We start from the raw sequence: 115,343 nt of genomic DNA, 5'->3' as shown, positions 1-115,343 counted from the left end.
GGGTCCGCCGGCTGCGGTTGCGGGTCTGGCCGGGCTGGGGCGGCCCTTGGGGTCGGGCCCGTACTGGTTGGGTCCGGCCCAGCTGTCGAAGGCGCACAACACCAGCACGACGAGCACCCCGAAGGGGAGCAGGTTGAGCAGCAGCCACCACGCGGAGAACGACCTGTCGTGGAGGCGTCGGACGGTGACGGCCAGCGTCGGCAGCAGGAGGGCCGCCCAGGCGACGCCCGTGATGACGACGCTGTCGCCAGTGGGGTCAAGCCGGAGCTCGACGGCGATGGCGGTGAGGTAGACGGCGGAGGCGAAGAGCGTCCACCACCAGAACTCCGAGCGCCTCGCCCGACCGGACCACATGAACGTCTTTCGCAGCACCGTCCGCACCGCCTCGACGGGACCCAGCCGACCACCCACCACCTGAGCAGGGCCGCCCGACGGGGCGGACGCGGTCGGTGACGTGTGGCTCACACCGACGAGTGTCCCCTGCGAGAGACCTGCAGGGCCGCTCCTTCACCTTCTCTTGGTAGCGAGTGCGCCGGTGCTAGTCGAGCCACGGGTAGCCGTCGGCGTCGGAGCCTGTGGACAGCCGTTGCTGACGCCTTGACCGCGCACCTTTCCTGGTGGATCGTCTGACTGGCGGAGGGCGTGGGATTCGAACCCACGGAACAGGAATGGTTACCTGTTCAACGGCTTTCAAGAGCGTCTGCTACACCGCTTCTCACCTGCCGATTCGTCGCTCTGCTGTTGCGCGGGGGCACGGGACGGGCACAAACAACCGGAGGGCGGCCGCCGATGGTCGGTGACCGGGGGACACGGTGGCGCCTCAGTCAAGCTGCTCAGTGGCTCGACTCGCCGAGACGGCTCCACCCTTGCGCATTTTCGTCATACGCTGATGCTCGTGGTGAGCGACGTGAGCGATGTGAGCGACGAACAGGTCCAGCAGTGGGCGGACGAGGCCGAAGCTGGCTACGACGTCGCAGAGGTGAAACGGCGCGGACGCGGCCGCCCCGGTCGGGGCGCAGAACCGATGCAGGTCGTCGCCGTCCGCCTGACCGCTGAAGAGCTGGCCGCGGTCGACGCCGTCGCCGCCCGCGATGACATCTCGCGATCGGAGGCGATCCGCCGGGCCTTGGCCGCCTTCGCGGCGTGAAGGTCCACGACATTGCGCTCGAGCACGGGGTAGCTCCTCCTGACGCTGTCCAGGCGGCCGACTGGCCGCTGTGGGTGGAGCCGCTCGAGGACGCCGACTGGCCCCACCGGGAGCTGCGCATCGGGTTCGACACGCAGGCGCGGCTCCTCGAGACCGTCGTGCTGCTCTTCAAGGGCGGCGACGAATTGGTCATCCACGACATGCCGGCCCGCAAGCAGTACTCGGAGCTTCTGCCCTAGACCCGACGGCAGCGCGCCGACTGCGCTCCATCGAGCGTGCGTCACCGGACGTCCAGCGGGTGGCGCTGGCCGGGGTGCCCTGTCAGCCGCCCCTGAGTCACTGCTCCAGATCGACGGAGGGGGCTTGTCGTGGCCCGTGCAGTGCAGCTCATCCGCTCGAGCGAGCTGTCGAGCGTGGCGCGGACCGCCTGGCGCTTCACGCGGTCGGTCCGGTGTACTCCGCGTCGGTGTCGCCGTCATACAGGCGGGCAGTGAAGGTGTTCATCCGTGCCGCGGCCGATGCGTGCCGGGCCAGCAGGCCCACCACGGTCGGGGGCACGTCGTGTGGCAGGTCCCCGTCCGCGCACCTGTGCACGTACGCGTTGCGTGCGTCGAGGTCGGGGCCGGGTCCGGTCGGTGGGGGCAGGCCGCAGACGCTGCTGACCAGCCAGTTGACCAGGCGCATCGCGGCGTAGTCGGCGTCGTGCTCCCGGTTGCGGATCACGAATGCCCGTTCGGCCGGTGTGAGGTCGAAGGCCGTGGAGGTGGCAAGCCCGAAGTCGACGAGGTGAACCCGGTCGTCGTGAACCCGCATGTTGGCGAAGTGCCCGTCCATGTGCAGCAGCTCCCGGCCGCGCAGAAACGCGACCATCTCGAACAGCTGCCGCTCCAGCTGCTCCGCCCGAGCGAGCGGGTCGGCGAGCCAGTCGTCCATCGTGCCCGGCAGGTACTCGGAGAACAGCACGAGACTCGCGGTCGCCCGGTGCAGCGCCTCCAGACGCGCGCGCACCCCGGGCGCACCGTCGAACTGCACGACGACCGCTTCGACGTCGCGGTGCTCGGCCGCGACCGGTAGACGCCCGGGGAGCACCCGCCAGTGGTGCAGCAGGGCGAAGTGATCCGTCTCGCCCGCCAGGACGCCTGCGGTGACGGTGAGGTTCGCAGCGAGCTCCCGCCAGCCGCTGACGCCGGGGCCTGCGAGGCGGTGCATGCCGTACTGGCAGGCGGTCGGCACGTCGAACAGGTTCGCCGTGCTCCGCGGGGCCGCCAGCTCCCGGTCGGTGAGCGGTACCCGCTTGACGAACACCGGCAGCCCGCCGACGCGCACCACCGAGGACCCGCCACCGACACCCACGGCACCGGTCGCGGTGTCGCCCACCAGGGCCGACAGCGCGGCGTCGTTCAGCGCCGCCAGTGAGGCGGCGACGGCCTCGTGACGACGCAGCCGCTGCGACGTCACCGCAGCACCGTCCCAGGCAGGTCGGCAGGGGCGGCACAGCGAGGTAACACCGTCACAGGCTCGCACCCGGCATGGCCAGGTCGACTACCCCCTGCAGCCGGTGCTCCTCGGGCGCGCGCAGTGGCGGCAGCACGAGGGTGGTGATGCCGAGGTCGGCGGCCGCACCGTCGTGGGTGCCGCGGTCACCGACCATCAACACCTACTCGACGCTACGGCCAGCAGCTGGTGCCACGGCGGGGCGTCCCCGTTCGCAGCGACATCGGGGACGCGGGCCCGGGCAGCAGCCGGGGTTAGGGTCGGGGACATGAGCGGCGGGAGCTCGTCCCGTTGCACGGGCCCTGGACGAGCCGCACCCCCGCCGTCGGCGCTGCGGGCGTGGGACGTGTCCCATCCGGTGCGGCTGACCGGGGGCCAGGGTCTGAGCTTTGCGGCCGGAGGTCTCGTGCTCAAGCCGGCCGGCGACCCGGCGTTGGCAACCTGGCTAGCCGAGGTGCTCGACACGGTGTCCGCGGAGGACGTCCGGATAATCCGACCGGTGCGGTCACGGTCCGGGAGCTGGGTCGTCGACGGCTGGTCGGCGTGGCACTGGCTGGACGGTGAGCACCGCTCGGACGCGTGGCAGGACGTCCTGGAGGTGTCTGCCCGCTTCCACCGGGCCGTGGCCGGTGTCTCTTGGTCGCCGGCGCTGGTGGCGTCGCACCGGTGGGCGGTCGCCGACAGGGTCGCCTGGGGTGAGACCCCTGGCGAGCTCCCGGAGTCCGTCATACCGCTGCTCGCCCTTCGGCGTCCGGTGGACCTGCCCTGCCAGCTCATCCACGGCGACCTCGGCGGCAACGTCCTCTTCTGCGACGGCCTACCGCCCGCCGTCATCGACATGAGCCCGTACTGGCGCCCGGCCGGCTACGCCGACGCGATCATCGTCGCCGATGCTGTCGCCTGGTCCGGCGCTGGCGCGGACCTCGTCGAGCACCTCCTGCGCCAGCAAGGGGAACAGCTCCTGCTCAGGGCCGTCCTCTTCCGGGTAGCCACCGACCCCCACTTCGCCCCCGCCTACGAGCCCCTCGTACCCCTGATCGCGACGTGAGCGGCAGCGGTCATGCCGTCCGGATCGCTCACCTGTCAGCGGGCAGCCGGTAGACCGAGACGTGGGACGGGGACTCGGCGGTGAAGGGAGCACCGGTCCAGTCGGCATGACGGGACTCCAGCTCGAAGCCGGCGAGCTGGGCCATGAGGTCGAGCTCGGCGGGCCAGATGTAGCGGTGGGGACTGCGGAACAGCCGGGCGTCGCGCCCGTCGCCATCTGCGGGGCTGTAGGTGACGTGGTGGGAGACGACGCGCTGATGCAGCACGTCGTAGGTGTCGATGAGCAGGTAGCCGGGCTCGACCGTCCCGACCGTCGCTGCCCGCCCGGGTGGGAGGGCGCGCAACTCGGGCACCCACAGCTCGATGACGAACCTGCCGCCGGCATCGAGGTGGCTCGCGGCGTTGCGAAAGCACGCGACCTGCTCGGCTTGGGTGAGCAGGTTGGAGATCGTGTTGAACACCAGGTACACGAGGGTGAACGTCCCTGGCGCGCGGGCGGTGGCCATGTCGCCGACGACGACGGGGATGGTCTGCTCGTCGACCTTGGTGCGCAGCTGCTCGAGCATCGGGCGGGACAACTCGATCCCGGTGACGGGGACGCCGGCTTCGGCGAGCGGGACGGCCACGCGCCCGGTGCCGATGGCGAACTCCAGAGCGCGGCCGCCCGCGGCGAGCTCGGTGAGGCGAGCGACCGTCGGCTTCAGCACCGCATCGGCGAACATGCCGGTGCCGGGGGTGTCGTAGGACTGGGCCGCCTCCGAGTCCCACAGGTCGTCTTGGCGCACGCACGGGACTCTGCCGAGGGCCCCGCCGCCCGTCCACCGGTGAACAAAACCCTTTGCGAGACACCGGGGGACGAGGGGTTCCCAGGGTGAGCGTCGATGGGTCAGCTGTCGTCGGCCACCAGCTCGATCTCGTAGCCGTCGGTGTCGCTGAGGTAGGCGGCGTAGTGCTGGGGTCCTCCGGCGTAGGGGTGGCGCTCGGGGAACAGCAACGTCCAGCCGTGAGCCGGGGCGGCGACGACGAGGGCGTCCACGTGCTCGCGGGTGCCGGCGTGGAAGGCGAGGTGGTTCAGGCCCGCCCTGGTGCGTTCGTGCCCGCCCGGCAGCAGGGCGGGTGACTGCTCCAGGACGATGTACGTCGGAGGCAGCCGCCAGCTCCGGCCACCCGCCCACTGCTGAAACGGCTCATAGCCGAGCTCGCTGAGCAGCCATCCCCAGCTGCGGGTGGCCCGGTCGATGTCCGGGACCCACAACTCGATGTGGTGCAGCCGACCGCAAGACGCACCGCGGGGGCGATGCGAGGGGCGCGCCTGCGGTGAGGGCGACGATTGTTGCAGGGCTGCCCGCACCAGCTCAGGCAGGCGCGCATCGGCGAGGCGGAGCGCTGTCATCTCATCAGCGGTGAGCCATGCCAGCGCGTCGTGCTCCTCGACGTCCTGGTTGGCCGCTTCCCCGCGCCACTGGTCCAGCACCCACACATCCATCACGAAGTCGTCGCCGCGCAGCCGGGCGAAGGGTTCACCGGCGACGGAGGCCGTGATGCCGAGCTCTTCGGTGAGCTCCCGCTCCAGCGCGCGCTGCGGATCCTCCCCAGGCTCGACGTGCCCGCCGGGAAGGTCCCACACGTCGGGGTACCAGCCCCGCGACGGCGAGCGGTGCACCAGCAGCGCCCGCCCGGCGCGGCACAGGACAGCGGCGACCACGATGTGCTCGTCACTGCCACAGCGGACACCGCCTCGAACACCCGCCTCGGACACCGTCTCACCCTGTCAGGCGGGAGCATGCTCGTGCCGGCCCCGCCGCGGGACGCAGCTCAATCCACTGGCAAGGTCACTGGCTCCTCGAGACGCTGCCGGGGTGACTGACGTGGAAAGCAGCCCCTTGCGCTCGATACCCGGCGAGGTCCAGACGCTGCTCGAAACGACCGTCGAGCTGCTGGACGAAGGCCTCGGTCCTGCGCTGGCGGGCGTGTACCTGCACCGCCGTCTGGCGGCCGGTGACTTCTGCCTGGGACGCAGCGACGTCGACCTCCTCGCGGTACTGACCCAGCAACCCGACGAGGAGCTGCTCGTCCGCCTGAGGGTCGTCCACGACCAGGTAGACGCACGATTCCCGATGTGGCGTGGTCGCGTGGAAGTCGAGTATGTGGCCCTCGACACGGTGCGACGGCTGACGACCGGCGACGCCCTGGCGGAGCCTGGCGTCATCGCGCGCGTGAGCCCGGGCGAGCACCTGCACCTGCTCGCCGCGACCCCGCACCGAGTGCTGGGCTGGTCGTTGGCGCGCCGGCACGGCGTCACGCTGACCGGACCGCCGGTGCAGACGCTCATCCCCGCGATCGACGACGAGCTGGTGCGGGACGCGCTGCTGCACCATGTCAGGGACTGGCCGACATGGGTGCGCGACACGACCACCCCCGGCGGGCAGGCGTACGCGGTCCTCAGCATGTGCCGCGCCGCAGTCGCGCTGGAGACCGGCGAGCAGGTGTCCAAGAAGGCCGCGGCAACCATCGTCGCTGACGCAGTGCCCGCGCACCGGGACGTGGTGCTGTGGGCGCGGGACTGGTGGTACGACGGCGGGAACGAGGACCAGCCGTCAGAAGCAGCGACCATCCGCAGGTTCGTCGACGAGACGAGCGCTCGGCTCCTCCAATGACGGGAGGCGGCACGCGCTGCAGTCCCCCGTCGCAGGCTCTGTCAGCCGTCGCGGCCGGCCACCAATGAGTAGTCGTCGGACGGACGTCCCGCGAAGCACCGGCTGCCGAGACGGCCGACCTACCCTCGCCGTCGTGGACGTGCCGACCTACCAGCCATCCCATCGCCAGGACGGCCATCGGGTCCGCCACGACTGGGGCATAACCGGCGCCGGCGCCATCGCCGTAGACGTCGACATCGCAGTGGTGGTCGACGTCCTGTCCTTCACCACCACGCTCAGCGTGGCCACCGACGCCGGTATCCACGTGCTGCCCTACCCGTGGGACGACCAGGACGCCGGACGCTTCGCAGCCGAGCACGACGCAGTTCTCGCTGTCGGTCGCCGCGTCGCGCAGCCCGGACAGATCAGCCTGTCCCCCGCGACTGTCCGCACCGCCGACCCGCCGCCGGCGCGGCTGGTGCTGCCCTCCCCGAACGGTTCGACCATCGCCCACCGCCTGGCCGGCGTTGCCGGCGTGGTCGTGGGTGCCTGCCTGCGCAACGCCACCGCCGTGGCCGAGTGGGTCGAGGAGCGTTATGACCGCCGCAGCGCGACGGTGGCGGTCGTCTCCGCCGGTGAACGCTGGCCCGACGGGTCGCTGCGTCCCGCCGTGGAGGACCTGTGGGGAGCAGGCGCCATGCTGCTGGCTCTGGCCGATCGCGGCTGGCAGGACCTGTCTCCAGAGGCAGGCCTGGCGGCTGCGGCCAGGCGTGCGACGGCTCCCGACCTCGCTGCCCAGCTCGCTGCATGTGCCAGTGGACGAGAGCTCCACGAGAGCGGCTTCGGTGCCGATGTCGACATCGCCGCCGAGCTCGATCGCAGCGCCTCGGTGCCCGTCCTCCGAGGACACGCCTTCGTGCCAGCCTGAAGACGACTCTCGACGGGAACGTCCTGTTCCTCCGACCTCCTCAACCGCCGTGAGTGCCGCCCTGCCGGACCCCCGGGCACCCTGTGGACAACGGTGGCGGCAGCCTTGACCAGACCCCTCTCGTGGTGAATCGTTCCCTTTGCGGAGGGCGTGGGATTCGAACCCACGGAACAGGAATGGTTACCTGTTCAACGGCTTTCAAGAGCGTCTGTTGTACCGCCTCTGACCTGGAACGACACGGGCTGGCCGCGTACCGGGGGCACGAGCGGGGCACTGCCCCGCCGATGACAACCGCTGCTAACCGGTGGGCACCGGACAAGAGGTGCGGCGCTCCTTGTGGGCCGACTGACCCTTGGTCGGGGTCCTGAAGCCCGACCCCAACAATTCAAGGGCGCGTCATGGCACCGTGGCACCGTGGCACCGCCGCTACGGCGAGCCCGTGCCACTGACCGGGATTGCGGCAGCCGCCTTCTGCAGGTCGCTTAGCAATGCAAGAAGCTGAGGCTGCGCAGGAGTGAATGCGTCGGGCTCGAAGACCGTCGCGGACAAGACGCCTGCTGCTGGCTTGCCACCCTGCACGCGACTGACGCGCTGGCAGAACTCGGTGACTGCCGGTGCGAGGCTCGGGTGGCTTTTGAGGGTGCCGGGGTCGACGCCGAGGGTGATGTGTCTGGCTCCGTACCACTGCCCGCCTTCTAGAAAGACCCATCCGATCGAGATTGGCTCCGTGCGGTCAGGGGACCTCAAGCGGATCGAGGCTCCCTTGGAGTACCAGGCGAGGATCAGCCCTAGCGCTGAAACGGTGGCGAACAGCTCGCTCACGGCCTCGCGGTAGGTAGGGTCTGCGATGGCGGCGAGGAAGTCGGTCTGCGTCGCCTTCGATGCCGTGCCGCTTGCGGACGTACGGGCAGGGGGGCGCTCTACTACCTGGGCGGCGTAGGCCCTCTGCTCGAGCCCGTCGAGCCGTATGACCTCGACTAGGAAGTACTTGCCGTAGCGCGTGGTCTCGTTGAGGTAGCGAACGGAGTCCTTCATCTGCTCCGTGAAACGTTGTGCTGCGACGACGAAGTGGAAGTCCCCTGTTATGAGGACCTGGTCCAGACGCGTGGCGAGCGTCTGCCAGCCGGTGTCGTCGAGCCCCCACGTGCCCACAGCTGCTGCTCTCAGATCTTGGGCCGTCTTGACCCCTGGGTCGACGTGTCGGCTCGTGAGGTACCGGTGGACGACGCCTTCGTCGAACTCGGTCCAGCTGCCGAGCTTCCACAGGTCGGAGCCGTAATCGATCACTTGGGCGAGGGCGTGACGGAAGTCCGGGTTCTGGGGACCGGTCTTGAACTCGATGACGACCAGCTCGCCGCTGCGCGAGAGGCAGAGCAAGTCAACGCTGCCCGAGGCCAGAGTCGTCTCGCGGCCGACGACGAGTAGCTCGTCGTCAAGGCCTAGGTCCTCTGCCGGCATCAGCGCCGGGTTGGTCAGGAGGACCGTCTGCAGCTCGTGCTCGTTGTCCGCGGGGCGCTCGACGAACTGAACGGGCCCGCTCCCGCCCGTCACCAAGATGCGTCTCGCCACCGGGCCAGTCTGCAGCAACAGGCTGCCGCGGAGGCGGCGCATGAGCAGCATGCAGGCTGCTCGGCCGCCGAAGTCGGTGTCACGCCGCTGATCAGGCTCACTGAAGGCTGGATGCGTCCATGCCCCCTGACTTCTCGAACCAGTCGTCGGAGGACTCGGCAACTACTGCGGAACGCCGAGGATGACGGCGCTTACCCGCTTGTCGACAGGCTCCACCCTAGGGACGCGGCGCATCGCGTTCTGCAAGGCTGACAGGTCGAGGGGTCTGATTCGCAGCAGGGAGTCAAGGTCTCGAAGCCGCGTGTAGCGCCGTCGGCGGCGAGTGCGCGGGAGGTCGCTGAACAGTGGTCGGACCAGGTCCCACCAGACCTCGCCCACCAGGTACGGATCGAGCCGCTCGTCGTCTGACTCGGGGCTAGCCACACGATGCATCCGGCGCCACTGTGCAGCCTGATCGGGGCTGCCGCTGCGCAGTTCCTGATCCGCCCACAGAGACGTCATCTCGGCCATCTGATCGAGCGCTCGCTGCATGCGGCGAGGCAGCAGCAGTGCCTCGTGTTCGGCGGCGCTGGCGAGGAATCTATCGAGCCAGCGCTCGCACTCCTCGTCGAAGAGCACGTTCGCGGGGTGCTCCGCCAGCCGGACGCGAAGCCGGTCTGCGACCGCCTCCACACCGATGGTCGCGGTCGCCGGATCTCCGTCAAGGAGCAGCCATCGTGGTGCGCCTTGCTGCGTACCAGAGAGAGCGAGGAAGGCCCATGGTGTCGTCGAGGCAACTGGCGCCACTCGCGCCATGACACGCTGCCGCGTGTTCCGGTGCTCGGCATAGACCTCTGTAGGGACGAGGGCGTCGTCTCCGCTCACGAGCCGGCGGACAGGGTCCAGCGCGTCGTGAATGCCGTCCCACGGCACGTCCGGGCGGTCGAAGTCACGGATGTGCTGCGCCACTGAGACCACGACGTCGTCATCGCGGTGCGAGAACGCGGGCATGGGCAGGTTCGACCCGAGCAGTTCCTCGCTGGCATGCCGGCGTGTCAGCAGCAGCTCGATCTCGCGGGTCGCGAACGCGTGGCCATCGTCCGGCCACCACACTTCGATGCGGTCATGCGGGCTGTCCATGCGGTCGACCCGCCCTACCCGCTGCTCGGCAACTCGGAGGGTGGTCGGCAGGTCCAGGTGCACTAAGGCAGCCGCGCCTTGCAGGTTCAACCCCTCGTTCAGCGCATCAGAACAGAGGGCGATCGCGTGAGCGGTCGAGTCACGCGCGAACAAGCGATGCACCTGCTTGCGCGCCGTCGTCGCCTCGCCTGTCGCTACCAGCACGTCCGCGCTCGTGCCGTCCAACTGGTCGCGGATCGCGGCCAGCGTGATCGGTCGGCGGTCGAAGGCCAAGACAAGTCGGTGACGGCCGGAGAGCTGTGCGAGCAGGTCGGCCTTGGCTCGCTCGCGAGACGCGCTGAGTCTGCGGGCGGCCGCCAGGATCCGGGCGTAGGTGTCCGATTCCCGTGTGCATGCCTCCTGCCACGCCGAAGGGTCTGCCAGCCAGTCCGGAATCTCGCACGTCAACTCAAGGTGTGGAGGACCCAGGACGGCTAGGCCTTCAACAGTCGCGGCGACGTTGCCGGTTGCCTGGCCCTTGGACGCCGACGACAGGTCGTATGCCTGGATCGCGGCGGCTGTGCCGGCGATGTGCTCGACGAGGGCCGGGCGTGAGGAGCGCATCGCTGCGAGGACGTGATGGCGCGCGAGTCCCTTCGCCGCCTTGAGTCGCCCTGCCAGCCACGCCTCGTCGGAGACGTCGTCGCGTAAAGCCGGCGGCACCCGCAGTCGACGGCCGAGCTGGATGACACCCGTTAATTCGCTGGCGGCAGTTCGGATCGACTCTGCTGCCTCTTCGTCCGCGCGCGTCTCGCCGGTGCCGTAGACGTTCGGCTCGTGGCCGGGGTAGCGGCAGACACGGTCGGTCTCGGGATGCCGATAGGCCTCTTCGTCGTGGGCGACGAGTTCGTTGAGCATCGACTTCGTGCGTCGAACCGTGAATCGCTGGATCTCACGGCGGAGTCGATCGCGCTGCGGTTCGGTGAGGGTGGCCTCCGCGCCGACTCCGCGCTCGAGTCGTTCTAGTACTTCGAGGGTCACGTCGTCGAAGTTGTCGGCGCCGAGCAGCCCGACCAGGGAGAGCAGGTCCTGGGCTCCGCGGCTGATGGGCGTTGCGGTGAACAGCAGCACATGGTCTGCGAGCGTCTCGCGAAGGCGGCGGGTGCGGTTCGACTCAGCCGCCAGGAAGTTGTGCGCCTCATCGACGGCCAGCACCTGCGCGCGCGCGACCGCGGCCACTTCCTGCCGTGGACCGGCGGGGTCGGGCCGGCTGAGAAGGCCGTGTGACACCGGCATGATCGTGACCCCACTGATGAGCGCCTCGCGCTGCCACGTCTCCAGCACCGCTGGAGGGCATACCAAGGTGGTGAGGTCCCGGTCGCGCCGCATACGGCCGGTGTCGAGAAGGCGATGCCGTACAGCTGCCACCAGGTGCGCGCCCATCCGGGTCTTGCCGGAGCCGGTGGCATCGGCAACGAGGACGCTGCCGAGGTTCTCGACGACCCAGAGCGCCTGGGCGATGCCGGCCGTCTGCGATGGCCACAGCTGCGCGAGCTCGGCGTTCGGCAACAGGTCGCGGACCCAGTCGCCGTCGAGCAGCTCAGCGCAGGCGCGTGCGAGCGCCTCTTGCCAGCTGACGACCTGCAAGAGGTCGAGCAGCAGGCGACGGAACGCGTCGTCCCACGCCATGCCTTTCGACCACAGGTTGTTCGCGATGGTCGTCAGCGCCCGGAACCGCTCCGGTTCAGTCACGGCCTCGAAGCGGGCGTTGGCCTCAAGCTGGCGGGCCATACCGAAGTCGGTGTAGTTGCTCGACCCAACTGTTGCCGCGTTGTCGCCAGCATAGATCTTCGCGTGCAGAGCCGGTGGCCCCGGGATGATGCGAACCTGCAGGGTCCCTTGGTCGAGCTCCTCGATCGTCCTGAGAACCTTCGCCGACAGTCGCACGGACACCGACTTCTCGAGCCAGTAGCCGCGTACCTCGTCGGTGAACTCTTCTCGTGCAGAGGCGAAGTGGGCCCGCTGAGAGGCGAACGGCTCAGACCCGAGCAGCAGCCGGAATGACCCTGGCCGGTTCCTACGCGCGAGCCGCCACGACGCGACCACCTCGATCAGCGATGCGATAGAGGAGTAGCCCGCGACCAGCAGCGGCGCGTCCGACGAACGGAGATCTTCATCGACGACGCTGCGGACGTGTCGCCGGGGCAGGTTGACGGGGAAGCGGCTCTGATCCGGCCACTGCAGCGTCGACAACCCGAACTCGATGTAGGACGCAGGGTCAACGGAGAAGAGGTCGTCACCGAGTGGGAGCTTGGGGTCGCGGACCATGTGAGTGATGGCCTCCCCCGTGCTAGCCGCGTCCCTGCGACACGCCCAGCCGGATTCAAGCAGCCGCGACTGACAGAAGGCAGCCGCCGGTAGAGGGCTGCGGGTCAGTGACACGAGGGCTGGCAAGCACGCCTGCACCGGCGCGCGCTGTGGTCCACACCCCGTGGCAACGTGCGGCGGCCGCCCTGTGGACAACGCTGCGGCGGCCTTGACCAGACCCCTCTTGTGTCGGATCGTTCCTATCGCGGAGGGCGTGGGATTCGAACCCACGAAACAGGAATGGTTACCTGTTCAACGGTTTTCAGGAGCGTGTGCGACATGGCCCCTGACCTGCAGGTTTGTAAGCCTTCTCCCGCCCGTGGGCACAGGACGGGCACAGGATTCTGATGATGGTCGACGCTCGTCGCTGACCGCCGGACACCGCAGCACGCGCACGGACGCGTACACCCCTCGCGCGCCGCACGGTGGCGCGGCAGCCGAACGGAGGCACCGAGGTCCGGCCCTCGGGCATGTAGTTCCGGCTGACGGTGCAGCCTGTTCGTCTAGAACCAACGGTCAGGTCTCGTGCTGGCGCCGGATGTAGTCGTCCATGTGGGGCACGGTGAATTGCAGTAGTCCTCTGTCGGGGGCGTAGATAAGGCCCTTCTTGATGAGCCCGTCCCGGGTGACGCTGAGGTCGCTCGGCTTTCTCTTTCCCATGCGCGCAACGAGGTCGGAGATCTGACTGTGGCCGCTGTCTTCTGCCATGGCGCGCATCAGGGCCTTCTGCGCCGGCGTGGCCCGGTTCCAGCGGGAGTGGAAGAGGCTGTCGTCCAGGACGGCCGTCGCCTCGGCCACCGCCACGTCGGCATCCTCACGTGTAATGACCTGGGGTCCGGGGGCCAACCGCCAGGCCTGGTCACCGAAGACCTGGACGAAGTAGGGGTAGCCACCCGAGACCTGCACCAGGCGGTCGAGGGCTGCGGCTTCGTACTCGACGCCTACCTGCAATGCGGGGTCGGCGAAGGCCGCCCTCGCATCGGTGTCGGAGAGGGCGCCGATCTGGACGAAGTGGAAGCGCTCGGAGTAGGAGCGCACCTCGGCCAGTCGGGCGGGGACGTTGGGCAGGCCTGCGCCGTACAGGTGGAAGGGCCAGCCGTTCTGACCGGCTCGGTGTTGTACGGAGATGAGAGCGCTCAGGGTGGCCGGGTCCAGATCCTGGATCTCGTCGACGAAGACACCCAGCCCGATGCCGGACTCCTTGAGGGCAGGCACCATGTCGCGCACCAGCTCTTCGAGGTCGGTCTCCGGGTCGCCTGTGTCGCCGCGGCCACGCATGGGGTCCACGCCGAGGCTCAGCTCGACGCCGGTCGCGCCGGCCGCGACGGAGAAGGAGCTGATAGTCCCGAGAGCGCGCTTCCATGCGTCGCTGAGCGTGCCGCGCCGTCCAGCAGTGGCGCGCGCCGCGGTGACTAGGCCACGGGCGAGGCGCCGGCGAGTGTGCTGTTGCTCGCTCGCCTCCTGCTTGCCCTCGATCTCGACCGTCAGCCATCCAGCCGTCTCGGCCTGAGCATGGAGAGCCTTCAGCAGCACCGTTTTCCCCACGCCGCGCAGGCCGTAGAACAGGGGGGCCGTCGCAGAGGTGCCGCGAGCGGTGCGGGCGACCACGACTCGACCGGCGTCGAGCTCGGCCTCGCGGCCGACGAGAGCAGGTGGGGGCTTACCTGCTCCTGGGGTGTAGGGGTTGAGGGTCTGGTCCACGCGCCCACCTCTCTATAGGCGTATAAGGCTAAGGCATATACGGACTCATAGAGCGTTACCGACCAGCGACAGCTCCGGGTCGAGGCCTGTACGAGTGCGCCCCTCACAGCCTCGGGTCGACTGGCTCGGACTCCAGGGCGAGCACAGCGAACACCGCCTCGTGGACCCGCCACAGCGGCTCGCGTGCCACGGCGCGCTCGACAGCCTCGATGCCGAGGGCGTACTCGCGGGCGGCCATGGACCGCTTGTGCCCGACCTGCCGGTCGCGGAGGCGTTCGAGGTTGTACGGCTCGGTGTAGTCGGGTCCGTAGATGATGCGCAGGTACTCACGCCCGCGGACTTTGATGCCGGGCTGGGCCCAGCCGCGCGTGGCTCTGACGAGGTTCGCGAGCGGCTTGACCACCATGCCCTCGCCGCCGGCGGCGGTCAGGTCCGCCCACCAGGTCACGCCCTGGGCCAGGGATGTGGCGTCGCTGGTGTCGATCGGGAGCCTGCGGGTGGTGCGGACGAGGTCCGGGTCGGCGTCCGCGAGGCGGTCGGCGATGCCGAGGTGCCAGAGGTGGTGGTGGTCGGCCCAGGTGCGTCCTTCGGATGCGAGCAGCTGGAACGGGGCGAGCTGGATCCCCGTGATCCCGTCGGTCGGCCACACGTAGCGTCGGTAGGCGTCGGTGTAGGCCTGGGCGTTGGCGGCACGGGAACGGGTGCGTGCCAGCAGCTCGGACACGCCGTTCTCGGATCCCGCGTCGCCGTTCACTCCGCGCGCGGCGACCCGCTCCAGGACGTCGACGGCGGCGGGGACTGCGGCGCGTGCGGCGGCGCCGACGGCGGCGTACTGGTCGCGAAGCAGCGCCTCGGCCTTCGCTGACCAGGGCAGCAGCTCGGCGTCGAGCAGCACCCAGCCGGTGTCGAGCTCGTCCCACAAGCCTGCTCTGGTCACGGCGTCACGCAGCCGCGCGAGGAGCTGCTCGGTGAGGTCGCGGTCGAAGAACGGTCGTCCGGTGCGGGTGTAGACGGCGCCGGTGGCACCGTCGGTGCCGCCGAACCGCGACCGTGCGGTGTCGACGTCGCGGCAGACGAGCGCGACGGCACGTGAGCCCATGTGCTTCTCCTCGCACAACAGCTCGGTGACACCGCCCTTGGCGTAGAAGTCGAAGGCGGTGGCAGGGTGCTCGAGCACGTCTCCGTCGGGCATCGTGGCGGTCGGGGCCATGGTGGGTGGCAGGTAGAGCAGCCACCGCGGTTCCATCGCGAACCGGCTCATCACCTCCAGCGCGCCAGCGGCGTTGTCCTCCCTGACCGTGACACGGCCCGCGAGTCGGGTCTCGATTCCGCGTGCTCCGAGGACGTCGGTGATGGCGAGGTCGTCGTGTCCCCTGCTGGGAGTCGAGGCGGCGGAGGGGGCCGGCTCGGCGCTGCCGGCGGGCGGGAACGGCTTGACGGGCTCATACCAAACCCGCTGCGCCGGAACCTGGACGATTTCCCTCTCGGGGTAGCGCAGCGCGGTCAGGTGGCCACCGAAGACGGCGCCGGTGTCCAGGCACATGGTGTTGTTGATCCACTCCGGTTCCGGGGTGGGTGTGTGCCCGTACAGGACGGTCGCGGCACCGCGGTACTCCTGCGCCCACGGGTAGCGGACCGGGAGGCCGAACTCGTCGGTCTCACCGGTGGTGTCGCCGTACAGGGCGAAGCTACGCACGCGGGCCGAGGCCCGTCCGTGGTACTTCTCGACCAGCCCGGCGTGGGCGACCACGAGGCGCCCGGAGTCCAGGACGAGGTGCGACACGAGACCGTGGCAGAACCGTTCGACCTCGGTCCGGAACTCCGGCGTCTCCGCCGCGAGCTGAGCGAGTGTCGCCTCCAAGCCGTGGCTGACCTGCACGTCGCGTCCCTGCAGGGCACGGACCAACTTGGACTCGTGGTTGCCCGGCACCGCCAAGGCGTGGCCGGCGGCGACCATGCCCATCACGAGACGCAGCACGCCCGGCGAGTCCGGGCCGCGGTCCACGAGGTCTCCGAGGAAGACCGCCGTCCGACCGGCTGGGGGCACCGCGTCCACGCAGCGGCCATCCTCGTCGCGCACCAGTGTGTAGCCGAGGTCGCCCAGGAGCTGCTCCAGCTCGCCCCGGCAGCCATGGACGTCTCCGATCACGTCGAACGGACCCGGCCGGTCACGGAAGTCGTTGAGGAGCTTCTCCCGTACGACCACCGCCTCGGCAACCTCCTCCTCGCTGCGCAGGACGTGCACCGAGCGGAAACCCTCCCTGCGCAGGGACCGCAGCGAACGGCGCAACTGGTCGCGCTGACGCTTGACGACGCGGTCACCGAACGCGCGGTCGGCCCGGGCGGCGTTGCGGTCCAAGCACACCCGCTCGGGCAGGTCCAGCACGATGGCGACCGGCAGCACGTCGTGCTCGCGGGCCAGGGCGACCAGGCTGCGTCGGGCCTCGGGCTGGACGTTGGTCGCATCGACCACGGTCAGCCGACCGGCGTCCAGGCGCTTGCCCGCGATGTGGTGAAGCACCTCGAACGCGGCCTTCGTCGCGGACTGGTCGTTCGGGTCATCGGAGACCAGGCCACGGCAGAAGTCGCTGGACAGCACCTCGAAGGGCCCGAAGTGGGCTGCGGCGAACGTGGACTTGCCGGAGCCGCTGGCCCCCACCATGCACACCAGCGACAGCTCGGGGACGGTGAGTGCGCTCATGCCGTGACCCTCCGGAAGATGGCCATCTGGGTGGGCGGTCCCACCTCGGGGTCGTCGTCGCCGACGGGCCGGTAGTCGACGGTGTAACCGTTGCGGTCGGCGACGGCGTCGGCCCAGCCGCGGAACTCCGCGCGGGTCCACTCGAAGCGGTGGTCCGGGTGACGGAGCGTGCCGGCGGCGAGGGTCTCGAAGCGCACGTTGTGCTCCACGTTGGGGGTCGTGACCACGACCGATGTCGGGCGGGCATGACCGAAGACGCTGCGTTCCAGGGCGGGCAGGCGGTCCGGGTCGACGTGCTCGATGACTTCCATCAGCACCACCGCGTCGTGGCCGACCAGCCGGTCGTCGCGGTAGGTCACCGACGACTGCAGCAACCGCAGCCGCGCCCGCTGGGAGTCCGGCATCCGGTCCAGGTTCAAGCGTCGTTCTGCGGCTTGCAGCGCCCGGTGCGACACGTCCACACCGACGACCGAGGTGAACGTCGGGTCAGGCACGAGCTCGCGCAGCAGGAAGCCTTCCCCGCAGCCGAGGTCGACGACGCTCTTCGCGCCCTCCTCGCGCAGCGCCTGCAGCACCGCGGCCCGTCGCTGCACCGCCAACGGCGCAATACGTACCTCGGACCCTGCGCCCCCGGTCGCAGTCTCAGACGCCGAGTCGTCAACAGGACGGACGTCGTCCAACTCCGCCAAGCGCGTGACAGCGTCGACAACCAGGGCGGGCTGGTGCTTGAGGTACCTGCGGGTCACGAGCTCGCGCTCCGGGTGACCCTCTAGCCACCCGCCGCCAGCACGGAGGAGCTTGTCCACCTCGTCGCCGGTGACCCAGTAGTGCTTCCCGTCGTCCAGCACCGGGACCAGGACGTACAGCTGCGTCAGGGCGGCCGCGAGCGTCATCGTCCCGGTCAGCCGGAGCGCCACGTAGGGCGAGTCCCCCCAGGCCGACACCGTCTCGTCCAGCGGCAGCGGGGTCACCTCGACCTGCCAGCCGAGTGGCTCGAAGAGAGGCCGCACCAGGTCGGCGCCCCCTCGGCTGGGAAGCGCAGGAATGCTCACCTCGAGCGGGATCTCAGTGCCGACGAGGTCCGGACGGGCGTCGCACCGACCCGCCATCGCAGTGCGGAAGACCTTCCCCAGCGCAACCGCCAGCATCGACGAAGCCACATAGGGCCGGTCATTCACATACTGCTGCAGCGAGACGCCATCACCGTGCCGGCCGCGACCACGCACCAGCGCGACCGGATCGACCTCAAGCAGCAACGCCACAGTGCTCCGCTCGTCGGACACCTCAGGCCACAGCACATGAGCCGTCCCGACCGCGACGTCGAACGACTGCGCTCGATCGGGATGCTTGTGCAGGAGGAACCCGAGGTCACTGGCCTGCGGCATCGTGGTCGACAGCGTCAGCAGCACCGCGCCAGTCTGCACGGCCCGCTCAGCCACAGTGGCCCGCGAACGGCAGAACCACCTCCGCAGCTGTGAACGTGGCCATGAGACCGCGCGGAAGCGGCCCGCCCGGGCGGCAGTCTGCCGAGGCGCCCCTGTGGACAACGGGGGCGTCAGCCTTGACCTTCCCCCTTTGGTGATGAATCGTCTGATTCGCGGAGGGCGTGGGATTCGAACCCACGAAACAGGAATGGTTACCTGTTCAACGGTTTTCAAGAGCGTCGGCCGTACCGCCCCCGACGTGCACGTTTACTGGCCTTCAGCCGCCCGGGGGCACAGGACGGGCACGCCACTCACCGATACGACCGGTCACACCCGTTCACCGCCGGACAAGAGGCATGGTGAACACCTGTTGGCGCGCAGGCCGGTCGACTACCGGCTGAGGCGCCGGATTCGGCGGTCTTGGTACGTCGTGCCATCCGACGGCCACCGCCGTCGGCACTCCGCCCGACCGGGTGATATGCCTGCATCTCGCGACGGACGGGCCGATGATGTCGGGGTGGGGGTGCCGATGGATGACCTTCCAAGATCCCCCACCGGCCGGATCCCTGAATGGGTTCGTGAGGAGGCCGCCGGCACGTACGCGCCTCCCACGGGGTGGCGGACCCCGGCGACGACGGGGCGGGCATCACGGCTGTCGGCCGAACGTCCGCGCAAGCGCCGCTCCTATTTCTGGGTCCTGCTGCTCGTTGCCTTAATGGCGGCGGTTGTCCTCGTCGGCGGGTATCTCAGCCTGTCCCCGGACGATGGCTCCGTGCTGGCCGGCGTGAAGCGACTAGTCGCGCCACGGCAAAGTCCTGGTCAGGCACTGCCGCGGGCCCCCGCGGGGACGGTGGCCTCCGACGCTGTCTCAGGCGCGGCCGTTTCGGCGCCGCCCCCCTCCGCGCAGCTGCCACCAGCCACGGAAAGGTCGTACCCCGCACCGGGATTCGAGGAGGCCTCCGCACCGTTGGGCACTCCGCCTACCCCGGCCCAGGCCGGGTCGTACTCCTTCAGCCTCGAGCAGACCATCGGCGACGCGCCGGTTCCCGTGCGTTGGTCCCCGTGCCGACCCATCCACTACGTCACTGACCCGACCGGCGCACCCGACGACTTCGCGGTGCACCTGCAGGCGGTCCTCGCCGAGGTGTCCGCCGCGACAGGGCTCCGGTTCGTCAACGACGGCCTCACCACCGAGGCCGCGGACATGGACCGGCCCGCGTTCCTGCCCGAGCTCTACGGCGACCGCTGGGCACCAGTCCTCATCCGATTCGCCCCCGAAGCAGACGTTGCCTACCTCGCAGGCGACGTCGTCGGCGTCGCCAGTCCCACCCACACCATCGACCCGACCACCGGACGCGCCCACCTCGTCACCGGCGTGGTGTACCTGGAGACCGAGTTGACCAGCGTGGAACCGGCCTCCGAAGCGGGGCCGGCGTACACGGAGGTCCTGCGACACGAGCTCGGCCACCTGGTCGGCCTCGGTCACGTCGACGCCCCCACTGAAGCCATGCACCCCTCGGTGAGCGGAGCCACGGCGTACCAGTCGGGCGACCTCGCCGGGCTCGCCGTCCTCGGCCAGGGACCCTGCGCCCCAGGTCTCTAGGCCCAACGGGTGGCCGGGCAGCCCTCGACGTCCGGACCGGCCCCCGCCCCACCGCCGTCGACGGCGCCATCGCCACGTCGGTCGATTCTCCGGGCCGGACGTGAGCACCGCCCCGACCGCCGTCGCTGCCTCGCATCGACCATCTACGCGGCGCCATTTCCGAGGCTCCACTACCTCGACGGATGACGCAGCGGCGGTCCCGTCACGCGCCCTCCGTGACGGCAGCTCGACGCCGCTGGGTCAGCACGACCACGGCGGTGCCCGCCAGCATCAGGGCTAATGCGGGCAGCGCCATGAGAGGTGGTGCCTGCCGCAAGAAGATCGCTGCGAGCAGAGCCGACACCGGCATGGTGAAGAGCTGGCCGAGTGAGACGAAGCTGGGGCTGACCGACCTCATGACGAAGTTGAACAGCGAGTGCCCCAGCAGCTGCGCCAGGACGGTGAGGGCGACGAGCTGGCTCCACGCCACCGCGGAGTAGCCCCAGAGGTCCTGCCCGAGGGCCACGGCAAGGGCCAGCATCATCAGCGCGCACATCGTGTAGCAAACGGCCGTGTACACGTGCACACCCAACCGGCGCCGCACGACCCCACCGGTCACCATGTAGGCCCCGCCTGCCATGCCCGCGACCACGGCGAGCGCGTTGCCCAGCAGCGTGCTGCGCGACAGCGTCAGGTCGACCCCCGTCACGGCGACGACACCGGACAGCGCGACCAGGGTGCCGACCCACGCGAGCGGCGGCAGCCGTTCCCCCAGCACGCGGGCGAAGAGCGCGGCCCAGATGGACTGCGAGCAGACCAGCGCCGCGGCCGAGGCGACCGACGTGTACTGCAGTGCCGTGGCCATCCCCGCGAAGTGCAGTCCGAGCATCGCGGCCGCGAAGGCGACGGCCAGCCCGACCCGCGGCGTCAGGGCGCGGAAGCCACCGCGCTGCCGGAGCAGTGCGGTCGGCCAGACGACGACGAGCGCCAAGGCGTTGCGCCAGAACGCGATGGCGACGGCGGGAACCGCGAGCGCGGCCATGAGCGGAGGCGCCGTCGACCCGCAGAGGACCGCGAACGAGAGCAGGGCGAGGTCCTTGGTCGGGGGGTGGGAGTGCTCCGGCAGCAGCCGTCCCACCGGCGGCTCGGATCCCTTCACTCCCTGTCCGGCTCGTCGCCGGGTGCGGACCACGACGAGCAGTCCACCCAGGACTTGGTCGGCCGACTCCGCGCCTGTTCGAAGGCGAGCGCCGCCTCACCCGGCGACCGACCCGCGCCGAGCCCCGCTGCGACGGCGCGGACCTCCGCCGCACCAGCCAGCCGTACCGCCTGCCGGAAGTCCTGCGGGTGGTCGTAGATGATCGAGCCGAGGACGACCAGGCCGCGGCGGACGACCTCGGAGACCGGCAGCTCGACCGGTCGCGGGGGCAGACCCATGAGGACGACCCGTCCACCGGGCTTCGCCAGCTCGACGGCGCCCGCAACCGCTCCGGGCGCACCTGCGGTCTCGAGCACCACGTCGTACCGCCTGGTGTCGTCGTGGGCCCGGGCACCGATCGTCTCGGCGGCGGCGACGCGGGCCGGGTCGAGGTCGACCACCGACGGGCTGTGCCCTGCGGCGACCAGCGCCAGGCAGAGCTGCAGACCCAGCGCCCCGCCCCCGACGACGGCGACGTCCTCCCCGCCGACCAGACCGGCACGGCGGACGGCGGCCACGGCCACGGCGAGCGGCTCGACGAGTGCGAGGAGCTGCGGCGGCCAGTCGTCCGGTACTGGCCACGCGTGATCACCGGGCACGACGACCCGCTCCGCGAGGACTCCCGGCACGTTCATGCCGAGGATGCGGCGGTGCGGGCACAGCGACGTCCTGCTCTCACGGCACGCGCCGCAGGACCGACAGGGGACGTTCGGTTCCACGACGACCGTCCGACCGACGAGGGACGCGTCGACCCCGGCGCCGACGGAGACGACCGTGCCGCCGCACTCGTGACCGAGCACCCACGGCGTCGCCGGGACTGCCTTGTCGCCGTCGAACACCGTGAGGTCCGACCCGCACAGCCCGACGGCACGGACCTGCACGAGCACCTCTCCCGGTCCGACGTCGGGCTCGGGCACGTCCATCACCACGACGCGCCTGGGGGCCGTCAGGCAGACGGCCTTCATGCGCGCGCTCGGGCTGAGGGGTGCGACAGGTGCTCGAGGTCGCGCAGGAAGCCGGTGGCTCCCGGCTGCTCGTGCAGGGTCTCGAGCACCAACGGACCGCCGTAGCCGACGTCGTCGAGTGCGGCCAGGACCGCGCCCCACGGCACGTCGCCTGACCCGACGGGGTCGTGCAGCCACCGGTCGCGTCGGGTGTCGGACAGGTGCACCAGCTGCAGGCGGCGTCCCAGCAGGCGAAGGGCGACTCCCACGTCCTCGACCATGTGACCGTTGGCGACGTCGTACACCAGACCGAGCCCCTCCACGTCGTCCGTCAGCGCCAGGCACTCCGCGCCCGTGTCGAGCAGGCCCGTCGGCACGTTCTCGAGCAGCACCTGCACCCCCTCCCGCCTGGCGACGTCGACCACATCCGTCAGGCCGTCCCGCACGTGCCCGACGAGCACGTCGACGGGTGGTGGGCGCAGCGGGTGCCGGCGCCCGGGGTGCACGACCATGGCGGGGGCACCCAGCAGCGCAGCGAGGTGCGCGGTCCTGCGGAACTGCTCTCGGCTCCAGGCCCTCACACCTGCCTGGACGCTGGCGAGGTTGACGTCGACACCGGACGGCACGACGCTCGTCACGGTCAGGCCCGTACTTCTCACGGCGCGGTTGAGGCGCCCGCTGGCTGCTGCCACGTCCTCCAGGTCGACCTCCGGAGGCGCGGCGAGGACCTCGATGGACGTGAACCCCGCCTCGGCGACGGCCTGGCAGAACGCGCCGACGTCCTCCCTCCAGAGCGTCGTGTAGGTGCTGACGCTCGTGCGCTCCAGCACCAGCGTGATGGTCACGGCGCGGCCTGAAGCGCGCGCTCGCTGATGGCAGGGGTGGTGGCGCGGGTGGTGGCTCCCGACAGGGTGAGCAGCAGCCGCTCCGCCGCCGACTGCCCGTACCGCAGGGCGGCGTCGAAGGTGGCGAGGTCGGGTCCGACCGCACGCTCGACCGGCGTGCCGTCGCTGGTGCTCCAGGGCTGCCAGCCTTCCGCCGGGATCGCGCCCTGCGACACCAGGACCGGACCGGCCGCCGCCACCTCGGATACACCGTCAGCCGTGGAGAGGCGCAGGGTGGCCGGCAGCACCTCGGTCAAGACCGCGCCCAGGTGCAGCCGGACAGCGGCGGACGCGTGGAGGCGCTCGACCGCGTGGAGCCGCTCCCGTGCTCCTGCGTCGGTCGCGAGACCGTCGGCTCGCGCTATCAGCGTGACCTCGACCCCGCGGGAGGCGAGGTCGTCCGCGACGTAGACGGCCGCACGGTCCGCGCCCCAGACAGCGACGTGCTCCACCTCCGCGGAGCGCTCCTGCAACCACCTGCGGATGCCGACGACGCGGGGGTGGTCGACCCCGGGGACCTGGGGCAGGTAGTCCTCGGCGCCGAGCGCGAGCACGACGCCGTCCACCGCGTGCAGCACCTCACCCGGATCGGGTTCCGAGGCGAGACGCACCTCGACGTGCAGGCGTGCCAGCTCGGCGGTGAACCACGTGAGCAGCCGCCCGAACTGGGGTTTGGCGCGCAACCGGGACGCCAGGGCGTGCTGCCCACCGAGCACGGCGCTGCGCTCGTGCAGCACCACCCGGGCGCCTCCGCTCGCCAGCACGTGCGCGGCCTGGAGGCCCGCCGGGCCCCCACCGACGACGGCTACGGTCGGTGGGCGGTCACGGACGACGACGGGGCGGGCTCGGCCCTCTCGACCGGTGCCCGGGTTGGCGGCGCACCACAGCGGGCGACCCGTGAAGATGACGTCTGCGCAGCCCTGGTTGCACGCGATGCACGGCCGCGGCTGCGTGCCCTCGACGACGTGACGGGCCCACGCCGGGTCCGCGTGCAGCGCACGGGCCGATGCGACGAGGTCGACAGCGCCGCAGTCGAGCAGTCGCTCCGCGACGTCCGGTGACACGACACGCCCGGCCACCGACACCGGGAGCCCGCTACGGCGTCGGTACCGCGCGGCGATGTCGGCGAGGTACCCCTCGGCGACCTCCCCGCTGGGAGTGATCCAGTGTCCCGCGCCGTAGGTGCCGGCGGAGAGGTCGAGCACGTCGACGGCGTCCAGGGGTATCTGGTCGACGAGCGCCAGGGACGCCTCGACGTCGAGACCGCCGGGCAGCCCCTCGAAGGCCGACAACCGGAGGAAGACGGGCACTTTCTCCCCCACCGCACCTCGCACCGCTCGGACGACGTCGGTGAGGAAGGCCGTCGGCTGCCCGTAGCGGTCGGTCCTGAGGTTGGACCGCGGGGACAGGAACTGCCCGATGAGGTAGCCGTGCGCCCCGTGCACGGAGATGACGTCTGCGCCGCCTCGGACGGCACGCCGCGCCGCCTCGGCGAAGTCATGGACCACGTCCTGGACCTCTGCCTCGCTCAGCGCATGCGGCAGTTCGCCCCCGATCTCGCGGCACGCGACGGCGGACGGCGCGACGGGCACCTGCTGCGAGACGGTCGACGGCACGACGCGCCCCGCGTGGTTGAGCTCCACGCCCAGGAGCGCGCCGCCGGCGTGGACGGCGTCGGCCACGGCGCGCAGCGCGGGCACCACGGCGTCGTCGTGCATGCCCATCTGGTGCGGGCGCGCCTTCGACACCTGGGAGACGTAGCTCGACTCCGTGAACACGAGGGCCGCACCGCCGGCGGCCCTCGCGCCGAGGTAGTCCACGTAGCGCTGGGTGGCGCGGCCGGCGAGGTCGCAGTAGTTGCGCTCCATCGGCGCCGCGACGACCCGGTTGCGCAGCAGCACCCCTCGAAGGGTCAGAGGTCGGCCGGCGGCACGCCCCGAAAGGCCGCTCACAACCCGAGCACCCCCGGCAGCCACAGCACGAGCCCGGGCGCGAAGGTCACGAGCAGCAGGGCGGCGGCGAGCGGCACCAGGAACGGTGCGACGCCCCGGAACACCTCCGCGACCGGTGTCCGGGTGACCGAGCTCAGCACGAACAGGACGCCGCCGATGGGTGGCGTGAGGAGCCCGAGCATGAGGTTGAGCACCACGATGACGCCGAAGTGCACCGGGTCGATGCCCAGCTGGACGGCGACGGGCAGCAGGACGGGCACGCCGATCACCAGCGCGGACGTGGGCTCGAGCACTGCGCCGAGCACCAGCAGCAGCACGTTCACCAGGAGCAGGAAGACGATGGGGCTGTCGCTGATCTCGAGGAACAGGCCGGCGAGCGTCTGCGGCACCCGCTCGCGGGCGAGGATCCACCCGAGGAGCGCCGACGCCCCGAGGATCACCATGATCGATGCCGTCGTCACCGCCGCGTCGGCGAACACCCGAGGGAGGTTGCGCACAGTGAGCGTCCGGTAGAGGAAGCCCAGCAGGAGCATGTAGAGGGCACCGACGGCAGCGGCCTCCGTGGGAGTGAAGAAACCGGACAGGATGCCGCCCAGGATGACCACGGGCGCAAGGAGGGCACCCACGCCGGCGACGGCGGTGCGACCGACCTCCCGCCAGGAGAACCGCACGCTCCTCAGGTCCTCCCGCTTGCGCGCCCAGAACCAGACGAAGGCCGTCAGGAGCATCGCGATGATGAAGGCGGGAACCACCGCGGCGGCGAAGAGCGCGCTGGTCGAGACGGCGGCGACGGAGGCGAACACGACGGCCGGGATGCTCGGGGGCATGATCGGCCCGATGACGGACGACGACGCGGTCAGTCCGATCGCGAAGGGCCGGGGGTAGCCGTTCTTCACCATCTGCGGGACCTGGATGGCCCCGACACCGGCCGCGTCCGCCAGCGCGGAGCCGTTCATCCAGGAGAAGCCCAGGCTGACGCCGACGTTGACGTAGCCCAGGGCACCGCGGAGTCGGCCCAGGAGGGCCAGGGCGAGCGCGAACATGCGGTCGGCGATGCCGGCCCGGGTGGCCAGGACGCCGACCAGGATGAAGAGCGGCACAGCGAGCAGCGGCCAGCTGTTGACCCCGCCGGTGGCGGTGCGCATCGCCAGGCCGACCGACTGCCCGCTCGTCCACATGTAGAGCAGGCAGGGTCCGAGGATCGCGAAGGCGATGGGGATGCGGAGGGCGATGAGCAGCGCGATCGCGATGGCCATCACGGTGACGGTCATGCCGGTGTCCTCTCGCTCCGCCCGACGGTGGGGTCGTCGGGAGGCCCTTCCTGGAGGGCGGTCCCGACGACGTCGGCCGTCTCGGGTGGATGGGGGATCGGGCGGGCAGCGGGCAGCGCCACGATGAGCAGGGCCCGCGCGGCGGTGAGGAGCATCCCGGCGGTGGGGAGGATGTACAGCCAGCCGACGGGGATCCCGGCGGCGGGGGTTCGCAGCCGGCCGGTGGAGCTCAGCAGGTCGTAGCCCTCGTAGGCGAAGACGAGGCAGGTCGCCGCCACCACCAGCAACGAGAAGCGGTGGACGATGATCTTGCCCAGGCGGGGGAGGACGGCGTCCACCGCGGTCAGCGTGACGTGCTCCTCGCGGCCCATCAGGTAGCCCGCGATGCCGAAGGCGAGCCAGAAGAGGCTGAACCGCGCGACCTCACCGGTCCAGACCGGGTTGTCCAGCGGCGTCACCCGGGCGACCACCTGCGACGACACGAGGACGAGGATGAGGACGAGGAGGACGCCCCCCAGCACGAGCTCGACGAGCTCGACCGTGCGCAGGACGCGTCCCACGGGGCCGGGCCGGTAGACCTCGTGCCCTGTCTCGACCCTGACGGTCTGGGCCATGCTTCCTCCTCGTCGAGGTCGTGAGCGGATGTCGCGCGACGGACTCCGACGATCAGTCGGGGACCCAGCCACCGTCCACGTCGATGATCTCGCCGGTGACGTAGCGCGCGGCGGGCGACACGAGGAAGCGGACCACGTCCGCCACCTCCTCCGGCTCGCCTGCCCGGCCGAGCGGCAGCTGCCTCACCATCCGTTCCTGGACGGCGGGGTCGGTGGACCCCTTCATGCCCGAGCCGATCACGCCCGGGGCGACGCCGTTGCAGCGGATACCGCGAGGCGCGAGGGCACGGGACGCGGATGCGGTCAGGCTCGCGAGAGCGGCCTTCGAGGCGCAGTAGTGGGCCCCGGCCGGGTGCAGCAGCCCGAACGACGTCTCCGGGGGTCCGGCGGCTCCGAGCTTGGCCACCACCGAGACGAGGTTCACCACGCTCCCGACCCCGTCGGTGAGAACGGGCCAGGCCTCCCGGAGTGTGAGGAACACGGAGGTGACGTTGACCCGGAACACCGTCTCCCACTCCTCGGTGGACAGCTCGTGGAGTGCGGCCGCGCGCCCGTCGCGCTTCGGGGAGATGCCGACGCACCCCACGAGCGCGTCGATGCCGCCGGTGGAGGCCGCAGCGGCGACGGCCTCCCTGACTCCTGCCTCGGCGCTGAGGTCCACCTGCACGTGCCGGACGTGCGTGCTGGCCGGTGGGGCGGGGGTTACATCGGCGACGACGACGTCGTAGCCGTCGGCCTCCAGGCCGGCGACGACCGCGCGACCGATCCCGCCACGGCCCCCGGTGACAAGTGCCTGCACGTGCTGCTCCTCATGGATGGCACAGCGCCGCCCCCGGCGTAGGGGCACCGGGGGCGGCGCCGGGCGTCACTGGTTGGCGATCTCGCGGATCTGCTCGTAGAGCGCGAGCTGGTCGCCGGAGTAGTTCTCCATGAAGTACTCCTCCGCCTGCTGGGCGAAGGCCTCACGGTCGACGTCCTCGACGACCTCCATGGTCCCCTCGTCCTGCCACTGCTGGACGAGCTCGGCCTCGGCGTCCTCGACGCACTGCCGGTCACCGTCGCGCGTCTCGCTGATCGCGGCCTGCAGGGCCTCCTGCTGCCCCTGGCTGAGGCTCTGCCACGTGTCCTCGGACACGATCGCGAGCACGGACCCGACCTGGTGACCGGTCAGGCTGACGTGGCTCTGCACCTCGGGGAGGTTGAGGTCGCGGATCGTCGGGATGGGGTTCTCCTGCCCGTCGATCGTCCCCTGCTGCAGAGCCAGGTACACCTCCTCGAACGCCACCGGCACGGCCGTGGCGCCGAGCGCCTCCGCGTTCGCGAGGTACTGGGGGCTGTCGGGGAAGCGCATCCGCAGACCGGAGAAGTCCTCCGAGGTGCGGATCGGCTGGTTGGCCGTGAAGTGGCGCATGCCGAAGTACCAGACGTCGAGCACCCGGACGCCCGTCGCCTCGAGCATCCGCTCCTGCAGGTCCTCGAAGGCGGGGCTGTCGACGAACTCGAAGAGCGCGTCCGGCCCCTCGAAGGCGTAGGCGGCGTCGAGGGCGCCGATCTCCGGGAAGCTCGCCGAGATGGCCGAGCTGCCCTGGATGTCGATGTCGATGTCGCCCGAGGCCACGGACGTGAACCGCTCCGCGTCCGGGCCGAGCTGGCTGTTGGAGAAGACCTCGATGCTGATGCCCGAGTCACCCTCGCCGAGCGTGTCGCGGACGACGAAGGCGCCGCACTCGTTGTGGGGGTGCGTGTCGGGATAGCTGTTCGCGAACGACAGCTCCACGGGCTCCTCGTCCCCGCCGGCGCCCTCGTCTGCGCCGCCCTCGGTGGCACCGTCGGTGGCGCCTGCGTCGGTCGTGGCGGCACCACCCGCGTCGGTGGCGCCGTCCTCGGGGCTGGTGTCGCCGCCGTCGTCCCCGCAGGCGGCGAGGGCCAGCAGGGCGACGACGGACAGGGAGAGCAGGGCTCGGGTGCGGCGGTGCGGACGGATGGACATGCGTTCTCCTAGGTGGGGGTGGCGCCGTCGCCACCGGTGAGGGGTTGTGGGCAGGTCAGGTGACGGGGAGCTGGCCGTGAGGCCCGTAGACGAAGACGAGCCACAGCGGCTCCGTGCCGGTGTTGATGTGCTGGTGCTTCTCGCCCTTGGGGATGTACATGAAGGTGTGCGGACCGAAGGGGGTCTCCTCGCCGGACTCACCGACGACGACGCCCGAGCCCTTCACGATGAAGTTGATCTCCTCGGAGTCCGGGTGGTGGTGGAGGGAGCTGGCCTCCCCCGGCTCGAAGATCGTGAGGCCCGCGGTGAGGAACTCCGAGTCGCGCAGGTCCTCGTTGAGGACCTTGAAGACCTTTCGCCTCTGCCCGTCCGTGTCCAGACCCAGCCACGCGGGGTCCGCGTCCTCGAACGGCTTGATGACATGCAGCACCGGTGTCTCGCCTCTCAGTCGAATGCGCCCTTGTAGATGTCCTTGATGTTCCAGTGACCTGGTGTCGGGACCGGCTCGTTGACCATGGGCACGTCGATGACCGCCGGCCGCCGGCGACCGACGGCCTGCTGCAGTACGTCGCGCAGCGAGGCCGCATCCGGCACGTCGTACCCGTCGAGACCGCACGCGCGTCCCAGTGCCGCGAAGTCGGGGCTGTAGGGGTTGCCGTCCCGGTCGAGGAACTCGCACCCGTAGCTACGCCCGTAGCTCCCGGCCTGAAGGTCCGCGATCGTGCCGTGCGCCGCGTTGTTCATGACGACGAACAGGACGGGAAGGCCGCGCTCGACTGCGGTGGGCAGAGCCGCCAGCTGCGCGCTCATCCCCCCGTCGCCGATCAGGGCGACGACCGTCCTGTCGGGCCACGCCACCTGCACACCGAGCGCACCGGCGGGTCCGAAGCCCATCGTCGAGGCACCCCCTGGCGTGATGAACCGACCCTCCGCGGGCAGCTCGTAGCGCTGGGCGACACCGTTCTTGTTCCACCCCACGTCGGTGACGAGCACCGCGTCCGACGGCAGCGACTCGAGCAGGTCACGGAGGATGCGTTCGGGTCGCAACGGGAAGGCGTCGCTCGCCCCCCGTTCACGGGTCTCGGCGAAGACGCCGCGCCGGGCGGCCGCGATCTCCTCCCGCAACGCCGGACGCCGCACCGGCGCCGTCCCGCGCCGCTCCAAGGCGGCGTCGATCGCCAGCACCGCCTTGCCGACGTCGGCCACCATGCCGAGCGCGACGGGGTAGTTGCGCCCGATCTCGGCTGGGTCGATGTCGACGTGCAGCAAGCGCGTCGGCGGCATCCGCCAGGTGTGCTCCGGCTCCCACGAGCTCGCGTCGGTCTCGGCGAAGCGAGTGGCCAGCGCGAGCACGACGTCCGCCTGACGCGAGTAGGAGTTGGTGAGCTCCAGGCCCCAGAAGCCGGGCATGCCCAGCGCGAGAGGGTGCTCGTCGGGCACGGTGCCCTTGGCCATCAGGGAGTGCACGATGGGGATGTCGAGCCGCTCGGCGATGCGCAGGAGCGCAGAGCGTGACCCCGGCTCCCGCAGGCCGCCCCCGACGTACAGGAGCGGGCGCTCCGCCGCCTCGAGCTCGGCGGCGACCTGGTCGGCGGCCTCCGGCGACAGGTCCGGCGCCGGCGCGGCCACCGGGAGCGGGTACCGGTCCGCGGCCTCGAGGTCGAGCGGGCGGGAGAACATGTCCATCGGGACGTTGAGCAGCGTGGCCCCGGGCCGCCCGTTCTGCGCTGTCCAGAACGCACGCTCCAGGAAGCGCGGTAGGTCCTCAACCCGGCTCACGTCCCAGGCGCGCTTGACGAAGGGCCGGTACACCGCCACCTGGTCCGCGTCGGCGTGCAGGTTGATCTCCTGGTGGGGATGACGGCCGCGGTAGTACGAGGGGATGTCACCGCCGATGACCACGAGGGGCACGGAGTCGAGGGCCGCGGTGAGCACGCCGGTGATCGCGTTGGTCATGCCGGGACCGACGTGGACCAGCACCACGCCCGGCTTGCCGCTGGCCCTGGCGTACCCGTCGGCGGCGTGGGCCGCGGTCTGCTCGTGCCGGAAGACGACGAAGTCGATGGAGCTCTTGCCGAGCGCGTCCAGCAGCGCGATGTTGGAGTGCCCGCAGAGCCCGAAGACGTACTCGACGCCCATCGCCTCCAGCTGACGGACCACAACGTCCGCGCCGGTGCTGCCCGCCGGCAGGGGGGTGTGGTCGGCGGCGATCTCCTCGCGGCCGGCGCTGTCGGTGAGGTCGAGCGTCATTCGTTGTCCTCCTGGGGGGCGGCGTCTGCGGGGACTGCGGGAACGGTGGTCACGGGCGCTGTGCCGGTGCCCCACAGCGAGAGGTCGCGCAGCAGCAGGGTCTTCACGTGCGTGTAGTCGTCGACCATCCACCGCGGGGACTCCCGCCCGATGCCGGAGTCCTTGACCCCACCGAAGGGCACGTGGTCGAGCCGGAAGTTCGAGGTGCCGCCCACCACGACGGCGCCGACCTCGAGCCGCCGCCACGCCGTCATGACGCGATGGAGGTCCCGGGTGAACAAGCCGGCCTGGAGGCCGTACCTGCTCCGGTTGCACTCGTCGATGACGGCGTCGAAGTCGTCGTAGGGGAGAACCACGACCGCCGCGCCGAACACCTCCTCACGCACGATGGTGGCGCCGGGCGGCGGGTCGACCACGACGGTCGGGTGCAGGGTCGCGCCGTCGCGCCCCCCGCCGCGGAGCAACGTCGCACCGCCCTGCTGCGCCTCGTGGGCCCAGGCCTGAACCCGGCTGGCGGCGGCCTCGTCCACCATGCTGCCCACGTCCGTGGTCTCCTCCAGGGGGTCGCCCACGACGAGCCGGTCCACCTCGTCGGCGAGTAGCCTGCTGAAGTCCGCCACGAGGGAGCGATGGACGTAGACGCGCTGCACCGAGATGCAGCTCTGGCCCGAGTTGCTGTAGCCGGTCCGGGCGGTCATCGTCGCGGCCGCCGCGACGTCGGCGTCCTCGCAGACGATCGTCGCGGCGTTCCCGCCCAGCTCCAGCACGAGGCGCTTGCCCGCGCCGCTGCGGGCGACGGCGTGCCCGGTCGCGGCGCTGCCGGTGAAGCTGATGGCCGCCACCTCGGGTGCACCCGTCAGCAGCTCCGCGACCTCCGCTCCTCCGTGCAGCACCTGAACGGCCTCCACCGGCATGCCGGCCTCCAGCAGGACGCGCACCAGTGCGGTCGACGAGGCAGGAGCCTGCGGCGGAGGCTTCACGATGGTCGTGTTGCCGGCCGCGAACGAAGCGGCCAGCTTGTGCGCGAGCAGGTTGACCGGCGCGTTGAAGGGCGTGATGACGAGGACGACACCGACAGGTGCGCGGTAGGTCATGGCTGTCGTGCCCACGCCCCGCTCCCACCCGGCAGTGGGCAGGACCTCGCCACCGATCCGCCGTGCCTCGGCAGCCGCCACCGAGAGCGTGTCGGCGGCGCGGAGCACCTCGCCACGACCGTCCTTGACGGGCTTGCCGAGCTCGAGCGCCAGCAGTCGGGCCACCTCGTCGCGGTCTCGGAGCAGCAGCCCCGCAGCACGGTCCAGGACACCGGCCCGTGCCGCCGGCGACATGGCGGCGACGACCGAGGCCCCCTCGGCCGCGTACGCGAGCGCCGTCCGGGCAGCCCGCGGGTCGGCCTGCGCGGTACGGCTCACGACACGACCTGCGCACGGGCTTGTGCGCTCGACCCACTCCCCCGTGGACCAGCTGCCCGCCACGAGGCACAGGACGTCCTCGACATCAGCGGGGGACTGGGCTTCCGACCTCGACACCATCGTCTCTTTCCGTCAGACGGACCTTGTGGACCGCTCAGTGGACTTGGCGTAACATACGACGGTCCCCGACACCTGGCAAGCGTGAGACCGATCCGTTACCCAGGCGTCAGGCTTCAACGAAGAGGAACGAGAGGTGCCCATGCCCAAGCAGCACGCCACCGCAGTGGCGGCCAGCCCGGTCCCCGACGCCTCGCCGAGCACCTCGCAGGACGGCGCCGGCGGCGTCCGCAGCGTGCAGCGCGCCCTGGACATCCTCGGGCTGCTGACGGAGGACCGTCCGCAGATCACGATCCGGGAGATCGTCGACGCGACGGGCCTGGCGAAGACCACGGTCATCCGCCTCACGCAGACGCTCGTGCAGTGCGGGCTGCTCTGGGCCACTAGCTCCGGCTACACCGCCGGACCAGGACTCTGGCGGTGGGCGCACCTGGCTCGCAACGCGTGGGAGCTGCCGCCGGAGTCCCGCCGAAGGATGCGCGAGATGGCCGACCAGCAGCAGGAGACGGTCAACCTGTACGTGCGCCGCGACGTCCACCGCGTGTGCATCGCGCAGGAGGAGAGCCCGCGGGCGCTCAGGCACGTCGTGCGCGTCGGCGACGAGCTGCCGCTGTGGGGAGGCGCCTCGGCCAAGGTCCTGCTGCGCGATGCGGCACCGGACCTCCTAGAGCGGGTCGTCGCCACGGCACCGGCAGGGTCGGCCGGGCTCGACGCCGCATCGCTGGGCGCGGCGGTGGCGCAGGTGGCTGCCGCGGGCTACGCGGTCAGCCACGGCGAGCGCGAGTCCGGCGTCTCGGCGGTGGCCGTTCCCCTGCTGCAGGGCGACGGCACGGTCGTCGGGGCCCTCTCGCTGAGCGGCGCGACGGCCAGGTTCACGCCCGAGCGTGTCGAGCAGTTCGTGACCGCGCTCCGCGCAGCAGCCGACGCGATGACCGGACGAGGGACGGCGCTCACCGCCGGAGGCGCCGGGTGAGCGCGGACCACGATCGCGCGTGGGGGGACGGCGTTGCACCGCGGAGCGGTCTGCTCGCCGGCGTCCGCGTGCTCGACCTGACGAACGTCCTCGCCGGCCCGTACTGCACGTACCAGCTGCTACTGCTCGGCGCGGACGTGACGAAGGTGGAGGTCCCCGGGCGCGGCGACCTCGCCCGACAGCTCGGCCCCGACCCCGAGCTCAACCGGCGCGGCCTCGGCGCCTCCTTCCTCGCCCAGAACGCAGGCAAGCGGTCGGTGGAGGTGGACCTCAAGGACCCCGCGGGACGGGAGCGGTTCGAGCTGCTCCTCGACGGCGCCGACGTCCTCGTCGAGAACTTCCGGCCCGGCGTCATGGGCAGGCTCGGCTACCCGTGGGAGACGCTCCGGGCGCGGAACCCGCGCCTGGTCTACTGCGCCATCTCCGGCTTCGGCCAGTCCGGACCGATGAGCCAACGACCGGCCTACGACCAGATCGTTCAGGGGCTGTCGGGGATGATGAGCATCACCGGGACCGTCGACACCGCCCCCCTGCGAGTCGGGTTCCCCATCTGCGACACGGTCGGGGGTCTGGTCGCGGCCATGGCCATCAACGCGGCCCTGGTGTCGCGGGAGCGCACCGGCAAGGGGGCGCACCTGGACGTCTCCATGCTCGAGGCGTCCCTGTCGGCGATGGGGTGGGCCGTGTCGAACTACCTGGTGAGCGGCATCGAGCCATCGCCCATGGGCGACCAGAACGCGACCGCCGCGCCGTCCGGGACCTTCGTGGCTGCAGACGGGCCACTGAACATCGCCGCCAACCGGCAGGAGCAGTTCGAGGTGCTCTGCCGGCTGGTCGGACGGCAGGACCTCTGTGACGACGCGCGCTTCTCCGACCGGGAGTCCCGCAAGGTGCACCGCGCGGAGCTCAATGCCGAGCTCAACCGGGCTCTGCAGACCCGCAGCGCCGGCGAGTGGGAGGAGCTGCTGTCCACTCACGGCGTCCCGGCGGCACGCGTCCTGACGGTCCGGCAGGCGGTTGATCTCGACCAGCTGCAGCACCGCGACTTCTTCACCGACCTGCCGTTCCCCGACGACAGCGATCGGACGGTCCGCGTCGCGGGCTCCGGCGTGAGGGTCGACGGTCGCGCGACGGCACCGCCCAGGCGGGCCCCACGGCTGGGCGAGCACAACGAGGAGCTCTCGGTTCGCGGACCGGCCGCGGCGATGGAGGCGTGAGGTGACCCGCGAGACCGGCGGCGCGGCACCGCCGCTGCCGAGCGAGGACCGGGTCACCGCCTGGTGGCGCACCGGGGTGACGCGCATCGCACCAGGAGTCGTCGAGCACCGTGGTGTACCGGTGCAGGAGCTCATCGGAGCCGTCTCGTTCGTCGAGATGATCTGGTTGATGGTGCGCGGGGAGCGGCCGTCACCGGAGGAGGCCGCTCTGCTGGAGGCCGCTCTCGTGGCCTCGACCGACCACGGGCCGCAGGCGCCGTCCATCGCCATCGCCCGGATGGCGGCGACGTGCGGGGTCGGCCTCAACAGCGCCATGGCCTCCGGCGTCAACGTCCTCGGCGACGTCCACGGCGGCGCGGGCGAGCAGTGCATGGAGGTCTACTCCGAGTGCCTCCGTCTGGTGGACGAGGAGGGCGCGGACTGGCAGGAGGCCGGCGTCCGCGCCGTGGCGGCCGCGAAGCAGCGCAGCCGGTACGTCCCCGGCTTCGGGCACCGGTTCCACCCCCGGGACCCTCGACGCGACCCCCTCCTCCATCGTGTCGCCGACGCCGCCACGGCCGGCACGGTGCCGGGCCGGCACCTCCGTGCCGCGTTGGCGGTGGAGGCCGCGCTGGAGCGGCCGGGCCGCCCGCCCGTGCCGATGAACATCGACGGGGCCACGGCCGTCGTCTACGGGGAGCTCGGCTTCCCTCCCGCGCTCGCGCGAGGTCTCTTCGTGCTGAGCCGCAGCGTCGGCATCCTGGCGCACGCGTGGGAGGAGAGCGGATCGGGCAGGCGCAACAAGGGGCCGATGCCTCCGACGCTGCTGCCGCCCTACGACGGCCCTGGCGCCACGCGCTCCGCCTGAGCACCCGCAGCTGCAGCTGCAGCTGCCGGCGCAAGGATCTTGCGCCCCGTCGTCGTGCCCTCATAGCCTGCGGTCTACTGGACGGTACATCAGGTCCGTCTAGTGGACCAAGGAGACGATGATGACTCTGCAACGACGCACGTTTGTCCGCGGGACCGCAGCGGCCGCGCTCGGCGCCTTCGTCGCGCACGCCGGCACCGCCGCCGCGGTGGCAGCTCCCAGGCCGGACAGGGGGAACGCAGGCGCCGGTGGGCCGAGCGGGAAGCTGGGACCCGCCACCTCGCTCGACGGACGACCGTTCCCGGACTACGACTTCTCCCGGGCGAACAGGCTGCCCGCCGAGATGACGGGTTACTGGGAGAAGAGCTTCGACGTCGGCGGGACGACCCGGACGGCGAAGGTCTACATCTCCGCTGACACACCGATCCGTGCGTACTACACGGTCATCGCGGTGCCCGAGGGCACCGATACGGCTTCCTTCCTGTGGAAGAGCGGATGGCGGGACATCGCCGACTCACGCGACGAGGGCCTGTTCGTGCTCGAGCCCGGCCCGGGCGGGTGGGCGAGCGCGGAGGTGGAGCGCCAGTACGTCGACGCCGCCATGGCCTTCTACCAGTCCAACCGGTACTTCTCGATCTTCGGCGAGCACTACCTGGTCGGCTACGACGGCGGCGCGGCCCCGCTCGAGGCGTGGGCGGTCGCCCACCCGCTGCGCGTCATCGCCCAGGCCTACCTCGGCTCCACCGGACTGCCACAGGACTACCTCGGCTCGTTCGCGTCGCGCACCTTCGACGGGACGACCGACGCCGGGTACACCACCGTGACCTTCCCCGAGGGCTTCCCGCTGATCCGGTACGACGAGACCGTGCTCCCCACCTGGTACATCGACCCGGCCGCCTCGGTCGATGCGAGCCTCGCGTACTGGCGCACGGCCAACGACACGGTCCCGACTGCTGTGCGGGACCAGACACTGGGACGCGTGTGGTCGCAGTCCGCCGACTCGCAGCGCTGGATGACCTCGCACGCCGGGCCGATCTCCCAGGTGGCGGTGTCCGACCGGCCCGTGAGCTACTTCAACGCCCGGACCACCGCCCAGGTCGACGCCTTCCTGACGTACTACACCCGCTACGAGAATTTCTTCGCGTACGGCAACGCGCTCTTCGAGCGAGCCGATCTTTCCGCCCCCGGGGTCGAGATCCGCACCATGCTCGTCGACGGCGACCTGCGCGAGTACATCGTCTACGTGCCCGCCTCGGCGCGGCAGCTGTGGGGCAGCCGCGCGCCCGTCGTCTTCGTGTGGCCCGGCAACACCCAGACCGCCCGGCTGTTCCTCGACGCGACCGACTGGATATCCGTGGCCGACGACGGCGGTGCGGTCCTGGTCGTCATCGGGGAGCAGTACAGCGCCAGCTCCGTCTCGGTGAGCCACACCGACTCGGTCGTCTTCTTCCAACAGCTGCGCGAGGTGCTGCTCGCCGAGTACGACGTGGACCCCACGCGCTTCTACTCGACGGGCCAGTCAGCCGGCAGCATGGTCTCGCAGCGCTTCGCAATCGCCATGCCCGAGTACTTCGCCGCGGTGGCGGCGACGTCGGGCGGCATCGCGCCCACCGCCGCCGGGACGGTGAACGTGGAAGGCGTCGTGTACCCGGCGGCCAACGAGCCCATCCCGAGCTACTTCGTCTACGGCGAGGGCGACCTGTCTAACCTGCGCGGCACCGTCTGGGACGGCACGACGAACACCCTGGACCAGATGGTCGCCTACCACCTCGCGAACAACGGGTTGACGCTGGACGACGTCGAGGACAGGCAGGGCGTGGTGTCGGGCTTCCAGGACCGGCTGCGGACCTGGGAGTGGCATCAGCCGGGGACCGACGTGCCCGTCTACCGCCTCACGCTGAACGAGTTCCGGTCGCACAACACGATCCCGGAGGAGACACCGCTCCTGTGGGACTTCCTCAAGAGCTACCGCAGCGAGATCGCACCCGACGGTCAGGTGGTGCGCTGGTACAGCCCGTCGGGATTCACCGTGGCCGGGGACGAGACGCAGATCCTGCCGTGAGCGCTCGGCCCGCGCGCCCGTCGCGCGCGAGCCCACGGGCCAGCCCGGTCCTCGAGCGGTCCGCCTGCCGGACCTGCGGCCGACCCTTGCGCACGGCTCCGACCAGCACATATGTTCGTACTGTTAGGTGGCACGGTTGGTCCGCCTGCTGGACCTCCCCGGTCCTGCCGCGGCCGTCCACCAGCACGACCCCCACACGACCGATCGAAGGAGATCACGTGAGATCCCTACTACGTTCCGGACTCGGCTTCGTCGCCGCGGCCGCGCTAGGCGCCGGCCTGGTGATGGGAAACCCTGGGGCAGGCGCCGGCAACGGCAACGGCAACCCGGGAGGCAACGGCAAGGGCCTCGGCGGCCAGCCCGCCACCGCGGAGCGCATCTACACCGACGAGATCAGCGACTACGGCGTCTGCCGCGGCACCGACCCGGTCTGCTACAACGACTGGGGTCAGGGCTGGGCCGAGGGCAAGACGAAGCGGGTGCTCATCTGGAGCCGGACCGCCGGCCCTCGCCACGCCCACCTCGGCACGGCCCTCGGCCCGGGGCTCAACCCGCCGCTCGCCGCCAACAACGTCGCCCAGCGGGCGATGGTGGACTGGCTCGCGGAGCGGGGCATCCAGGCGGACTACACGGAGGACCTCAGCCGGTTCAGCCTCAACAACTACCAGGCGGTGATCTTCCTCAGCTCCAACCGCGACACCATGGACGACACCGCGCAGACCACGCTCAAGCAGTTCATCCGACGCGGTGGCGGCTTCGTCGGCATCCACAACGCCTTCGGCGCCGAGTACAGCTATCCCTGGTACGAGGGTCTGCTCGGCGGCGCCAACTTCTACGACCACGGTCCTCACCGTGACGGGACGATCGAGACCGTCAACGGGGCGGACGTGTCCACGGAGTTCCTGCCGGAGGAGTGGCAATACCGTGACGAGTGGTACAACCTCGTGCCGTACCCGAGCTACGTGAACGTCCTGCTCGAGGTGGACGAGGAGACCAGTGTCACCAACCGTGCCACCGGCCATCCCGGTCACGCGGCACTGGGTGAGGCACACCCCGTCAGCTGGTGCCACTACTACGACGGCGGGCGCTCGTGGCTCACCACGCTGGGCCACGACCCGGCCAACTTCACCGACGCGGAGTTCGAGGGCGGCGACTTCTTCAAGGAGCACGTCCTCGCCGGCGTGGAGAGCGCGATGGGCATCACGCCCTTCTGCGAGTCCTGACCTCCCGCAGGACGGAGAAGGCCCCCGGCGAGCCTGCCGGGGGCCTTCTCGTGTCCGCAGCCGGCGTCAGCCCGCACGGACGCGATGCGCCGCAGTCCGGATCGGTGTGTTGGGCGCGCCGTACCCGTCGTAGCCGTCGAGCCGTTGCACCAGCTCGAGGAACAAGCGGTCCCCGACCAGCGGCGTGAAGAGGTGGAGGAACTGCCCGGTGGAGTCCTCGTCGAAGAGCACTCCGGCGTCCCGCAGCTCCTCGACCCGATCCGGTGCGAGCGAGCTGCGTACGAGGAGATCGTCGTAGTAGTTGTCCGGCACGCGCAGGAAGAAGCCGCCGGACCGCCTCCGCAGCTCCTTCCCAGCCGCGACCACGTCCCGACAGGAGAAGGCGACGTGCTCCGGCGCGGGCGAGTCCCCGTCGGCCCCGGTACGGCGCGCGTTGAGGACGAGCCGTAGAGAGCGGTCACCCGTGCACAGGGCACGGCTCCGCGCGGCACGGCTCGAAGACGGCAGCTCGACCAGGACGTCGGCCGTCAGCCCCACGACGCTCCGGTAGAAGAGCACCGCCTCATCAAAGCGGTCGCGGTCCACGACGAGCGCCACGTGGTCCACACCCAGGACCCCCAGGCCCTCGGTGTCCGGCGGGATCGCCCCCTCCAGCACGTTGGCGGTGAAGTCGTGCACCCACGAGCCCGCCTCGCCCGCGGGACGGCAGAAGAGCAGGCTGCTGCCGTCAGGCGAGGCGAACAACGGTATGTCGGCCTCGTCACCGGCACGCTGGCGGTGATGCGGGTACGCCCGCAGATGGCGCGCCCGGCGGCTCGCCCCCGCCGGGTCAGGGGACTCCACGCCCAGTGCCCCGACCGCCACCGAGCCGCGCGGGGACCGACCCCGCTCGGTCGTGACGAGCACCGACGCCTCACCTTGCGTCCACCGCTGGACCGGCTTGGTCCTGTGACGACCGCCGGGGACGAATCCGAGCTGGCGCAGGGCGGCGCCCGCCAGCCCCGACCCGCCCTCGTCCGTCGCGAGCTCCACGAAGGCGAAGCCGGTCGGCTCGGGCGCGACCGGGACCTCGGAGAGCGACCGTGCGACTCGTGGCTCCCCCGCGGCGCCGTCAGTGAGCTGCTTGCGCGCCTGGTCCTCGATCGTGAGCAGCAGGCGCATGGCGTCGGCTGCACCGCGGTCGGCGTGGCGGCCCTCGTCCAGGTCGTTCACGGCCTCGACCGTGAGCGGACCCACGTACCCGCGGTGCACCAACGACGCGACGAGCTGCACGATCCCCGCCTCGGGTGCGGGAGCCGCGGGACCGGCGTTCAGCGAGAAGAGCGGGATGCCGGACAGCTGCACTCCCCCGACCAGCTCGGTCGGGAAGGCGTCGAGGTCGATGAGACCTGCCAGCCACGCATCGCTCGTCAGGCAGAGGCGCACGTGGTCGTCGAGCTGGCGCATCAGCGCGATGAGCTCCTCCCACCCCCGCAGACCGTCCTGGGGCCGGACCGCGAGCTGCACGCCGCGCTGCGCGGCGAGTCCTGCAAGGTCCTCGAGGGCGCCACCCGCCGATCCCGACGCCGCCGACGGCACGTGCACCACGAGGCACCGGGCACCGAGCGCGGCCGTCAGGTCGAGCTTCGCGGTGGCCCGACGGCGTAGCGTGTCCGGCGCCTCCTCCGGCCGCAGCACGAAGGGCTGGTAGGCGTCGATGTCCACGCCGACCGTCCGCGCGTACCGGGCGAGCGCCTCAGGTCCTCGTGAGCAGGAGATGAAGTCGCGCTCTCTTAGCTCGACGGCGGCGAAGCCCGCCCGAGCCGCGGCCTCCAGTCGCCGTGGCAGGTCGTCACCCATCGAGGCGGTCGCCACCGACCGCACCAGCTCGCCCTTGCTCGTCACACCTGCTCGCCTCCTCGGCCTCCTGTGATCCTCGCAGACGGCTCCGTGCCCGTCTTGGCACGAGTTCCCTCGGTCGTCGTCGCGTGGAGCCCTTCTCGGCCCGTACGGCTCACGAGCTGCGGGCACCTGCGTCACCACCGGTGCCCAATAAGCGGACACCTCTCCTTGAAGCACAGTCCCCTCAGCGTCTAAGGTTCATGTAGCGGTCTAACAGGTCCACTAGGTGGTCCGCAAGTTCACGAGAACGACGGTAGGCCGGGGGGCTTGCACCCGAGGTCGACGGGTCGTCCGGCGTGATCAGAACGAGGCTCGTGAGTCGTTGACGGCCCTCCGACAGACCGCCGCCGGCGTCATACCGACGTGACGCAGCCACGGCAACGAACGACCCGCATCCCGCGATGACGCGGGGTCGGAAGGAGACAGCACCGTGAATCGCATCCTGGTCGACACGACTCGCGGGCCGGCCTTGCCGGTCCGCCCGGGCCCCGACGCCCACCGCAGCTGCGAGGGACGGGGCGACAGGCGGTGAGGGGGTCGGTCGCCACCTCGAGAAGAACCCTGCGGTCGTCTGCCCTCCTTCCCTTGACGCTCGCTGCGCTGCTGGCGGCGGGGGCTGTGCCTGCCGTCGCCGACGACAACCGGCGAGTGCCAGGCTCGGGTGCCGACGACTCGGCGAGTGTGACGGGCTTGCAACCGACGGGCGCGGACATGCCGACGATCGGCGGCAACCTGGGGAACCAGAACTACTCCGGGCTGACGCAGATCACGAAGCAGAACCTCAAGAAGCTCGCGCCGACCTGGCGTACCCATGTGTCCGACGTAGCGCCCGCGTCGAACGACGTGGGTTCCCAGACGCACCCCATCGTCGTCGACGGCGTCATCTACATGGACACGCCGAGCGGTGGCGTGATCGCCGTCGACGGCGCGACCGGTGACTCGCTGTGGAAGTGGCAGCCGACCGACCCCAGCCGCCTCCGTCGCGGTGTGTCCGTCGGCGAAGGCATGGTCTTCACCATGGCTTCCGGTGGCCGTGCCGGCAACGACCAGAACCCCGACCCCAACGCGCCTCCAGGCAACGACGTCCAGATCTTCGCCCTCGACAAGGACACCGGCGAGGAGGTCTGGGTCTCCTCTCCGCTGAGCCCCCAGGGCGACGCGCTCGGCAGGGACTCGGCTCCCGGGACCAGGTACCACGACGGCCTTGTCTACATCCACACGAACAACGGTGACCGCGGTTCGGTGTCGGCCCTGGACGCCAGTGACGGCAGCATCGTCTGGACCTTCTACGGGGTACCGGAACGCGGGACCGTCTTCACCGACGTCAACGGGAACACGTTCGAGCCGGCCGAGACGTGGGGGCCGGTGCTCCCCAACGGCACCGACTGCGGCCAGACGGGCGGCGCGACCCCGTGGATGCACGGTGCGATCGACCCCGAGCTCGGCATGTACTACATGACCTTCGGCAACCCGCGCAGCTGCAACAGCTCGCAGGACGGCTCGCAGCGCCCTGGCGACAACCTGTTCTCCAGCACGATGGTCGCGGTGGACATGAAGACCGGCGACTACAAGTGGCACTACCAGTCCATCCCCCACGACGTCTGGGACATGGACAACGTCCACCCGCTGACCCTCGCCGACGTGGAGATCGACGGCGCCACCCGCAAGGTCGTGTTCTACGGCAGCAAGTCAGGCCACCAGTTCGTGCTCGACCGGACGAACGGACGTCCGGCCCTGCCTGACGTGCAGAAGCCGATGATCATCGACTCCCGGCAGAACAGCGCGGAGACAGAGCCCTTCCCCGTGCAGCGGCAGCTACCCGAGTGCCTCGTATGGGAGCGGCTCAGCCCGGACAACGTCCCGGGTGACCCGTGGCGCGCGGTCCCCAACTACAACGGGTACCAGCCGGACGAGGACGGCAAGCTCCTCTTCAACCCCGACAGCTACGTCAAGGCCGACGAGCCGTTCCTCACCTACCCGGACGGCGACCCGCAGCGTTCCGGTCACCGCCAGGGCTGCATGTACGACCCGCACTGGGACCTGCCGATCCTGTCCACCACCAGCCAGAACGGCGGTGGTGACTTCTCGGCCAACTCGTACAGCCACAGCACCAACATGGTGTACTTCCCCTACGGCACGAACCCGGTCGCGCACTGGCGCGGCGCCAGCCAGAACGGCCACCGGGCCACGGGCCAGTACCAGACCGGCGGGATCCTCGGCTACGACGCCTCCACCGGCGAGGTGAAGTGGACGAACCACTGGGGCCTGGACATGTCCCACGGCCAGACCCCGCTCACCACCGCGAGCGACCTGTTGTTCGTCGGGCAGAACGACGGCACCTTCCACGCCCTCGACGCGGTCGACGGCAAGGAGCTGTGGACGTTCCAGACCGGATCGGGCATCGCCGGTGCTCCCGTCACGTACATGGTGGACGGCGAGCAGTACGTCGCCGTCTTCGCTGCCGGGCACACCAACCCGTACGGCAACTCGGTCACTCGTGGCGACTCGCTGTGGGCGTTCAAGCTGAATGGCGAGTACACGACGGAGTCGGGCAGCCAAGAGGCCCCGGACACCGCGCCCCTGACGATCCGGCGTCCGGTCTCCGGAGCAGCCGTGGAGGGCTCCACGGTGGACAACACCGTCCTCCTGGCGCGGCAGAACCGCACCGCTGACACCGCCGCGCAGCGAGACAGCACGTCGACAGCCGGTATGTCGCCGACCCACCTGCGCGTCCCCGTCGGGACCACGGTGACCTTCCGCAACCCGGGCACGGAGACGTTCCCCAACTTCCCCAACCTCAAGGAGCACTGCGCGACGCAGTTCTTCGAGGGGGAGTTCAACGCCAGGCTGCAGCCCGGCGAGACCTACCAGCACACCTTCGACAGGGCCGGCGAGTACTACTTCAACGACTGCACGGACCCGCGTCCGACCGGCAAGATCGAGGTGTACCTGACGCCTGAGGACGTCCCGGGGGCCCTGTCCTTCCGGCCGTCCACGCTGGACCTCGGTCCCGGCAACGGGCTCTTCACCGGGGTGAACGGCCGCTTCACCGCGGTGCTCGACGTGCCGCGCGGACTCGAGGTCGACGGTGACGTCGTCCTCCGGACCCCGCTGTCCGAGTCGCCGGTCACCGCAACCCGGTCCTGGGTGGCCGGAGGCAAGATCTTCGCCCAGTTCGAGAAGGCGGACGTCGACAACAACGTGCCGGAGGGCCGCGCCGTGCCCCTGACGGTCGTGGCGACCGTCCTCGACGGCGGTGAGCAGCGTCAGCTGACCTCCACGACGGAGGTGAGGATCGTCAAGTAGTCAGGCGACGACTAGGGGCCTGTCGGGTCGGCCGGTGCCGGCCCGACAGGCCCTTCGTCGCGCCTGGCGTACTGCCATGACCGCCGACGCGGCCGGTGTGACTGACCGGCATCGTGAGTCGTGACGCGACGCAGATGCGGGTGCACCTTGGCTCAGCCCGTGAACGCTTCCCGCAGCGCGTCGACCTGCGCGGCGAGGAACGCCTGCGAGACGGGCTTGCGGCGGAACAGCGCGTCGAAGCCGTGGAACGCGCCGGGAACGACGTGGACCTGGCAGGCCACGCCGGCCGCCCGGAGCCGTTCGGCGTATGCGAGGTCCTCCTCGTGGAACAGGTCGAGGTCACCGACGCCGATCCACGCGGGCGGCAGGCCGGTCAGGTCCTCCCGCCGGGCGGGTACGACGTAGTCGGGGACGTGGTCGGCGCCCGGCGGGCCACCGAGGTAGGACGTCCAACCGAAGCGGTTGCTGCGTGGCGTCCACACCCGCACCCCGCGGGTGTCGTGGTCGCGCCTGATCACCGTCCGGTCGTCGAGCATGGGGTAGACCAGTAGTTGGAAGGCGATCGGGACCTCGCCGCGGTCGTGGGCCATCTGCGCCAGCGCGGCGGCGATCCCTCCCCCGGCACTGGCTCCGGCCACCGCGATCCGGGTCGTGTCCAATCCCAGCTCGTCGGCTCGTTCGTGGAGTCCGTGCAGGGCTGCGTAGGCGTCCTCGACGGCGGCGGGGCCGGGGTGCTCCGGTGCCAGCCGGTACCGCACGGCCGCCACGGTGGCGTGCAGCTCACGCGCGAACGTGTGGCTGGTCAGGTCGTCCTGGACCGGGCTGCCGCTCACCAGACCGCCCCCGTGCACCCACAGCACGAGGGGCATGCGCGTCGACTCCGGCTGGGTGGGCCGGATCAGGCGCACCTGTACGGGGTCCGCACCCGCCGGACCACTCAGCTGCATCTGCTCGACCCGCACTGCCGGATCCGCTGGCCCCGGACGTGGCTCCAGCTTGCCCAGCATTCGCACCACGCGCGGGCCGAAGGAGAGCGGAGGGATGAAGCGCCCGGCGCGTAGGTCGGGGTGGAAGGCGACCGGCGCTCGACCAAGCATGAGGTCAGCATGGGTCATCGGAAGCGTTGGAGGACCCCAGTCGTCGCAGCACGTCCCGCGGCCGCGCTGGTGTCAGCGACCTCACCGGGCCGCGAAGCGTCAAGGCGAAGACGCCGTTTCATGTCGACGCGCACGCAGTTTCCCGGGCACGCCTCAGGCACATCCGGGGGCACACATGGGGCACAAGCTCCGAGTCGCCACCCTCGACAAGCCGGCACCACGGGACAAAGGCCCTGGTCGGCGGCGAACTCGATGCGTTGGTGACGGTGTGTGGCACCGTCGGCACACTGAGCCGATCCTCCGGTCTGCCGCCGAGCGTTGGTCACCGTGTTCCCGCAGGTCACGGGCATGATCGAGATGAGCGGAGGGCGTGGGATTCGAACCCACGAAACAGGAATGGTTACCTGTTCAACGGTTTTCAAAAGCGTCTGCCGTACCACCCTTGACCTGCGGGTTCGTCGGCGCACAGCGGTCCGGGGGCACTAGACGGGCACGGCCAACCTGGTGACGACCGCCGTCAGCCGGTGACTGCCGGGCACGGACGCGCATGCCTGGCCCCGCCGTCGCACCCGGTGAGAATGGGTCTTGAGCGGCGCGTCCGGTGCATGGGCGCGTATGGTCGGACGACCATGGTGAGCTCGGCGAGCGCGGCCTTAGCGCACAGGGCCATGGCAGCGGACGATTCCGACCCTTCTCAGCCAGCCTGTAGTCCCGAGGACCTGGGAGTACGGATCGGCCTCGACGTTCGCCCTCTCCCTGACGGAACTGTCGGGGGTAGAGAGAAGCCCGAAGGGATGAGCGCTTTCGACGATCCCAGTCAGATGCCCGCGCATCTGCGGCCGGCGAGCCTCGGCGGGACGGGTCAGCGTCCCGTGTGGGCGTTCCCTCTCGACAGCATCCCAGACAACCTGCTCTTCACCTTCACTCGTCATTCGCACGGCGTGTTCGGGCCGGCCAGGCAGATGCCACTCCGGGCCTTTCAGAACGCGCTTGAAGAGACTCGAGGCGACTGGGTGATATCACATGGTTGATGAAGTAGCACCGGTCGCGCGTGCCCTTCAGCTGCTGCATGAGCGACTGGCCGACGATAACCAAGCTGGCCTGAGCCAGGTCCTGAGGGGTCTCCAACGTTTAGGCCTCAAGAAGGAGGACCTGCAGGTCCATCTCGAGCGCGCTCGCGCCGTTAACGATGTCCAAATGCACGACACGCTCATAGAGCGTAACTGTTTGCTCGCCCTTGACATGGTCACGGGCCAGGCCGGTGACGCATCCCTGCGCTGGGATCCGGCTGCCATTGCTAGGTTGATGATTCCGCGAGCGCTCGATCCGGAAGCCGTCGAGCCGGCCATCGTTCCAGCCTTGTCGCGGAGCGACATGCTCCCGCCGCGCCCTGTGGCGGTCCCGCTTGAGAGGCTGCGCGATAGCCTATTGGTTCAGGTCGTCTCGCGGCTAAACGAAGGTGTTGTCGAGCCGCAGCGAGCCGACTTCTTCCGCGTCCCGAAGAGCGGCTTCGCTAGCCGGCCAGCAGCGCTCCTCTCACCCCTCGATCGGATCGTGTGGGAGGCCCTTGCGGAGATGGTTCTCCAGCCACTCGAGAGAGTTGTCAGTGCCTCAGTCGTCTGGCCGCGCGGTCGGGAAACCATTCAGCACGATGTGTTCTCCCGCGGCGTTGTCGCGTGGGAAACGCCGTACATCGTGAAAACGGACATCGAGGGCTTCTACGAGAGCGTGGACCATAATCTTCTGAGCGTCGGGCTCGGGGCGGCACTCCGCGCTAAGAGCACATATACCCAAGCAGTTGAGGCATTCTTAGACGCGGTCATGAGCGGCCCTCTAGGTTTGCCACAAGGACCACCCGCTAGCGAGATCTTTGCTACCTGCTATCTACTCCCGGTCGATCAGCAACTGGAAGCTGATGGGCTACGCTTCCTGCGCTACGCGGACGACTACGTCTTCGAGGCAAACGACCTGCAAGACGGGCGCCGAAAGTTGGAGGCTCTCGAGTCGAGGCTGCGCGCACTCGGGCTTCGCCTAAGCGCACCCAAGACCCGCATCTTGAAAATGGAAACCTATCAACGACACGTTGGGGCATCGGTCAGCCCTCGGGTTGTAGCGCTGCAGGACCGGCTACGGTCGATCACCGAAGAACGATTGCTGACGTCCGAAGATTCTGATGAGGTCGAGGGAAGGCTCCGAGAGATTGGTGTAGACGACGAGACCGTGTGGGAACTTCTATACCACAGGAGCTTAAACCTCGATGAGGTAATTGATGGACTGCGTGAACGGCTGAACCCGACCCTTGTGGACTCCTACGCCACGTTCGTTGAGCAAGAAGTTCTCAGCCTCCGCCGCGGACGCTACCCCGAAGACGAACGTCGCAGTCAGACGGACCTGGAGGAGTCAATCCTCTACCTGGCCGGAGCGGAGAAGTGGATCAGCTCCAGCACATTGATTGACCTCCTCACATGGCACCCGACTATTGCTCCAGCGGCCTCCGCGTACCTGCGCAATATAGCGGGTGGGCATCCGGACGAGGCCCGTAGCGCTGTCCTTGACTGGCTCAGGGCGGGTGTTGCTTCGGACTGGGTCCGCTCATGGGCGTGTGCGGTAGCGGAGGCAGAGCCTCAACTCGTCGACGACGCCCTCGCGGCCGAGCTGCGTCTGATCGCCCGCGACCCAACGGACGGTCCACTGTCTCGGGCCGGGGCGACGCGCGCCCTGGCTGCGTCACGGCGACTGGACCAGCAGTCCTGGGATATTGCTCTCGGCGCCGCCTCTCCGGCAATGGCCTCCGAGCTCTACCTGGATGCCCAAGCCGACCCCGCGGGATACCCCGCAACGCCAAGTCCCATGCTCGCCTTGGGCAGCGCCCCGCTCGACGAACCGTGAGGTCGAAATGATCCGACGAGCCGGCCTATACACGCGACGACACCTTCAACGCCTGATGGCCTCTGCTTGACGAAGCGCGAGGCGCTGCTCGCCTCCTCTGACTTCGACCAACTCAACGCGGCCATTTACCCACCATAAGCAAGACATGCCCGTACTGGCGAAGAGCCCGAAATATCCGCATCCTAATTTTTAGCCTTTACGGGCTCTTCGCAGATGAGGGTGTAGCCAGCGACGCAGTTGGGGGGCAGAGGAGGGCGCGTCGGTGCCTGGGTAGAGGTCGAGGCCTCCCGAGGATGGAAGTTCCTACGCCGCCATCCCGGAAGACCTCGACGTGCTCGACGCTACCTTCGCGACCCCAGACCTGACGACGTTCTGCCGCCTCGACGAGCTCGGCCTCGTGGTCGTCGGGCAGAAGCTGGAACCGGATCGTGCGGTGCTCGCCTGCCGTGTCGCCGACGACGTCACGGACGAGTCGAACCGGTGGTGCCGGCGCTGCGGCTGCGAGGGACGTGCTCGGGACACGGTGACCCGACGGCTGGCACACGAACCGCTGGGCTGGCGGCCTACAACGCTGCTGCTCACGATCCGCCGCTACAGATGCACCGGCTGCGGCACGTGTGGCGCCAGGACACCAGCCGCGCCGCCGAACCGCGGGCCAAGCTCACCCGCACCGCGTTGCGGTGGGCGCTGGTCGGGCTGGTCTGCCAGCACCTGACCGTCGCCCGCCTCGCCGAGGCCCTCGCGGTGTCCTGGGCCACCGCGAACAGCGCCGTCCTCACCGAGGGCCAGCGGGTCCTCCTGAACGACCCGGCCCGCTTCGACGCAGTGAAGGTGATCGGGGTCGATGAGCATGTCTGGCGGCACACGCGCCGCGGCGACAAGTTCGTGACCGTCGTCATCGACTTGACGCCTGTCCGGGACCGGACAGGCCCGTCACGCCTGCTGGCTATGGTCGAGGGCCGCTCCAAGCAGGCGTTCACCACGTGGCTCGCGAGCCGCCCGAAGGCCTGGCGGGACGGCTTGGAGGTCGTCGCGATGGACGGCTTCACCGGCTTCAAAACCGCGACCACCGAGCAGCTGCCCGACGCCACGGCGGTCATGGACCCCTTCCACGTCGCGCGGTTGGCCGGCGACGCCCTCGACCGCTGCCGGCGCCGGGTCCAGCAGGACCTGCACGGGCACCGCGGGCGCAAGGACGACCCGCTCTACCGGGCCCGTCGCACCCTGCACACCGGCGCCGACCTCCTCACCGAACGGCAGCACCAGCGCCTCACCGCCTTGTTCGGGTTTGAGGACCACGTCGCGGTCGAGGCCACCTGGGGTGTCTACCAGCGCGTGATCGGCGCCTACCGGCATCCCGACCGGGCCGCCGGGCGGGCCGCGATGAGCAGCCTCATCACCAGCCTCAGCGCGGGCGTTCCGGCCGCGCTTACCGAGCTGCGCACGCTGGGGCGGACGCTGAAGAAGCGGGCCGACGACGTCCTCGCCTACTTCGACCGACCCGGCACGAGCAACGGCCCGACCGAAGCCGTGAACGGCAGGCTCGAGCACCTCCGCGGCAGCGCACTCGGCTTCCGCAACCTCACCCACTACATCGCCCGCAGCCTGCTGGAGGCCGGCGGCTTCCGATCGCGACTACACCCTCAATCGTGAAGAGCCCCTTTACGGCGGCGTCAATGTATGGGACGGGTGTGACCATCGGGGCTACGGTAGTATTCCCGGACCGACAAAACGAACATGCCCCCAAGGGTCGTGCTCGGAACAGTACACAGCCGCGTTCGTCGGGTTAAGGGCTCCCTCTAGCCTGCGCGGGGCCACAAACAACTCCGCGTCCGCAAGTTTCGCCGAGCAGCCTAAGGGCGCCTCGCATCGGCCGCGCACCCCCACGATGCGGACGATCCAGAGTGGCTGTGGCAGCGAAATTAACCCTAGTCGGGGATGCAGGAACGTGGTGGGGCTCCACGCCGGGGCGTCGTACAGCGCCATGTAGCGAGACTTGACGCGGTTGCACCAACCGCAAGCCAGGCGCAGATTGTCGCGCTCGGTGTCGCCGCCTCCCGCCACCGGGCGCACATGATCAATTTCCGCGTCGAGGTCGCGGGCCACACGGCCACGTGGTCGAACGCAGTCCACCAGCATCGGCGGGTCAGCATGCCTTGAATCTGCTCTTCGAAGAAAGCGACCCTTCGCGTCGGGACGGAACTTGTAGCCGCACAGATAGCAATGGGCGCCAGGCTCGCTTCGAAACCAAATCTCCTCGCGCTCGCGTGGCGTGAGCCGCAGGCGGCGCCCGCGACGGCGGTGCAGCACCTCCTTCCAGGCGAGCGACGCGACGACTCTGGACAGCTCGGCAAGCTCGTCGCTTGGGAAGAGCGGGTGCTCCGCCCGGAGTGTTGAACGAAGGTCTGCGTAAAGATGAGCAAGCCCAAGTTCCTGGTCCCGGACGTAACGACCGATGTCCGCCATGCCCTCCACGTACCAGCGGGCCCAGGTGGAGGCGGCGTCCGCGCGCAAGAGCCATCCGAGCGAACCGAGCGCATCGCCCGGCACGAACTGCGCCGCGAGGGTAGTGAGCGCGTCACGAGACCAAGCGGTCGTAAGCGCGCGATCTGCATGATTGACCCACCCGGCGATGGTGGCTGCATTATCCACTACTGAGTCACTGGGGGGTGTAGTTCTCCACCCGCGGGAGCCGGGTTGGATTCTTTCGGTACTCGGACCAAACCTTGGCCCAACGCTCCTTGACGGCCTTCTGATCCTTCTTGAGGGTCATCCTCCAGTCGCGATTGAAGTAAGTCTGATTCGTGTCCTCGAGCCAATCGCCTACAGTTGTGTCGACGTCTTCGACCGAGTTGAGCGTGAGGCGCCTTTCAACGAGGAACTGAAAGTAGTCCGCGGCGAGAATGGTCAGGCTGATCTTGTTGTATAGGTTTGATGCCGTATTGCCCCAGGCGTTGTGCGCTTCCATGTCTTCTGGGTCGCCGAAGCAGTCCCGAATCAAGGAATAGAACCGCGTGAAGATCGCGCGCCAGGGGCCATCCGCGTCTGCCCACAGGCGAAGGGCGTGCTCGGCGTCCTCGGCTTCGCCAACGAGAGCCGAATTGGGTAGGTACTTGTCGCGCCAGATTGCTGCATAGTCATTATTCTGCCCGTAAAGCTTTCCCCCGCGCAACTCGCGAAATATGGCGGTCAAGCCCTTAAGCACCGTCCACTGCAAGTGGCGATTGTCGTCTCCGCTAACTCCGGTCTGAACAAGTCCCATGAAAGGACTCTCCGGGGCCCGGGTCATGTACGCGACGGCCTGGGAGTCATCCAGGGGGATACCAGCGTCCCTGAGGCGCTCCGCCACCGGCTCAAGTTCGTCCCGAGATAAGCTCGTCGAAACGATGGTGCCCAGCAGAGCGCGTCCCATCGGCGTTGCCTTCTGATTGACGACAACGAACTGGAAAACGTGCTCGGACGGGCTGTCGTCCATTAGCAGGGACACTGGCAGGCTGCGGCCGTACTGGTCGAGCAGTGCCTTCTTGACCGCTGCGGGCTCCTCACCTGCGTCGATGGCGTCCATCTGCGCTCTCTGACCCTCTTCAGAGTCCAAGCTTGCTTCTGCTGCCAGCACTGCGCCCCGTAGGCGATGTTGGCCGTCCACGAGCACCACCGGCTTCAGGTAACTCAGCATCGCGTCACGACTGAAGCCCAATAGAGAGTCGGGATGAGACTGCTCGCCGATTCGCTCGAGTATGTCGATACGGATGAGCAACTCCTGGTAGAAGTCGACAATTTGTGTCTCCTCGGCAAAGACTGCGGAGGCCGCCTCGGCAACGTCCTCGTCCTGCATGACCACGTCCTCGTCCACGCCCGGCTCATCATCGTGCTCTATTGGACCCTGGCTGTCGTCGGCGACGTCGAGGTCGTGCGTGTCGCGGGCGCGCTCGATCGCGGCGCGCAGCCGCTGCGGATCCAGCTCGACCGATGACAGCCCCTCAACGCGCGTCGCCAGTCGCTCACGCACCTCGCGCAGCAGCTCAAGCAGCGGCATGTCGGCGTAGGGACGGGGAACGACTACAACGTGACCGATTGCCGAGTCCTCCGCCCCGGGTTCGAAACGAACAGAATCAGCGTCCTGTAGCGCGCACAAGAGAGGGTTCTGAACAACGTTGCGGCCGTCGCTGAAGAACGCGGTGAGTTCCTTGAGTCGGCCTTGGTTCTCCTCGCGCTGCCAGCCCACGGTCTCCTCGCCAGCTAGCCGACGCCGCTGCGGGACACCGGCCCAGGAGTCGATGTGGCCGGCGGGTGCCGCGAAGAGCACCAGTGGTTTGCTTCTGTCGGTCTGCTTTAGCAGGAAGGCCGGGTAGCGATACTCGTTCAGCACGGGAGACCCTTCTTGAGGCGTACGGGTCGACCGTAGCGGCCAGGAGGCGCGCGAGCCCCCTCACCGATGGTGCGGCGGGGATGAAGTCCGGGATACGGTGCCGTCCAGTCGGACGAGCACCCACCGGCGCTCGCTGTGGCTCGGGTGGTCAGACAGCTACCCCAACCCTTCAAGCAGAGCCCGATCGCACCTCGCGGTGGCGCGGACCTCGTCGGCGTCGCGCATGTGTTCAGAGCACGTTGCCCTGCCCGCCGGGGGACTGGGGCACGGGCGAGAAGTTACCCGCGAAGGAGCCGGTGGCCTCGCAACGTGACGCCGGCTGCGTCAAGCGTGTCCCGCCAGCCTCGGAGGGTCCCGATCCGTTCGGGATGCTCATAAAGTCCAGCCCGCATCTCGGCTCGGGTCAATCGCTCGTAGAGCGGTCGCTTCGGGTCATGGGCGCCGAGGAACTCTTCCTTGCGGTGGAGCAGCGGCGGGCTCTCCGACCGGCTGTAGTCACGCCAGTCGACGCTGAGTTTCCGCAGGTTAACCGTCACTGACGAGCGCAGCGTCGGGTGCGGATCACGGTCAAAGGTTGGGTAGCTCAGGTATGAGATCTGCGGCTCGCTGACGGACAACTTGATTATGTTGGCGTGGTCGACGGTTCCTGCCAGCACGCGAGCGCAGCCCTCGTAGACCTGCAGCACCGGCGGGATCTCCGTCATCGCCGACCGATGGACGTAGAGCGCGCTCGGCGTCTGCTTGCCGATCGTCGAACTGCGAGCGTTGACATACAGGAGCGCCTGGTCACCGCACGCGAGAAGGAGTCGGTCGGCGTGAAGGCATGCCTCCTGGTAGGTCCCGAACAGCAGTCGCAAGTCCGTGGCAAGCGTCCGGTCGAGCTGTGAGAGCTTCGGCCGACGGCCGAACCGAGAGAGGGCCACGTAAATGAGCAGCTCGGCCCGGCGCTGGACGGTGACCTCGGCCCAGTAGTCGTCGTCAGTGACCTGCCGGATGAGGCGCTGCGCCTTACCGAGGCTGCCGAGCGCCTCTTGAATCGCGGCTGCGGTGGTCTCCGGGAGTTCTCCAGGCTTCGGTGGCCGGGCGTGCTCGCGCATGAAGCTCATCAACGGTGCCAGCGTCTCGGCGTTGGCCTCGTAATGCGCCTGCGGATCGATGCGAACACGCGGCCGGTAGGTGTAGACGCGCGAGGCGACGAACCGCTGGGCGGCAGCCTCGTCGCGAAACAGGTAGAAGATGCCGGGCGCCGCAGCGTGCGGCTGCACGCCGACGGTGTCCTCGATCCATGCCGCCAGCTCAGGCTGGTCGTAGAACTTCTGGAACGTGCCGCTTCGGGTGATGAGGCCGTCGCCGATCGGGCGGCCGATGAGGCCCCGGGCGTCCCACGTCATGCGCGTCGAGACGACGAGCAGTTCACGGCTCAAGTCCCAAGCGGCTCGGAGCGTGTCCGCTCGCTCGCTGGGTCGCTCGATCACGTTGAGGACGTATCCCAGGTTGACCACGTCGGCCGGGCGTCGTTCAGCTTCAGGGCGGTGCATGGGGTCCCAGCCATCTACCGTGTAACCGAGCGTGCGGAGATGCCGAATGTCGTCACCGCGACCGCAGCCGTAGTCGAAGACGGTGCGCTCTGGCTGCAAGAACCCATCAGCGGCAGCCGTCGCCATCGGACGGGACAGGGCAACCCGTGTCATCGCCGTCCTGTGACGAGCAACGGACTCCAGGATCATGCCGCTGGCGGCTCGCTGAGCCCGACACCAGCGAGCCCAGCCACGTCACTCACCCGAGGATCACCGACGAGATACCCGATACCGCGGTGCAGGTGGAGTCGGAACTGCTGGGCTAGCGTTTCCTCGTCGAGCGGAAGCCCGTCGATTCGGCAGCGCATCTTGACGAGCGCCCACAGCACGTCCCCGAGCTCTCCGCCAAAGGTCCGCCAGCTCATCTCGACGTTGCTGTCGAGCGTCAGTTTGATCGTAGGCGGCGGCGCCAGCTCAGCGAGTGACCGGCACAGCGCCCAGCGGCAGAGGACGTTCCAGTGCGCAATGCCCGTGCGCCGCTTGAGCGTGATCAATTGGTCACGCGCCGTCTGTGAGAGCCGAACGTGTTCGAGGGCCATCATCACTCCCAGAAGTAGCCGTCTTCGATGTTGGTCGCATTTGTCGCCGGATCAAACTTGAGGTGATAGGCGCGACCGACGTACAGAGCGATGCGGTCAAACGCCTCCTCGTCGATCTCGGTGTCGGTCGACAACAGCACGACCTGATGGCTGGCCTGCGGGAAGTAGCGCTCGAGTAGGTGCTGTCGGTGCGAACCATCAAGCCGGCCGAGGGGCGTATCAATAACCACCGGGAGCGGCTGTCCGGCAGCACGCGCCAGACCCCACAGCAGGGCGACCGCGAGCAGCTGGCGCTCTCCTGCCGAAAGGTCGTTCGCCGGCAGTGGGTGCCCATCTGCTCCCGTCAGTGCGACGGTGTGGGTTTCCGGATCGATCCGAACGTCGGTGATCAGCTTCTCTTTGCGGAGCAATGCGCCGAGTGCCTCGAGAATGAGCTCGGAGATCCGGTCGAGGTGACGCTTCGTTGCTGCGACGCGCAGGCGCTCCAACGTGTCCCGTACCTTCTCGACGTGTTCGACCAGGCGACGGTCGTCGTCGACGGCGAGGTTGGCCTGAGCTGCCTTGTCGAGGGCAGTTTCGTAGGCGGCGTGGGCCTTCGCCCGGTCGGCCCGCGCCGTCTGCAGCATTTCCGCAGCCAGGGCCAGCGCGGCTTCAGCGCGAAGCAGCGCGTCGCGCGCCTCCTCACGAGCCTGGCGTAGCGGCGCCAGCGCCTCGGGCTCAGGGATGGCTCCCAGCATGCGCTCGGCCTGATCGAGTTCCGCCTTCAACCGCGCTCGCCGCTCAAGCGCCGACTTAAGCCGCTTCCGGGCCTCAGGCATCGTCGTCGCGAGCAGGCCCTGCAAAGCCGGCAAGTTTGTGAGGCCCGTGACGTTGTCGGTGCTGGCGACGGAGCTGCGACGCTGCTCCCGGTCCTCGGTCAGAAACTGCTCGATCGCCTGTATAGCGCCGACCTCCACCTTGGCGTCGCGAAGCCGCTCCAGCAGGAGGTCATCCCGGGAACTGAAGGCCTCGATCACCAAGGCGTCTCGACGCACCTCATCTTCAGCCCGTGCCTGTTCGACGAGCCGCGACAGCAGGCCTTCTACCTGTAGCAGCGGCGTGCTCTCCCCGAGTTCGTGCCGGATCTCGTCCTCACACTGCGCCACGCCGGCGCGGACCATCGAAGCGGTTGATTCGATCGCCTCGTGCTGCTCGAGCAGGCCTCCCCCGGCTGCACGGTATGCCTCGGTCGTCTCGTGCACGAGCTTCTCGCAGCGCTCAACCTCAGTCCGGCGAGCGGCTTCGGCTTCTGCGGACGCCTCTTCCGCATGCCGATGAGCTGTGACGAGTTGCTGCTTCTCCTCGATCGCTTGGCGGAGTTCCTCCGGCACCTGCTGGCCGCGGTGGCGGCGCCGCAGTACCACAAGGTCAGTGGTCAGGCGGTCGACGAGGTCGAGGCCAAGCAGAGCAGCGAGGGCGGATCCGAGCACCTGACGGGACCGTTCCATGTCGGCGAGCGCTTCGATCTGCTCTCCATCAAAGAAGAACAGGCCGGCGATGCCACGGGGCAGGAACGTTTCGACGTGCTCGTTCCAGGTCGCGGTGAGGCTCTGGTTGTGTCGCCCGTCGACTGAGACGAGCAGGATCTCGCGGATGGAGGCACCCGTGCTCTTCCAGCTCCGCCGGATCCAGTACGTGTGCTCGGCGCCTTCCTGGTGGGCGGTGAACGTCAGCTCGATAGAGGCGCCCTCGCTGAGTGGCACTCCGCGATGGACGAGCCCACGCAGGTAATTCTCATAGCTGCCGGTCCGTCGAGCCGAGGCGTGGATAAGGGCGCCGTAGAGGGCCAGCTGGATCGACTCGAGAATCGTGGTCTTACCAGCACCATTGAGGCCGCCCACCAAGACGACCGGCTTGGCCTCTGAGGGTGGCGTGAGGTCGAGGACGTGGCGGCCGGCGAAGGTGCCGACGTTGTGGAGTGCCAGCCGGTTGATGATCACGAGGTGGGCCCCGCCGTCGCCGTCGGGCGGGCGTAACCATCTGCTAGATCGAGGGGATCCGGCGATCGATCATGCTCTGCCGGGACGCGTTCCAGGGCGGCCTTCCGCTTCTGGGCGCGCATGGTGGCGTCGGCCTCGTCGTCGTAGAACCCCTTGCGCAGGGCCTTCTCCAGCGACTCGAAGAGTCCCGCACGTCGTACTTGGGAGCGGTGCCGCTGTTCGATGTCGAGCAGCTCGCGGACGAGTTCGAAGTGCAGCCGATCCTCACCGACGACTTCCTGGAGCGAGCTGATCATGTCGGCGCCCAGCGGAAGGTGCTCATCGAGTAGCTTGCCGGGGTAGGGCGCACCGATGGCAGCCTCGTAGATCCCCGGCAGGTGGTCCTCGAATTCATGCTTGTCGACGACCCAGATCCGGCGGATCTCCTCGAGTTCGGCGGTGGTGATCAGGTCGAGAGAGCGGACGTAGTCGGGGCCGTTCTCTCGAATCCAAGCCTGCGCCTCGAGGAGACGGCGCAGCCAGTCCTCTCGGGCGGACTGCTTGTACGGGCCAGGGATCGTCTTGTCGTGGAACAGCTGCACCGAGCCGTTCATCCGACGGAAGTCGCGAAGGTGTCGGTCATCAGCGACGTCCAGTTCGTTACGCAACTCGAGGAGCGGCAGCATCCACTCCTTCTCCTCGTCGTTCTGGATCATCGCCGACATCGACTTGTCCTTCTCGACGAGCGTGCAGGTCCAGCAGCCGAAACGGCTGTCGCCACAGCTCGGCGTACTGGCATCGACCACCAGCGGGCACTCGCCGTCGGGCGACGCGCCCTGGTACATGGTCAGCAGCTCCTTGTTGGAGTACCCCCATGGATTGGGCGTCTGCATCAGGAAGGTCCAGACGTCGTCGTTCGACCAGTTCTCCACTGGCGAATAGACCAGGCAGTTGGGCAGAGAGTCGTTGGGGCTCAGCAGGTCGCGCACGCGGCGCGACTCCAGCGCTGCCATTCGAGCATGGCGGCCTGAGCTCTCCGCCTTGCGGGTGCCGAGCACCAGGATGGCCTCGCCGTGCGAGCGCACCATGTCGCGGATGAAGGCGTTGGACGGCTTGATCTTGAGGCGCTCGGTGCACCAGCGGAACTTCGGTCGCGGTGCCGGATAGCCGCGGCCGATGAGGTTGACCCAGAACGTGTCAGTCACCGTCGGCGTCAGGCGGTGGGGCGTCAGCGGCAACCCCTGGGCCGCCGCTTCCTCGGCCATCACCTCGAGCGAGTGCGTCACCCAGGCCGCCACCACGGGGTTCTCGACCAGCGTGTCCGTACTGATGACGTGCACGGGCTTGGTGCGCTGCTCCGGCTGGAGGCCCTGCAGCGCCTGCCAGACGATCTGAAGCACCGCGGTCGAGTCCTTGCCGCCGGAGTAGCCGATGACCCAAGGCACGCCGTCTGCGCGGTAGAGCTCCTGCGTCTGGGCAACTAGAGCATCGACGGTCCCGGCGAAGCCGAGGTCGTCGAATGCCGAGCGCGGCCGGATCGGCAAACTGGTGATCATTTCTCTCCTCGCTTGAAGGCGTCTTCGGCGCGCTGCTCCTCGGGGGGCAGCGGTAGGCCCAGGACCTCACGGATCAAGGCGGTGGTAAGCAGGACGTTTGAGGCGCCCTTGGTAACCTTCCCGCCGACCGTGGCGCGGCCCTCCCATACGGCCGAGTTGTTGCGATGCCAGTCGATGCCTGACAGCCTCGAAAGCTTCTTCTCCCACGTCGAGGGCGTCAGGTTCTGCCGGACCAGCGTGTTGCCGACCTTCCCGAGCGCGTGCAGCACGATGCCGTGGCTGTGGATGAAGTCCCGCCGGACCTCGCCGGCGCGGACGTCGCCGCGGTGCACCTGTTCCCAAGTGGGGAACTGCTTCGCGACGGCGCGCCAGTACTCCACGGTCAATTCGATGCGCCGCTCGACCGACTCTTCCTCAATACCCTCGAGCAGCGCCCGGTCGGCCGTGTAGAAGGCCGACAGCGTGAACAGCTTGCGCGAGCGCGCAGCTAGGTTGCTGGTTTCCATCTCGGTGATGTCGCTGAACAAGGGCGACTTCAGGACGGCTTGCTTGGCCACCGTCGAGAGCGGATCGCGGTGGTCGTAGAGAACCCCGATGGACTTGGCGGGGCGGATGGCATGCCGATTCAGGTCGGCGAACATCTGCTGGCACCGGCTCAACCCAACGTCGATGAACATGACGATGGCGATAGTCTCGTCGCTGAGGTCAGGATTCTCCTCCAGCGCCCGCGCGATCGCCGCACGGCGGTGTTGCCCGTCGTTGATCACGAACCTGGCGTCCATCGGGATGGCTAGAGTGCCCACGCGATCGGCCACCCCGCCGTCGTTGACCAGCGGCGTGAACCGAACGTCGGCATTCACCGAGGCGGTCAGCGCCGAGAAGACGTAGCTGTCGGAGTTGTCCACGATGTAGCGCGCCATCTCCGGCACGCGGGCCTTGTTGAGCGTCCGCTGGGCACGCATCTCCGGTGGCAACTCCTCCTCGTCGAAGAGGAAGAGCTTTGGGATCAGCCGCAGTGGCCACATCGTCACGTAGTACTCGCGCCCCGCCTGAACGCCCCGGATCGCCGGAAAGACGTACTCGAACCCCCCTGGACGGGCACTGGTCGAGTGACTGCTGGCCGCCTCCACGATCGCCGACACCTTCACCACACCCCTACACCTACCGTCGGTTCGGATCGATGTCCGAACTGCCTGCATTCTGAACCGTACAACACTCCGTACGGACGGGTAGGCTCACGAACATGACAGTAGCGACACCCCTGGACACGTCGGCTAGCGGAGCGCCCGACGAGCATCGCCCGGTCTACCTCGATCACGCCGCGACGGCTCCGGTCGACCCCCGCGTGGTTGACGAGGTCGTGACCTACATGTCGTACGAGTTCGGCAACGCCGGCAGCCGGACGCATGGCTACGGCCAGGTCGCAAAGGAGCGAGTCAACCGAGCGCGCGAGGAGGTCGCCGCGGTCGTGACGGCGAAGTCCGACGAGGTGATCTTCACCAGCGGTGCTACCGAGAGCAACAACCTGGCCATCCTCGGCCTGGCGGCATACGGGAAGTCGACGGGCAAGCGACACATCATCTCGACCCAGATCGAGCACAAGGCCGTCCTCGAGCCGTTGGAGGTGCTACGCAGCGAGGGCTTCGAGATCGAGCTGCTGGCACCCACCGAAGGAGGCTGGGTCTCGCCTGCGACTGTGGCGGCCGCGCTTCGGCCAGACACACTCCTGGTCTCCGTCATGGCGGTCAACAACGAGACCGGTGTCGTGCAGCCGATCGAGGAGATCGCGGAGTTGCTGGCCGGGCACGACGCCTTCCTTCACGTCGACGCAGCCCAGGCAGTCGGAAAGTTGATCGCCCCACTGCAGACCAAGCGGATAGACATGTTGTCCATCTCCGGACACAAGATCGGCGCGCCGAAGGGCATCGGAGCACTCATCGCCCGGCGTCGCGGCTACAAACGCCCACCACTGACTCCACTCATGTACGGGGGTGGCCAAGAGCGCGGACTTCGCCCCGGCACCTTGCCGGTACCGCTCGTCGCTGGGCTTGGGGCGGCATCGACCTTGGCTCTGAAGGAGGCGAAGCAGCGGTCCGCCTCAGCCGGGGCGATCAAGCAGGCTCTTGTCGAGGGTCTCCTTGCCCTCGGCGCGAACATCAACGGCGACCCGAAGCGGACGGTGGCGAACACGCTCAATGTGTCGATCCCAGGCGTCGACTCGGAGGCCGCCATCGTAGCGCTGAAGGACGTGGTCGCCGTCTCGAACGGGTCCGCCTGCACTTCACAGAGCTACCAACCCAGCCATGTCCTGCAAGCTTCGGGACTGCCCCGCGAGCGCATCGAAGGGGCGCTCCGGTTCTCTTGGGGGCCCGCCACAACAGAAGTCCCGGTGCAGCTCATCATCGAGCGGCTGAAGGGACTTGCGCGCGCTTGACCTCCCGGCGCCCCGTGTGCGCGGCACCCGTCAGGACGCGGGGCCGAGTACGTCGGTGCGCTCGGGCTAGCGCAACGTCGAGAACGCGAAGCCCGCCACTGCTGCTCCAACGGCTGCACCCGCGACCACTTGAGCCACCGTGTGGTCGTTCAGGACCGCCCTTGCCCACCCTGTCGCCACCACCAGCGGCCAGGCGAGCACGCTTCCCCATCCGAACGTCAGCATGAGGATGACTACCGTCCCCGCGGCGACGCCGGTGTGGATCGAGATCTGCCAGACCGCCGTGATGGCCACTGTGACGACCAGGCCGGCCAGCATGGCCAGCACCAGCGCGAGGAGGTCGCGCGGAGCGTCCTCTAGCAGCACCAGGAGGGTGAGTCCGACGATCACGGATACGACGCCGAAGCCGAGGGGCAGGAACCGCTGCCTCCGCTGCCGGACGTGCCGGTCGCCGATCCGGCCGCCCCGCACCGCCCACAGCAGGAACGCGTACGGGATGACGCCCGTGAACAACGCGGCCAGGCAGCCGTAGGCAAAGGCGATCAGCCCGCCCGCCTGGGCCCCCACGACGGGCGGCAAGACGATGGCAAGGTGCGCAGGGGAGAACACCTCGGTCAACAGACGCGCGGCGCGCTGCCGACGGTTCACCGGCTCTGCCTCGACCACGCTCACGTCGTCGAGTGTCCCGTTGAAGAGTCGACCCGCTCAGCTCTGACCGTGGCGACGACCGGTCGGGCGGCCCGCCGCGCCGCGTCGACAGCCCTCAACCGGTGCACCTCCTGCATGGGCGTGAGGTCACCAGAGGCACGACATTGTCGTGGTGACGCGGGGGCGGCGCCGGTCGCGCGAGCGTCCATCGCCAGCTCGAGGAGTGCGCGCTCTTCCACGGACGAGCGCATTCGTGCCGGCACGTCCCGCGCGACCTGGCGCCTGACTGCAGTTTCCTGAGCCGGGGGCACGTACTGATCGAGCACCAGCAGCCCGTCGAGGATCTCCACCAGCCGGCGGAAGAGCAGCAACTCAGCCTCGTGCCGTCGGGTAAACCGGCGGGAGGCGCCCGTCGTCGCCTCGTCAGACAGCGTGCGCTCTAGCGACACCTCTGGGGCGGCGGTCGTGACCTCGACCCAGAGCCGGCGCAGTCGCGCGTACTGGTAGGCCGCATGCACCTGTCGCAGCGGCCAGCGTTCGATGAGGGCGGGCCACATCACACCAGTAACGATGCCGACGATCGAGAGGGCGAGGAGCACGGGAGTCACGGTCCGCTCGGAGCCGGCGAGAGCCTGCTCAGGGGTTCCGGAAAGCCGGGCAGCCACGTACAGCACCTTGAGTGCGACGTAGATGAGCCCGGCCGCCACGCCCACCGTGACGAGCGACATGCCCGTCCGCAGTCCCCCCGGTGCCGTCTTGTGGCGGTACCACCAGGCCAGGCGACCGACGCTCGCCAAGGCGACGCCCAACGCGCCGAGGAACACCATCCAGTAGGCACCGATGACGGGCTCGTCGCCGTAGGCCGCGGTGAAGTTGGCGACTTGCCGGTCGGCCGGACTGAGCACGAACAGCGCGACCAGAAGGAGGACGACGAGAGCGGCCAAGGACCGCCGCGCTGCACGCCCCTTCCGCGCCTGAGGCAGGTCCTTCGTCAGGCCCCGCACGACCTCGTAGGACAGCCAAGCGGCCGCGACCACGAAGACGTGCTTGAGCATCTGGCTGACGTTGGCCGGCGCCGCCTCGACATCGACGGCGGCCGCCACGACCGGCATGTTGAGCGTGCTGGCGACGGCACAGCAGAGGAGGGCCCACCACAGGTCCCGCCGCGAAGGGTCTGCAAGCCGCCGGGCGCGGGCGATGACGGCAGCCCAGAGGACCAGCGTCGGACCGACGATCAAGAAGCTCACTGGGCCGGCCCGAAGAGCTGGTAAGCCCTGCCCACTGATCCGTCGTGGTCGTCACGAGGCGACGACCACGCCCGACGGCCGAGCAACAACCAGGCGAAGACCTCCGCCTCCTGCTCCTGAGCCGTCGTGTACGACGTCCGACCGAGCACCCGGTCGACGACCGACGGGTCGAGGCTGGGGAACAGGCGGGCGCGGTAGGCGCTCACGAGGGCCGGGTCTGCTTCATGGTCTGCCAACAGGTGACCAAGCTCGTGAGCGACGATGTTGTCGCGCTGCGCGCCCGTGGTCGTCTCCTCGATGAACACGACGTCGGCGTCCGGCAACGGAACCCATAGCCCGCACGGGGCACCCGCCACCGCGAAGCGGTAAGGGACCAGGAGCAGCGGACGGTCACGCACGTGCGCCAGGCGCTCGACGAAGACATCGAGCTCGAAGGGGTCCGGGACGTCGAGACCCGCGAGGCGGCTCTCGCAACGCCGCCGCAGGTCGAGTTCTTCGGTACCGCACGCGGAGCGTCTGCGCCCGAGGCGACCCACGATCGACATGCTCACCGCCCCCGCGGACCGGTTGGCTACACCCGTGTCAGTGCATTACCCATCAGAGTGTGACACGTCGCCAGGAGTGTCGTCAGAGGGCTGTGGACGACCGCCGCCACGTCGCCGCGACTCGCCTTCAAGACGTCGTGCACCGTCGATGACATCACGCACCAGACCGAGGCTCTCCGGCGACAATCCGGCGGCGCGAAGAGCCACCGACCGAACGCCGGCGTCGCGCATGGCGGTCAGCAACGCGAGCTCGGCGTCGATGCGCTCGGCTGCGGCGTCGTCGAAGAAGTAGGCCGTCTCCACACCGAAGTACCGGGCGAGCGCCTGCAGGTGCTTGAGCGTGGGGTTGTCCTTCAGCCCCGTGCGCAGCTGCCAGATGTACGACGGGGAGATCGTCGGGCCGCCTTGGTCGGCGATGGCTGCCGCGACCTCGCGGTAGGTCGGCTCGTCGGCTCCGCGGGAGCGGACGCTCGCGAAGAGGTGGTCGAGCTTGGAGGCGAGGGAGCGAGGGGTCGCGTCGTCGGCCATGCGTCGCTCCTCTCGGCTCGGTGGGACGTCAGCACGAAGTATGGCTTCTCAGTCGGTCTCTTGATCACCAACTCGGACAGGCGACGCGGACCGCGGATCCATCTCTACAGCACCACACCGAGCGCCCGCAGGAACGGCACCGGGTCGACGAACTCGCCGCCGCGCTGGACCTCGAAGTGCAGGTGGCAGCCGGTGCTCATGCCGTTGCTGCCGATCCGTCCGATCGCGGTCCCGGCGGCGACCGGCGTCCCGACGCTGACGAGGACGTCCTCGTTGTACATGTGCGCGTAGCGAGTGAGCACCCCGCCGCCGTGGTCGATGACGACGAGCGTGCCGTAGCTGGAGGCCGGCCCTGCGCGCACTACCTGGCCTGGTCCGGCCGCGTAGATGGGCGTCCCGCACGAGGCCGCGATGTCCATGCCGCTGTGGAGCTTCCGCACGCCGGTGATCGGGTGGATGCGGTACCCGAACGGGCTGCTCAACCGCCCGGTCGCCGGCTTGATCCAGCCGTCCGTCGTGATGTTGCCCGGACGCAGCGGTCCGCAGCTGCTCGCCGGCACTGCCCCGCTCAGCGCTGCCACCACCTCGACAGCGGCGGCCCAGTACCGCTCGTAGTGGTACGGGTCCGCGTTCCGCTGGGTGCGGTGCGCGGCGATCGTCGGTGGCAGCGACTCCCACCCGTCGACAGCCAGCAGGGCGCGGTAGAAGTTCGTGGACGAGATCAGCGGATCCATCCGGTCCGCGTAGCTCCCCCACGCGCCGTTGTCACGCTGCTGGAACAACCCTCGGCTGTCCGGCCCGACCGCGTCGCCGTAGTCGAGGACGCGCAGACCGGACTCGCCCATTGCCGTCATGACGGCGATGAGCTGCGCTCGGGCAGGGACGCCGAGCGCCCCGCCGGCAGTCACGATGGCTGCGGCGTTGGCCAGCTGCTCACCGTCGTAGCCGGCGACGCCTCCCAGCGGCACGCCGTCCGGATCAAGGACCACTGGCGCACCGCAGGCCGCGGCGGGGGGCGGTGGGACTAGCGCTATCCCACCGACGCAGCCACCGAAGAGCAGCGTCACGCAGAGCAGTGCGCCGACGAGGCCTCTCACTGCTTCGGCTCGGGGGTCGCAGGCGGAACGAAGCGCTCGACGATCCACGGCTCCCCTGGCCCGGCCCGGGACAGCAGGACGGTGTAGACACCGACGTCCGTCCCGACGTCGACCTCGGCGAGGAAGGCGCTCGGAGGGTCACTTGCCGGGAGGAAGCCGTACTTCACCGCGCCGACGGGGACGTTCTCCGGAGCAGTAGCGGCGTAGGCCTCCTGGGCGGACGGCGACAGCAAGGGTTCGAGCTCACGCCACCATGCGCTCGCCTCCAGGTCCGCCCCGAAGGCGGTCACCGCGGTGATCGCAGCCCGGACCGCTGCGTCGCGAGAGGCCGCATCCCAAGAGGGAATCGCCATCGGCAACGCCTCGAGGTCGTCGTGACCGTCTTCCAGGACCGGCTCCCGCTGGACAGCTTCGTGATGCTCGGTTGCGGGCGGCTGGTCCTGCTGGACCGGGCCTTGCTCCCTGTCTCCAGGAGCCGTCGAAGGAGCGGACGACGCACAGCCGGCGAGCACAGTTGCCAGCAACGAAGCCACGGACACGACGAGCCGGCGGCGCCTGGAAGCGGCTCGCCTGCTCACGCCTGGGCTCCGTGCCGGTTGTGCCGCACCTCGAGGTGGTCGCAGACCTCGTCACGAAGGATGACCCACGTCGACCCAACCTTGTACGCGGGGATCTCTCCGTCGCGAAGCCAGCGGTAGACGGTCGGCTCACGTACCCCCAGCAGCTCAGCGACCTGAGGGACCGAGAGCCGGCGCGGGAGGTCCCCCAGCAGCTCATGGATATGTCGCGCCATCCGGTCGCTCCTCACAGCAGTCCACAAAGAAGAGGTTGCGTCGCTTGTAGACTGTGATGCACAAAGCGGCGTAGCGTCCACCCCTGTCGCCAGATGTGAACAGGCGGCGTCCAGGCTCACAGGCAGGAAGGAACAGCCGTGATCGGTGTCCTCAGCGTCCCGCTCGCTTCGGTGCCACGTCCCAACCCCGGCGCGCCGCCCGGATCCGCTCAGTTCCTCACGATCCTCAACTGGGTGTCGTGGGGTGCGCTCGTGATCTGCGTGGCGGGGGTCATCTTCGCGGGGATCGCGATGATCATCTCGAGCCGCCGGGGCGAGGGCGGTGAGCACATCGGCAAGCTCGGCACCGTCCTCGCCGGCTGTGTCGTGGTGGGCGCGGCGTCCGGCTTCGTGACCGCGCTCGTCTGAGGCGCCGGGCAGCGGGGCGGGGGATTCGATGACGGACACGAACGACGAGGCGGCCAGCTCGCCACGACGCCGCGGCTTCGTCGTAGCGGCGGTCTTCGTCGCCGCGCTGCTGGTCGCGGCCGTCGTGGCGCTGGTCCTGCCGACTGCCGACCCGGGCCAGCGGCAGCCGTCGGCGGCGGAGCCACCGGTCGCCGGGGCGTCCGCCACGGCCACCGACCGAGGGACGGCTGGCGCCGAGTGCGACCTGCCCTTCTCGGACCAGACCGTGCCGAGGACGACCCCGACGGACACGCAGTGGGAGCTCGTCGGACGTGTGGCCGCCCCGACCGCACCGGAGACCCACGGCCCGGCCGTCACCGAGCCGGTCAGGTCCTGCTTTGCCCGCACCCCGACGGGTGCGCTGTACGCCGCGGCGAACGCTCTCGCCGCAACGACGCTCCCCGACGGCGGCCGCGTGCTCGCCGAGGATCTCGCCGCCGAGGGCCCCGGCCGCGACGTCGCCCTCGACAACCTCCCCGACTCGCCTTCAACGCCGGTGGACTCGGGTGCCCCGTTCCAGCTGGCCGGTTTCTCGTTCCTGTCGTGGACCGAGGACGAGACCGTCATCGACCTCGCCGTCCTCGGCGTCGCCGATCAGCAGGGCGTGTACGCGCACACTCCGATGACCCTGCGCTGGGAGCGAGGCGACTGGCGCCTCGTCTACAGCCCCGAGGGCGCTCCCTTCCCCCGCGTGCAGGCGTTGCCCGGACTCGCCGGCTACGTGCCGTGGAGCGGCACGTGACGACGCCTGCAGCTCCGCAGTGCGAGGTCTGGCAGTTCGACTGCCAGCTGCAGGAGGTAGCAGCCGGGGTGCTGACGGACACGCTGGCGCGGCTGGCCGCGGCGGTCGGCGACGCCGTAGGCGCCGTGCTGACGTCGCTGTCGACGCTGTGGGTCGACATCGGAACGCCCAACCTCACGACGTCGGGCAACAACCCGTCCGACGCCGTCGCCTTCATCCAGGGGTCGCTGTGGTGGTACATGGCCGCCGCGGCAGTCCTGTCGGTCACCGTGGGCGGCGCGCGCATGGCCTGGGAGCGCCGAGCAGAGCCCGGTCGAGACGTCCTCCGCTCCCTCATGACGCTCGCCGTCGTGTCCGGATCCGGCCTGGCCGTCATCGCGCTGGCCGTGCAGGCAGCGGACGCCTTCGCCGAGTGGATCATCGACCGCTCGACGGTCGGCACCGACTTCGGCGAGAACCTCGGCGCCCTGCTCCTCACGCCGCTCATCACACCGACCGCCGTGGGCGACGGCCTCCCCGCGCTCCTCGTCATCGTGCTCGGCGTCGCGGGGATCGTCACCTCGTGCGTCCAGATCATCCTCATGATCGTCAGGTCGGGGATGCTCGTGATCCTCGCCGGGATCTTCCCGCTGTCGGCCGCCTTCACCACCACCGAGACGGGACGCACCTGGTTCCGCCGGTGCTGCGCATGGCTGCTGGCCTTCATCCTCTACAAGCCGGCCGCCGCCATCGTCTACGCGACGGCGTTCCGCCTGTCCGGGGCCGACCTGTTCGGCGACGAAGCAGGCGCCGGCATGCTCGACGTCCTCGTCGGCGTCACGATGATGGTGCTCGCCATCCTCGCGCTGCCGGCTCTCATGCGGTTCGTCACGCCGGCCGTCGGCATCATGGCCGCGTCCTCGAGCGGTGCAGCAGCGGGACTCGCCGTCGCTGCCATGGGCGCCATGCCGAGTGGCGCCGCGTTCGCGCGCAGTGGCCGGAGCGGCGCTGACGGCTCCAGCGGCCCCTCTGGCTCGCGCGGGTCGGGAGGCGCTGGCTCGAACCAGGGCGCCTCAGCCGCGCGCCCGCCGAGCGAGCCTGCGGGCGCGGGAGCCGCCGGCGGCGCCTCACGGGGCGCCGCGACCACGAGCGCGGCCGGCGCCGCGGCAGCTCGTGTCCCGGCCGCCGCCGCAGCCGCAGGCGGTCCGGCGACGGCCGCCGCCGTGACGGCCACGAAGTTGACCGTCCAGACCGTCAGCGCGCTCAAGCAGTCGGCCGACAGCGCGACATCCGGAGCCGATGGGGGACCTCATGGCAGTCGCTGAGACGACGAGCACCCGCCCACGCACGTACGGCAACTGGCGGCGCCCGACCACACCGGGACTGCTCGGCATGGGCGCGCTCGGCACGCTCGTGCTCTTCGTCGGGCTCGTCAGCCTCATCATCACGTGGTTCACGGGGGGCTTCCGCGCGACGGTCCCGACGGCAGTTCTGTTCGCGTCGGCTCTTGCGCTGCTCGCCCTCCGGGACCGCCACGGCGCGACGGCAGCCGAGCGGCTCGGACGGTGGGGGCTGTGGCGGATCGGCCGTCGACGGGGGTTGCACCTGTACCGGTCTGGGCCACAGTCGTCGGCCCCATGGGGGACCTACCAGCTGCCCGGCCTGCTCGCCCCGTCGCAGCTAAGCGAGTGGACCGACTCGTGGGGCCGCCCCTTCGCCCTGCTGCGCGTGCCCTCGACCGGCCACTACTCCGTCGTCTTCGCCACCGAGCCGGACGGTGCCTCGCTGGTCGACGCCGAGCAGGTCGACCTGTGGGTCGCGCAGTGGGGGGCCTGGCTGGCGTCCATCGGCTCCGAGGCGGGCCTCGTGGGTGCGAGCGTGACGGTCGAGACGGCACCGGACTCGGGCAGCCGGCTCAAGCAGGAGGTCGAGAAGCAGGCCGCCGCGGACGCGCCAGCCGTCGCCCTCGCCATGCTGTCCGAGGTCGTCACGCGCTACCCGGAGGGTTCGGCCACCATCCGCGCGTGGGTGACCCTCACCTTCTCGGCCGCCCCTCGACCGGGCGCACGCCGACGGACGGCCGCTGAGGTCGGCCGCGACCTCGCCTCCCGCCTGCCGGTCGTCAGTCAGGGGCTGCTCGCCACCGGCGCCGGCGGCGTCCGGCCGGTCGGAGCGCAAGAGCTCTGCGAGTTCGTCCGCGTCGCGTACGACCCGTCGACGGCGCTGACGCTCGACGAGGCGCGCCACGACCGGTCCGTCCCCGAGCTGCGCTGGAGCGACGTCGGGCCGACCGCGACGGAGGCGACCTGGTCGACTTACCGGCACGACAGCGCCGTCTCGGTCACCTGGGCGATGACCGCGCCGCCGCGAGGCGAGGTGTACAGCTCGGTGCTGCACGGCCTGCTCAACCCGCATCCCGACGTGGACCGCAAGCGCGTGACGCTCGCCTTCCGTCCCCTGGACGCCGCCCGCGCGGCGCGCATCGTGGAGATCGACAAGAGAGCCGCCGACTTCCGCGCGACGGTCAGCGACCGCCCGTCCGCACGGGCGATCAGCGAACAGCGCTCCGCCGCCGCCACCGCGGCGGAGGAGGCGCTCGGTGCCGGGCTCGTCGACTTCTCCCTGCTCGTGACGGCCACCGTCGCGGACGAGGACCGCCTTCCCGACGCCATCGCCGCGATCGACATGCTGTCAGCCTCCGCCCGCCTACAACTTCGTCCGATGTACGGCTCGCAGGACGTCGGCTTCGCCGCGTCGCTGCCCCTCGGTCTGGTCCTTCCGGCGCACTCGGCCCTGCCGACCTCGATCCGGAGCGCGCTGTGAGTCTCCGCCGGCGAGCCACCCCGCCGCGAGGAGGTCGTCGACCCGGTCCGCGCGGATGGGCAGGACCCGGACGAGGAGCGGCTGCGCTCGTCGAACCGGCACCCGAGTTCCGAGGGACGACGGTGCAGGTGTGCGGGCTCTACCCCTTCGCCGCGGGCACCGGCTCGCCGATCGTCGGCGTACCCCTCGGCCAGAACCTCATCAGCGGGGCCACCGTCGGGTGCGACCCCATCTCGTGGTTCCGTCGCGCCAACCTCATCGCCAACCCCAGCGCGTTCGTCCTCGGCCTCCCGGGGCTCGGCAAGTCGACGGTCGTGCGACGGATGGCTCTCGGCCTGGCCGGCTACGGCGTCCTGCCGCTGGTCCTCGGTGACCTCAAGCCCGACTACCTCGATCTCATCACCGCCATGGGCGGCGACGTCCTGCCCCTCGGCCGCGGCCGCGGACACCTCAACGTCCTCGACCCCGGCGAGTCGACCTCTGCGGCACGCCGCCTCACAGGTCGGGCGCGGGAAGAGGTGCTCGCCGACGCACACGGCCGTCGCCTCACCACCGTGAGCGCCCTGTTGACCATCGCCCGCACCGCTCCCCCCAGCGACCGCGAGGAGGCGATCCTCGACCGCGCACTGCGCGTTCTCGACGACCGCACGGTCGACCGTGGCGCCGTGCCCGTGCTCGGTGACCTCGTCGAGGTGCTGCGCTCCGCACCGGCCGACGTGCGACAGGTCGCGCTCGACCGAGGTGACATCGACCGGTACCGGGCGGTCACCGAGGGGCTCGAGGCGTCGCTCGTCGCTCTCGTCGAGGGCGGCCGGTTCGGGCGGATCTTCGCCGCGCCGACGACCGCGCCGATGCGCCGCGACCGTCCGGTCGCCTTCGACGTCAGCGCCATCGGCGACGGCGAGACCGACCTGCAGGCCGCCGTCCTCCTCGCCTGCTGGTCGACCGGGTTCGGCGCGATCAACGTCGCGCACGCCCTGGCCGACGCTGGCCTCGAGCCGAGGCGCCACTACTTCGTCGTCCTCGACGAGCTCTGGCGCGCGCTGCGTGCTGGCCGAGGCATCGTCGACCGCGTCGACGCCCTCACCCGACTCAACCGGCAGCGCGGGGTCGGGATGGCGATGGTGTCGCACACCATGAGCGACCTGCTCGCGCTGCCCAGCGAGGAGGACCGCATGAAGGCCCGCGGCTTCGTCGAGCGGGCCGGCATGGTGATCTGCGGAGGGCTGCCGTCGGCGGAGATCCCGATGCTCACCTCGGCGGTGGGCATGTCGCGCGCCGAGCGGGACCTGGTGACGAGCTGGACCACTCCCCCGTCGTGGGACTCGGCGGTCGGCGACGCTACCACCCCGCCGGGGCAGGGCAAGTTCCTCATCAAGGTCGGCGGACGTCCGGGCATCCCCGTCCAGGTCACCCTGACGTCTGTCGAGGGGAGCCTGAACGACACGAACAAGAAGTGGCGCGCCGTCGACCCCGCCACCCTTCGCGGCGCAGACAGCCCCGACGGCGTCGAAGTCGCCCCCGCGGCGCGCATCGACCTGGACGCCATCACCAACCCTGTCGAGTCCGTCCAGGCGATGGACCTCGTGGCCCGCGAGCAGTCGGCGCGGTCGATGCCCGACTACGACGCTGAGACTGCATCACTTGCTGCCTCCTCGGAAGTGTCGACATGAGCGCGACGACGAAGCGGACCTCGACCGCCGCCGCCGGCGAGACGACTCTGCTGTGGGTCGGTGTCCTCGGCGCTGCACTCGTGACGGGCGTCGTTGCCGGAGCTGCGCACCTCGGACACCGCCTCGACGACACAGGAGTCCAGCTGCCGCATAACCCCTTCTCCGTCCTCTTCGGCGTCCTGAGCGGAACCCTCCCGTGGACGACGTCGGCGACCTCGGTCGCCGGCGGCCTCACAGCAAGCCTCGCGGCGGCGGCTGCCACTGTGGCCGTGCTGTGGTGGCGGCGCGGCGCCAGCCGGGTGGCCGTCGACCGAGCCGCTCCGCATCTCACGCGCGGCTCGGCGCTGCGGCCAATGAGCCGTCTGGGTGCGACGGCTACCGCGTCCCGGCTCGGCGTCGAGGGCTCACCAGGACTGCCGCTGGGTTGGTCGCTCACGGGGCAGGAGCTGTTCTCCTCGTGGGAGGACAACGCCGTCGACATCTGGGGTCCCAGGACCGGGAAGACGACCGCCCGGGCGATCCCCGCCGTTCTCGCGGCTCCCGGGGCGGTGCTGGCAACCTCGAACAAGCGTGACCTTGTCGACGCCACCCGCGACCCGCGGGCAGAGCTGGGACCGGTGTGGGTCTTCGACCCGCAGGGCGTCGCCGAGGAGGAGCCGAGCTGGTGGTGGAATCCTCTGACGTACGTCACCGACGAGGTGAAGGCCTCGATCCTCGCCGACCTCTTCGCCACAGCGGCCCGTGACCCCGGCGCCCGCACCGACGCGTACTTCGACGCCGCCGCCCGCGAGCTACTGGCCGGCCTGCTCCTCGCGGCCGCCGTCGCACGACGGCCCCTGACGCAGGTCTACCTGTGGCTCACCGACCCCACGGACGACGAACCGGTCGCCCTGCTTCGCGAGGCGGGTTACCCGCTCCCCGCCTCGTCGGTGTCCGGAGTCGTGAACGCGCCCGACAAGCAGCGGGCGGGCGTCTACGGCACCGCCCAGCAGCAGGCGTCCTTCATGACGAACCGCCAGGCGATGGCCTGGGTCACCGATAGCCCTGCCGGCGGCGGTGTCGCCACACCTGACCTTGGCGGGGCGCTGAACAGGCGTTCGCGGAGGCAGTTCTCGACCGAGGACTTCGTCCGGACCACCGGCACGCTGTACTCGCTGTCGAGGGAGGGCCGAGGCTCAGCGGGACCGCTCGTCGCCGCCCTCACCGTCGCCGTGACCGAGGCCGCCGAACAGCTGGCCATCGGGTCCGCTGGCGGCCGGCTGCCCGTGCCGCTTGTGGCGGTCCTCGACGAGGCGGCCAACGTCTGTCGCTGGCGCGAGCTGCCCAACCTCTACAGCCACTACGGGTCCCGCGGCATCGTGATGATGACGATCCTGCAGTCCTGGTCCCAGGGGGTCGAGGTGTGGGGCCGTGACGGCATGCGCAAGCTGTGGTCCGCGGCCAACGTCAAGGTCTACGGCGGCGGCGTCAGCGAGGTCGAGTTCTTGTCCGAGCTGTCGCAGCTGATCGGTGACTACGATGTCCGCTCAGTCTCGACCTCTACCGGAAGGAGCGGCCGCTCCACTAGCCGCTCCGTGCGCCGCGAGCGGGTCCTGGACGTCTCCGACCTCGGCTCGCTGCCCCGTGGGCGCGCGCTGCTCTTGGCCTCCGGCGTCGCTCCCACGCTCATCAAGACCGCGCCGTGGATGACGGGACCGCACGCGAAGGCGGTCCTAGCGTCGATCGCTGCTCACGACCCCAGCGCCCGTGTACGCATGGAAGCGACGGGCTGATGCCGGGCGCTCCGGAACGCGATGATGCCAGCGCCACCGGCGTGTTCGACCTGCCGCCTGACGAGTGGGACGACGTCACGCCTGAGGGCGGCGAGCCGGCGGGCCTCGACGGCGAAGCACCGCAGCTCTACTTCCCCAACGTCGAGGTGTTCGTCCTCGAGTACCTCGCCCCAACCTACTGCCGCTCCCTGGAAGGGACGCAGCGGGTGTGGTGCCCCCAGTGGTGGCGCCACGCCGAGGCCATCAACCGGCTGGAGGCACTGTGGCGCGCCTGGGAGCACCTCCGCCTCGACCCAGCCACCGGCATGAGCGTCTGGTGGCGCGACCACGCGGACCCTCACATGGCGGCCCTCCTCGCTCCTGACGGCCCGTTCAAGGGATGCGGCACCGAGCGTGGTCACCAGCCTCGGTCAGCCCCGTTGCCCGTCTCAGCGGCTCCGGTCGGCCTCTTCGCTTGATCGGAGCTGCAGTTCGTCCCGCACTCGGATGGCAAGCCGGCACAACGAGCGGTCGCCGGCGGCGTCGAGGGCGTACGCCCGCCCTTGACGGTCTCGCAGGGGATCGTCTACTGAGATCGCCCGAGCGAACGAGGGGACGTCCTCCCCATCGGCGCCGGCGGAATGGGGAACCGGTGGCCACGCCGACGCGTCAGACTCGGCATGAGGGCAGCGGCGTCGACGGTCGCGTTCGCCTTGCTCCTGAGTGTGAGCGGGTGCGGTGGCGGGGCGCCCGCCGTGTCCGGGGCCGCGCCGGTCGAGGTGACCGGGACCACTTGGGTGCTGGCGGAGGCGACGGTCGACGGCGCCTCGATCGACGTCCCCGAGGGCAGTCGCGTCACCCTGATGATCGACGGTGACCAGGCGGGGGGCACGTCGGCTTGTAACCGGTACGGGGCCTCGTGGAGCGCCGACGGGGGGCGGGTGACGGTCGGGATGCTGTCGGGCACCGAGATGGGGTGCGAGCCGAACGTCATGGCGGCCGAGTCGACCTACCTGGCAGCGCTCCCGCAGGTGACGGCTGCGGCGCGGGACGGCGAGAGCCTGCGGCTGACCGGCGACGAGGTCGACCTCGTCTTCACGTCGCAGGAGGGGGTGCCGGTCGAGGCGCTGATTGGCACTACTTGGCGTCTCGACACCCTCATCGACGGCGACGCCGCCGCGTCTCCTGCAGGAGAGGTCGCGACGCTCCGGCTGGAGGAGGACGGCAGCCTCAGCGGCTCGACCGGCTGCCGCCAGCTGTCCGGCTCCTACGTCGTGAACGGCGACGAGGTGCAATTCGGCACGTTCGCCGCCGATGGCAAGTGTCCCGACGAGCTGACGACCCAGGACTCGCACGTCGTGGAGGTGCTCGGTGACGGGTTCCAGGCGGCGGTCGAGGGCGACCGGCTGACGGTGACCAAGGCCAGCGGGATAGGGCTCGTGTACGTGGCTACGAGCTGACACAAGGCGAACGACCCTGTCCGCTCTCGGCCTCGGTCAGCCGTTCCGTCTAGCGATCGGTGTCCGGGACGGCCCTGCGCTGCAGAGATCAGCGGGCACCTCTGTCCGCGCTCAAGACGTTGAGGAGTTCGTGACGAGGGCGTGGAGGTAGCGGTCAGTGACGCGTCGCTGCACGGCAGCGGCCACGGGGGCACCCAGGCGGGACCACCAGCGGCCGGGCCTAGAGAAGGCCACGATCTCCAGCGTCACCGCTCCTTCCTCACCACGGCGGACCATGAACGACTCCTCGCCCTGCTCGGGGTGCCCGGGCAGGGTGCCGTACGCGAAGCCGCGGACGCTGGGCTCGTCGACGACCCGCACGACGCGACAAGGGATGGCCACGCGAACCGGGCCGGCCGACCACGTCAGTCGGACGTCGCCGCCAAGCTCAACCGGCGGGGTATTGGCCGGCACGGTGAGGCCGGACCGTCGGTGCATTTCCCAGGTCATCAGCGCTTCCGCCGCCCGCGCGAAGTCCTCGGCCCCGTGACCGAGCAGCGCGCTGCGACGGAGGTGGTGGTAACCGGGTGGGAGCTCGCCAGCGGTCGCGCCGACCTCCGGGTAGGTCAGACCGGACAGCATCACGACTCCGGATCGGTGGTTGTCACCATGGCCTCACCGGGCACCGGGTGCATCCGCATGAGCCAGATGCTGCCTGACCGCAGCATGGGCCAACCGCACCGGCCCCGAGCCACGGGGGCCGTCGCCATCGACCGGACACCGATCGGCTGACGGTGCGTCGGTGATCGGTGCTCGCGATGTCGTCCGGCGCCAGGCGCTCGGCTTACCTGCTCACCTCCTCCAGGTGGCAGCATCTCCGTCCTTACAGGGCCCCGACGGCTGTCTGAACGGCTGCTACGACTGCGGACACCGCGGCGCTACCTGCCGCTGTCCCGACGCCAGAGGTCGTCGCGTCGCGGAGGCGCGCGACGAGCGCCGAGAGCTGCCCCCTGTCGGGCGCCGGCGCATCCGCTTCTGCCCGCAGGGCCCGGGCCGCGTCGACCGCTTCCTGCTGGGCGTGCTCGTCGGTCAGCGGTGCGACGTCGAGCACCTGGTCGAGTCCGTCGAGGTGCTGAAGCAGCACCCGCCGGGAGTCCTCGGAGATGCTCCCGTGCTGCGTGTTGGTCGACCCGGGAGAGCGGTCGACGCTGTTGACGACGGCGTTCCCGCCGATGTTGTAGATCGCTCCACCACCAGGCGCGGCACCAGCCGGGGCGTCTTGCCTGTCCAGCCACGCCTCTCCCTGAGAGGTGATCTCCGGTCGTTCGATGCGCTCGTGGCCGGCTGAGGAGATGCCCTTGATGAGGCCGTCCTCGAAGAGCGACCGACTGGCCGCGGCCAGGGCCTTCTCGGAGAAGGGGCGACCGACCCAGACGTTGCCCTCCGCCTCGCCGAAATGCTTCCAGTCGCCCTCGCTGGAGGGACGGTCGTCGTGCTTGGCGTCGTAAAGCCACCCGAGGACGGCCCGGCGACAAGCGGTGTTCCGGCGGCGCAGGTCGTTGCGGAGGCTCTGCCGTTCCCGAAGAGCTGCGTGGCCTACTGCCGAGATGACCCAGACGTCGTCGTTCAAGCCGGGGTTTATTCTGCGGTCCAGGTACCCGGCGGCCGCGAGATCCTGCAGCGCGCGCTCGGCCGCGTCTTGCGCCGCCTGCGTCGTAGCTGCCTGCCTCACGTGAGAGGGGTGCTCAACGCCGTCTGCGTCGGTGCCCTCCGCGACCTCCTCCAGTGCGCGCATCCGCTGCTCGTGCAGTCCGGTGTCGCCCCCGTGCTCGCCATGCCCCGACGGTAGGTCAACCCTTGTCGGCAACGCGGGATATTCAGGACGGGACCGATGTCCACGGTGTCGTCCCCGTGCCATCCCGGTCGAGGATCGTCGATCGGATCAGTGCGGCAGCGCTGTAGACGGTGGTGGACCGTCGCCTCGGGTGACTCCTGCCTACGTCATGTGGGGAGCGCGGGTCTGTGGGACCAGGGCGGGGACGAGTCGGACGTAGACGACCATGCCGATGAGCTCGACGAGGGTCTGGGTCATGGCGATCGCCGGCGCCAGGGACAGCGAGGCGGGCAGCGCGAGGGCCAGGGGCAGGATGACCAGGCCGTTGCGGGTGGCTCCGCTGAACACCAGGGCCCGGCGGGCGGGGACGTCGAGGCCGAAGGCCTTGCCGGTGAGCGTTCCGACGAGGGCCATGACGGCGAGGAAGCCGGCGAAGACCGGCACCACGCGCAGCAGCTGCCCGGCGGCGCCGGCGGCCAGCTGGGCCTGGGAGGCCACGACCACGGTCAGGGTGGTCATCATCAGCGGCACCATCAGCGCCTGCAGCAGCGACTGCAGGCGGACGCCCACCTGGGAGCGACGGGCCAGGGCGTGGGTGGCGGCGGCCGCGGTCAGGGGCGCGACGATGAGGACGAGGAAGGCCTCGACGAACGGCCCGGGCTCCACGACGCCGAGGCCCTCGGGGCCGATGAGGAGGAACAGGTACACCGGCAGCAGCAGGAACTGGACGAGCATCAGCAGCGGGGACGCGGCCAGCAGCCGTTCGGAGGCGGCGCCGGCCAGGCCGCTGAAGACGATGACGTAGTCGATGCACGGGGTCAGCAGCACCAGCAGCACCCCGAACAGCAGGGCGGGCTCGTCGGCCACGAACCGGGACAGGCCGTAGGCGACCACCGGCACCAGGACGAAGTTGAGGACCAGGACGGCGGCCATGAACCGCCCGTCGCGCGCGGCCCGGCCGATGGCGGCGAACGGGATGCCGAGGAACGTCGCGTACAGCAGCAGCGCCAGCACCGGGTTGATCGCGACCTCGAGACCGGCCGAGTCGGGCACACCGAGCCCAAGGGCCACACCGGCGGCGATGGCCAGCACGTACAGGGCGATCTGGTGCCGCTCCAGCCAGGCCACCAGACCCTGCCCGGTCCCACCCTCGCTCTCATCGGTGGTGTCGGTCATCATGCCCCCCGCGGGGGCATCGGCAGGGACTGTAACAACGGCAACGCGGGTGTGGGGGTGGGCACGGACGGGACCGTAGAGATTCGAGTCGCTGGAAGGTCAAGCCGGCCGGGTGTGGCTACCGTCGCTGGGTGCGTATCGCCGAGGTCAGCCGTCGCAGCGGGGTCGCGGCCCACACCCTGCGCTTCTACGAGGACGCCGGGCTGCTGCAGGTGGCGCGCTCGGCCAACGGCTACCGCGACTACGACGAGGCCGACCTGGTGCGCCTGGACCTGATCGAGGCCAGCAAGGAGCTCGGCCTCTCGCTGGAGCAGATCGGGGAGCACCTGGCGGTCCTGCGGACCCGCTCGTGCACCGACGTCCGCGAGCATCTCGCCCCGCTGCTGGCCGAGCAGGTCCGCCGGCTGGAAGCCAAGCGCGCCCGCCTCGAAGCGCTCAGCACCCGCCTCGGCGCCGCGCAGGCCGACCTCGCCGCCTGCCCCGACTCCGACGCGCGCTGCTCCTCCGAGTGCGTCATGAAACGGCAGCACCCCGACCGCTGAACCAGTCGTGACCGATAGACGACCGCCTGCTGGCACACGGACCGGCCCTCAGCGGCGTCGCCGGTGGGCTCACCTGGCCGTCCAGCAGGGGATCGGCATGCGGGGATGGGCCTACGTGGCCGTGACGCGACGCGCCCTGCACCACGCCCACAGGGCGCACAGCCGGCAGATGAACATCCCAGGAGTGCCACCGAGCTCAGCCAGGCGACGATCAGCCCGCCCGCAGCAGCCACAGGTGAGCCCGGAGCCAGTCTCGTTGCTCATCGGTCGAACCTGCTCTCTCGTCCAGCGGACGACCAGAATGCTCCTCAACACGGAGTCGTCAACTGTAGATCTGCAGGCAGGGATCCACCCCGGCACCGCCGCGCCGCCCCTGAACCAGGTGCCTGACAGGGGTCAGCTCACCTTCACACGAATGTGTGAACGACCGCGTGGACCCTGTGTCGCGGGTCGGCGCAAGCAGGGTCACAGGTGGTCGACGTCGGCCTCGACGGCTTCGAAGGCCTTGCGTGCCGCGATGAGCACCGGGTCCCAGACCGGTGCGAACGGCGGCGCGTACGCCAGGTCCAGGGAGAGGATCTGGTCGACGGTCATCTCGTTCCAGATGCAGACCGCCAGGGCGTCGATGCGTTTGGCGGCCGCCTGCCGGCCGACGACCTGCGCGCCGAGGAGCCGTCCGCTGCGTCGCTCGGCGATCATCTTGACGCGGATGGGCTGGGAGCCGGGGAAGTAGCCGGCCTTGGTGGTGGAGTCGACCGAGGCGGTCACGAACGAGTACCCGGCGGCCAGGGCCTCCTGACTGGACAGACCGGTGCGCGCCACCTCCAGGTCGCAGACCTTGGTAATCGCGGTACCGATCACGCCGGGGAAGGTGGCGTACCCGCCGCCGATGTTGATGCCGGCGACGCGGCCTTGCTTGTTCGCGTGCGTGCCGAGCGCCACGACCACCGGCTGGGAGGACAGGCGATGCCGGGACTCCACGCAGTCCCCGGCCGCCCACACCCCGTCAACCGTGGTGCGCATGCGGACGTCGACCGCGATCCCGCCCGAGGTCCCCAGCGGGATCCCGGCCTGCTGCGCGAGCCCGACGTTGGGCCGGACACCGAGGCCCAGCACGACCAGGTCGGCGGGTAGTTCCCGTCCGCTGGCGGTCACCACGGCCCGGGCCCGCCCGTGGCTGTTGGTCTGTACGGCGACGACCTCGTCGGACAGAACGAGGTCGATGCCCACGCCGCGGACCGCGTCAGCGATGAACGCCCCGATGTCCGGGTCGAACGTTCCCACCGGCGTGGCGGAGCGATCGACCACCGTGACCTGCAGGCCGCGGATCCGGCAGGCCTCGGCGATCTCCAGGCCGATGTAGCCGCCGCCCACCACCACCACGTTCCGCACCCGGCCGCTGTCGAGCTCCGCTCGCAGGGCGGCACCGTCGTCGAGGGTCTGCACCCCGTACACGCCGGCCGCGCCCATCCCCGGTACCTGTGGGCGCATCGGAACGCTGCCCGCGGCGTAGACCAGCTCGTCGAACGGCTCGGCTCCCGTGCCGCCGCCCTGCACGTCCCGCCACAACACCACCCGCCGGTCCAGCTCGATGCTGGTCACCTCGGTGCGCAGCCGCACGTCGATACCGGCGGCGCGGTGCTCGTCGGGACTACGGGCGATCAGCTCGGCCTCGCTACCGACCGTGCCCCCGATCCAGTACGGGATCCCGCAGGCGGAGTACGACGTCGCCCGGCCCCGCTCGAACATCACCACGTCAAGTTCCGGCTGCCGCTTCTTCGCCTGAGACGCGGCACTCGCACCGGCGGCGTCGCCACCGATCACGATCACCCGCCGTCCCATGGCGACTGACCGTAGGGCACCTCTCGCCATGCCCTACGGCCCTGGGCACCACACGCGCCATGGGAACCACGGAGAGAGCACCTGCTTCCCAACGGGTCACAGCCGTCCCTGAGGCGGTCGCCTACAGCATGGAGCCGAGGTCGGAGCCCACGGTCGGGTACGCGGCGGTGGCGGACTTCAGCTGGCGGGTGGTGAGGCCGAGCTTGATGGCCAGGCCGAGGGTGTTGATCAGCTCGCCGTACTCCGGGCCGAGGAGGTGGGCGCCGACGACCTGGTCGGTCGACCGGTCGATGAGGATCTTGGCGGCTGCGGTGGTCTCGCCGATGCGGTAGTTGGAGTACCAGCCGCTGGTGTCGGAGTAGCGGACGGCGAGGTCGATGCCGTGCTCACGGGCCTCGGACTCGAGCATGCCGACGCGGGCCAGCTCGGGGATGGTGAAGACCGCGGTGGGGATGCCGCTGTACTCCGGCGCCGTGGTGGTGGCCTTGATCATGTTGGAGGCGGCGACCTTGGCCTCGAAGACGGCGACGGGGGTGAGCGGCATGCCGTCGGTGTCGGCTGAGTCCCCGGCGGCCCAGACGGCCGGGTTCGTCGTGCTCTGCAGGTGCGCGGCGACGTGGAGGCCCCGCTCGCCCCACTCGACGCCGGCGGCGTCCAGGCCCAGGTCGGCCAGTCCCGCGACGCGTCCCGCACCATGGACCACGAGGTCGGTCTCGACCGTCTCCTCGACGCCGTCGTGGGCGAGGGTGACCTCGAAGGCACCGCCGGCAGGTCGGACGTCGACGATCGTGGTGGTGCGGCGCAGCTGGACGCCGACCTGTCGGCCGCGGTCGACCAGGAGCTCGACGAGGTCGGGGTCGAAGCCCTTCAGCGGTCGTTCGCCGCGGTCGACGATGACTGGCGAGCTGCCCGCGCGGGCGGCGATGTGGGCGAACTCGAAGGAGATGAAGCCGCCTCCGACGAACAGGATCCGGGAAGGCAGCTCCTGCAGCTCCAGGAAGTCGGTGCTGTCGATGAGGTGCTCGTGGCCGGGGAAGTCCAGGGGCCGGGGCCGTGCGCCGGCTGCAACCAGGAACCGTTCCGCGTCGTAGGCCGACCCGTCGATGTCCAGCTGGCGGGGACCGGTGAACTTCGCGCGGCCGTGCAGGGCGGTGACTCCGCTGCCGCTCAGCCCGTCTTCCATGCTGGCGGGGACTGAGTCGGTGAAGCCGTGCTTGTGCGTCATCAGGTCCGCCCAGTTGATCGACAGACCGGTGTCGTCGATGCCCTTGCCGCGCATCAGGCGCGCGCTGTCGATGACCTCGGCGCCCCGTCGCAGGATCTTCTTCGGGTCGCAGCCCCGCAACGCGCAGGTACCCCCGTAGGGCAGAGCGTCGACGATGGCCACCTGCCATCCCTGGGCTGCGCCCTTGTGCGCGGCTGCGACACCGGCCATGCCGGCGCCGATGACGATCAGGTCGAAGTGCTGGCTCATGAGCGGTACTCCCTGCTGCCGGTGCTTCTGCTGTCGGTGTTGCTGCTGGTGGCGGTCCTCACCGTCGCCGCAGCCACGGGCTCGCCCGCTCCCGGCTGAGTGCGGGACCCGTCGAGCCGTCGGCCCGGACGATCCGTACCCACCCGAAGGCGGTCAGCCCGACCCCGAGCCCGACCAGGGCCCAGCTCTGCAGGGACAGTCCGGTGATCGCGCCCAGGACCCCCAGCGAGAGCAGGATCGGCAGTCCGCAGCAGAGTCCCAGTGCGGCGCCGACCGCGGCGATCGGCCCGACGGTGGCGATCCGGTCACGCATCGGCCAGGACCGCCCGCAGCTGATCGAGCGTGGGTGCGCCCTGGTACCCGTCCGGCGTGGCGAACCGGCGACACGAGAGGCCCACCTTGGCGTCGGGCGCGGCGAACGGGTCCACGCCGTTGACCTTGATGCTGGGCGAGCCGTGGAACCGGGTGCGCTCGGCCTCCTCCGGGGTGTTGACCAGGTGGCGGCTCACGCGGATGCCCGGGCGCTCGGCGGCGAGAACAGCCAGCCGTTCCTCTGCGACCTTCCGGTTCGGGCAGTCCTCGAAGTAGAGCAGCGTGATCTCCATACCGACGACGCTAAACCTTGACCCGCGGTACAAGGTCAAGTCGTAGAGTCGACCTCATGCGCATCGGAGAGGTCGCAGCCGCGGCCGGCGTGCCGACGCAGACCATTCGCTTCTACGAACGCCGGGGTCTGCTGCCCCAGCCGCAGCGCGGCGCCAACGGCTACCGCGAGTACGACACCCCGGTCCTGGCCCGGCTCGCGTTCATCCGCAGCGCACAAGCCGCCGGACTCACCCTGCTCGAGATCGCCAGCATCCTCCAGCTGCGTCGCGAGGGCACCGTCCCGTGCGGTCACGTCGATTCCCTGCTCCACACGAAGCTGGACTGCATCCGGGCCCGCCGACGCGAGCTCGCCATCCTCGAGGCCGAGCTTGAAGGCCTCATAAGCCTCAGCGACCGACTTGACCCCGCCGACTGCACCGACACCACGATTTGCCACATCATCGCCCCCGCCGGCACGACCCTCGCGCCAACAGGTGACACCTGACCCGCGGTGTCCGATAACCGACCCATCAACGGGAACATGCTGTTCGACCGCTCGACGTCCATCCACCTGGGCGCCACCGTGCCGCATGACCCGACCGGACGGGCGTCCCGTGCGGGTGCCCCGACTGGCTCGTCGTCCCTCGCCTATGGCCGAAGTTCCAGTTGCTGTGGCCGTGGGGGCGCCGCGAGGCGGCTCGCGGAGGCAGCGGCGGGTACGGCGGCTTCGATCGCGGGCCGTGCCTGCGATACGTCCGCGGACAGCACGGCGGCGACAGTCGCCGCATCGTGACCTCGTACCCGCAGGCGATGTGCGCGCTCTCGCCGTCGGTCGGGGCTGTCGAAGCTGCGCCGGTCGCGCATAGCGACGGCAGGCTCGCTGTTCTCGCTGTCCGCCGGAATGCGCCTGGCCTCCGCCAGCTGCGCGCCGGAATCGGCGGCGGGCGCGCTCTGCGCAGTCACGGAACGGCTGGCCGAGGAGCGGTCTGGCTGCCGAAGCCATTGATCCGTGCGAACGCCGTCTCGCAGCAGCACTTGGCGGTGAATCATCTCGACCGCGGCCGCTGCTCGGGCGTCAACGGCCTGCCAGTTCACAGCCGTCTGCAGCGCCTCAGCCACCTGCTTCTTCGTGGCGGTCTCCCACCAGGCGTCGCGCTCGACCGGCGCGAGCTGAGCACGGGCGGCTGCACGCTCCGCAGCGAAACGCGCCTGGGTCTCGCGCGTCTCGGCGTCGGCAACACCGCGGGCCTCCTGGGCGGCACGCTCGCGCTCCCGGGCGAGCCTCGCCGTCATCTGGCTGGCCAGCGTCAGCGCGATGCGTACCGCGCCGTCAAGTGCGTCATCGATGCCGTCGGTGTCTTGAGACATCTGTCTCCTCCATCGTGAGCGCGTCGGTCGCCTTCGGCTTCCTCTTCCACCACTGCCGCGGCGCGCTACCTCCCGACCTCGGTGTCAGCCACAGCAGAAGGTTGAGCCGTGACACGACGGTGCTTGATGCTCGTTGGGTTAGAGCCCGGGAGACCGACCGCGGCGCTCGCCCACGCGGTCGGACTGACGCTGGTCACTCGCGCCGGTCTGGCAGCTGTCTTGCTGACCTGAACGTCCGCGCGCACCGCAGGCAGGCCTGACTGGACCTGGCGCAACTGCTGACGCGCCACCGCGGCGACCTGCGCAGCGCGCTGCGCCTCACCAACGGCCACATGAGCGTCGTGAATCGCCTTGGCGAGGTTCATCAGCTGTCGCAGCAGGATCGCCTGTGCGACCGACCCTCGTCCGCCGCGCGAGAGCGACGCAAGGAGCAGAGTCGCGCCCTTGACCGCCGAGACGTCGGCAGGGCGCGACGCGGGTACGTCGGCCGCCCTGACATGTGCCGACCGAGCCAGCGCGTCCGCGGCTTCGGCGAGCGGCCCGGGGGTCTGCTCGACACGCAGCGACCATGCGGCGAGCGCACCTGCGGTCTCGTGCGCGACGTGCGCCCACGCCGCGCGGTCAGTCACGGACACCTGCCGGAGCCGCTCCCGAAGCGCCGCGATGTCGCGTCCGTACTCCTGCCACAGTCGCGGAGCCGGCTCCCGTGTCTCCCGCCCCGGCCGCACGAGGCGGGCGCCGCGGCGCGCGGCATTCCACTCCGCCACCGCCTCGCTCGCGCCGGTCGGAGTGTCCGGCCACTCCCGCCGGAGTCGAGGCAGACTGAGGTCCTTGTCCAGGTGGCCGCCGCCGTACCAGACGGGACGTTCGGCCGCCGTCCCCTTCGCACCCCCGGTGGGGCGTAGGGCGACCGAGTACCCGGCTACGACGTCGTCTCGACCCGCCGCGTAGCGAGGTCGCACGAGCAGCCCACCGCGGCGAAGCCGACGCACGAACTCGGCCTCGTCCGCTGCGGCGCCGGCATGGGCCCGCACCGCGCGGGCGAGCGCCGCGCGCGCCGGTTCGACCTCACCCCGACGCTGCGCGGTCGCGAGCTCCGCCGGCTTGTACCCACGTCCCCCTCGACCGACCGCGCGGGACTCCAGCACCTGCAGCCCGTTCTTGGCCTCGAGCTCGCCGGCGACTCGTTGGGCAGTGCGCCGGTCGTTCCACACGGACGCCTTCGTGCCGTCCTCCCGCACCAGCGACACAGCGAGGTGCACGTGGTCGTTGCCGTTTGCGGACACCCCGTGCCGAACGGCCACCCAACGGCACCCCGCTCGTCCTACGACCTGACCGTCCTCGTCGGTGCGGGTCTCGTCCGAGAAGCCCATCCCCTCGACGAATTCGCGCGCGATCTCTGCCCACTGCTCGTCGCTCAGCTGGCCCTCGTCCGCGCGAAGACTGAGCGAGCAGTGCCACACCGACCCTCCTGCGACCTCGACGCCGAAGGCGCGGCGCGGCTGGTCGAGCTGCGCGGCGATGGCAAGCGCCGTGGGGCGATCGAGGACGGCGGTGCCGTGCCACGTCATGACGGACACGTCGCCGGCAACCAGGTGCGGGTACGTGTGCTCGTTCGCTCGCCCCGGGCCCTGCAGGTACGCCAACAACCCACCCATGCGGCTGCCGCGGGTGATGTTCGGCATCACGGCTCGCTCAGCGCCTCGACGACCGCGTCAATCCGCACAACGACCCGCCGCACGGCCACCAGCGTCGCCGCGGCTTCATCGGGAAAGCCGAAGCCCGAGTTGGCGTGACGCGCGAGCTGGTTCACGTTGTTGCTGACGGCGGCAAGCAGCCGCCGGACCGAGTAGAGGCCCGCGACGGCGTCGCGGCGCTCCGTCGGCGTCTCACCGCCGCCGCTCATCGCTGCCTCGATGAGCAGCCTCGGCACCGTCACCCTCGAGGCCTCCGCGAGCCGGACGAGGACTGCCTCCTCCTCCGGGGTCACAAGCACCCGGTGGGAGTGGTGCCGGCCACCCGGCACGTTGGCGCGACGGCGGCGCCGCAGCGCACCGGCACCAGACGTCGCGCCGGTCATCCGACGCGATCTCTCAGGCCCAGCGCAGCGACCCCGGCCACGGGGACCGTGCCCCCCGGCACGGCACGGGTGAGGCCGGCGTGAGCGCCTCGACCGCTTACGGCACGCAAGTGCATAGCTTGCTCCGCTCCCTCCTGGCTGTGCGTTCTTCTCCAGGGTGGGCGGCCGGCGAGGCTGTTCACAACAGTCGACACGGATTAGCGCTGTGGATAACAGTTTACGTAGGCTGTCGGCCATGAAGGTACCGACGGTCGACACCGCGCACGTCGAGAAGGCGGCGCGTGCGCTGCTGGACGAGAAGGTCGCCGCGGTGCGCCTGCTCGCGCAGGCACGACAGCGACGCCTGGACGCCAGCGCTGCGCTCGCGGGTGCTGAGCGCGAGGACGCCGGCGCCTGGGCGGCTGCACTGCGGGCTGGCTGGACGGAGGACGAGCTCAAGCGGGTGGGCCTCGACGTGCCGAAGGTCCGCCTGCCTGGACGGCCGCGCACCAGGGCTGCCGCGTCAGCACCAGCGAAGGCCAGTCGTGGGCCCGAGGCCGCCGACGACCGCGCGCCCGAGAGCGAGGACGAGCAGTGAGCGCCACGGGCGACTCGCAGGAGGCACCGCGTGAGCTGCGGAACGCAGTCGCCCTCCTCGACGGCGTCCTGCAGCGGGACGACGTACCGAGCGAGGCACGTCTCGTCATCGCCGACGTCTACGGCGCACTGCTCGACGTCGCGCCTCCGTACGCACCCATCGAACCGCGGGACGTCCGCAGCGGTACGTGGCAGCGTGCGACCCACGACGCCGCTGACGCCCTGGAGCGGCTTATCGAGCAGGAAGCCGCGCCCTCACCGTCACGCTCGGTGCAGTGGGGCATGGCGGTTCGAACCCTGCGAGAGACCGCCCCGCCGTCTTCCTCGCGCGGGGAGTAGGTAGAAGACGGCCGTGGCCAACGACAACTCGACAGGCAGGCCACCGCAGGGTCCTGCCCCCGCGATGGGCGCCCAGCAGTGGAGCGAGTCGTGGCACGCCGTGGGCCACCACGTCGCGCGACTCCTAGCCGCCAAGGAGCCGGTGACTCCCACACACCTTGAGCTGACCCTGGCTGGCCACGGAGCGCTTATCCGGCTGTTGCGCGAGGTCCACCGTGACCTGACCGCGCGGCCACAGCGCGAGCGCGAGCGGCTGCCGGCGGCGCCGTCCATCGAGCTGCTGGAGCGGGACCCGGTCCGTGCGCTCGGCGACGCCTTGGAAAGGCACACCGTCTCCGGGGGTATCGCCGTCTCCAACGTCATGGCGACACGAGCGGCACCGGGTACGTCGGCCGCCTGGCAGTCCCTCGTAAAGGCGGCGACCCTGGCCGGGCACGCCTGGCGCTCAGCGGATCCAGAATCTCGCCCGCAGCAGCACCAGGCGTGGTCCGTGATGGCCGACGTGGCGGCGCTGAGCCAGGCCGCTGCCCTGCTCGATCTCGACATCTCGCGCGCGGCCAGTCGCATGTCGAGCGCATTGCACGAGCGCCTCGCCGTGTCACCCGCCGAGCTGTCCGATCGGTACGCGACGGCCGCGGTCGAAGGACTCCGGGCTGCGGGCGAGCGAGTCCTCTCCATCGCGCAGCAGGGCCCACTGCCGGACGTCGGCCCACTGAGGCAGCCGGTCATGCGCCCGGCCCCGCTTCGCCATCCCGCGCACGTGCCCGACGCACAAGCCGCCATCGCGGAGCTTCTCAACCGTTCCAGCGTCATCAGCCCACGCGACTTCGTGCTGGCCGTCCACGCCCAGGCGCGGCTCATGCAGCACGTCGTCCGCCTCGCCGACGACCCGTCGGTCGCCGACGCCGCAAAGTCGCACCTCGACACACTCAGCCGTGTTGTTCCGCGCGCCTTGGCAACTGTGGAGCCCCGCAGTGACACCCGCGCCCTCCTCCAGAGCCAGGCCGTCCTGTCGTTCGTGTCGGCGATGCAGCCGTCGCACAAGGACGCGGGTCGGGTGGCGGCTGCCCTCGCAAGGAGTCAGCCGGCTCTGATCGACGCTCTTGAACGCACGGCGCTCCGGCAGCTCGGCTCCGGGTCATGGCTCGTGCCGAACCCGAACGAGCGGGCGACGAGCGTGCTGTGGGTCGTGCGCACGCCGTCGGCCACCGCGGACGTTCCCGACGTGGTCATGCGCCTACGGGACACGCGCCCTACCGCCCATGGGGTCGCGACGACGGCTGGGCACAACCCCTTCCCGGCGGGCGAGGCGAGAGCGGCCCTCGCACTCGCTCGGCTCGGGCAGCCTCCACGTGCCATCGTCCCGAGCCGCTTACCGAGCAAGTCGCTCGACCGACCTGCTAGCCCGCGTTCAGTCGCTGGCCGCCCTGTTGTCGTGCTCGAACCGTAGGACTGTCTCCCGCGGAGGGGGTTGAAGCAGCCCACCTATGCGCTGTTCAGCCCGGGCCGATCCCTTCGCTCAGAGCCCCTCGAAACTGCTTGCGGCTACAGTTCGACACTGCGGGCACGACATTCGACAGCAATACGCTGCGGAGCATGCCCTGGGCACCTACAGTCGGCGCATGGCAAGATCAGGAGCCGTCTCGTGAGCCAGCTGGCCGATCTCTGGCGAGCGCCGTCGTTCCGCGAAGCACTGACCGCGATCCTGACGTCTGACGGGCCGCTATATGAGAAAGTAAGGGCGCGGCTGGACGACCCGTCACCGCCAGTCAACACTTACGAACAAGACAGCGATCACACGACCGAGATGGGCATGATTGTCGCACTTGCGACTGCCGAGGCCCTCGTTGCGGCACGCAATATAGACGGCATCGACCAAGTTATCGACGACCTAGAGCACCTGTTTCCGGAGGACAAGCGTGCGATTGCTCGCGAACGGACGCGGGCTTTACTCGAAGACACGCCCAGCGAAAAAATGACGCGGCTTGTCGAGGGGGTTAGAAACACCGCTCTTCCAATACTCGAAGCTAGCTCCGTCCAACTAGACTTCCGAACTGTCTACGAACCAGGGGACGGCGTACTACTAGTCCCGGTGTTCCTCGCGCGACTGGCGTTCGACGAGGCCGCGGTCACCGGCAATGTCGCGGTCTTCCAGTTTGACCTCGAATCCTTCGAAGAATTGTCTAGTGCCCTAGAGCGGGCGAAGCGACGACTTGCCGAAGCAAGGGAGTTCATCCCACGTACTCGCCTCATCGGCACCGACGCCGAAGGACTTACGCCATGAGCGCAGAACAGGTTTCGGCCGCAGCATCGGCACTCCCATGGGTGGAACTAGCCACGGCTGGTTTCGCGCTGCTTGCGGGCGGATTGAACTTGCTTGGACTTCGCAAGGCCAGCGCCAGCAGCAGCGACTTGCGAGATGCAATGGCTGAAATACGTAGCGGCAACCGTGAAAACAATGAAAAGTGGTCGGAAGTTACTCTCGCCGCCATGGAGCACGTGAGGCAACAGTCCGAGCGCTCAGCGGATGCGGCAGAGCGGCGCTTTGCCTCCCTGCGAGAGCATTGCACTGAGCACAGACAGGACATGCGAACGCAGGTCAGAGGGCTGAACGCGCTGGTCACTGAGCTGATCGGGCAACGATCGTGACCTCCCGGCGCCGGTCGAGTATCCTGGCGTGTCGCCGCAAGCAGGAGGTTCAGGTGGTGCTATCTTGGGAGGTTTCGTGCTGACTGTGGCGCTTGCGCTGGCGGCTGTGACCGTACTGACGGGCGTGGCCCTGTGGACGTATGTTCGAATTGATCGTCAGGCCGCCGAGCTAGCACGCGAAATCCGGCTCACCCGGGATGAGCACGTTGGCATGCCCGTACCACTTTGGCTTATCGACCTTGTCGACAAGCAGGATCTGCCAGTGACAGCATCGTCGAGCACCGAATCTTCACGTGGTCTTGCGCTTATGACCGACGAGGTCACCGAAGAGTTGGAAGCGCTTCGAGCCAACATCTCGATCTTGGAGCGCCAGGTTCGGCGATCCTCCGCCGAGACCGAGCGTCGCAGGCTGGCCGAACGTTCGCCGGGGAAGTTCGCCATAGGTCATGGCGGTAGTTGGGCGGCAGGCATCCTTCGAAGCCGTGTGTCTTTCCACCAGCAACCCTTGGCCCTTGAGAGGGGCTTCCCTACCTATGTCAGCATCCTGGCTTCACACAAAATTGCTAAGCGGCCTTCGTCCCGATCTGTGCAGGTAGTCAACGACCGAACCTTGCGCAAAGTCGCGAAGACACCGTTCTTCGTCGAGGTTGCGGGACGAGTTCCAGCACGCTAGAACAACTTCGTGGAGTCGTAACACCCCTGAAGCGGTGAAGCCTTGCGGAGGGCTGTTGTCAGCCTAAGGGCGTGATCCGTTCAATCGCGGTCGCACCTACACCAGTCACTCCGCCAACATGTTTTCGATACGGGCTCGCGCAACTTCGGACCGCCCTTCGACGACGTGCGCGTACACCCGATGCAGCACGGCGACGCTGTGGCCGGCCCAGGCGGCAACCTGCGCGGAGTCGACGCCGGCAGCGAGCCACGTTGACACCGCGGTGTGCCGGAGGTCGTAGGGCCGCCTGGCGAGCGGACTCGCCTGCTCGGCCGGCGACAGGGCTGCCTTCCGGGCTCGCTGCCACACGTCCGTGTACGTGGCGGCGTTGATCGTGCCGCCGTAGGCGCCTCGGAAGAGCCGCTCACTGGGACGGACGTGGAACTCCTTGATGTGGCTTCGAAGGTGCTCGACCAACGGAGGGGCGAGTGGCACCAGCCGCACGTGGCCCTGCGCCCGGTGCTTGAGCTGGCGGCTCGACCGTCGCCCGGAGTCGGACCACGTGCCAGACACCTCAGCGTCGCTCCTGGACAGGTGCAGTCGTCCCCAACCGGTCTCCGGCAGCTCGAGGTCGTCGAGCGTCACGGCGGTCGCCTCGCTCGGCCGGAGGGCCCCGTAATACATGAGGGCGAAGAAGGCGGTCAGGCGCCGCCCCCGCGGCCCCTGAGCGTCGACGGCCGCCAGCAGGGCACGTGCCTGCGCAGGACTGAGCACGGACCGTGCGTCGATCGTCTCGTCGACCCGGGGCGCCTTCCAGCTCATCTTCGACAGCGGGTTGCTGTCGAGGCGGCGGTGCTCGACGGCGAGCTCGAGGGCGTTGTGGAGGACGGCACGCTTGCGAGACACCGTCGTCGGTGCGGCGGGCCGGCCGTCCTGGCGACGGGACAGGGCGTCGAGCAGACCGCGGACGGTGGGTGGGTCCTCGAGCACCGACATGGCGGGAGAGGCGCGCTCCAGCCACCGCAGTGCCTCTCCGAAGTCGGCTGGCGCCTCGCCCGCCTGTCGATTCTGAAGGTGGTACGCCCACGCGAACATCGCCCGTCGTAGGTCAGCTGACGGTGGGCGGCCTTGCGATGAGCGGCTCAGGTGCAGCGTGATGTCGACCAGCGCCTCCGCGAGCGAACGGCGTGAGATGGGCGCGAGCGACGGCCACTTGAGCTCGACGTACGTCATGGACCAGCGCCACCATGTGAGGCCCCGCTCTCGCGCGACCTGCGACTGGGGAAGGCCGCCGTCGACGTCGAACGCCTCTCCCCTTCTGCTCGCCGCCATAAGCATCGAGCGGGTGCTGTCCGCCAAGGCCCGGTTAGTGAAGGTCCGCGAGTGACGGCGCGAACCCACCTGCCAACGGACCCTGTACGTCACAACCGTCTTCCGCACGGTGCGCGAGATGGCGAAGACGCGTACGTCGTAGCAGTCAGTGTCGATGGGTCCGGGCCCGGCCATCAGGACTCGTCGCAGCTGGCGAGCCACTGCTCGAAGTCGTGGCGGCGGATGCGGATCTCACCGTTCGGGAGCTTGAGCGAGCGCGGGCCGCGTCCCTTCGCGCGCCAGTCGTAGTAGGTCGAGCGGGAGACGCCGAGCTCGGCGCAGACCTCCGCGACGGACAGGTGCGTGGTTCGGCTCATGGGGTGTCCTTCCGTGGCCGCGTCGTCGCGGTCATCGAGCGGCTAGCTGGTCGGCGCGGCAGCCCGGGCAGGTGCCGTGGTGGGTGACGTGGTGGTCCGTGCAGCGCTGGGTTGGTCGTGAGGCTCTAGTCGCCGGCTCGTGCTCCCAGCGCTTCAGCCAGGCGAGAGAGAGGTCTGGACGTCTGGGCCGGCCGGCGACGCGGACGAGGACGTCGGCGCCGAGGCGAGCGAGGTGGCGCTCCGCTTCGGCGTCGTGGCGGTCGGACCAGCCCCGCCAGGCGACGTCCGGGAACCGGGAGACGAGCTCCGCCTTCGTCGCCGCCCACGCGGCCGCCTCCGGCGCGGCCAGGCGCCGAGATGTGCCTGGGGCTTGCCTTGCACCGATCGCACCGACCGACGTCTCAGGCGTGAGGTCGACGGGCGACTGCTCGACCGCGTACCGGTCGGATCCACTGGGGCTTCGGGACGGTTCGGGTGCCACGGCTCTGACACCCCGGCCTGCCACAGCCGTGGCAGGGGTACCCCGGTCACGAGGCGACAGGGGTGTCAGTCCGCGGGGGGTGTCGTTCTGCAGGGGGGTGTCGGGCTGATAGGGGGCGCCGACCGCCCCGTTGCCATACGCCCAGCCCGCACCGCGGAGCACGATGCGGTAGAGGTTTGACGTCCCCTCCCGCGCGTCGACGGTGAGCCGTCCGGCCTCTCGAAGCGACCGCAGGTGGCGGCGCACGGTGCTCGGGGAGGAGCGGGTGCGGCGGGCCAGCCTGTTGATGGACGGGAAGCAGGCGCCTTCGTCGTTGGCATGGTCGGCCAGGGCGAGCATGAGCAGCACGTCGCCTCTCGGGAGCGACTCGTCGTCCCACACGGCCGTCATCAGGCGGATGGCCACGGCTGCCGCCTCACGATGCGGGGACCTTCGGGCACAGAGTCAGCAGGCTCTGGTCCAGCACGACCCACGTCCGGTGCCCCCGGGCCCGCTCGTGCTTCTGGGCGACCACATCCGCCACCTCGGTGGCGAACGTGCGGCAGCGTCGACACTCGGTGCAGCCGACGATCGACACACCGAGGTGCGGTCCGCACGCACGGCACTGGGACGGGGTCGAGATCGGTCGGCCACAGGAGCCGCACCTGTACAGCCACGCCGGAGCCACGACCGGCGCCGTCACGACCGTCGGCCCTTGTTGGTGAGTGGCTGCGACTCGGCCTCGAGGCGGCCCGCCAGCTCGTCGAGAGCGAGCAGGAGCCACTCGACGGCGTCGGTCGAGAGATCGGCGCCGGCCACGGCGCGCACCTCATCGTCGATGGGTGGTCCCGGCAGATCCGCCGACGCGTGCCGTTCCGGGAGCGAGCGCAGCCAGGTCTGCAGGGCGCGCGTCTTGTCCAGCACGTCCTCGGCCAGCGTGATGGCGTCGCTCGTCTCGAAGCGGAGCAGCTCGACGCTGTCGAGCGCACCCGCGGCGATGGGCGGAGTGCGAGTGGCCTGCCACGCGGAGCACTCGCTCGGGGGCGCACCGGCCGTCCCGGCCGTCGTGCTCATGCCCCGGCGCCCCTTGGCCGTGAGCAGCCTGCGCAGCGACGCACCGCTGAGGCAATGCATCGGCACCCCGCCGTGCAGTCGTGGTTGTGACGCACGAGTGCGGGCCTGAATCTCGCCGGCTGCTGCATGGTCGTCTCCCCTGCTCGTCCCCGGCGCGGCTCGATGTGTCCGTCGCTGGCCGTGGTCCTCTCGCGTTCCTCGATGACCGCCGGACAGCCATGACATCGGTGAGGAATGGGACGGCGACACCCCGCAACGGGACGCTTTGGGACGTCCTGTCGCGGTATAAACGTCCTATGGCATCCCGGTCGGACAGCAACGAGCGGCTGCGCGCAGCGATCACTGGAAGTGGGCTGTCACTGGCGAGCGTCTCCGAAGCGGTCGGCGTCGACCGCAAGACGGTCGAGCGGTGGGTGAGCGCCGGTCGGGTCCCGCATCAGCGGCACCGTCTCGCCGTCGCCCAGCTTCTCGGTGAGGACGACCTGTTCCTTTGGCCGGAGACGGCGACGAGCCAGCGGGCCGAGTCCGCCAGTCAGGCGGAGTTCGTCGCGCTCTACCCGAACCGCGGCTCGGTCAGCATCGACACCTGGGCGTCACTCATCGACAACGCGACGGAGGCGATCGACGTGCTCGCCTTCGCCGGCAGCTTTCTCCATGACGCCATCCCGGAGTTCGACGAGCGCATCGCAGCAGCGGCTCGACGCGGCGCGCAGGTACGCCTGCTCTTCGGCGACCCCGAGGGCGACGCCGTCGAGCGCAGAGGCGCCGAGGAACGCATCGGGGACCTCCTCTCCGCCCGGTGCCGCCTCACCTGGAACTACCTGCAGAGCGTCCTTGGCACGCCCGGGCTGTCGGCTCGCCAGCACAACACCACCCTGTACGCGTCGATCTTCCGCTTCGACGAGACGTTGCTGGCGAACCCGCACACGTACGGTGCAGCGGCGAGCCAGTCTCCGGTGCTCCACCTTCGGCGACTGCCGGGTGGCCGGCTGTTCAGCACGTACATGAAGTCGTTCGAGCGGGCCTGGGAGCAGGCGACGGACGTGTCTGCCGACTAGCGGCTCCGGCCAGCGCCGCCCCTACCCTCGGTCCATGGCCCGTGTCGACTACATCGACGACCCGAACGCCCCGGCGGCGAACAGCGTCGTCCCGTCGGTGGTCGCGGCCGTGACCGACGAGGACGGTCGGCTGCTCCTGATTCACAAAACCGACAATGACCTCTGGGCCCTGCCAGGTGGCGGACACGAGGTGGGCGAGTCCATCAGCGACACGGTGGTCCGCGAGGTCAAGGAAGAGACCGTCTACGACGTCGAGGTGACCGACATCGTCGGCACGTACACAAACCCCCGGCACGTCATGGCCTACGACGACGGCGAGGTACGCCAGCAGTTCTCCATCTGCTTCCGCGCCAAGCTCGTGGGTGGGGAAGCTCGGACGAGCAGCGAGAGCAAGGCCGTCGAGTGGGTCGACGTCTCGCGGGTCGACGAGCTGCCCATGCACCCGTCGATGCGCCAGCGGGTCGCTCACGCGCTACAGGTACAGTCGCGTCCCCACATCGGCTGACCGGAGGGCTGCCTTCGCGCGCTCGACCGAGGCCACGAGCTCGTCGCGTGAACGAGTAACCGCTCGGTGGACGGGGTCGTCCTCTCCGTAGCGCGACAGGATCTCGGACAGCCTCTCCTCGACGGTCACCACCTGCCCTTGGGGACTCGTAGTGAGGTCGAGGAAAGTCAGCATGTCGAGGTCGTCAAGGTTAGGGTCCGGCAGCGCTGCTAGCTCGTGGGCCAGCCCCCGCTCGTCCGCCTCGTACCGCGCCCCGGAGTGATGGGCCACCAGGGCCACGACCGCGTCGCTCTCGCCCTGCCCGGCGAGGTACCGAGCGCCGTCAAGGGGATGGAAGCCAGTTTCGGCGAGCACGGGTGCGTAACCGATGTCGTGCAGCCAGGCGGCGCGGGTGACGGTCGCCGGGACGACACACGTGTCACGAGCCAGAGCCTCCGCCCGCTGGCCCACCGCCTGCACGTGTCGCCATCGGTCGCCGGTGGCTTGCAGCCAGCGCGCGGCGACCCCGGGGGCATCGCCGAGCGGCTGGGTCATGTTCGCCACGGTACCCAGGTGTCCGTCCCGTTCCACGCTCCCTTGCGAAGCGCCAGCTCGGACGGGGCAAGCGGGACGCCGCTGCCCACGAGGGCGGCGCCCGAGCCGCTGGCCAGCACGTCTCCCGCAGGAGGGTCGGCAACCGGAACGCCTGCAGGCCTCCTCAGCTAGTCGGGCAGCTGAGGACGAAGACCGTTGACCTCGGTGTGCAGGTCGTCGATGCGCTGCACTACGCGGTCCAGCCAGACGTCGTCTATGAAGTGCGCCTCCGGCAGACGCCATCGGTAGAGCCGCGTCCGGCCCTGCTCGTCGGTGGCTGGACGCGCATGCAGAAGGGCATTGCGCTTCGGCGCCACTTCCACCAGCGCTCTGCCGCCGGCTCCCAGGTAGGCCGCGACGTTGTGGGTCGCGCAAGCAGGCGCGAACTCGACGAGCTGTTCGCCCAGCCGTTTCGTGGTCTTCCCCGCGAGGCGGTCGACAGCAAGTTGAGGAGGGACGGCGGCCTGTAAGCGAGGGAGGTCGAAGAGGAGCAGGCCCTCGAGCGATGAGACGAGGTAGGCGACGAGGCCGACCTTGCGGAGGTACTGGTCGTCGGGCAAAGGCGTGCATGACCTCACACGGACACTGTGGCTCGTAGCGAATCGCTTGCTCGACATTGGTCGCCGGTGATAGGCCGCGGGATTCTCAGCAGGGCAGCGGCCGAGGCAGACGACAATGGGAACGCGAGAACGATGGTGACGTTCCGACTATGGGGCGACGGCAGTGAGACCGCTGGTGACTTGGCTGAGCGCCTGGGCGTCCCCTCGGACGACGCAGCCGCGGGCGGGGACGCTGTCGGGCGGGGGCGAAGGGAGTCGCTCTGGTCCATTGCCAGCGGTCCCCGGCCGGAAGACGACGTTGAGCTGACCGTCCAACTGCACCGCGTCATGGACCGACTGGAGCCTGTCGCCGAAGCGCTCTGGGAGTTCGTCCGCGCCGGTCACGAGGCGAACTGGTTCTGCTACGTCGGCTCTCACTCACTTGAGCACGCGGTCGAACTGGACCGAGGAACCCTGCAACGACTTCTGACCTTACCTGGCGAGCTGTGGCTCGACGTTTACCCGGACGACGCAGGAGACGTCTCCCCCTAATCGCCAGGCATCGGCCAGCGTCGCAAGGCAATGGAGCTTCTGACCTCGCTGACCCAGTTCACGAGCGCCCTATCGCCTGGCATCGCTAGCGGCCTGGCAGTGATCAGTGGCCAGTTGAGCCGGATGTGCATCCCGGCTAGCGATCAGTTGTTGGACGGCTGGCTCGAGCCACTCGGCCGCTGACTCGCTACTGGTTTCGTCGCCGGAAGTCGGTCGGCTGATGGGATGAGGTAGCCCAGGCGGCTTGGACGGTCCATGGGGTCGCCTCGACAGCGACTCGCTACTGCGGGGCCTGAGCCAGCGGTCCAGCCTCCTCGGCACCGCTCTCCCAGTGCAACGCCTCACGCACCATCGCGATAGCCACGAGGAGGAAGAACAAGAGGAGCGGAACCGCGAGGTAGTCAGCCAGGGCGATGAGCCGTCGCGGCTCACCATCCGGACCTAGCGCCACGTTGCTCATTTGGCCCGGCGGTGGAAGCGGTCGCGACATGACAGTGACGGTCGCTTCAGTCCCGGCCCGATCGACCGTGCAGGTGTCTCCTGCGCAACTCACGACCCGTGCCTCGTCCTGACCGTAGATGGCGAGCTGGGCGAGGTTGCCGACGACCGTCACTAGCAAGAGCAGGCAGACGACAAAGATGCCGGCAGCTATCACCGCACGCAGCGCCACCCACGTCGGCGCGACCGTGAGGGCGTGTCCCCACCTGCCCAGCGCTCGCTTCGCGTGGCCCATGAGAACAGGGTGCCTGGTTCGCCCCGTCACGTGGTCCGTTCTTCGTGCGAAGCATCACAAGGTCCAATCGCCCGCAGTCCCTCTCGCCTCCCGCGCAGCTCGTCTGGCGCCGCGCGGAGCGTCACCATGGGCATCGTGCGCCCTGGCTGCCTCGTGTCCTCCCTCCCGGCGGCGCTAGGCAACCAGTTGACGATCCCCGGTGGGACGGGCGGGCGAGCCGTTGTTGACCTAGACACATGGGCCTGATGCAGCAGCCACGAAGGGCCGGCGGTGTTGCGCAACTCGCACGTCGTCTCGAGGCTCGTGAAGTGCGGTCCGGCTACCGCAGCGGTAGGCGACCCACGGCAACAACTCAATTTCGTCGAACGCGGCGTCCGGCGTCCCCGCCACCGGGTTAGATGACGTCATGTCGGGGCAGCCGGATGACATGGCGCTTCGGGCGGAACTGAGGCGCTTGCTCGCGGAGCTACCTCCTGAGCAGCGGTCGCAGCTGCCTACCGATGCCAACGGGGAGCCAACCCTTGAGGTCGTGTGGGCGCTCTACCGCTATGACCGTTCGGTCGACGGAGTCTTCAACTGGACCGAGGTCCGAAGGTTGACCCGAGCGGAAGGCGAGGCTGTTCAGGAAGCGCTCCGCGAGGTATACCAGGTCACGCGCGGTCTTGATGCCTTCCTTGCTTTTTCTTGGGGCGATCTGTGCAATGCCAGGAATGAATTGTTGAGGCAGGTGCGCATGGACACTCGTCCCCACGAGTTTATGCCGGCGCTAGTTGAGTTTCGGATCATCGGCTTCAGTACCGCCCTCAAGTTGTACCATGAGGATGTCTTGGCCAGGGTCCGTCGCGACGGTGATCGGAAGTTGACGGCCCGCGTCGAGGCAGAATTCTCCGCGACCTACGAAGGAAGCTTCGCCTATCGCCTCGCGTATGCGATGCGAAACTCCTTTCTGCATGGCGCTCGCGATCTAGTGACTCTCCACATGACCGCCCGACTTGCTGCTGACGGCGTAACCCGAGAGTCCGAGGCCAGAGCGGAACTCAAGAAATCTGCGTTCATCACGACTCGCACGAACGGCGCGGTCCGACAGGAAGTTCGGGAGACTGTCGACGAGCTGGATCTCTTTGAGCTGACGGCACAGGCATACACTGAGGTCCGGCTCCTCCAAGACCGACTTACCCCTTTGTTGCACCCTGAGGCGCCGGCGGCCGCAGCCCTAATCTCCCGCTACATTGAGGAGCTCAGGGGCGAGCGCCCGCATTTTCACGAGTATATTGATGGATGGCCGACTCGTGGCATACTGCAGACAATGACGTTAGACAAGGAGGGTCTTGCTTACGTCGCCGCGCAGGTGGGCAAGCAAGTTGACTTCGATGAGAGTCCACCGAGCGGTCCAATGGGTGCCCTCCCCGTCTACCCCAGGCACGACTGACTTGCGTCGCAGGCGAGTGTTGGGCAGGGGCACGAAGCTGATGGGCGAGCCCCTGACGTCGACTCTGGTCGCAGCGCCGACCCGCCGGTGGTCATCGCAGGCTCTCGACGGGCACGCCAGACCCCGCACCATGCCGGTCACCTGCGTCTTGATTGGCCAAACGGCGGCAGTCGCGCAAGGCAACCGCCCGGCCGTAGACGGGCCATCTCAGTCAGCGATCGCTCAGCGGTATCCCGCCGATGCAGGCCGGGCGGCGAGTTCTCCCGGTCAAGCGGCGATCAGCGGTGGTCGCTTCCCCGGACGAGCCGCGCAAGCCAGCGGGGGCGCCGGGGCCACGGCTGCTCTTCCAGCAGCAGGCTGGTGACGGCTCGTGGATCGTGTGTCGGCCAGTCCGCCCCGCGCCTGGCGGCCGACGCCTCGAGGAGCTGTTGCAGTCGAGGCTGGTCGGTTGTCCCCGTATCCAGGATGACGAGCCGGCCGCGCGAGTCGACGCTGACGTCGACGACTCCTCCGGTGGCCGTGAAGGTTCCCTTGACGTCGTACAGCAGGTCGTGGGCTGCGATCGCGTGCTGGGCGTGGCTCAGCGACTCGAAGGCGTACACCGCGTGGTCGCCGTCGAAGAGGAGCCGTGGCGGAGGGAACACATGAAAAGTCTCCCGGCAGACATGCCGAGTCGGACGGCGTTCCGCGTAGCGATGTCGAGTGGACGCTCTCCGCGGCCGTCAGGCGTTGGCGACCCTCATCGTGCGCTTCCAGAATGCGCGGCAAGGACCGCAGGTCAGCTCCTCAAGGACCGCGTCGAAGGGAACGCCGACTACGCGGGCACCAGCTCCTCCGGTGCAAGCCAGCACTTGTCGATTGGCGATGTCCACGACCAGGTGCATCGGTGCATCCCCATTGCGACCCCAACGTTCGGATGTGCCCACGGTCACCTGCATGTCGCCACGGTGCCGGGCTAGTGCTTCCAAGACTGGTTCTCGCCGGCTCACCACCCGACCGGACCCGCCTGGCGCCCACTCACCGTCGTGAACTGCTACCGCTTGACCGGGGCAGCTGGCGATCCGCGCTCGCTCAACGCGAGGCGCGCCCGCACCCTCCGTACCCACCTCTTCGACGGTGCACCGACGGGTCGCAAGGTTGCTCCTCCGGGGGCACGCATGGGGCACAGCCAGCCGTATACGGCCACGGACGGCCGCTCACGGCCGGACACGAGCGGGGCGGCGGCGACGCACAGAACAACGGCATCGCTGCAGGTCAGACCCACAAAACCCCTGGTGCGGAGGGCGTGGGATTCGAACCCACGAGACGGGAGTGGGTACCCGCCCAACGGTTTTCAAGACCGTCTCCATCGGCCACTCGGACAGCCCTCCTGAGGCACCAGTGTGCCGGAGGACCTACTCCGGCGGCAGCGGCCGGTAGCGCAGGTGCACGACCCCGTTCCCGAAGTCCTCGGCGCCGAGCAGCTCCATGGGCGTCCGGGGCGCGCCCTCGGGGAACAGGTACGGCCCCTCGCCGAGCGCAACCGGGTACTGGACGAGGTGGAGCTCGTCGACGAGGCCGTCGGCGAGCATCGCACGCACGAGCTGCACGCTGCCGCTCACGTACACGTCACCCTCGGTCGAGTCCCGAAGCGCCGCGATCCGATCGGCCTCGTAGCCGCCGAGCACGAACACCGGACCCCACGACGGGTCCTGCAGCGTGGACGACACGACGTGCTTCGGGGTGTCGTTGAAGAACGGCGCCCCCGGGTCGTCCTCGACCGTCCTCACGGACCACGCCGGCGCGAACATCTCGTACGTCCGCCGCCCGAGCAGGATCGCCCCGCACGTGCCTGTCACGGCGCCGAGCGCCCGCTCCATGCCGTCGGTGAAGGGGAAAGTCGCTGTCCACATCGGCGTGCCGACACAGCCGTCGACCGTCGTGAACTCGTGGACCTTGATCGCCATGGGGGTCGCTCCTCGAGGTCGGGATCCCGCGAGCAGTCTGCCCGCCCTTCCTCCGACCGGGTGGCGTCCGGCAACTCATCGGACGATGCATACCTACGGAGTCGTAACTTACGGAAGCGTAGGTTACAGTCGTTCGTGATGGCACTCCTCCGTACCGCGCCGATGCCGCCGCCGACGCCCCGTCGCGGTCCCCGCCTCGACGCCCTCGGCACCGCCGCCCGACGCGTCGCCGCCATGGCGCTCACCCCCCTCGTACCCGCCGACTACCTAGACCTCGTCGCCCCGCTCCGCAAGGGTGCCGACCTGCGCGCCAAGGTCGTCCGCCTCGAGCGCGAGACCCGCGACGCCACCACCGTCGTGCTGCGGCCCGGCGGCGACTGGCAGGGCCACGTCCCGGGCCAGTACGTCCGGCTCGGCATCGACGTCGACGGGGTGCGCCGCTGGCGCGCCTACTCCCTCACCTCGGTCCCCGCCGCCCCGGACGGCCTCATCTCCGTCACCGTCAAGGCCATCCCCGACGGCGTCGTGAGTCGGCACGTCCGTGACCGGCTCCGCCCCGGCACGATCGTCCAGCTCGACCAGGCGACCGGCGACTTCGTCCTCGGCGCGCACCGCGGCCCGACGCTGTTCCTCACCGCCGGCTCCGGCATCACCCCCGTCATGGGCATGCTCCGCAGCCGGCTCGACGCGCTCGACGACGTCGTCGTCGTCCACTCCGCCCCGACCCGCGACGACGTCGTGTTCGGGCCGCAGCTGCGCGCGTGGCACGCCGAGGGCCGGCTCCGGCTCGTCGAGCGCCGCACGGCGAGCGCCGGGATCCTCCACCCAAGCGCCCTCGACGACGTCGTCCCCGACTGGCGCGACCGCCACACCTGGGCGTGCGGTCCCACCGCGCTCCTCGACGACGCCGAGACCCACTGGGCCGACGCCGGCCTCGCCGACCGGCTCCACACCGAGCGTTTCCGCGCCACCGTCGTCGCCACCGGCGAGGGCGGCACCGTCACCTTCGCCCGCAGCGGCACGGACGTCGAGGCCGACGGAGCCACTCCCCTGCTCGACGCCGGCGAGGGTGCCGGTGTCCTCATGCCGTCCGGCTGCCGCATGGGCATCTGCTTCGGCTGCGTCGCCGGGCTGCGCTCCGGCGCGGTGCGCGACCTGCGCTCCGGCGAGCTCACCACCGCCGTCCCCGAGGACGGCGTCCGCATCCAGACCTGCGTCTCGGCGGCCGCCGGGCCGTGCGAGATCGACCTCTGAACCACCTGAGACCCACCAGGAGACCCACATGACGAGCACCCGCCTCACCACCGCGACCACCGAGCGCCGCCCGTTCTCGCCGAAGCCGTCCGGTAAGCCCGACCCGACCGCGCACCTGTCCGCGGAGCAGGTCGAGGCCCTCGGCCGGGAGCTCGACGCGCTGCGGCAGTCGGTCCTCGACTCCCGCGGCGAGGCCGACGCCGCCTACATCCACCGCGTCATCAGGACGCAGCGCACGCTGGAGCTCGGGAGCCGCGCCGTCCTGCTGTTCTCGCTGTTCCCGCCCGCATGGGTCGTCGGCACCGCCGGCCTCAGCGTGGCGAAGATCCTCGACAACATGGAGATCGGGCACAACATCCTCCACGGCCAGTGGGACTGGATGCGCGACCCGAAGATCCACTCCACGACGTGGGAGTGGGACCACGCCGCGCCGGCGGAGATGTGGAAGCGGAGCCACAACGAGCTCCACCACACGTACACGAACGTCATCGGCCACGACAACGACCTCGGCTACGGGATCATGCGGGTCGACGAGGACCAGAAGTGGTACCCGTCCTACGTCCTGCAGCCGCTGTGGAACTTCCTCAACGCGTGCTTCTTCGAGTACGGCATCGCCGCCTACGACCTCGAGCTCGGCAAGCACCTGCACTACAAGACGACCGACGACCCCGAGTTCCGCGCCGAGGCCGCAAAGGTCCTCCGGAAGATCCGCAAGCAGATGACGAAGGACTACGTCGTCCACCCGCTGCTGAGCGGGCCGTCGGTGCTCCACACCCTCACGGCGAACATGGTCGCCAACCTCGTCCGCAACCTGTGGTCGCACTCGGTGATCATGTGCGGGCACTTCCCCGAGGGCGTCGAGACGTTCGCCACCGACTCCATCGAGGGCGAGACCCGCGGCGAGTGGTACCTGCGGCAGATGATCGGCTCCGCGAACATCCGCGGCTCCAAGGCCATGCACATCATGACCGGCAACCTCTCCCACCAGATCGAGCACCACCTGTTCCCCGACCTGCCGAGCAACCGCTACGGCGAGATCGCCCCGCAGATCCGCGAGATCTTCGAGCGCTACGGGCTGTCGTACACGACCGGCACGCTGCCGCAGCAGGTCGCCTCCGCGTGGAAGCAGGTGTGGAAGCTGTCGCTGCCGAACGACACGAGCGCCGCGCAGACGGCCGCGATGCTCGGCCGCTCGGCGGGCCGGAAGCTGTCCGGTGCGGTGCGACGTCGCGTGGACGCGGTCCGCGGGCGCCGCCGGCCGGTCGCCCCGACGCCGCTCCGGACCCGCGCCGGGTCGCCGCGGGAAGCCGCCGCCTGACCCGCCGCCCGCCCGCCGCCGCGGCGGATTGCGCGGCGCCGTGCACGCGTTGCGCACGTCGTGACGGACTACGGCCACGACCTCCGCTTCGGCTTCTTCCTCACGCCGACCGCGGCCGAGCCGGAGCGCGTGCTCGCGCTCGCGACGCTCAGCGAGCAGCTCGGCCTCGACTACGTGACGGTCCAGGACCACCCGTACCAGTCGCAGTTCCTCGACACGTGGACGCTGCTCACGTGGCTCGCGGCCCGCACCGACCGGGTGTCGCTCGTGCCGAACGTCCTCAACCTGCCGCTGCGGCCACCGGCCGTCCTCGCCAGGTCGGTCGCGACGCTCGACGTGCTGTCCGGCGGCCGCGTCGAGCTCGGGCTCGGCACGGGGGCGTTCTGGGACGGCATCGCGGCGATGGGCGGCCCCCGGCTCGCGCCGGGTGAGGCCGTGACGGCGCTCGAGGAGGCCATCGCCGTGCTCCGCGGGCTGTGGGACACCTCGACGCGCTCCGTGACGGTCGACGGCACGCACCACCGGGTCGTCGGCGCCCGGCCCGGTCCCGCTCCCGCCCACGACGTCGGCGTCTGGGTCGGCGGCTACAAGCCGCGCATGCTCCGCCTCGTCGGCCGGCTCGCCGACGGCTGGCTCCCGAGCAGCCCGTACGCGCCGCCGGAGCAGCTCGCGACCATGAACGAGCGCATCGACGAGGCCGCCGTCGCCGCGGGCCGCGACCCGGCCGACGTCCGACGTCTCTACAACATCGGCGGGACCTTCGGCCGCGGGACGGGCGGCGACTTCCTCCAGGGCCCGCCGGAGGTGTGGGTCGAGCAGCTCGCCGAGCTCGCCCTCGCCGACGGCATGAGCGGCTTCGTCGCGATGGGCGACGACCCCGACCACCTGCGGCGCTTCGCGGCGGAGGTCGTGCCCGCGGTCCGGGAGCTCGTCGACGCCGAGCGCCGCCGGACCAGGACGGCCGACGCGACCGACGACGCGACCGACGACGGCGGGTCACGACCGCTCGCCACCACCACACGGCCCGAGGTCCGCGGGACGGTGCCGACGACCGAGGCGCCCGGCGGGCCGCCGCCCGGTCTCGGCGTCACCCCGACCGCCGATGACGGCACGCGGCTGAGCACCGAGCGGGTGTGGGACGAGGCCGACCGCCCGAGCGCCTCGCCGCCCGACCCGGACCGCACGTACACCGCGCACGAGCGCGCGGCGGGGCAGCACCTCGTCGACGTCCACGACCACCTGCGCACCGAGCTAGCCCGGCTCCGCGACCTCGTGGAGCAGGTCGCGAGCGGCGCCGTCGACCCGGGAGCGGCACGCTCCCACGTGGCGACGATGACGATCCGGCAGAACCGCTGGACCGTCGGCGCCTACTGCGTGCAGTACTGCCGCGTCGTCACCGGGCACCACACGCTGGAGGACGAGAGCGTCTTCCCCCACCTGCGGGGCGCCGACCCGGCGCTGGCGCCCGTGATCGACCGGCTCGAGGTCGAGCACCACGCGATCCACGACGTCCTCGAGCGGGTCGACCGCGCCCTCGTCGCGTTCGTCGGCGACCCCGACGGGCCGCAGACGCTGCAGCAGGCGGTCGACCTGCTCACCGACGCGCTCCTGTCCCACCTGGCGTACGAGGAGCGGGAGCTCGTGGAGCCGCTCGCGCGGCTCGGCTTCTACTGAGCGCCGGCGACCGGTTCGGTGCCCGGCACGGTGACGCCGGACCCGAGCCGCCGGCTGCCGAGCCACGCGAGCACCCCGACCCCGACGACCAGGAGGATGTCGCCGACGCTGAAGGTGTTGGCGAGCGGCAGCGGCGCGGGCCACGCGAAGACGTCGCCGAGGAACCACAGCACGGGGTCCTCGACGTGCCCGGAGTTGAGGAACTCGACGTCCGGGTCGAAGCCCGCAGCGCGCTCCGCCGCGGGCGAGGCGGGCAGCACCCCGCCGTTGAGCGCGATGGTCCCGCCGTTGAGGGCGGCGCCGAGCGAGATCACCCACAGGCCCGCGACCCGGCGGTTCGCCCAGAGGAACACCCCGGCGATGACGTACGTGAGGACGTGCCCGACCGGGGCGACGGGGCCGACGGGCAGCTCGATGACGACGACCTGCAGGGCGAGCGCGACGAAGGCGAGCCACGGCCAGCGCCAGCGGCGGTCGACGAGCGCCGGCATGCGACGCGCCACGAGGGGCGACAGGAGCGCGAGGAGCGCGACGACGACGACGAGCACGTCAGTGCACCTCCGCCGAGCCGCCGGCGCGGGCGGCGTCGGCCTCGGCGCGGAGCCGCTCGAGGACCTGCGGACCCGGCGCCGGCCGGCCGTGGAAGAAGCCCTGGACGGTGTCGCAGCCGACGGCGGACAGCGCGTCGCTCGTGGCGGCGTCCTCGACGCCCTCGGCCACCACCCGGAGACCGAGCTCACGCGCCATGCTGACGGTCGATCGCACGATGATGAAGTCCTCCGGGCGTCGGGCCATGTCGACGACGAACGTCTTGTCGATCTTCAGCTCGTCGACGTCGAGCCGTTTCAGGTAGCTGAGCGAGGCGTTGCCGGTGCCGTAGTCGTCGACCGCGATCCCGACGCCGAGACGGCGCAGCTCACGGACGACGACGTCGACGCGAACGGGGTCGGACAGGATGCCCGTCTCCGTCACCTCGATGACGAGGTTCTCGGCCGGTACGCCGTGCCGCTTGAGCGTGTCGGCGACGAGCGGCGGGAGGGCGAGGTCGGACAGCTGCCGGGCGGCGACGTTGACGGCGAGCCGCACCTCGTGGCCGTCGGCGGCCCAGCGGGCCAGCTCCGCGAGGGCGACGTCGAGGACGAAGGCCGTGAGCCGCGGGATCATGCCGGCGTTCTCGGCGAGCGGGACGAAGACGTCGGGGGGGACGTCGCCGCGGGCGGGGTGCCGCCAGCGCACGAGCGCCTCGACCCCGACGGTGCGTCCGTCCGCGACCCGCACCTGCGGCTGGAAGGCGACGCCGAGCGCGTCGGCGTCGAGCGCGGTGCGGAGGTCGTCGATGAGCTGGAGCCGGTCGACGGAGTTGACGTCGTGGTCCGGCGAGTACGTCGCCCAGCGCCCGCGCTCCCCCTTGGCGTCGTAGAGCGCGACGTCGGCGTTCTTCATGAGCTCCGAGGGGCTCGTCCCGTGCTGCGGGGCGGCCGCGATCCCGGCGCTGGCGCGCACCAGCAGGCGCAGGTCGCCGACGAGGACGGCCTCGTCGAAGGCGTCGAGCAGGGTGCGCGCCACCTGCTCCGCCTCGTCGATGGGGCCGGGCACGACGACGGCGAACTCGTCGCCCCCGAGTCGCGCGACCATCCCGCTGTCGCCGACGGTCGCGACGAGCCGCTTCGCGACCTGGCGCAGCAGCTCGTCGCCGACCGGGTGCCCGAGGGTGTCGTTGACGTCCTTGAAGTGGTCGAGGTCGAGGAGCACGAGACCCGGTCCCCCGCCGCCCGCCTCCTCGGCGTGGTGGAGGCCCCGTTGCAGACGGCCGCGGAGGAGCTCGCGGTTGCCCAGCCCGGTGAGCCCGTCGTGCAGCGCCTCCTGCTCGCGCCGCGTCACCTCCGCCGCGATGCGGTGGAGCACGACGACGGGAACGGCGAGCAGCGCGATGAAGACGCTCCCGGCCTGCAGGCCGATCGCCGCCAACGGCGCGACGGCGACGAGCATGACCTGCACGGTGACGGTGAAGCGCAGGTCCTGGACGACAGCACGGCTGAACGGCTGCTCGGTCGTGACGGCCACGGCGGCGGCGACGAGGCACTGGTTGACGACGACGAAGACGACCCCGGACGCGAGCAGCGGCAGCACCAGTCCGGCGCGCATCTCGACCGGCCCCCCACCGAGCGGGATCCCTGCCAGGAGAGCGAACGCCACCCACGCGGCGGCGAGCGACAGCACGTACTGGCCGGCGTTGAAGGCGACGGTCCTGACCCCCCGGCGGGACAGGGCGTCGTCGAGCAGCGAGGCGGCGAGCAGCGTGAGGACCGCGAGGCCGAGGCCGCCCACCGCGAGGATCGGCAGGAGGAACGGCAGCGACAGGGTGACGTAGTCGACGTCGTCGCCCCGGGAGACCGCGATCGGCCGGGTCTCCCCCGCGAGGACGAGCGCCGCGAGGAGGAGGAAGCCGACGGGGTGCTCGCCGAGGGGCGACCAGTCCTGCGCCGCCACGGACAGCACGGCGACCGCGGTCCCGAGGACCGCGGTCACCGTGGAGAGCACCGTCAGGCGGGTGCTCGTGGTCGTCGGCAGGCTGCCTCCGGCCCGGAGCGGGCTGTCAGCCGCCGAACTTCTTGGGGGCGCCGACGACGGCGACGATCGTGAGGATCGTGCCGGTGGCGGCGGCCAGGCGAACGTAGGCCTCGTCCTTGGAGATGTGGAGCTTCTTCATGGGGTCCTCCGGGAGCATCGAGCGACCTGGTCGTCGCAGTGAGTGGGCCGGGCCGCGTCGCGACCTCACCTCTCCCTTCGGCCAGCATGGCACTGCTGTTGAGCGCTCGGGAGCAGGTTGTCACCCAACGACAGCGGAGCGCCAGGACAAAACAGACGATTGTCGTCCTATTCGGTCACACGATCCCGGGTAGGGGAGTGACGTCGGCCGTCGACCGGCGGCCGAGCACCCACCCCGACCGAGCGAGGACACCATGACCCGACGACCGACGACCGCCATGGCGGTGCTGACCGGTGCGGCGCTGGCTGCGAGCACCACTGCGACCGCGTGGGCGGCTCCGCCCGACCACGCCAAGGGCCGTGGCGGCGGCCCCCCGGCCGCCGAGGACTCCTACCCGGTCGACGGGGACTTCACCGACACGTGGACGCGGACCGCCGCCGCCACCTGGGAGCTGGACGACAGCAACACCCTCCCCCTGCTCGAGGAGTCGCCCGTCGAGCCCATGAGCGACGAGGTCTGGGTGTGGGACACGTGGCCCCTCACGGGGCTCGACACCCGGACGGAGAACGTCCGGGGCTGGAAGATCGCGTTCTCCCTCACCGCCGACAAGGACCTCGACTTCGTCGAGCGGCACTGGACGGCGGAGATCGGTTACTTCATCTCCCGCGACGGGCGGGACTGGCAGTACCAGGGCGACCTGTTCCCCGAGGACGTCGACCCGCCGGGGCAGCGGGAGTGGGCGGGGTCGTCGGTCATCGTCGGCGACCGCGTCTACCACTACTACACCGCCTCGGGCACGGAGGGCGCGGCCGACGGCGACCTCGAGTACTTCCGCCAGCGCCTGGCCGTCGCGAGCGCCCGCATCGTCGCCGGTCCCGACGGTGTGGAGTTCACGGACTGGACCGATCACGAGATCATCGCGGCTGCCGACGGGGAGCTGTACCAGAGCCTCGAGCAGTCCGCCGGCAGCCCGATCATCTACGGCTTCCGCGACCCGTGGGTCTTCCGCAACCCCGACGACGGCGAGATCTACATGCTCTTCGAGGGCAACACGCCCGGGGCGCGCGCCGAGTGCGACGAGGACGACCTGGGGCCCGGTCCCTACCCGCCACTGGAGGAGGGGGCCGGCTTCTACAACGGCAACATCGGCCTCGCTGCCTCCGAGGGCGGGAGCATGACGGAGTTCGAGCTCCTGCCCCCGATCATGTCGGCGAACTGCGTGAACCAGCAGCTGGAGCGGCCGCACGCGACGTTCCGCGGTGGCGACGTCTACCTGTGGACCATCACCCACAAGTTCACATTCGCGCCCGCCCTGCAGGACACCGGGTCCGACGCTCTGGTCGGCTTCGTCGGCCCGTCGCTGCGCAGCGACTACGAGCCGCTCAACGGCAGCGGGCTCGTGCTGTCGAACCCGCCGGAGAACAACACGCAGTCGTACTCCTGGTACGTCATGCCCGGCGGCTTCGTCGAGTCCTTCCTCGACAACGTCGAGGGCGAGTACATCGGCTCCCTCGGCGGCACCGCGAAGATCGCCATCCAGGGGCAGGCCCGCACGAAGCTGGTGAAGGTGTTCGACACCCCCTTCATCCGCTGACGCGGGCGCCGGGCGGCGCGCGGTCACCTCGCGCGCCGCCCGGCACCGGGCGTCACGACGCGTCGTGCTCCGGCGGCTCGAGGGCCCCCGTCATGATCGCGACGGTGTCCTGCATCGAGTGGCTCTGCGGGGTCACGACGCACGCCCGCTTCCCCAGCCGGTGGATGTGGATGCGGTCGGCGATCTGGAACACGTGCGGCATGTTGTGGCTGATGAGCACCACGGGCATGCCCTTGTCCCGGACGTCCTCGATGAGCTTCAGCACGCGGTTCGACTCCTTGACCCCGAGCGCCGCGGTCGGCTCGTCCATGATGACGACCCGGCTGCCGAAGGCTGCCGCACGCGCGACGGCGACCGCCTGACGCTGTCCGCCGGACAGCGTCTCCACCGCCTGGCCCATGTTCTGGACAGTCAGCACGCCGAGGTCGTCGAGGTGCCGGGCGGCGTCGGCCCGCATGCCCTTGTGGTCGAGCTGACGGAAGACCCGCCCGAGGAAGCCGCCCCTGCGCCGCTCGCGACCGAGGAACAGGTTGCTCGCGATGTCGAGCGACGGGGAGACCGCCAGCGTCTGGTGGACGGTCTCGATGCCGGCGGCCCGCGCCTCGAGGGGGTTCTCGAAGTGGACCTTCTTTCCGTCGAGCCGGATCTCGCCCTCGTCGGGCACGACGGCACCGGAGAGGCACTTGATGAGGCTCGACTTGCCGGCGCCGTTGTCGCCGATGACCGCGAGGATCTCCCCCTGGCGGAGGGAGAACTCGGCGTGGTCGACCGCAGTGACCCGGCCGTAGCGCTTGACGAGGCCCGACGCCCCGAGCACCTCGGGGGCCTTGTCGTCGGGCGCCCTGTGCGGGTGGTGGTCGTAGACGTGGGCGGTCTCGCTGGTGGCTGTGCTCATGCGGGCTTCCTGATCCACTGGTCGATGGAGACGGCGACGATGACGAGCACCCCGACGGCGAAGTTCTGCCACAGCGACTCGATGCCGACGAGGGTGAGTCCGTTGCGGAACACCCCGACGATGAGGGCACCGACGAGGGTGCCGACGATGGCGCCGCGACCGCCGAAGAGGCTGGTGCCGCCGAGCACGACGGCGGTGATGGAGTTGAGGTTGTCGTCGATACCGGCCTGGGGGCTGGCCGCGGCGATGCGCCCGATGAGGACCCACGCCGCGAGCCCGTAGACGAGCCCGGCGACGGCGTAGACCGACAGCAGCATCTTGTTGACGCGGATGCCCGACAGGCGCGCGGCCTCGCGGTCGTCACCGATCGCGTACACGTGCCGGCCCCAGCCCGTCTGCCGCAGCGCGTAGGCGAGGGCAGCGCACGTGAGGATGAGGACGACCGAGCCGACCGTGAAGTTCGTGCCGAGGACGTTGAACGTGTTGCCCATGACGAGGAGCCACGGCGACATGTCGGTGCCGCGGACGGTCGCCGACTCCGAGATGAAGAGGTTGAGGGCGAAGAAGATGTTGAGGGTGCCGAGCGTCACGATGAAGGGCGGCAGCTTGAGCCTCGTGACGAGGAACCCGTTGACGAGCCCGCACAGCAGCCCGACGGCGAAGCCGGCGAGCAGGGCCATGGGTCCCGGTAACCCGGCCTCGGCCGAGAGCTTCGCCATGACGATCGACGACAGCACCATGATTGCACCGACGGACAGGTCGATGCCGGCGGTGAGGATGATGAGCGTCTGCCCGAGCGCGAGGACACCGACGACGGCGACCTGCTGGATGATCAGCGAGATGTTCGTGGGGTCGAGGAATCGGTCGCTGGCGACCGAGAAGATGATGACCGAGAGCAGCAGGACGGCGGCGGGCCCGAGGACCGGGTAGGAGTGCAGCGCCTCCCGGACCTTGTGGCTCCACGGTCGCTTGGGCTCGGGGAGGTCGGGCGGGCTGGACGCCGCGGTGGGGGCGGTTGTCGTCATGAGGGTCCTCTCCGTCGAGGTGGCGCAGATGGTGCCCCCGACCCGGGGGTTCGTCGACCCCCGGGTCGGAGACGGTCAGGTGCGGGTCAGCCCCAGCAGTTGTCGAGACCCCAGGCGGTGTCCTCGGACTCGACGCCCTCGACGGGCTCGTCGGTGATGAGCGTGACGCCGGTGTCGAAGAAGTCGAGACCGTCCGTCGGCTCCGGCACCGTGCCGTCCTCCGCGTACTGGGCGACCGCCTCGACGCCCAGGGAGGCCATCTCGAGCGGGAACTGCATCGAGGTGGCCCCGATGATCCCCGACTGCACGTCCTCGACGCCCGGGCAGCCCCCGTCGATCGACACGATCGTCACCTGGTCCTCGAGGCCGGCGGCCTTGATCGCCTCGTACGCGCCCGCGGCCGCCGGCTCGTTGATCGTGTAGACGAGGTTGATGCCCGGGTCCTTCTGGAGGAGGTTCTCCATCGCGGTCCGCCCGCCCTCGGGGGCGCCGTCGGTGAAGTCGTGACCGACGATCCGCGGGTCGCTCTCGTCGCCGATGACGGCGGGGTCGGCGACGTCGATGCCGAAGCCCTGAAGGAAGCCCTGGTCACGGGCGACGTCGACGCTCACGCCGTTGGCGTTGAGGTCGAGCATGGCGATCTTCGCCTCCTCGCCCGTCTCCTCGAACTTCGCGGCCGCCCACTGCCCGATGAGCTCACCGGCCTTGAAGTTGTCGGTCGCGAACGTGGCGTCGGCGGCGTCCGCCGGCTCGAGCTGGGTGTCGAGGGCGATGACGAGCAGGCCCGCGTCCCGGGCGGCCTGGACGCTCGGGACGATGGCCTTCGAGTCGCTGGGCGTGAGCAGGATGCCGCTCGCGCCCGCGGAGATGAGGTTCTCGATCGCCTCGACCTGACTCTGGTTGTCGCCGTCCTGCGTACCGGCGAAGGACTGCAGCTCGAGCCCGAGCTCGTCCGCCTTCGCCTCGGCACCCTCCTTCATCTTGACGAAGAAGGGGTTGGTGTCGGTCTTGGTGACGAGGCCGACGAGCACCTCGTCGCTGCTGCCACCGCCGGCGGCCCCGGACGCGTCGCCCCCGGCCTCGGCACCGGAGTCGCCGCATGCGGCGAGCGCGACGAGCGAGGCGGCGGCGAGGATCGCCATCGATGTGGTCCTGCGGGTCATCAAAGTCCTCCTTCGGACCTCGGGTCCGCTGTCGCCTCGATGCGACAACGTTGTCAGCCAGACGCTAGCGGACGCCCCTCGCGGTGTGTCAACCAGTGAGACCAAACCGTGATGCAGCGGGGACAGAATGGACATACGTCGCACGACCAGGGTCGCTCTGGACGACATCGTTGTCACACGGCACCATGTCGAGCATGGCGACGGGGACAGATCGGTCCGACCTGTCCGTGCGGACCCCCGTCAGCCGCCGTGCGCGGGGGCGCGCCACCATGCGTGACGTCGCGCAGCTCGCCGGTGTGGGGATCAAGACGGTCTCGCGCGTCGTCAACCGCGAGAGCGGCGTCTCCCCGGCCATGGCGGCGCGCGTGGAGGCCGCTGTCCAGGCGCTGGGCTACCGCCCGGACGCCGGGGCCAGCGCCCTGCGTCGGGCCGACGGCCGCTCCTCCGCCATCGGCGTCGTCGTCGACGACGTCGCGAACGGCTTCGCAGGTGCGCTGCTGCGGGCCGTGGAGAAGGTCGCGAGCGAGCAGGGGACCGTCGTGCTGGCGGGCAGCGCCGACGAGGACGGAGCGCGCGAGGCCGAGGTCGCGCGGGCCTTCGTCGACCGCAGGGTCGACGGCCTCGTCGTGGCGCCGTCCGGCAGGGCCATGGCCCAGCTCGAGGAGGAGCTCCGCACCGGGCTGCCCGTCGTGGTCGTCGACCGGGCGACCCCCGGGCTGCCGGTCGACCAGGTGGTGTCGACGAACGAGGTGGGGGCCGCCGTGGCGGTCCGCCACCTCCTCGAGCACGGCCACCGGCGCGTGGCGTACCTCGGCGACCTCGGAAGGATCTCGACGGCGCGGGAACGCGTGGCCGGATACCACCGTGCGCTCACCGAGGCCGGCGTCGAGCCCGATGCCGCCCTCGTCGTGGAGGACCTCCACACCCGGGCCGCCGCCGAGGCCGCCACGCTGCGGCTGCTGGCCGGGGACCTGCCCCCGGAACGTCGGCCGACCGCCCTGTTCTGCGCCCAGCACCGGGTGACCGCGGGCGCCCTCAGTGCTCTCCACCACCTCGGCCGGCAGCGCGAGGTCGCGATGGTGGGCTTCGACGACTTCCTCTTCGCCGACCTGCTGGAGCCCGGGGTCACCGTCGTCGCCCAGGACCCGGGGAGCATGGGCCACCAGGCTGCCACCGCGCTCTTCGCCCGCATCGACGGGCTCCAGGAGCCGCCGCGCACGCTGTGGGTGCCCACGACCCTGCTCCGACGCGGCAGCGGCGAGATCCCGCCCGGGCGCTGACGCCGGCCCCGGCGGGACCTCGCAGCCTCACATCGGCGTGACCCGCAGGCCGGTCACCCTGGCCGTGCCGCCCTCCGCGACGACGCGGACCCGGTCGCTGCCCGCCGGCGGGAAGACGAGGTCGGTCACGAGCACGAGCCCGTCGTCGGCCACCACCTCCACGGACGAACGGTCGAGGTACACGGTGAGGCGCACCGACCCGTCGGGGCCGAGCGGCAGGCGTGCCCGCTCCTCGCTGGCGAAGGCGGGGTGGAAGCCGACGAGGCCCGAGCGGCGGCGGTCGACGACGAGCTCGTCCGTGCGAGAGTCGTAGCCGACGAAGGTGCCGACACCCTTACCCGCCCTCAGCTCGACGCCGGAACGGTCCGAGTCGTCCGGGTGGAGCACGAGGTCGACGCGGGCGCTGTCGCCGGTCCGCACGGGCAGGGTGCGGCGTCCGTCGTCGACCTCCACGTCGAGCGCGCGGCTCGAGGGCGCCTCCGTCCGGACGGCGGACGCGACCGGGACCTGCCGGAGCACGACCTCGCCGTCGATCTCGGTGAGGGTGAGCTCGCGCGGCACGGTCATCTGGCCGCGCCAGGGGCTCGTGGGCACGTCCTGGGCGTACTGCCAGTTGCTCATCCACGCGATGGTCCACCGGGCCCCGTCGGGCTGGTCCTCCCACGAGACGGCCGCGTAGTAGTCCCGGCCGTGGTCCAGCCAGCGGGCTCGCTCCAGCGCCGACCGGGCCGGCGCGTCCGCCAGCACCACGTGGTCGACGTTCACGTGACCCCAGCCCTCGCTGCTGCGGTCGACGACCTCCAGCCGCGCGGTACGGCCCCGCAGGTCGCGGACGTCCCACGCCACCCAGTCCAGCGTCTCGCTGTCCTGTCCCGTGGCGGAACGGACGACCTCGCCGTCGACCACGAGGTGGACCGCGGTCTCCCGCGAGCGCGGGGACGCGGGTTCCGGGCCCATGACGACGTGGTCGACGAGCACGTGTCCCCAGCCCCCGGAGACCGTGTCGACGAGCCGGAGGCGCGCCTCGCGGCCCCGCAGGTCCGAGACGTCCCAGGAGTCCCAGTCGAGGACACCGCTCTCCCGACCGGACGCGCTCCGCACGGGCTGCCCGTCGACGAGGAGCTGCACCGCCGTGCCCGCGTGCGGCCCGCCGCCCACGAGCAGGCTGATGTGGTCGTCGGTCACCGTGAAGGGCGGCGACGTCGCGGTCCCGGTCGCGGAGTCGGGGGGCGGGGAGCAGGGGTCGGCGAGGTAGTGGTCGTAGGAGTTCGCGAGACGCTCACCGAGGTATCCCGTGACCCCCACCTGGCAGCGCGCGTCGCCCGCCACGGGCTCCGGCCCGAAGGCCGTCCCCGTGACGGTCCAGCCGTCCCACCCGCCCTCGAAGTCCGCCAGGACCGTGCCCGCTGGTGGCGTCCCGTCGCCGGTACCGGGGAGCCGCGAGTGCGCCCCGCCGCCCACCAGCAGGTTGACCCAGTCGCGGTCCAGGACGAACGGAGGCGAGGTGAGGGTCCCGGTCGGGGCGTCACCGCCGAGGAAGCTGTTGACGAGCCCGTCGCCGCGGAAGCCGCTCACCTTCTGCTGTCCCGGGAGCGTGCCCGCGGCCGGGCCGTCGCCGAACGCCGTGCCGGTCGTCGTCCAGCCCGCCCCGTAGGTCGCGTCCTCGAAGTCGGCGACCACACGGCCCGGCGGCGGCTCGTAGCTGCCGTCGTCGTCGCTGGTGAAGGTCGTGCCGTCGAAGTCCCCGACGAAGTACTGCGCACCCGAGCCGCCGGCGATCGACCCGGGGTTGAGGTTGACGACGAGCACCCAGCGCGTCCGCGTCGGGTCCCCGTCGACCGGCAGCTCGAACAGGTCGGGGACCTCCCACACCCCACCGGTCGCGCCCGCCGGGCCGAACGTGCTCATGAGCTCCCAGTCCTTGAGGTCGCGGGACTCGTAGAAGGCGATGCGGCGCGCGCTCGACAGAGCCAGCGACATCACCCACTTCTGCTCCGGCTCGTACCAGAACACCTTGGGGTCGCGGAACTCGTACGGGTCGAAGCCGTCAGGCTCGGCCCGCAGCACGGGGTTGCCCGCGTAGCGCGTCCAGGTGCGCCCGTCGTCGAGGCTGTAGGCGAGGGACTGCGCCTGGTGGCGCGTGCTGTCCTCGTACCAGCTGGTGTAGACGGCGACCATCGCGGGGTTGCCGGGCTCACCGAAGCCCGAGGTGTTGGCGTGGTCGACGACCACGCCCCCCGAGAAGATGCGCTCCTGGGGCGAGCCCTCGAGCGCGACGGGCAGCTCCTGCCAGCTGGTGAGGTCCCGGCTCACCGCGTGTCCCCACGACATGTTCCCCCAGCGGTCACCCTCCGGGTTGTACTGGAAGAACAGGTGGTACTCACCGTCCTTGTGGACCAGACCGTTGGGGTCGTTGAGCCAGTTCTCCCGCGGCGAGAAGTGGTACGCGGGCCGGAACAGCTCGTGGTCGGTGCTGGCGCCGCTCCCCGTGGCACCAGGCGTCGTGGGCGGGCGGGCGGTCGCGGGGGCCGTGACGAGCACGGCGGCGACGGCGACGAGCGCCGCGGTCACGCGGGTGGTCCGCACGGGGGTGTCCTCCTCGTCGAGGCGCTGCACGGGGTCGGGTCCCCCGGCAGACAACGATGTCTGTCCCGGCGACCCTAACCAGGGACCTCCACGAGCGTCCAGATTGCGCACATCGTCCCCGCCACACGGCAGGGCGACCGACTAGCTGTGATGCCCAGGGAGGTTGGTCAGTCGGGTGACCGGTGGCTTGCCTCCGAGGGCGGA

At 70.0% G+C, this 115,343-nt stretch carries 102 protein-coding genes, 4 tRNA genes and 1 pseudogene (1 of these 107 running past the window's edge); 40 read left to right on the top strand and 67 right to left on the bottom strand.

The features are described from left to right. Positions 1 to 465, bottom strand: partial view of a DUF805 domain-containing protein gene (locus WAB14_RS11180; protein ID WP_340269820.1) — the 5' portion only. 15 nt of this gene lie to the left of the window's left edge; the window shows 465 of its 480 coding nt (coding positions 1-465); the start codon lies at positions 463 to 465; its stop codon lies off the left edge, out of view. 430 nt (positions 466 to 895) lie between these two features. Here WAB14_RS11180 and WAB14_RS11175 point away from each other — a divergent pair, with 430 nt between their 5' ends. Continuing rightward, positions 896 to 1,147, top strand: a complete 252-nt coding sequence (locus WAB14_RS11175) for a ribbon-helix-helix protein, CopG family (protein ID WP_340269819.1) — start codon at positions 896 to 898, stop codon at positions 1,145 to 1,147. Between the two features lie 74 nt (positions 1,148 to 1,221). Beyond that, on the top strand, positions 1,222 to 1,386 hold the full coding sequence (locus tag WAB14_RS11170; RefSeq protein WP_340269818.1) for a toxin-antitoxin system toxin subunit: 165 nt from the start codon (positions 1,222 to 1,224) through the stop codon (positions 1,384 to 1,386). A gap of 196 nt (positions 1,387 to 1,582) precedes the next feature. Here the strand turns inward: WAB14_RS11170 and WAB14_RS11165 are convergent, their stop codons facing one another. Further along, complete coding sequence (locus tag WAB14_RS11165; RefSeq protein WP_340269817.1) at positions 1,583 to 2,605, bottom strand: BUD32 family EKC/KEOPS complex subunit; 1,023 nt, start codon at positions 2,603 to 2,605, stop codon at positions 1,583 to 1,585. A 52-nt stretch (positions 2,606 to 2,657) separates the two neighbouring features. Further along, positions 2,658 to 2,798 (bottom strand): hypothetical protein, encoded by a 141-nt coding sequence (locus WAB14_RS11160; protein WP_340269815.1) that lies wholly within the window; start codon positions 2,796 to 2,798, stop codon positions 2,658 to 2,660. Positions 2,799 to 2,909: 111 nt separating this feature from the next. On the opposite strand from WAB14_RS11160, the gene WAB14_RS11155 reads away from it, so the two are divergent. After that, entirely contained in the window at positions 2,910 to 3,689 is a 780-nt protein-coding gene (locus tag WAB14_RS11155; protein ID WP_340269813.1) for a phosphotransferase, read from the top strand. A gap of 28 nt (positions 3,690 to 3,717) precedes the next feature. Here WAB14_RS11155 and WAB14_RS11150 read toward each other — a convergent pair whose 3' ends face one another. Beyond that, positions 3,718 to 4,473: a class I SAM-dependent methyltransferase gene (locus WAB14_RS11150; RefSeq protein WP_340269811.1), complete on the bottom strand. Its 756-nt coding sequence runs from the start codon at positions 4,471 to 4,473 to the stop codon at positions 3,718 to 3,720. 101 nt (positions 4,474 to 4,574) lie between these two features. Further along, a complete protein-coding gene (locus WAB14_RS11145) occupies positions 4,575 to 5,393 on the bottom strand; it encodes an NUDIX domain-containing protein (RefSeq protein WP_340269809.1) in 819 nt (272 codons plus the stop codon). A gap of 163 nt (positions 5,394 to 5,556) precedes the next feature. On the opposite strand from WAB14_RS11145, the gene WAB14_RS11140 reads away from it, so the two are divergent. Both WAB14_RS11140 and WAB14_RS11135 read left to right on the top strand, forming a co-directional pair. Continuing rightward, a complete protein-coding gene (locus WAB14_RS11140; protein WP_340269807.1) occupies positions 5,557 to 6,345 on the top strand; it encodes an aminoglycoside adenylyltransferase domain-containing protein in 789 nt (262 codons plus the stop codon). Between the two features lie 133 nt (positions 6,346 to 6,478). After that, positions 6,479 to 7,252, top strand: coding sequence for a 2-phosphosulfolactate phosphatase (locus WAB14_RS11135; protein WP_340269806.1), 774 nt, complete (start codon positions 6,479 to 6,481; stop codon positions 7,250 to 7,252). Between the two features lie 426 nt (positions 7,253 to 7,678). On the opposite strand, the gene WAB14_RS11130 is transcribed toward WAB14_RS11135, so the two are convergent. From WAB14_RS11130 to WAB14_RS11100, 7 genes are all read right to left on the bottom strand, one after another. Continuing rightward, positions 7,679 to 8,821, bottom strand: coding sequence for a PDDEXK family nuclease (locus WAB14_RS11130; RefSeq protein WP_340269805.1), 1,143 nt, complete (start codon positions 8,819 to 8,821; stop codon positions 7,679 to 7,681). A 162-nt stretch (positions 8,822 to 8,983) separates the two neighbouring features. Further along, positions 8,984 to 12,247, bottom strand: coding sequence for an SNF2-related protein (locus WAB14_RS11125; RefSeq protein WP_340269803.1), 3,264 nt, complete (start codon positions 12,245 to 12,247; stop codon positions 8,984 to 8,986). Between the two features lie 245 nt (positions 12,248 to 12,492). Continuing rightward, positions 12,493 to 12,600: transfer RNA gene (locus WAB14_RS11120), tRNA-Gln, on the bottom strand. A 202-nt stretch (positions 12,601 to 12,802) separates the two neighbouring features. Beyond that, positions 12,803 to 13,987 (bottom strand): ATP-binding protein, encoded by a 1,185-nt coding sequence (locus tag WAB14_RS11115; protein WP_340269801.1) that lies wholly within the window; start codon positions 13,985 to 13,987, stop codon positions 12,803 to 12,805. A gap of 103 nt (positions 13,988 to 14,090) precedes the next feature. After that, a complete protein-coding gene (locus tag WAB14_RS11110; RefSeq protein ID WP_340269799.1) occupies positions 14,091 to 16,688 on the bottom strand; it encodes a polynucleotide kinase-phosphatase in 2,598 nt (865 codons plus the stop codon). After that, entirely contained in the window at positions 16,685 to 18,097 is a 1,413-nt protein-coding gene (locus WAB14_RS11105; protein WP_340269797.1) for a 3' terminal RNA ribose 2'-O-methyltransferase Hen1, read from the bottom strand. The genes WAB14_RS11110 and WAB14_RS11105 overlap by 4 nt, the downstream gene beginning before the upstream one ends. 187 nt (positions 18,098 to 18,284) lie before the next feature. Further along, positions 18,285 to 18,397, bottom strand: a tRNA-Ser gene (locus WAB14_RS11100). A 682-nt stretch (positions 18,398 to 19,079) separates the two neighbouring features. On the opposite strand from WAB14_RS11100, the gene WAB14_RS11095 reads away from it, so the two are divergent. Further along, positions 19,080 to 19,715 (top strand): matrixin family metalloprotease, encoded by a 636-nt coding sequence (locus tag WAB14_RS11095; protein ID WP_340269796.1) that lies wholly within the window; start codon positions 19,080 to 19,082, stop codon positions 19,713 to 19,715. 202 nt (positions 19,716 to 19,917) lie between these two features. Here the strand turns inward: WAB14_RS11095 and WAB14_RS11090 are convergent, their stop codons facing one another. The 11 genes from WAB14_RS11090 to WAB14_RS11040 all read right to left on the bottom strand — a co-directional run bounded on the left by WAB14_RS11090 (position 19,918) and on the right by WAB14_RS11040 (position 32,329). Further along, entirely contained in the window at positions 19,918 to 20,853 is a 936-nt protein-coding gene (locus tag WAB14_RS11090; protein ID WP_340269795.1) for a DMT family transporter, read from the bottom strand. Further along, on the bottom strand, positions 20,850 to 21,857 hold the full coding sequence (locus WAB14_RS11085; RefSeq protein ID WP_340269794.1) for a zinc-dependent alcohol dehydrogenase: 1,008 nt from the start codon (positions 21,855 to 21,857) through the stop codon (positions 20,850 to 20,852). The genes WAB14_RS11090 and WAB14_RS11085 overlap by 4 nt, the downstream gene beginning before the upstream one ends. Next, complete coding sequence (locus WAB14_RS11080; protein ID WP_340269793.1) at positions 21,854 to 22,681, bottom strand: sugar phosphate isomerase/epimerase family protein; 828 nt, start codon at positions 22,679 to 22,681, stop codon at positions 21,854 to 21,856. Before WAB14_RS11080 ends, WAB14_RS11085 begins: the two co-directional genes overlap by 4 nt. Next, a complete protein-coding gene (locus WAB14_RS11075; protein ID WP_340269792.1) occupies positions 22,678 to 24,672 on the bottom strand; it encodes an oxidoreductase in 1,995 nt (664 codons plus the stop codon). The genes WAB14_RS11080 and WAB14_RS11075 overlap by 4 nt, the downstream gene beginning before the upstream one ends. Then, positions 24,669 to 25,943 (bottom strand): TRAP transporter large permease, encoded by a 1,275-nt coding sequence (locus WAB14_RS11070; protein WP_340269790.1) that lies wholly within the window; start codon positions 25,941 to 25,943, stop codon positions 24,669 to 24,671. The genes WAB14_RS11075 and WAB14_RS11070 overlap by 4 nt, the downstream gene beginning before the upstream one ends. After that, on the bottom strand, positions 25,940 to 26,557 hold the full coding sequence (locus WAB14_RS11065) for a TRAP transporter small permease (protein ID WP_340269789.1): 618 nt from the start codon (positions 26,555 to 26,557) through the stop codon (positions 25,940 to 25,942). Before WAB14_RS11065 ends, WAB14_RS11070 begins: the two co-directional genes overlap by 4 nt. Before the next feature lie 52 nt (positions 26,558 to 26,609). Next, entirely contained in the window at positions 26,610 to 27,356 is a 747-nt protein-coding gene (locus tag WAB14_RS11060; protein WP_340269787.1) for an SDR family NAD(P)-dependent oxidoreductase, read from the bottom strand. A 66-nt stretch (positions 27,357 to 27,422) separates the two neighbouring features. Further along, positions 27,423 to 28,547, bottom strand: coding sequence for a DctP family TRAP transporter solute-binding subunit (locus WAB14_RS11055; RefSeq protein ID WP_340269786.1), 1,125 nt, complete (start codon positions 28,545 to 28,547; stop codon positions 27,423 to 27,425). Between the two features lie 55 nt (positions 28,548 to 28,602). Next, positions 28,603 to 28,977: a cupin domain-containing protein gene (locus WAB14_RS11050; RefSeq protein ID WP_340269784.1), complete on the bottom strand. Its 375-nt coding sequence runs from the start codon at positions 28,975 to 28,977 to the stop codon at positions 28,603 to 28,605. 14 nt (positions 28,978 to 28,991) lie between these two features. Continuing rightward, positions 28,992 to 30,797 carry a thiamine pyrophosphate-binding protein gene (locus WAB14_RS11045; protein WP_340269782.1) on the bottom strand — a complete coding sequence of 602 codons (1,806 nt, stop codon included), beginning with the start codon at positions 30,795 to 30,797 and terminating at the stop codon, positions 28,992 to 28,994. Next, complete coding sequence (locus tag WAB14_RS11040; RefSeq protein ID WP_340269780.1) at positions 30,794 to 32,329, bottom strand: aldehyde dehydrogenase family protein; 1,536 nt, start codon at positions 32,327 to 32,329, stop codon at positions 30,794 to 30,796. Before WAB14_RS11040 ends, WAB14_RS11045 begins: the two co-directional genes overlap by 4 nt. A 139-nt stretch (positions 32,330 to 32,468) precedes the next feature. On the opposite strand from WAB14_RS11040, the gene WAB14_RS11035 reads away from it, so the two are divergent. The 5 genes from WAB14_RS11035 to WAB14_RS11015 all read left to right on the top strand — a co-directional run bounded on the left by WAB14_RS11035 (position 32,469) and on the right by WAB14_RS11015 (position 38,648). Then, positions 32,469 to 33,299 carry an IclR family transcriptional regulator gene (locus tag WAB14_RS11035; RefSeq protein WP_340269778.1) on the top strand — a complete coding sequence of 277 codons (831 nt, stop codon included), beginning with the start codon at positions 32,469 to 32,471 and terminating at the stop codon, positions 33,297 to 33,299. Further along, positions 33,296 to 34,516 carry a CaiB/BaiF CoA transferase family protein gene (locus tag WAB14_RS11030; protein WP_340269777.1) on the top strand — a complete coding sequence of 407 codons (1,221 nt, stop codon included), beginning with the start codon at positions 33,296 to 33,298 and terminating at the stop codon, positions 34,514 to 34,516. The genes WAB14_RS11035 and WAB14_RS11030 overlap by 4 nt, the downstream gene beginning before the upstream one ends. 1 nt (position 34,517) lies before the next feature. Then, complete coding sequence (locus tag WAB14_RS11025) at positions 34,518 to 35,363, top strand: citryl-CoA lyase (protein ID WP_340269776.1); 846 nt, start codon at positions 34,518 to 34,520, stop codon at positions 35,361 to 35,363. A 121-nt stretch (positions 35,364 to 35,484) separates the two neighbouring features. Further along, positions 35,485 to 37,425, top strand: coding sequence for a CE1 family esterase (locus tag WAB14_RS11020; protein ID WP_340269774.1), 1,941 nt, complete (start codon positions 35,485 to 35,487; stop codon positions 37,423 to 37,425). A gap of 284 nt (positions 37,426 to 37,709) precedes the next feature. Beyond that, positions 37,710 to 38,648, top strand: a complete 939-nt coding sequence (locus WAB14_RS11015) for a ThuA domain-containing protein (RefSeq protein WP_340269773.1) — start codon at positions 37,710 to 37,712, stop codon at positions 38,646 to 38,648. Between the two features lie 66 nt (positions 38,649 to 38,714). Here the strand turns inward: WAB14_RS11015 and WAB14_RS11010 are convergent, their stop codons facing one another. After that, positions 38,715 to 40,532 carry a TIM barrel protein gene (locus WAB14_RS11010; RefSeq protein ID WP_340269771.1) on the bottom strand — a complete coding sequence of 606 codons (1,818 nt, stop codon included), beginning with the start codon at positions 40,530 to 40,532 and terminating at the stop codon, positions 38,715 to 38,717. A 708-nt stretch (positions 40,533 to 41,240) separates the two neighbouring features. Between WAB14_RS11010 and WAB14_RS11005 the strand changes: the two genes are divergently transcribed. Beyond that, on the top strand, positions 41,241 to 43,835 hold the full coding sequence (locus WAB14_RS11005; RefSeq protein WP_340269769.1) for an outer membrane protein assembly factor BamB family protein: 2,595 nt from the start codon (positions 41,241 to 41,243) through the stop codon (positions 43,833 to 43,835). Between the two features lie 152 nt (positions 43,836 to 43,987). Here the strand turns inward: WAB14_RS11005 and WAB14_RS11000 are convergent, their stop codons facing one another. Together WAB14_RS11000 and WAB14_RS10995 are read right to left on the bottom strand one after the other, a co-directional pair. Beyond that, complete coding sequence (locus WAB14_RS11000; RefSeq protein ID WP_340269767.1) at positions 43,988 to 44,743, bottom strand: alpha/beta hydrolase; 756 nt, start codon at positions 44,741 to 44,743, stop codon at positions 43,988 to 43,990. A gap of 551 nt (positions 44,744 to 45,294) precedes the next feature. Continuing rightward, a tRNA-OTHER gene (locus WAB14_RS10995) sits at positions 45,295 to 45,374 on the bottom strand. Positions 45,375 to 46,129: 755 nt separating this feature from the next. Here WAB14_RS10995 and WAB14_RS10990 point away from each other — a divergent pair. Both WAB14_RS10990 and WAB14_RS10985 read left to right on the top strand, forming a co-directional pair. Then, complete coding sequence (locus tag WAB14_RS10990; RefSeq protein WP_340269766.1) at positions 46,130 to 47,821, top strand: reverse transcriptase domain-containing protein; 1,692 nt, start codon at positions 46,130 to 46,132, stop codon at positions 47,819 to 47,821. A gap of 331 nt (positions 47,822 to 48,152) precedes the next feature. After that, positions 48,153 to 49,474: pseudogene (locus tag WAB14_RS10985) on the top strand (ISL3 family transposase). 51 nt (positions 49,475 to 49,525) lie between these two features. Here WAB14_RS10985 and WAB14_RS10980 read toward each other — a convergent pair. The 7 genes from WAB14_RS10980 to dndB all read right to left on the bottom strand — a co-directional run bounded on the left by WAB14_RS10980 (position 49,526) and on the right by dndB (position 58,971). Then, positions 49,526 to 50,473, bottom strand: coding sequence for an HNH endonuclease (locus WAB14_RS10980; protein ID WP_340269764.1), 948 nt, complete (start codon positions 50,471 to 50,473; stop codon positions 49,526 to 49,528). 7 nt (positions 50,474 to 50,480) lie between these two features. Next, positions 50,481 to 52,190, bottom strand: coding sequence for a ParB N-terminal domain-containing protein (locus WAB14_RS10975; protein WP_340269762.1), 1,710 nt, complete (start codon positions 52,188 to 52,190; stop codon positions 50,481 to 50,483). Positions 52,191 to 52,468: 278 nt separating this feature from the next. Then, positions 52,469 to 53,917, bottom strand: coding sequence for a DNA phosphorothioation-associated putative methyltransferase (locus tag WAB14_RS10970; RefSeq protein ID WP_340269760.1), 1,449 nt, complete (start codon positions 53,915 to 53,917; stop codon positions 52,469 to 52,471). Then, the gene (gene dndE, locus WAB14_RS10965) at positions 53,914 to 54,306 is read right to left on the bottom strand and encodes a DNA sulfur modification protein DndE (RefSeq protein WP_340269758.1); all 393 of its coding nucleotides are present in this window, start codon (positions 54,304 to 54,306) and stop codon (positions 53,914 to 53,916) included. Before dndE ends, WAB14_RS10970 begins: the two co-directional genes overlap by 4 nt. A gap of 2 nt (positions 54,307 to 54,308) precedes the next feature. Next, complete coding sequence (gene dndD, locus WAB14_RS10960; protein ID WP_340269756.1) at positions 54,309 to 56,285, bottom strand: DNA sulfur modification protein DndD; 1,977 nt, start codon at positions 56,283 to 56,285, stop codon at positions 54,309 to 54,311. After that, a complete protein-coding gene (gene dndC, locus WAB14_RS10955) occupies positions 56,282 to 57,820 on the bottom strand; it encodes a DNA phosphorothioation system sulfurtransferase DndC (protein WP_340269754.1) in 1,539 nt (512 codons plus the stop codon). Before dndC ends, dndD begins: the two co-directional genes overlap by 4 nt. After that, on the bottom strand, positions 57,817 to 58,971 hold the full coding sequence (gene dndB, locus WAB14_RS10950; protein WP_340269752.1) for a DNA sulfur modification protein DndB: 1,155 nt from the start codon (positions 58,969 to 58,971) through the stop codon (positions 57,817 to 57,819). Before dndB ends, dndC begins: the two co-directional genes overlap by 4 nt. A 92-nt stretch (positions 58,972 to 59,063) precedes the next feature. Between dndB and dndA the strand changes: the two genes are divergently transcribed. Next, complete coding sequence (gene dndA / locus WAB14_RS10945; protein WP_340269750.1) at positions 59,064 to 60,254, top strand: cysteine desulfurase DndA; 1,191 nt, start codon at positions 59,064 to 59,066, stop codon at positions 60,252 to 60,254. Between the two features lie 66 nt (positions 60,255 to 60,320). Here the strand turns inward: dndA and WAB14_RS10940 are convergent, their stop codons facing one another. The 7 genes from WAB14_RS10940 to WAB14_RS18245 form a co-directional block, all read right to left on the bottom strand. Continuing rightward, positions 60,321 to 60,926 (bottom strand): phosphatidic acid phosphatase, encoded by a 606-nt coding sequence (locus WAB14_RS10940; protein WP_340269748.1) that lies wholly within the window; start codon positions 60,924 to 60,926, stop codon positions 60,321 to 60,323. Further along, positions 60,923 to 62,149 (bottom strand): MAB_1171c family putative transporter, encoded by a 1,227-nt coding sequence (locus WAB14_RS10935; protein ID WP_340269747.1) that lies wholly within the window; start codon positions 62,147 to 62,149, stop codon positions 60,923 to 60,925. The genes WAB14_RS10940 and WAB14_RS10935 overlap by 4 nt, the downstream gene beginning before the upstream one ends. After that, positions 62,146 to 62,694, bottom strand: coding sequence for a hypothetical protein (locus WAB14_RS10930; RefSeq protein ID WP_340269746.1), 549 nt, complete (start codon positions 62,692 to 62,694; stop codon positions 62,146 to 62,148). Before WAB14_RS10930 ends, WAB14_RS10935 begins: the two co-directional genes overlap by 4 nt. Before the next feature lie 45 nt (positions 62,695 to 62,739). After that, positions 62,740 to 63,222: a helix-turn-helix domain-containing protein gene (locus tag WAB14_RS10925; protein ID WP_340269744.1), complete on the bottom strand. Its 483-nt coding sequence runs from the start codon at positions 63,220 to 63,222 to the stop codon at positions 62,740 to 62,742. A 104-nt stretch (positions 63,223 to 63,326) separates the two neighbouring features. Further along, positions 63,327 to 64,211, bottom strand: coding sequence for a M23 family metallopeptidase (locus tag WAB14_RS10920; protein WP_340269743.1), 885 nt, complete (start codon positions 64,209 to 64,211; stop codon positions 63,327 to 63,329). 104 nt (positions 64,212 to 64,315) lie between these two features. Then, positions 64,316 to 64,897 (bottom strand): hypothetical protein, encoded by a 582-nt coding sequence (locus WAB14_RS10915; RefSeq protein ID WP_340269742.1) that lies wholly within the window; start codon positions 64,895 to 64,897, stop codon positions 64,316 to 64,318. After that, positions 64,894 to 65,112, bottom strand: a complete 219-nt coding sequence (locus tag WAB14_RS18245) for a helix-turn-helix domain-containing protein (protein WP_377003001.1) — start codon at positions 65,110 to 65,112, stop codon at positions 64,894 to 64,896. Before WAB14_RS18245 ends, WAB14_RS10915 begins: the two co-directional genes overlap by 4 nt. A 138-nt stretch (positions 65,113 to 65,250) precedes the next feature. Here WAB14_RS18245 and WAB14_RS10910 point away from each other — a divergent pair, with 138 nt between their 5' ends. From WAB14_RS10910 to WAB14_RS10875, 8 genes are all read left to right on the top strand, one after another. Beyond that, the gene (locus WAB14_RS10910) at positions 65,251 to 65,520 is read left to right on the top strand and encodes a hypothetical protein (protein ID WP_340269741.1); all 270 of its coding nucleotides are present in this window, start codon (positions 65,251 to 65,253) and stop codon (positions 65,518 to 65,520) included. Between the two features lie 28 nt (positions 65,521 to 65,548). Next, positions 65,549 to 66,301 (top strand): DUF8175 domain-containg protein, encoded by a 753-nt coding sequence (locus tag WAB14_RS10905; protein WP_340269740.1) that lies wholly within the window; start codon positions 65,549 to 65,551, stop codon positions 66,299 to 66,301. Beyond that, positions 66,298 to 67,605 (top strand): TrbL/VirB6 family protein, encoded by a 1,308-nt coding sequence (locus WAB14_RS10900; protein WP_340269739.1) that lies wholly within the window; start codon positions 66,298 to 66,300, stop codon positions 67,603 to 67,605. Before WAB14_RS10905 ends, WAB14_RS10900 begins: the two co-directional genes overlap by 4 nt. Continuing rightward, positions 67,592 to 69,103 (top strand): SCO6880 family protein, encoded by a 1,512-nt coding sequence (locus WAB14_RS10895; protein ID WP_340269738.1) that lies wholly within the window; start codon positions 67,592 to 67,594, stop codon positions 69,101 to 69,103. Before WAB14_RS10900 ends, WAB14_RS10895 begins: the two co-directional genes overlap by 14 nt. Before the next feature lie 128 nt (positions 69,104 to 69,231). Continuing rightward, complete coding sequence (locus WAB14_RS10890; RefSeq protein WP_340269736.1) at positions 69,232 to 70,776, top strand: ATP/GTP-binding protein; 1,545 nt, start codon at positions 69,232 to 69,234, stop codon at positions 70,774 to 70,776. Continuing rightward, positions 70,773 to 72,548: a type IV secretory system conjugative DNA transfer family protein gene (locus WAB14_RS10885; protein ID WP_340269734.1), complete on the top strand. Its 1,776-nt coding sequence runs from the start codon at positions 70,773 to 70,775 to the stop codon at positions 72,546 to 72,548. Before WAB14_RS10890 ends, WAB14_RS10885 begins: the two co-directional genes overlap by 4 nt. A 41-nt stretch (positions 72,549 to 72,589) precedes the next feature. After that, positions 72,590 to 73,006: a DUF4913 domain-containing protein gene (locus WAB14_RS10880; RefSeq protein WP_340269732.1), complete on the top strand. Its 417-nt coding sequence runs from the start codon at positions 72,590 to 72,592 to the stop codon at positions 73,004 to 73,006. 246 nt (positions 73,007 to 73,252) lie between these two features. Further along, entirely contained in the window at positions 73,253 to 73,987 is a 735-nt protein-coding gene (locus tag WAB14_RS10875; protein ID WP_340269731.1) for an META domain-containing protein, read from the top strand. A 111-nt stretch (positions 73,988 to 74,098) separates the two neighbouring features. Here the strand turns inward: WAB14_RS10875 and WAB14_RS10870 are convergent, their stop codons facing one another. The 3 genes from WAB14_RS10870 to WAB14_RS10860 all read right to left on the bottom strand — a co-directional run bounded on the left by WAB14_RS10870 (position 74,099) and on the right by WAB14_RS10860 (position 76,976). Continuing rightward, positions 74,099 to 74,608: a DUF1990 family protein gene (locus WAB14_RS10870; RefSeq protein WP_340269729.1), complete on the bottom strand. Its 510-nt coding sequence runs from the start codon at positions 74,606 to 74,608 to the stop codon at positions 74,099 to 74,101. Between the two features lie 241 nt (positions 74,609 to 74,849). After that, positions 74,850 to 75,761 (bottom strand): hypothetical protein, encoded by a 912-nt coding sequence (locus WAB14_RS10865; RefSeq protein WP_340269727.1) that lies wholly within the window; start codon positions 75,759 to 75,761, stop codon positions 74,850 to 74,852. 201 nt (positions 75,762 to 75,962) lie between these two features. After that, entirely contained in the window at positions 75,963 to 76,976 is a 1,014-nt protein-coding gene (locus tag WAB14_RS10860; protein ID WP_340269725.1) for an arsenic resistance protein, read from the bottom strand. A 131-nt stretch (positions 76,977 to 77,107) separates the two neighbouring features. On the opposite strand from WAB14_RS10860, the gene WAB14_RS10855 reads away from it, so the two are divergent. Then, positions 77,108 to 77,518 carry a MerR family transcriptional regulator gene (locus tag WAB14_RS10855; RefSeq protein ID WP_340269723.1) on the top strand — a complete coding sequence of 137 codons (411 nt, stop codon included), beginning with the start codon at positions 77,108 to 77,110 and terminating at the stop codon, positions 77,516 to 77,518. Between the two features lie 465 nt (positions 77,519 to 77,983). Here the strand turns inward: WAB14_RS10855 and WAB14_RS10850 are convergent, their stop codons facing one another. The 4 genes from WAB14_RS10850 to WAB14_RS10835 all read right to left on the bottom strand — a co-directional run bounded on the left by WAB14_RS10850 (position 77,984) and on the right by WAB14_RS10835 (position 81,439). Further along, positions 77,984 to 79,360 (bottom strand): FAD-dependent oxidoreductase, encoded by a 1,377-nt coding sequence (locus tag WAB14_RS10850; protein ID WP_340269721.1) that lies wholly within the window; start codon positions 79,358 to 79,360, stop codon positions 77,984 to 77,986. A gap of 121 nt (positions 79,361 to 79,481) precedes the next feature. Continuing rightward, complete coding sequence (locus WAB14_RS10845) at positions 79,482 to 80,834, bottom strand: dihydrolipoyl dehydrogenase family protein (protein ID WP_340269719.1); 1,353 nt, start codon at positions 80,832 to 80,834, stop codon at positions 79,482 to 79,484. 58 nt (positions 80,835 to 80,892) lie between these two features. Next, positions 80,893 to 81,147, bottom strand: coding sequence for a hypothetical protein (locus WAB14_RS10840; protein ID WP_340269718.1), 255 nt, complete (start codon positions 81,145 to 81,147; stop codon positions 80,893 to 80,895). Next, on the bottom strand, positions 81,140 to 81,439 hold the full coding sequence (locus WAB14_RS10835; protein ID WP_340269717.1) for a thioredoxin family protein: 300 nt from the start codon (positions 81,437 to 81,439) through the stop codon (positions 81,140 to 81,142). The genes WAB14_RS10840 and WAB14_RS10835 overlap by 8 nt, the downstream gene beginning before the upstream one ends. A gap of 56 nt (positions 81,440 to 81,495) precedes the next feature. Between WAB14_RS10835 and WAB14_RS10830 the strand changes: the two genes are divergently transcribed. Then, positions 81,496 to 81,924, top strand: coding sequence for a heavy metal-responsive transcriptional regulator (locus WAB14_RS10830; protein ID WP_340269715.1), 429 nt, complete (start codon positions 81,496 to 81,498; stop codon positions 81,922 to 81,924). Positions 81,925 to 82,067: 143 nt separating this feature from the next. Here WAB14_RS10830 and WAB14_RS10825 read toward each other — a convergent pair whose 3' ends face one another. The 3 genes from WAB14_RS10825 to WAB14_RS10815 form a co-directional block, all read right to left on the bottom strand. Next, entirely contained in the window at positions 82,068 to 82,787 is a 720-nt protein-coding gene (locus tag WAB14_RS10825) for a hypothetical protein (protein WP_340269713.1), read from the bottom strand. A gap of 65 nt (positions 82,788 to 82,852) precedes the next feature. Then, complete coding sequence (locus tag WAB14_RS10820; protein ID WP_340269712.1) at positions 82,853 to 84,472, bottom strand: relaxase/mobilization nuclease domain-containing protein; 1,620 nt, start codon at positions 84,470 to 84,472, stop codon at positions 82,853 to 82,855. After that, a complete protein-coding gene (locus tag WAB14_RS10815; RefSeq protein ID WP_340269710.1) occupies positions 84,472 to 84,867 on the bottom strand; it encodes a MobC family plasmid mobilization relaxosome protein in 396 nt (131 codons plus the stop codon). The genes WAB14_RS10820 and WAB14_RS10815 overlap by 1 nt, the downstream gene beginning before the upstream one ends. Before the next feature lie 235 nt (positions 84,868 to 85,102). On the opposite strand from WAB14_RS10815, the gene WAB14_RS10810 reads away from it, so the two are divergent. The 6 genes from WAB14_RS10810 (at position 85,103) to WAB14_RS10785 (ending at position 89,104) form a co-directional block, all read left to right on the top strand. Next, on the top strand, positions 85,103 to 85,444 hold the full coding sequence (locus WAB14_RS10810) for a hypothetical protein (protein ID WP_340269708.1): 342 nt from the start codon (positions 85,103 to 85,105) through the stop codon (positions 85,442 to 85,444). Continuing rightward, the gene (locus WAB14_RS10805) at positions 85,441 to 85,782 is read left to right on the top strand and encodes a hypothetical protein (protein ID WP_340269707.1); all 342 of its coding nucleotides are present in this window, start codon (positions 85,441 to 85,443) and stop codon (positions 85,780 to 85,782) included. The genes WAB14_RS10810 and WAB14_RS10805 overlap by 4 nt, the downstream gene beginning before the upstream one ends. Positions 85,783 to 85,795: 13 nt before the next feature. After that, positions 85,796 to 87,232, top strand: a complete 1,437-nt coding sequence (locus WAB14_RS10800; protein WP_340269706.1) for a hypothetical protein — start codon at positions 85,796 to 85,798, stop codon at positions 87,230 to 87,232. A 195-nt stretch (positions 87,233 to 87,427) separates the two neighbouring features. Further along, entirely contained in the window at positions 87,428 to 88,066 is a 639-nt protein-coding gene (locus WAB14_RS10795; protein WP_340269705.1) for a cupin domain-containing protein, read from the top strand. Further along, positions 88,063 to 88,431, top strand: a complete 369-nt coding sequence (locus WAB14_RS10790) for a hypothetical protein (protein WP_340269703.1) — start codon at positions 88,063 to 88,065, stop codon at positions 88,429 to 88,431. The genes WAB14_RS10795 and WAB14_RS10790 overlap by 4 nt, the downstream gene beginning before the upstream one ends. Before the next feature lie 106 nt (positions 88,432 to 88,537). Next, positions 88,538 to 89,104, top strand: a complete 567-nt coding sequence (locus WAB14_RS10785) for a hypothetical protein (RefSeq protein ID WP_340269701.1) — start codon at positions 88,538 to 88,540, stop codon at positions 89,102 to 89,104. Positions 89,105 to 89,209: 105 nt separating this feature from the next. Here WAB14_RS10785 and WAB14_RS10780 read toward each other — a convergent pair whose 3' ends face one another. From WAB14_RS10780 to WAB14_RS10765, 4 genes are all read right to left on the bottom strand, one after another. After that, entirely contained in the window at positions 89,210 to 90,589 is a 1,380-nt protein-coding gene (locus WAB14_RS10780; protein WP_340269700.1) for a tyrosine-type recombinase/integrase, read from the bottom strand. Beyond that, positions 90,589 to 90,771 (bottom strand): helix-turn-helix transcriptional regulator, encoded by a 183-nt coding sequence (locus tag WAB14_RS10775; RefSeq protein WP_340269699.1) that lies wholly within the window; start codon positions 90,769 to 90,771, stop codon positions 90,589 to 90,591. The genes WAB14_RS10780 and WAB14_RS10775 overlap by 1 nt, the downstream gene beginning before the upstream one ends. A 31-nt stretch (positions 90,772 to 90,802) precedes the next feature. Further along, positions 90,803 to 91,657: a helix-turn-helix domain-containing protein gene (locus WAB14_RS10770; RefSeq protein WP_340269697.1), complete on the bottom strand. Its 855-nt coding sequence runs from the start codon at positions 91,655 to 91,657 to the stop codon at positions 90,803 to 90,805. Positions 91,658 to 91,930: 273 nt separating this feature from the next. Then, positions 91,931 to 92,305 carry a hypothetical protein gene (locus WAB14_RS10765; protein WP_340269695.1) on the bottom strand — a complete coding sequence of 125 codons (375 nt, stop codon included), beginning with the start codon at positions 92,303 to 92,305 and terminating at the stop codon, positions 91,931 to 91,933. Between the two features lie 413 nt (positions 92,306 to 92,718). Here WAB14_RS10765 and WAB14_RS10760 point away from each other — a divergent pair, with 413 nt between their 5' ends. After that, the gene (locus WAB14_RS10760) at positions 92,719 to 93,363 is read left to right on the top strand and encodes an XRE family transcriptional regulator (protein ID WP_340269694.1); all 645 of its coding nucleotides are present in this window, start codon (positions 92,719 to 92,721) and stop codon (positions 93,361 to 93,363) included. Between the two features lie 34 nt (positions 93,364 to 93,397). Further along, positions 93,398 to 93,868 (top strand): NUDIX hydrolase, encoded by a 471-nt coding sequence (locus tag WAB14_RS10755; RefSeq protein WP_340269693.1) that lies wholly within the window; start codon positions 93,398 to 93,400, stop codon positions 93,866 to 93,868. Here WAB14_RS10755 and WAB14_RS10750 read toward each other — a convergent pair. Together WAB14_RS10750 and WAB14_RS10745 are read right to left on the bottom strand one after the other, a co-directional pair. After that, positions 93,836 to 94,402 carry an HD domain-containing protein gene (locus WAB14_RS10750; protein ID WP_340269691.1) on the bottom strand — a complete coding sequence of 189 codons (567 nt, stop codon included), beginning with the start codon at positions 94,400 to 94,402 and terminating at the stop codon, positions 93,836 to 93,838. The two genes, WAB14_RS10755 and WAB14_RS10750, sit on opposite strands and share 33 nt — an antisense overlap. Before the next feature lie 167 nt (positions 94,403 to 94,569). Further along, positions 94,570 to 95,019 (bottom strand): hypothetical protein, encoded by a 450-nt coding sequence (locus tag WAB14_RS10745; protein WP_340269689.1) that lies wholly within the window; start codon positions 95,017 to 95,019, stop codon positions 94,570 to 94,572. 114 nt (positions 95,020 to 95,133) lie between these two features. Here WAB14_RS10745 and WAB14_RS18240 point away from each other — a divergent pair, with 114 nt between their 5' ends. After that, positions 95,134 to 95,532, top strand: coding sequence for a DUF4279 domain-containing protein (locus WAB14_RS18240; protein ID WP_377003013.1), 399 nt, complete (start codon positions 95,134 to 95,136; stop codon positions 95,530 to 95,532). A 280-nt stretch (positions 95,533 to 95,812) separates the two neighbouring features. Here WAB14_RS18240 and WAB14_RS10740 read toward each other — a convergent pair whose 3' ends face one another. Then, a complete protein-coding gene (locus WAB14_RS10740; protein WP_340269687.1) occupies positions 95,813 to 96,265 on the bottom strand; it encodes a hypothetical protein in 453 nt (150 codons plus the stop codon). A gap of 406 nt (positions 96,266 to 96,671) precedes the next feature. On the opposite strand from WAB14_RS10740, the gene WAB14_RS10735 reads away from it, so the two are divergent. Beyond that, on the top strand, positions 96,672 to 97,694 hold the full coding sequence (locus WAB14_RS10735) for a hypothetical protein (RefSeq protein WP_340269686.1): 1,023 nt from the start codon (positions 96,672 to 96,674) through the stop codon (positions 97,692 to 97,694). A 278-nt stretch (positions 97,695 to 97,972) separates the two neighbouring features. Here the strand turns inward: WAB14_RS10735 and WAB14_RS10730 are convergent, their stop codons facing one another. From WAB14_RS10730 to WAB14_RS10720, 3 genes are all read right to left on the bottom strand, one after another. Next, positions 97,973 to 98,338 (bottom strand): hypothetical protein, encoded by a 366-nt coding sequence (locus WAB14_RS10730; RefSeq protein WP_340269685.1) that lies wholly within the window; start codon positions 98,336 to 98,338, stop codon positions 97,973 to 97,975. 633 nt (positions 98,339 to 98,971) lie between these two features. Continuing rightward, positions 98,972 to 99,064 (bottom strand) — tRNA-Ser (locus WAB14_RS10725). 24 nt (positions 99,065 to 99,088) lie between these two features. Continuing rightward, the gene (locus tag WAB14_RS10720) at positions 99,089 to 99,640 is read right to left on the bottom strand and encodes a dihydrofolate reductase family protein (protein ID WP_340269684.1); all 552 of its coding nucleotides are present in this window, start codon (positions 99,638 to 99,640) and stop codon (positions 99,089 to 99,091) included. 138 nt (positions 99,641 to 99,778) lie between these two features. Here WAB14_RS10720 and WAB14_RS10715 point away from each other — a divergent pair, with 138 nt between their 5' ends. Genes WAB14_RS10715 through WAB14_RS10705 form a run of 3 tightly spaced genes read left to right on the top strand, consistent with a single transcriptional unit; the run spans position 99,779 to position 103,886 of the window. Next, on the top strand, positions 99,779 to 100,894 hold the full coding sequence (locus tag WAB14_RS10715) for a ferredoxin reductase (RefSeq protein ID WP_340269683.1): 1,116 nt from the start codon (positions 99,779 to 99,781) through the stop codon (positions 100,892 to 100,894). Positions 100,895 to 100,922: 28 nt separating this feature from the next. Continuing rightward, the gene (locus WAB14_RS10710; protein ID WP_340269682.1) at positions 100,923 to 102,212 is read left to right on the top strand and encodes a fatty acid desaturase family protein; all 1,290 of its coding nucleotides are present in this window, start codon (positions 100,923 to 100,925) and stop codon (positions 102,210 to 102,212) included. A gap of 60 nt (positions 102,213 to 102,272) precedes the next feature. Further along, positions 102,273 to 103,886, top strand: coding sequence for an LLM class flavin-dependent oxidoreductase (locus WAB14_RS10705; RefSeq protein WP_340269681.1), 1,614 nt, complete (start codon positions 102,273 to 102,275; stop codon positions 103,884 to 103,886). Here WAB14_RS10705 and WAB14_RS10700 read toward each other — a convergent pair. From WAB14_RS10700 to WAB14_RS10690, 3 genes are read right to left on the bottom strand one after another with little or no spacing between them, the layout of a single operon-like run. Beyond that, complete coding sequence (locus WAB14_RS10700) at positions 103,880 to 104,434, bottom strand: DUF5317 domain-containing protein (RefSeq protein ID WP_340269680.1); 555 nt, start codon at positions 104,432 to 104,434, stop codon at positions 103,880 to 103,882. The genes WAB14_RS10705 and WAB14_RS10700 overlap by 7 nt on opposite strands. A 1-nt stretch (position 104,435) precedes the next feature. Beyond that, positions 104,436 to 106,427, bottom strand: coding sequence for a putative bifunctional diguanylate cyclase/phosphodiesterase (locus WAB14_RS10695; protein ID WP_340269679.1), 1,992 nt, complete (start codon positions 106,425 to 106,427; stop codon positions 104,436 to 104,438). Between the two features lie 55 nt (positions 106,428 to 106,482). Next, complete coding sequence (locus WAB14_RS10690) at positions 106,483 to 106,614, bottom strand: hypothetical protein (protein WP_340269678.1); 132 nt, start codon at positions 106,612 to 106,614, stop codon at positions 106,483 to 106,485. 235 nt (positions 106,615 to 106,849) lie between these two features. Between WAB14_RS10690 and WAB14_RS10685 the strand changes: the two genes are divergently transcribed. After that, complete coding sequence (locus WAB14_RS10685; protein ID WP_340269677.1) at positions 106,850 to 108,190, top strand: glycoside hydrolase family 68 protein; 1,341 nt, start codon at positions 106,850 to 106,852, stop codon at positions 108,188 to 108,190. A gap of 52 nt (positions 108,191 to 108,242) precedes the next feature. Here the strand turns inward: WAB14_RS10685 and WAB14_RS10680 are convergent, their stop codons facing one another. From WAB14_RS10680 to WAB14_RS10670, 3 genes are all read right to left on the bottom strand, one after another. After that, a complete protein-coding gene (locus WAB14_RS10680; RefSeq protein WP_340269676.1) occupies positions 108,243 to 109,085 on the bottom strand; it encodes an ATP-binding cassette domain-containing protein in 843 nt (280 codons plus the stop codon). Further along, positions 109,082 to 110,110 carry an ABC transporter permease gene (locus WAB14_RS10675; RefSeq protein ID WP_340269675.1) on the bottom strand — a complete coding sequence of 343 codons (1,029 nt, stop codon included), beginning with the start codon at positions 110,108 to 110,110 and terminating at the stop codon, positions 109,082 to 109,084. The genes WAB14_RS10680 and WAB14_RS10675 overlap by 4 nt, the downstream gene beginning before the upstream one ends. Positions 110,111 to 110,196: 86 nt before the next feature. After that, positions 110,197 to 111,273, bottom strand: a complete 1,077-nt coding sequence (locus WAB14_RS10670; RefSeq protein ID WP_340269674.1) for a sugar ABC transporter substrate-binding protein — start codon at positions 111,271 to 111,273, stop codon at positions 110,197 to 110,199. A 194-nt stretch (positions 111,274 to 111,467) separates the two neighbouring features. Here WAB14_RS10670 and WAB14_RS10665 point away from each other — a divergent pair, with 194 nt between their 5' ends. Continuing rightward, positions 111,468 to 112,553 carry a LacI family DNA-binding transcriptional regulator gene (locus WAB14_RS10665; RefSeq protein WP_340269673.1) on the top strand — a complete coding sequence of 362 codons (1,086 nt, stop codon included), beginning with the start codon at positions 111,468 to 111,470 and terminating at the stop codon, positions 112,551 to 112,553. A 27-nt stretch (positions 112,554 to 112,580) separates the two neighbouring features. On the opposite strand, the gene WAB14_RS10660 is transcribed toward WAB14_RS10665, so the two are convergent. Then, positions 112,581 to 115,139 carry a GH32 C-terminal domain-containing protein gene (locus WAB14_RS10660; RefSeq protein ID WP_340269671.1) on the bottom strand — a complete coding sequence of 853 codons (2,559 nt, stop codon included), beginning with the start codon at positions 115,137 to 115,139 and terminating at the stop codon, positions 112,581 to 112,583. Between the last annotated feature and the right edge of the window lie 204 nt (positions 115,140 to 115,343).

The organism is Aquipuribacter nitratireducens, assembly GCF_037860835.1.
GTDB classification, from domain to species: Bacteria; Actinomycetota; Actinomycetes; order Actinomycetales; family JBBAYJ01; genus Aquipuribacter; species Aquipuribacter nitratireducens.
Note: the sequence above shows the minus strand (reverse complement) of the source record. Positions and strands in the feature narration are given on the sequence as shown.

Excerpts from the sequence above, each read along its gene's own strand:
- WAB14_RS11160 (WP_340269815.1), bottom strand. The coding sequence starts at position 2,798 with ATGGTCGGTGACCGCGGCACCCACGACGGTGCGGCCGCCGACCTCGGC.
- WAB14_RS11155 (WP_340269813.1), top strand. The coding sequence starts at position 2,910 with ATGAGCGGCGGGAGCTCGTCCCGTTGCACGGGCCCTGGACGAGCCGCA.
- WAB14_RS11125 (WP_340269803.1), bottom strand. The coding sequence starts at position 12,247 with ATGGTCCGCGACCCCAAGCTCCCACTCGGTGACGACCTCTTCTCCGTT.
- WAB14_RS11110 (WP_340269799.1), bottom strand. The coding sequence starts at position 16,688 with ATGAGCGCACTCACCGTCCCCGAGCTGTCGCTGGTGTGCATGGTGGGG.
- WAB14_RS11085 (WP_340269794.1), bottom strand. The coding sequence starts at position 21,857 with ATGAAGGCCGTCTGCCTGACGGCCCCCAGGCGCGTCGTGGTGATGGAC.
- WAB14_RS11070 (WP_340269790.1), bottom strand. The coding sequence starts at position 25,943 with ATGACCGTCACCGTGATGGCCATCGCGATCGCGCTGCTCATCGCCCTC.
- WAB14_RS11065 (WP_340269789.1), bottom strand. The coding sequence starts at position 26,557 with ATGGCCCAGACCGTCAGGGTCGAGACAGGGCACGAGGTCTACCGGCCC.
- WAB14_RS11055 (WP_340269786.1), bottom strand. The coding sequence starts at position 28,547 with ATGTCCATCCGTCCGCACCGCCGCACCCGAGCCCTGCTCTCCCTGTCC.
- WAB14_RS11045 (WP_340269782.1), bottom strand. The coding sequence starts at position 30,797 with ATGACGCTCGACCTCACCGACAGCGCCGGCCGCGAGGAGATCGCCGCC.
- WAB14_RS11040 (WP_340269780.1), bottom strand. The coding sequence starts at position 32,329 with ATGGTGTCGAGGTCGGAAGCCCAGTCCCCCGCTGATGTCGAGGACGTC.
- WAB14_RS11035 (WP_340269778.1), top strand. The coding sequence starts at position 32,469 with ATGCCCAAGCAGCACGCCACCGCAGTGGCGGCCAGCCCGGTCCCCGAC.
- WAB14_RS11020 (WP_340269774.1), top strand. The coding sequence starts at position 35,485 with ATGACTCTGCAACGACGCACGTTTGTCCGCGGGACCGCAGCGGCCGCG.
- WAB14_RS11015 (WP_340269773.1), top strand. The coding sequence starts at position 37,710 with ATGGGAAACCCTGGGGCAGGCGCCGGCAACGGCAACGGCAACCCGGGA.
- WAB14_RS11005 (WP_340269769.1), top strand. The coding sequence starts at position 41,241 with ATGCCGACGATCGGCGGCAACCTGGGGAACCAGAACTACTCCGGGCTG.
- WAB14_RS10990 (WP_340269766.1), top strand. The coding sequence starts at position 46,130 with ATGCACGACACGCTCATAGAGCGTAACTGTTTGCTCGCCCTTGACATG.
- WAB14_RS10970 (WP_340269760.1), bottom strand. The coding sequence starts at position 53,917 with ATGATCCTGGAGTCCGTTGCTCGTCACAGGACGGCGATGACACGGGTT.
- dndE (WP_340269758.1), bottom strand. The coding sequence starts at position 54,306 with ATGGCCCTCGAACACGTTCGGCTCTCACAGACGGCGCGTGACCAATTG.
- dndC (WP_340269754.1), bottom strand. The coding sequence starts at position 57,820 with ATGATCACCAGTTTGCCGATCCGGCCGCGCTCGGCATTCGACGACCTC.
- dndA (WP_340269750.1), top strand. The coding sequence starts at position 59,064 with ATGACAGTAGCGACACCCCTGGACACGTCGGCTAGCGGAGCGCCCGAC.
- WAB14_RS10930 (WP_340269746.1), bottom strand. The coding sequence starts at position 62,694 with ATGTCGATCGTGGGTCGCCTCGGGCGCAGACGCTCCGCGTGCGGTACC.
- WAB14_RS10925 (WP_340269744.1), bottom strand. The coding sequence starts at position 63,222 with ATGGCCGACGACGCGACCCCTCGCTCCCTCGCCTCCAAGCTCGACCAC.
- WAB14_RS18245 (WP_377003001.1), bottom strand. The coding sequence starts at position 65,112 with ATGGCGCGACATATCCATGAGCTGCTGGGGGACCTCCCGCGCCGGCTC.
- WAB14_RS10905 (WP_340269740.1), top strand. The coding sequence starts at position 65,549 with ATGACGGACACGAACGACGAGGCGGCCAGCTCGCCACGACGCCGCGGC.
- WAB14_RS10895 (WP_340269738.1), top strand. The coding sequence starts at position 67,592 with ATGGCAGTCGCTGAGACGACGAGCACCCGCCCACGCACGTACGGCAAC.
- WAB14_RS10885 (WP_340269734.1), top strand. The coding sequence starts at position 70,773 with ATGAGCGCGACGACGAAGCGGACCTCGACCGCCGCCGCCGGCGAGACG.
- WAB14_RS10870 (WP_340269729.1), bottom strand. The coding sequence starts at position 74,608 with ATGCTGTCCGGTCTGACCTACCCGGAGGTCGGCGCGACCGCTGGCGAG.
- WAB14_RS10865 (WP_340269727.1), bottom strand. The coding sequence starts at position 75,761 with ATGCGCGCACTGGAGGAGGTCGCGGAGGGCACCGACGCAGACGGCGTT.
- WAB14_RS10860 (WP_340269725.1), bottom strand. The coding sequence starts at position 76,976 with ATGACCGACACCACCGATGAGAGCGAGGGTGGGACCGGGCAGGGTCTG.
- WAB14_RS10850 (WP_340269721.1), bottom strand. The coding sequence starts at position 79,360 with ATGGGACGGCGGGTGATCGTGATCGGTGGCGACGCCGCCGGTGCGAGT.
- WAB14_RS10845 (WP_340269719.1), bottom strand. The coding sequence starts at position 80,834 with ATGAGCCAGCACTTCGACCTGATCGTCATCGGCGCCGGCATGGCCGGT.
- WAB14_RS10840 (WP_340269718.1), bottom strand. The coding sequence starts at position 81,147 with ATGCGTGACCGGATCGCCACCGTCGGGCCGATCGCCGCGGTCGGCGCC.
- WAB14_RS10835 (WP_340269717.1), bottom strand. The coding sequence starts at position 81,439 with ATGGAGATCACGCTGCTCTACTTCGAGGACTGCCCGAACCGGAAGGTC.
- WAB14_RS10830 (WP_340269715.1), top strand. The coding sequence starts at position 81,496 with ATGCGCATCGGAGAGGTCGCAGCCGCGGCCGGCGTGCCGACGCAGACC.
- WAB14_RS10825 (WP_340269713.1), bottom strand. The coding sequence starts at position 82,787 with ATGTCTCAAGACACCGACGGCATCGATGACGCACTTGACGGCGCGGTA.
- WAB14_RS10820 (WP_340269712.1), bottom strand. The coding sequence starts at position 84,472 with ATGCCGAACATCACCCGCGGCAGCCGCATGGGTGGGTTGTTGGCGTAC.
- WAB14_RS10815 (WP_340269710.1), bottom strand. The coding sequence starts at position 84,867 with ATGACCGGCGCGACGTCTGGTGCCGGTGCGCTGCGGCGCCGCCGTCGC.
- WAB14_RS10810 (WP_340269708.1), top strand. The coding sequence starts at position 85,103 with ATGAAGGTACCGACGGTCGACACCGCGCACGTCGAGAAGGCGGCGCGT.
- WAB14_RS10790 (WP_340269703.1), top strand. The coding sequence starts at position 88,063 with ATGAGCGCAGAACAGGTTTCGGCCGCAGCATCGGCACTCCCATGGGTG.
- WAB14_RS10780 (WP_340269700.1), bottom strand. The coding sequence starts at position 90,589 with ATGGCCGGGCCCGGACCCATCGACACTGACTGCTACGACGTACGCGTC.
- WAB14_RS10775 (WP_340269699.1), bottom strand. The coding sequence starts at position 90,771 with ATGAGCCGAACCACGCACCTGTCCGTCGCGGAGGTCTGCGCCGAGCTC.
- WAB14_RS10765 (WP_340269695.1), bottom strand. The coding sequence starts at position 92,305 with ATGAGCACGACGGCCGGGACGGCCGGTGCGCCCCCGAGCGAGTGCTCC.
- WAB14_RS10755 (WP_340269693.1), top strand. The coding sequence starts at position 93,398 with ATGGCCCGTGTCGACTACATCGACGACCCGAACGCCCCGGCGGCGAAC.
- WAB14_RS10750 (WP_340269691.1), bottom strand. The coding sequence starts at position 94,402 with ATGACCCAGCCGCTCGGCGATGCCCCCGGGGTCGCCGCGCGCTGGCTG.
- WAB14_RS18240 (WP_377003013.1), top strand. The coding sequence starts at position 95,134 with ATGGTGACGTTCCGACTATGGGGCGACGGCAGTGAGACCGCTGGTGAC.
- WAB14_RS10740 (WP_340269687.1), bottom strand. The coding sequence starts at position 96,265 with ATGGGCCACGCGAAGCGAGCGCTGGGCAGGTGGGGACACGCCCTCACG.
- WAB14_RS10735 (WP_340269686.1), top strand. The coding sequence starts at position 96,672 with ATGTCGGGGCAGCCGGATGACATGGCGCTTCGGGCGGAACTGAGGCGC.
- WAB14_RS10720 (WP_340269684.1), bottom strand. The coding sequence starts at position 99,640 with ATGGCGATCAAGGTCCACGAGTTCACGACGGTCGACGGCTGTGTCGGC.
- WAB14_RS10715 (WP_340269683.1), top strand. The coding sequence starts at position 99,779 with ATGGCACTCCTCCGTACCGCGCCGATGCCGCCGCCGACGCCCCGTCGC.
- WAB14_RS10710 (WP_340269682.1), top strand. The coding sequence starts at position 100,923 with ATGACGAGCACCCGCCTCACCACCGCGACCACCGAGCGCCGCCCGTTC.
- WAB14_RS10690 (WP_340269678.1), bottom strand. The coding sequence starts at position 106,614 with ATGCTCCCGGAGGACCCCATGAAGAAGCTCCACATCTCCAAGGACGAG.
- WAB14_RS10685 (WP_340269677.1), top strand. The coding sequence starts at position 106,850 with ATGACCCGACGACCGACGACCGCCATGGCGGTGCTGACCGGTGCGGCG.
- WAB14_RS10680 (WP_340269676.1), bottom strand. The coding sequence starts at position 109,085 with ATGAGCACAGCCACCAGCGAGACCGCCCACGTCTACGACCACCACCCG.
- WAB14_RS10675 (WP_340269675.1), bottom strand. The coding sequence starts at position 110,110 with ATGACGACAACCGCCCCCACCGCGGCGTCCAGCCCGCCCGACCTCCCC.
- WAB14_RS10670 (WP_340269674.1), bottom strand. The coding sequence starts at position 111,273 with ATGACCCGCAGGACCACATCGATGGCGATCCTCGCCGCCGCCTCGCTC.
- WAB14_RS10665 (WP_340269673.1), top strand. The coding sequence starts at position 111,468 with ATGGCGACGGGGACAGATCGGTCCGACCTGTCCGTGCGGACCCCCGTC.